This window comes from Pantoea sp. M_9, assembly GCF_008631385.1.
Taxonomy (GTDB): Bacteria; Pseudomonadota; Gammaproteobacteria; order Enterobacterales; family Enterobacteriaceae; genus Pantoea; species Pantoea eucrina.
In genome coordinates this window covers 1-115,343 of the sequence record NZ_VWUF01000009.1, presented here as the reverse complement: position 1 = coordinate 115,343, position 115,343 = coordinate 1, and the positions used below count along the sequence as shown (strand labels likewise).

100 protein-coding genes and 2 tRNA genes (1 of these 102 running past the window's edge) are annotated in these 115,343 nt (G+C 56.7%); 47 read left to right on the top strand and 55 right to left on the bottom strand.

The window, feature by feature from the left end; genetic code table 11:
- A protein-coding gene (gene mlaF, locus F3I15_RS13550; protein WP_150018261.1) for a phospholipid ABC transporter ATP-binding protein MlaF crosses the window boundary here: on the bottom strand, positions 1-373 show its beginning. It extends 443 nt beyond the left edge of the window; the window shows 373 of its 816 coding nt (coding positions 1-373); the start codon lies at positions 371-373; its stop codon lies off the left edge, out of view.
- 225 nt (positions 374-598) lie between these two features.
- Between mlaF and F3I15_RS13545 the strand changes: the two genes are divergently transcribed.
- The 11 genes from F3I15_RS13545 to npr all read left to right on the top strand — a co-directional run bounded on the left by F3I15_RS13545 (position 599) and on the right by npr (position 8,569).
- Entirely contained in the window at positions 599-1,582 is a 984-nt protein-coding gene (locus F3I15_RS13545; protein WP_150018260.1) for a calcium/sodium antiporter, read from the top strand.
- A 12-nt stretch (positions 1,583-1,594) separates the two neighbouring features.
- Positions 1,595-2,575, top strand: coding sequence for an arabinose-5-phosphate isomerase KdsD (gene kdsD / locus F3I15_RS13540; protein WP_150018259.1), 981 nt, complete (start codon positions 1,595-1,597; stop codon positions 2,573-2,575).
- Between the two features lie 13 nt (positions 2,576-2,588).
- Positions 2,589-3,155, top strand: coding sequence for a 3-deoxy-manno-octulosonate-8-phosphatase KdsC (gene kdsC / locus F3I15_RS13535; protein WP_150018258.1), 567 nt, complete (start codon positions 2,589-2,591; stop codon positions 3,153-3,155).
- Entirely contained in the window at positions 3,152-3,724 is a 573-nt protein-coding gene (gene lptC / locus F3I15_RS13530) for an LPS export ABC transporter periplasmic protein LptC (RefSeq protein WP_150018257.1), read from the top strand. The genes kdsC and lptC overlap by 4 nt, the downstream gene beginning before the upstream one ends.
- Positions 3,699-4,253: a lipopolysaccharide ABC transporter substrate-binding protein LptA gene (lptA, locus tag F3I15_RS13525; RefSeq protein ID WP_150018256.1), complete on the top strand. Its 555-nt coding sequence runs from the start codon at positions 3,699-3,701 to the stop codon at positions 4,251-4,253. The genes lptC and lptA overlap by 26 nt, the downstream gene beginning before the upstream one ends.
- Positions 4,254-4,256: 3 nt before the next feature.
- On the top strand, positions 4,257-4,982 hold the full coding sequence (gene lptB, locus F3I15_RS13520; RefSeq protein WP_039382204.1) for an LPS export ABC transporter ATP-binding protein: 726 nt from the start codon (positions 4,257-4,259) through the stop codon (positions 4,980-4,982).
- A gap of 48 nt (positions 4,983-5,030) precedes the next feature.
- Positions 5,031-6,464 (top strand): RNA polymerase factor sigma-54, encoded by a 1,434-nt coding sequence (rpoN, locus tag F3I15_RS13515; RefSeq protein ID WP_150018255.1) that lies wholly within the window; start codon positions 5,031-5,033, stop codon positions 6,462-6,464.
- Positions 6,465-6,485: 21 nt separating this feature from the next.
- A complete protein-coding gene (gene hpf, locus F3I15_RS13510; protein WP_039382198.1) occupies positions 6,486-6,773 on the top strand; it encodes a ribosome hibernation promoting factor in 288 nt (95 codons plus the stop codon).
- A gap of 136 nt (positions 6,774-6,909) precedes the next feature.
- Entirely contained in the window at positions 6,910-7,392 is a 483-nt protein-coding gene (gene ptsN, locus F3I15_RS13505) for a PTS IIA-like nitrogen regulatory protein PtsN (protein ID WP_039382195.1), read from the top strand.
- 53 nt (positions 7,393-7,445) lie between these two features.
- Positions 7,446-8,300, top strand: a complete 855-nt coding sequence (gene rapZ / locus F3I15_RS13500) for an RNase adapter RapZ (RefSeq protein WP_039382191.1) — start codon at positions 7,446-7,448, stop codon at positions 8,298-8,300.
- Positions 8,297-8,569 (top strand): PTS phosphocarrier protein NPr, encoded by a 273-nt coding sequence (npr, locus tag F3I15_RS13495; RefSeq protein WP_039382188.1) that lies wholly within the window; start codon positions 8,297-8,299, stop codon positions 8,567-8,569. Before rapZ ends, npr begins: the two co-directional genes overlap by 4 nt.
- Positions 8,570-8,574: 5 nt before the next feature.
- On the opposite strand, the gene mtgA is transcribed toward npr, so the two are convergent.
- Entirely contained in the window at positions 8,575-9,297 is a 723-nt protein-coding gene (gene mtgA / locus F3I15_RS13490) for a monofunctional biosynthetic peptidoglycan transglycosylase (RefSeq protein WP_150018254.1), read from the bottom strand.
- Between the two features lie 883 nt (positions 9,298-10,180).
- A complete protein-coding gene (gene arcB / locus F3I15_RS13485; RefSeq protein WP_150018253.1) occupies positions 10,181-12,523 on the bottom strand; it encodes an aerobic respiration two-component sensor histidine kinase ArcB in 2,343 nt (780 codons plus the stop codon).
- An 887-nt stretch (positions 12,524-13,410) separates the two neighbouring features.
- Between arcB and F3I15_RS13480 the strand changes: the two genes are divergently transcribed.
- Positions 13,411-18,942 carry a glutamate synthase-related protein gene (locus tag F3I15_RS13480; protein ID WP_150018252.1) on the top strand — a complete coding sequence of 1,844 codons (5,532 nt, stop codon included), beginning with the start codon at positions 13,411-13,413 and terminating at the stop codon, positions 18,940-18,942.
- Between the two features lie 64 nt (positions 18,943-19,006).
- Positions 19,007-20,761, top strand: a complete 1,755-nt coding sequence (locus F3I15_RS13475; protein ID WP_150018251.1) for a sulfite reductase subunit alpha — start codon at positions 19,007-19,009, stop codon at positions 20,759-20,761.
- A 49-nt stretch (positions 20,762-20,810) separates the two neighbouring features.
- Here F3I15_RS13475 and sspB read toward each other — a convergent pair whose 3' ends face one another.
- The 5 genes from sspB to zapE all read right to left on the bottom strand — a co-directional run bounded on the left by sspB (position 20,811) and on the right by zapE (position 24,470).
- Positions 20,811-21,296: a ClpXP protease specificity-enhancing factor gene (sspB, locus tag F3I15_RS13470; protein ID WP_039382169.1), complete on the bottom strand. Its 486-nt coding sequence runs from the start codon at positions 21,294-21,296 to the stop codon at positions 20,811-20,813.
- A gap of 2 nt (positions 21,297-21,298) precedes the next feature.
- Positions 21,299-21,940 (bottom strand): stringent starvation protein SspA, encoded by a 642-nt coding sequence (gene sspA / locus F3I15_RS13465; RefSeq protein ID WP_039382163.1) that lies wholly within the window; start codon positions 21,938-21,940, stop codon positions 21,299-21,301.
- A 327-nt stretch (positions 21,941-22,267) separates the two neighbouring features.
- Entirely contained in the window at positions 22,268-22,660 is a 393-nt protein-coding gene (gene rpsI / locus F3I15_RS13460) for a 30S ribosomal protein S9 (RefSeq protein ID WP_039382160.1), read from the bottom strand.
- 15 nt (positions 22,661-22,675) lie between these two features.
- The gene (gene rplM / locus F3I15_RS13455; RefSeq protein WP_039382157.1) at positions 22,676-23,104 is read right to left on the bottom strand and encodes a 50S ribosomal protein L13; all 429 of its coding nucleotides are present in this window, start codon (positions 23,102-23,104) and stop codon (positions 22,676-22,678) included.
- A gap of 238 nt (positions 23,105-23,342) precedes the next feature.
- A complete protein-coding gene (zapE, locus tag F3I15_RS13450; protein ID WP_094110669.1) occupies positions 23,343-24,470 on the bottom strand; it encodes a cell division protein ZapE in 1,128 nt (375 codons plus the stop codon).
- 189 nt (positions 24,471-24,659) lie between these two features.
- Between zapE and zapG the strand changes: the two genes are divergently transcribed.
- From zapG to degS, 3 genes are all read left to right on the top strand, one after another.
- Positions 24,660-25,070 carry a Z-ring associated protein ZapG gene (gene zapG, locus F3I15_RS13445; protein ID WP_094110668.1) on the top strand — a complete coding sequence of 137 codons (411 nt, stop codon included), beginning with the start codon at positions 24,660-24,662 and terminating at the stop codon, positions 25,068-25,070.
- A gap of 109 nt (positions 25,071-25,179) precedes the next feature.
- Positions 25,180-26,541, top strand: a complete 1,362-nt coding sequence (degQ, locus tag F3I15_RS13440; RefSeq protein ID WP_150018250.1) for a serine endoprotease DegQ — start codon at positions 25,180-25,182, stop codon at positions 26,539-26,541.
- Positions 26,542-26,627: 86 nt separating this feature from the next.
- On the top strand, positions 26,628-27,707 hold the full coding sequence (degS, locus tag F3I15_RS13435; RefSeq protein WP_150018249.1) for an outer membrane-stress sensor serine endopeptidase DegS: 1,080 nt from the start codon (positions 26,628-26,630) through the stop codon (positions 27,705-27,707).
- Positions 27,708-27,746: 39 nt separating this feature from the next.
- Here the strand turns inward: degS and epmA are convergent, their stop codons facing one another.
- The 3 genes from epmA to efp form a co-directional block, all read right to left on the bottom strand.
- Positions 27,747-28,724, bottom strand: a complete 978-nt coding sequence (gene epmA, locus F3I15_RS13430; RefSeq protein WP_039382145.1) for an elongation factor P--(R)-beta-lysine ligase — start codon at positions 28,722-28,724, stop codon at positions 27,747-27,749.
- Positions 28,725-28,859: 135 nt separating this feature from the next.
- Positions 28,860-28,994, bottom strand: a complete 135-nt coding sequence (locus F3I15_RS13425; RefSeq protein ID WP_039382142.1) for an entericidin A/B family lipoprotein — start codon at positions 28,992-28,994, stop codon at positions 28,860-28,862.
- A gap of 163 nt (positions 28,995-29,157) precedes the next feature.
- Complete coding sequence (gene efp / locus F3I15_RS13420) at positions 29,158-29,724, bottom strand: elongation factor P (protein WP_150018248.1); 567 nt, start codon at positions 29,722-29,724, stop codon at positions 29,158-29,160.
- Between the two features lie 40 nt (positions 29,725-29,764).
- On the opposite strand from efp, the gene epmB reads away from it, so the two are divergent.
- Entirely contained in the window at positions 29,765-30,793 is a 1,029-nt protein-coding gene (gene epmB / locus F3I15_RS13415; protein WP_150018247.1) for an EF-P beta-lysylation protein EpmB, read from the top strand.
- A 177-nt stretch (positions 30,794-30,970) separates the two neighbouring features.
- Here epmB and F3I15_RS13410 read toward each other — a convergent pair whose 3' ends face one another.
- From F3I15_RS13410 to F3I15_RS13395, 4 genes are all read right to left on the bottom strand, one after another.
- Entirely contained in the window at positions 30,971-31,318 is a 348-nt protein-coding gene (locus F3I15_RS13410) for a DUF4156 domain-containing protein (RefSeq protein ID WP_039385686.1), read from the bottom strand.
- 198 nt (positions 31,319-31,516) lie between these two features.
- Complete coding sequence (gene groL, locus F3I15_RS13405) at positions 31,517-33,166, bottom strand: chaperonin GroEL (protein WP_104085595.1); 1,650 nt, start codon at positions 33,164-33,166, stop codon at positions 31,517-31,519.
- Positions 33,167-33,212: 46 nt separating this feature from the next.
- Positions 33,213-33,506 (bottom strand): co-chaperone GroES, encoded by a 294-nt coding sequence (locus F3I15_RS13400; protein ID WP_039382130.1) that lies wholly within the window; start codon positions 33,504-33,506, stop codon positions 33,213-33,215.
- A gap of 194 nt (positions 33,507-33,700) precedes the next feature.
- Complete coding sequence (locus F3I15_RS13395; RefSeq protein WP_190315032.1) at positions 33,701-34,153, bottom strand: FxsA family protein; 453 nt, start codon at positions 34,151-34,153, stop codon at positions 33,701-33,703.
- A 376-nt stretch (positions 34,154-34,529) separates the two neighbouring features.
- On the opposite strand from F3I15_RS13395, the gene aspA reads away from it, so the two are divergent.
- The 10 genes from aspA to F3I15_RS13345 all read left to right on the top strand — a co-directional run bounded on the left by aspA (position 34,530) and on the right by F3I15_RS13345 (position 43,718).
- On the top strand, positions 34,530-35,966 hold the full coding sequence (gene aspA, locus F3I15_RS13390; protein ID WP_065650517.1) for an aspartate ammonia-lyase: 1,437 nt from the start codon (positions 34,530-34,532) through the stop codon (positions 35,964-35,966).
- A gap of 115 nt (positions 35,967-36,081) precedes the next feature.
- Positions 36,082-37,383, top strand: a complete 1,302-nt coding sequence (locus F3I15_RS13385) for an anaerobic C4-dicarboxylate transporter (RefSeq protein WP_150018245.1) — start codon at positions 36,082-36,084, stop codon at positions 37,381-37,383.
- An 82-nt stretch (positions 37,384-37,465) separates the two neighbouring features.
- Positions 37,466-39,151, top strand: coding sequence for a protein-disulfide reductase DsbD (locus F3I15_RS13380; RefSeq protein ID WP_150018244.1), 1,686 nt, complete (start codon positions 37,466-37,468; stop codon positions 39,149-39,151).
- A 64-nt stretch (positions 39,152-39,215) separates the two neighbouring features.
- Positions 39,216-39,794 carry a transcriptional regulator gene (locus F3I15_RS13375; protein ID WP_150018243.1) on the top strand — a complete coding sequence of 193 codons (579 nt, stop codon included), beginning with the start codon at positions 39,216-39,218 and terminating at the stop codon, positions 39,792-39,794.
- Positions 39,795-39,900: 106 nt separating this feature from the next.
- A tRNA-Phe gene (locus F3I15_RS13370) sits at positions 39,901-39,973 on the top strand.
- Between the two features lie 12 nt (positions 39,974-39,985).
- Positions 39,986-40,061 (top strand) — tRNA-Phe (locus F3I15_RS13365).
- Between the two features lie 251 nt (positions 40,062-40,312).
- Positions 40,313-41,197: a sugar phosphate isomerase/epimerase family protein gene (locus F3I15_RS13360; protein WP_150018242.1), complete on the top strand. Its 885-nt coding sequence runs from the start codon at positions 40,313-40,315 to the stop codon at positions 41,195-41,197.
- A gap of 228 nt (positions 41,198-41,425) precedes the next feature.
- Positions 41,426-42,445, top strand: coding sequence for a LacI family DNA-binding transcriptional regulator (locus F3I15_RS13355; RefSeq protein ID WP_150018273.1), 1,020 nt, complete (start codon positions 41,426-41,428; stop codon positions 42,443-42,445).
- A 101-nt stretch (positions 42,446-42,546) separates the two neighbouring features.
- Positions 42,547-43,428 carry a glutathione-dependent disulfide-bond oxidoreductase gene (gene yghU / locus F3I15_RS13350; protein WP_150018241.1) on the top strand — a complete coding sequence of 294 codons (882 nt, stop codon included), beginning with the start codon at positions 42,547-42,549 and terminating at the stop codon, positions 43,426-43,428.
- Positions 43,428-43,718 (top strand): DUF1330 domain-containing protein, encoded by a 291-nt coding sequence (locus tag F3I15_RS13345; protein WP_039382107.1) that lies wholly within the window; start codon positions 43,428-43,430, stop codon positions 43,716-43,718. Before yghU ends, F3I15_RS13345 begins: the two co-directional genes overlap by 1 nt.
- A gap of 76 nt (positions 43,719-43,794) precedes the next feature.
- Here the strand turns inward: F3I15_RS13345 and F3I15_RS13340 are convergent, their stop codons facing one another.
- Positions 43,795-45,036, bottom strand: coding sequence for an MFS transporter (locus F3I15_RS13340; protein ID WP_150018240.1), 1,242 nt, complete (start codon positions 45,034-45,036; stop codon positions 43,795-43,797).
- 418 nt (positions 45,037-45,454) lie between these two features.
- On the opposite strand from F3I15_RS13340, the gene F3I15_RS13335 reads away from it, so the two are divergent.
- Together F3I15_RS13335 and F3I15_RS13330 are read left to right on the top strand one after the other, a co-directional pair.
- Complete coding sequence (locus tag F3I15_RS13335; RefSeq protein WP_150018239.1) at positions 45,455-46,048, top strand: hypothetical protein; 594 nt, start codon at positions 45,455-45,457, stop codon at positions 46,046-46,048.
- A 289-nt stretch (positions 46,049-46,337) separates the two neighbouring features.
- The gene (locus tag F3I15_RS13330; RefSeq protein WP_150018238.1) at positions 46,338-48,716 is read left to right on the top strand and encodes a glucose/quinate/shikimate family membrane-bound PQQ-dependent dehydrogenase; all 2,379 of its coding nucleotides are present in this window, start codon (positions 46,338-46,340) and stop codon (positions 48,714-48,716) included.
- A gap of 48 nt (positions 48,717-48,764) precedes the next feature.
- Here the strand turns inward: F3I15_RS13330 and F3I15_RS13325 are convergent, their stop codons facing one another.
- The 3 genes from F3I15_RS13325 to F3I15_RS13315 all read right to left on the bottom strand — a co-directional run bounded on the left by F3I15_RS13325 (position 48,765) and on the right by F3I15_RS13315 (position 51,439).
- Positions 48,765-49,985 (bottom strand): MFS transporter, encoded by a 1,221-nt coding sequence (locus F3I15_RS13325; protein WP_150018237.1) that lies wholly within the window; start codon positions 49,983-49,985, stop codon positions 48,765-48,767.
- A 109-nt stretch (positions 49,986-50,094) separates the two neighbouring features.
- A complete protein-coding gene (locus F3I15_RS13320) occupies positions 50,095-50,985 on the bottom strand; it encodes a LysR family transcriptional regulator (protein WP_150018236.1) in 891 nt (296 codons plus the stop codon).
- An 85-nt stretch (positions 50,986-51,070) separates the two neighbouring features.
- Entirely contained in the window at positions 51,071-51,439 is a 369-nt protein-coding gene (locus F3I15_RS13315) for a helix-turn-helix domain-containing protein (protein WP_039382095.1), read from the bottom strand.
- 177 nt (positions 51,440-51,616) lie between these two features.
- Here F3I15_RS13315 and F3I15_RS13310 point away from each other — a divergent pair, with 177 nt between their 5' ends.
- The 3 genes from F3I15_RS13310 (at position 51,617) to F3I15_RS13300 (ending at position 55,858) form a co-directional block, all read left to right on the top strand.
- Entirely contained in the window at positions 51,617-52,276 is a 660-nt protein-coding gene (locus F3I15_RS13310) for a response regulator (RefSeq protein WP_039382093.1), read from the top strand.
- On the top strand, positions 52,273-53,631 hold the full coding sequence (locus F3I15_RS13305) for a HAMP domain-containing sensor histidine kinase (protein WP_150018235.1): 1,359 nt from the start codon (positions 52,273-52,275) through the stop codon (positions 53,629-53,631). The genes F3I15_RS13310 and F3I15_RS13305 overlap by 4 nt, the downstream gene beginning before the upstream one ends.
- A gap of 1,363 nt (positions 53,632-54,994) precedes the next feature.
- A complete protein-coding gene (locus F3I15_RS13300; RefSeq protein WP_150018234.1) occupies positions 54,995-55,858 on the top strand; it encodes a nucleoside-specific channel-forming protein Tsx in 864 nt (287 codons plus the stop codon).
- 54 nt (positions 55,859-55,912) lie between these two features.
- Here the strand turns inward: F3I15_RS13300 and yjdN are convergent, their stop codons facing one another.
- The 4 genes from yjdN to F3I15_RS13280 all read right to left on the bottom strand — a co-directional run bounded on the left by yjdN (position 55,913) and on the right by F3I15_RS13280 (position 60,359).
- Positions 55,913-56,350 carry a VOC family metalloprotein YjdN gene (yjdN, locus tag F3I15_RS13295; RefSeq protein WP_039382083.1) on the bottom strand — a complete coding sequence of 146 codons (438 nt, stop codon included), beginning with the start codon at positions 56,348-56,350 and terminating at the stop codon, positions 55,913-55,915.
- A gap of 162 nt (positions 56,351-56,512) precedes the next feature.
- On the bottom strand, positions 56,513-57,829 hold the full coding sequence (locus F3I15_RS13290; protein ID WP_039382082.1) for a cytochrome c: 1,317 nt from the start codon (positions 57,827-57,829) through the stop codon (positions 56,513-56,515).
- An 11-nt stretch (positions 57,830-57,840) separates the two neighbouring features.
- Positions 57,841-59,625, bottom strand: a complete 1,785-nt coding sequence (locus F3I15_RS13285; RefSeq protein ID WP_150018233.1) for a GMC family oxidoreductase — start codon at positions 59,623-59,625, stop codon at positions 57,841-57,843.
- Positions 59,626-59,627: 2 nt separating this feature from the next.
- On the bottom strand, positions 59,628-60,359 hold the full coding sequence (locus tag F3I15_RS13280; RefSeq protein ID WP_150018232.1) for a gluconate 2-dehydrogenase subunit 3 family protein: 732 nt from the start codon (positions 60,357-60,359) through the stop codon (positions 59,628-59,630).
- 296 nt (positions 60,360-60,655) lie between these two features.
- Between F3I15_RS13280 and sbmA the strand changes: the two genes are divergently transcribed.
- Positions 60,656-61,906 (top strand): peptide antibiotic transporter SbmA, encoded by a 1,251-nt coding sequence (sbmA, locus tag F3I15_RS13275; RefSeq protein WP_150018231.1) that lies wholly within the window; start codon positions 60,656-60,658, stop codon positions 61,904-61,906.
- A 75-nt stretch (positions 61,907-61,981) separates the two neighbouring features.
- Here the strand turns inward: sbmA and F3I15_RS13270 are convergent, their stop codons facing one another.
- Both F3I15_RS13270 and F3I15_RS13265 read right to left on the bottom strand, forming a co-directional pair.
- Positions 61,982-63,622, bottom strand: a complete 1,641-nt coding sequence (locus F3I15_RS13270) for a dihydroxyacetone kinase subunit DhaK (RefSeq protein WP_150018230.1) — start codon at positions 63,620-63,622, stop codon at positions 61,982-61,984.
- 131 nt (positions 63,623-63,753) lie between these two features.
- Positions 63,754-64,941 carry an MFS transporter gene (locus F3I15_RS13265; RefSeq protein ID WP_150018229.1) on the bottom strand — a complete coding sequence of 396 codons (1,188 nt, stop codon included), beginning with the start codon at positions 64,939-64,941 and terminating at the stop codon, positions 63,754-63,756.
- Positions 64,942-65,046: 105 nt separating this feature from the next.
- Here F3I15_RS13265 and F3I15_RS13260 point away from each other — a divergent pair, with 105 nt between their 5' ends.
- Positions 65,047-66,000: an AraC family transcriptional regulator gene (locus F3I15_RS13260; protein WP_150018228.1), complete on the top strand. Its 954-nt coding sequence runs from the start codon at positions 65,047-65,049 to the stop codon at positions 65,998-66,000.
- A gap of 3 nt (positions 66,001-66,003) precedes the next feature.
- On the opposite strand, the gene F3I15_RS13255 is transcribed toward F3I15_RS13260, so the two are convergent.
- The 4 genes from F3I15_RS13255 to gltP form a co-directional block, all read right to left on the bottom strand.
- Positions 66,004-67,548 carry a PAS domain-containing methyl-accepting chemotaxis protein gene (locus F3I15_RS13255; RefSeq protein ID WP_150018227.1) on the bottom strand — a complete coding sequence of 515 codons (1,545 nt, stop codon included), beginning with the start codon at positions 67,546-67,548 and terminating at the stop codon, positions 66,004-66,006.
- 247 nt (positions 67,549-67,795) lie between these two features.
- Positions 67,796-69,229: a PTS N-acetylmuramic acid transporter subunit IIBC gene (gene murP, locus F3I15_RS13250; protein ID WP_150018226.1), complete on the bottom strand. Its 1,434-nt coding sequence runs from the start codon at positions 69,227-69,229 to the stop codon at positions 67,796-67,798.
- Positions 69,229-70,140 (bottom strand): N-acetylmuramic acid 6-phosphate etherase, encoded by a 912-nt coding sequence (murQ, locus tag F3I15_RS13245; RefSeq protein ID WP_150018225.1) that lies wholly within the window; start codon positions 70,138-70,140, stop codon positions 69,229-69,231. The genes murP and murQ overlap by 1 nt, the downstream gene beginning before the upstream one ends.
- A 151-nt stretch (positions 70,141-70,291) precedes the next feature.
- Positions 70,292-71,593: a glutamate/aspartate:proton symporter GltP gene (gltP, locus tag F3I15_RS13240; RefSeq protein WP_065650335.1), complete on the bottom strand. Its 1,302-nt coding sequence runs from the start codon at positions 71,591-71,593 to the stop codon at positions 70,292-70,294.
- 578 nt (positions 71,594-72,171) lie between these two features.
- On the opposite strand from gltP, the gene acs reads away from it, so the two are divergent.
- From acs to F3I15_RS13225, 3 genes are all read left to right on the top strand, one after another.
- Positions 72,172-74,127, top strand: coding sequence for an acetate--CoA ligase (acs, locus tag F3I15_RS13235; RefSeq protein WP_150018224.1), 1,956 nt, complete (start codon positions 72,172-72,174; stop codon positions 74,125-74,127).
- A gap of 173 nt (positions 74,128-74,300) precedes the next feature.
- Complete coding sequence (locus F3I15_RS13230; protein WP_039382048.1) at positions 74,301-74,630, top strand: DUF485 domain-containing protein; 330 nt, start codon at positions 74,301-74,303, stop codon at positions 74,628-74,630.
- Positions 74,627-76,279, top strand: coding sequence for a cation acetate symporter (locus F3I15_RS13225; RefSeq protein WP_150018223.1), 1,653 nt, complete (start codon positions 74,627-74,629; stop codon positions 76,277-76,279). Before F3I15_RS13230 ends, F3I15_RS13225 begins: the two co-directional genes overlap by 4 nt.
- A gap of 741 nt (positions 76,280-77,020) precedes the next feature.
- Here F3I15_RS13225 and F3I15_RS13220 read toward each other — a convergent pair.
- The 3 genes from F3I15_RS13220 to F3I15_RS13210 form a co-directional block, all read right to left on the bottom strand.
- A complete protein-coding gene (locus tag F3I15_RS13220; RefSeq protein ID WP_039382044.1) occupies positions 77,021-77,566 on the bottom strand; it encodes a YfaZ family outer membrane protein in 546 nt (181 codons plus the stop codon).
- A 130-nt stretch (positions 77,567-77,696) separates the two neighbouring features.
- Positions 77,697-78,392 (bottom strand): LrgB family protein, encoded by a 696-nt coding sequence (locus F3I15_RS13215; RefSeq protein ID WP_150018222.1) that lies wholly within the window; start codon positions 78,390-78,392, stop codon positions 77,697-77,699.
- Positions 78,385-78,807, bottom strand: coding sequence for a CidA/LrgA family protein (locus F3I15_RS13210; protein ID WP_039382038.1), 423 nt, complete (start codon positions 78,805-78,807; stop codon positions 78,385-78,387). The genes F3I15_RS13215 and F3I15_RS13210 overlap by 8 nt, the downstream gene beginning before the upstream one ends.
- Positions 78,808-78,909: 102 nt before the next feature.
- Here F3I15_RS13210 and F3I15_RS13205 point away from each other — a divergent pair, with 102 nt between their 5' ends.
- On the top strand, positions 78,910-79,812 hold the full coding sequence (locus tag F3I15_RS13205; RefSeq protein WP_150018221.1) for a LysR family transcriptional regulator: 903 nt from the start codon (positions 78,910-78,912) through the stop codon (positions 79,810-79,812).
- Between the two features lie 23 nt (positions 79,813-79,835).
- Here F3I15_RS13205 and F3I15_RS13200 read toward each other — a convergent pair whose 3' ends face one another.
- From F3I15_RS13200 to soxR, 4 genes are all read right to left on the bottom strand, one after another.
- Positions 79,836-81,485: a Na+/H+ antiporter gene (locus F3I15_RS13200; RefSeq protein WP_039382034.1), complete on the bottom strand. Its 1,650-nt coding sequence runs from the start codon at positions 81,483-81,485 to the stop codon at positions 79,836-79,838.
- A 141-nt stretch (positions 81,486-81,626) separates the two neighbouring features.
- Positions 81,627-82,976, bottom strand: coding sequence for an NCS2 family permease (locus tag F3I15_RS13195; protein ID WP_150018220.1), 1,350 nt, complete (start codon positions 82,974-82,976; stop codon positions 81,627-81,629).
- 967 nt (positions 82,977-83,943) lie between these two features.
- On the bottom strand, positions 83,944-84,609 hold the full coding sequence (locus F3I15_RS13190; RefSeq protein ID WP_150018219.1) for a glutathione S-transferase family protein: 666 nt from the start codon (positions 84,607-84,609) through the stop codon (positions 83,944-83,946).
- 43 nt (positions 84,610-84,652) lie between these two features.
- Entirely contained in the window at positions 84,653-85,132 is a 480-nt protein-coding gene (soxR, locus tag F3I15_RS13185) for a redox-sensitive transcriptional activator SoxR (protein WP_150018218.1), read from the bottom strand.
- A gap of 96 nt (positions 85,133-85,228) precedes the next feature.
- Here soxR and soxS point away from each other — a divergent pair, with 96 nt between their 5' ends.
- Positions 85,229-85,657, top strand: a complete 429-nt coding sequence (soxS, locus tag F3I15_RS13180) for a superoxide response transcriptional regulator SoxS (RefSeq protein ID WP_039382026.1) — start codon at positions 85,229-85,231, stop codon at positions 85,655-85,657.
- Between the two features lie 217 nt (positions 85,658-85,874).
- Positions 85,875-86,156 carry a YjcB family protein gene (locus F3I15_RS13175; protein WP_150018217.1) on the top strand — a complete coding sequence of 94 codons (282 nt, stop codon included), beginning with the start codon at positions 85,875-85,877 and terminating at the stop codon, positions 86,154-86,156.
- 52 nt (positions 86,157-86,208) lie between these two features.
- Here the strand turns inward: F3I15_RS13175 and F3I15_RS13170 are convergent, their stop codons facing one another.
- Both F3I15_RS13170 and F3I15_RS13165 read right to left on the bottom strand, forming a co-directional pair.
- Positions 86,209-87,159, bottom strand: a complete 951-nt coding sequence (locus tag F3I15_RS13170; RefSeq protein WP_039382021.1) for an ATP-grasp fold amidoligase family protein — start codon at positions 87,157-87,159, stop codon at positions 86,209-86,211.
- An 8-nt stretch (positions 87,160-87,167) separates the two neighbouring features.
- The gene (locus F3I15_RS13165; RefSeq protein ID WP_039382019.1) at positions 87,168-88,424 is read right to left on the bottom strand and encodes a polysaccharide biosynthesis C-terminal domain-containing protein; all 1,257 of its coding nucleotides are present in this window, start codon (positions 88,422-88,424) and stop codon (positions 87,168-87,170) included.
- A gap of 527 nt (positions 88,425-88,951) precedes the next feature.
- Between F3I15_RS13165 and F3I15_RS13160 the strand changes: the two genes are divergently transcribed.
- Positions 88,952-89,347 (top strand): transposase, encoded by a 396-nt coding sequence (locus tag F3I15_RS13160; RefSeq protein ID WP_039382017.1) that lies wholly within the window; start codon positions 88,952-88,954, stop codon positions 89,345-89,347.
- 1,370 nt (positions 89,348-90,717) lie between these two features.
- On the opposite strand, the gene ssb1 is transcribed toward F3I15_RS13160, so the two are convergent.
- Complete coding sequence (ssb1, locus tag F3I15_RS13150) at positions 90,718-91,275, bottom strand: single-stranded DNA-binding protein SSB1 (RefSeq protein WP_150018216.1); 558 nt, start codon at positions 91,273-91,275, stop codon at positions 90,718-90,720.
- A gap of 226 nt (positions 91,276-91,501) precedes the next feature.
- Between ssb1 and uvrA the strand changes: the two genes are divergently transcribed.
- Both uvrA and F3I15_RS13140 read left to right on the top strand, forming a co-directional pair.
- Complete coding sequence (gene uvrA / locus F3I15_RS13145) at positions 91,502-94,330, top strand: excinuclease ABC subunit UvrA (RefSeq protein ID WP_039382007.1); 2,829 nt, start codon at positions 91,502-91,504, stop codon at positions 94,328-94,330.
- Positions 94,331-94,588: 258 nt separating this feature from the next.
- Positions 94,589-95,653 carry an NAD(P)-dependent alcohol dehydrogenase gene (locus tag F3I15_RS13140; protein WP_039382002.1) on the top strand — a complete coding sequence of 355 codons (1,065 nt, stop codon included), beginning with the start codon at positions 94,589-94,591 and terminating at the stop codon, positions 95,651-95,653.
- A 4-nt stretch (positions 95,654-95,657) separates the two neighbouring features.
- Here the strand turns inward: F3I15_RS13140 and F3I15_RS13135 are convergent, their stop codons facing one another.
- The 6 genes from F3I15_RS13135 to dnaB all read right to left on the bottom strand — a co-directional run bounded on the left by F3I15_RS13135 (position 95,658) and on the right by dnaB (position 100,689).
- The gene (locus F3I15_RS13135) at positions 95,658-96,008 is read right to left on the bottom strand and encodes an MmcQ/YjbR family DNA-binding protein (protein ID WP_150018215.1); all 351 of its coding nucleotides are present in this window, start codon (positions 96,006-96,008) and stop codon (positions 95,658-95,660) included.
- 3 nt (positions 96,009-96,011) lie between these two features.
- Positions 96,012-96,428 carry a secondary thiamine-phosphate synthase enzyme YjbQ gene (locus F3I15_RS13130; protein WP_150018214.1) on the bottom strand — a complete coding sequence of 139 codons (417 nt, stop codon included), beginning with the start codon at positions 96,426-96,428 and terminating at the stop codon, positions 96,012-96,014.
- Positions 96,429-96,578: 150 nt separating this feature from the next.
- Complete coding sequence (locus tag F3I15_RS13125; protein ID WP_150018213.1) at positions 96,579-97,772, bottom strand: amino acid aminotransferase; 1,194 nt, start codon at positions 97,770-97,772, stop codon at positions 96,579-96,581.
- 47 nt (positions 97,773-97,819) lie between these two features.
- Positions 97,820-98,434, bottom strand: a complete 615-nt coding sequence (locus tag F3I15_RS13120; protein WP_039381991.1) for a YitT family protein — start codon at positions 98,432-98,434, stop codon at positions 97,820-97,822.
- A gap of 228 nt (positions 98,435-98,662) precedes the next feature.
- Complete coding sequence (locus tag F3I15_RS13115) at positions 98,663-99,154, bottom strand: Lrp/AsnC family transcriptional regulator (protein ID WP_150018212.1); 492 nt, start codon at positions 99,152-99,154, stop codon at positions 98,663-98,665.
- A 128-nt stretch (positions 99,155-99,282) separates the two neighbouring features.
- On the bottom strand, positions 99,283-100,689 hold the full coding sequence (gene dnaB / locus F3I15_RS13110) for a replicative DNA helicase (protein ID WP_150018211.1): 1,407 nt from the start codon (positions 100,687-100,689) through the stop codon (positions 99,283-99,285).
- A gap of 73 nt (positions 100,690-100,762) precedes the next feature.
- Here dnaB and F3I15_RS13105 point away from each other — a divergent pair, with 73 nt between their 5' ends.
- Positions 100,763-101,746 carry a quinone oxidoreductase gene (locus F3I15_RS13105; protein WP_150018210.1) on the top strand — a complete coding sequence of 328 codons (984 nt, stop codon included), beginning with the start codon at positions 100,763-100,765 and terminating at the stop codon, positions 101,744-101,746.
- Between the two features lie 180 nt (positions 101,747-101,926).
- Here F3I15_RS13105 and pspG read toward each other — a convergent pair whose 3' ends face one another.
- The 3 genes from pspG to F3I15_RS13090 form a co-directional block, all read right to left on the bottom strand.
- The gene (pspG, locus tag F3I15_RS13100) at positions 101,927-102,190 is read right to left on the bottom strand and encodes an envelope stress response protein PspG (protein WP_150018209.1); all 264 of its coding nucleotides are present in this window, start codon (positions 102,188-102,190) and stop codon (positions 101,927-101,929) included.
- A 181-nt stretch (positions 102,191-102,371) separates the two neighbouring features.
- Entirely contained in the window at positions 102,372-103,367 is a 996-nt protein-coding gene (gene dusA, locus F3I15_RS13095; RefSeq protein ID WP_150018208.1) for a tRNA dihydrouridine(20/20a) synthase DusA, read from the bottom strand.
- Between the two features lie 90 nt (positions 103,368-103,457).
- Positions 103,458-104,720 (bottom strand): conjugal transfer protein TraF, encoded by a 1,263-nt coding sequence (locus F3I15_RS13090; protein ID WP_190315034.1) that lies wholly within the window; start codon positions 104,718-104,720, stop codon positions 103,458-103,460.
- Positions 104,721-105,108: 388 nt separating this feature from the next.
- On the opposite strand from F3I15_RS13090, the gene zur reads away from it, so the two are divergent.
- Positions 105,109-105,630 (top strand): zinc uptake transcriptional repressor Zur, encoded by a 522-nt coding sequence (zur, locus tag F3I15_RS13085; protein ID WP_150018206.1) that lies wholly within the window; start codon positions 105,109-105,111, stop codon positions 105,628-105,630.
- 51 nt (positions 105,631-105,681) lie between these two features.
- On the opposite strand, the gene F3I15_RS13080 is transcribed toward zur, so the two are convergent.
- The 4 genes from F3I15_RS13080 to F3I15_RS13065 all read right to left on the bottom strand — a co-directional run bounded on the left by F3I15_RS13080 (position 105,682) and on the right by F3I15_RS13065 (position 108,579).
- Positions 105,682-105,894: a CsbD family protein gene (locus tag F3I15_RS13080; protein ID WP_150018205.1), complete on the bottom strand. Its 213-nt coding sequence runs from the start codon at positions 105,892-105,894 to the stop codon at positions 105,682-105,684.
- 144 nt (positions 105,895-106,038) lie between these two features.
- On the bottom strand, positions 106,039-107,361 hold the full coding sequence (gene dinF / locus F3I15_RS13075) for an MATE family efflux transporter DinF (RefSeq protein WP_150018204.1): 1,323 nt from the start codon (positions 107,359-107,361) through the stop codon (positions 106,039-106,041).
- Positions 107,362-107,490: 129 nt separating this feature from the next.
- Entirely contained in the window at positions 107,491-108,105 is a 615-nt protein-coding gene (lexA, locus tag F3I15_RS13070; protein WP_065650361.1) for a transcriptional repressor LexA, read from the bottom strand.
- 105 nt (positions 108,106-108,210) lie between these two features.
- Positions 108,211-108,579 (bottom strand): diacylglycerol kinase, encoded by a 369-nt coding sequence (locus F3I15_RS13065; protein WP_108570124.1) that lies wholly within the window; start codon positions 108,577-108,579, stop codon positions 108,211-108,213.
- A 127-nt stretch (positions 108,580-108,706) separates the two neighbouring features.
- Between F3I15_RS13065 and plsB the strand changes: the two genes are divergently transcribed.
- Positions 108,707-111,130: a glycerol-3-phosphate 1-O-acyltransferase PlsB gene (plsB, locus tag F3I15_RS13060; RefSeq protein WP_150018272.1), complete on the top strand. Its 2,424-nt coding sequence runs from the start codon at positions 108,707-108,709 to the stop codon at positions 111,128-111,130.
- A gap of 35 nt (positions 111,131-111,165) precedes the next feature.
- Here plsB and ubiA read toward each other — a convergent pair whose 3' ends face one another.
- The 3 genes from ubiA to psiE all read right to left on the bottom strand — a co-directional run bounded on the left by ubiA (position 111,166) and on the right by psiE (position 113,070).
- Entirely contained in the window at positions 111,166-112,059 is an 894-nt protein-coding gene (gene ubiA, locus F3I15_RS13055; protein ID WP_190315030.1) for a 4-hydroxybenzoate octaprenyltransferase, read from the bottom strand.
- A complete protein-coding gene (gene ubiC, locus F3I15_RS13050; protein WP_150018202.1) occupies positions 112,056-112,571 on the bottom strand; it encodes a chorismate lyase in 516 nt (171 codons plus the stop codon). Before ubiC ends, ubiA begins: the two co-directional genes overlap by 4 nt.
- 88 nt (positions 112,572-112,659) lie before the next feature.
- Positions 112,660-113,070 carry a phosphate-starvation-inducible protein PsiE gene (gene psiE, locus F3I15_RS13045; RefSeq protein WP_065650366.1) on the bottom strand — a complete coding sequence of 137 codons (411 nt, stop codon included), beginning with the start codon at positions 113,068-113,070 and terminating at the stop codon, positions 112,660-112,662.
- A gap of 286 nt (positions 113,071-113,356) precedes the next feature.
- Between psiE and F3I15_RS13040 the strand changes: the two genes are divergently transcribed.
- On the top strand, positions 113,357-114,982 hold the full coding sequence (locus tag F3I15_RS13040) for a Na/Pi cotransporter family protein (RefSeq protein WP_150018201.1): 1,626 nt from the start codon (positions 113,357-113,359) through the stop codon (positions 114,980-114,982).
- The last annotated feature ends 361 nt before the right edge of the window (positions 114,983-115,343 follow it).

The following is a 115,343-nucleotide window of genomic DNA, read 5'->3' as shown; positions in this document are numbered from 1 at the left end:
CCGTGCTGTGCAGCAGTTCCGGCGGCAGCTGAGTGTGCTCGCGCAGCGGCCAGGCGACGTTTTCATAAACGTTGAGATCGGTAAAGAGCGCGCCTGACTGAAACAGCATGCTCATTTTCTTGCGGGCTTCATAGAGCTTGCGCCGTGACAGGCCGGGAATATTCTGGCCCTGAAACCAGATTTCGCCGTGGTCAGGCTGCAGCTGACCGCCAATCAGGCGTAACAGCGTAGTTTTTCCGATACCGGAAGGTCCCATAATCGCGGTCACTTTGCCCGCCGGAACCGTAAGTGAAATATCATCGAATATCGTGCGATCGCCACGGGTGAAACTCACACCGCGCACCTCGACCAGATTCGTTTGCTGCTGAGTCATTATTACCTCGTTAAGCGGGTCGGGCGTACTAAATGGGGTGGATGGTAGCCTGGTAAACCGCAATTCACGATAGTTTTACAGAAACTTACCGGTTCAGTGTGGCGAAAACGGTCATTAAATTTACTTTTGTCGCTCAGAGAGTCAAAATCAGCGGCTGACTCCCCCGCATCTCAGGCTTTTTTGCCGGCCAGGGTCCGCCGGCACCGTATCCATCAAGGATTTTTCATGTTTGTAGCTACCGCCCTGTTGTTTATCGGATTGCTGTTACTGGTTTACGGGGCCGATCGACTGGTCTTCAGCGTCGCCATTCTGTGCCGCTCGTTTGGTATTCCGCCGCTGATTATTGGCATGACGGTAGTCAGTATCGGCACATCGCTGCCGGAGCTGATTATTTCGTTTTCAGCTGCGCAACATGGACAGATGGATTTGGCTGTAGGCACCGCGCTGGGCTCAAACATTACGAATATCCTGTTAATTCTGGGTGGCGCCGCGCTGCTTCATCCTTTAACCGTACACTCCAATTTGATTCGGCGCGAACTTCCACTGCTGCTGCTGGTCTCTTTGCTGAGCGGCATTATGCTGTTTGATAATTACCTGAGCCGGCTGGATGGTGTGGCGCTGTTGCTGATGGCGCTGTTCTATCTGCTGATCGTGATCCGCATTGCCCGCCGCGCCGGACATGACAACAGCGATACACTCACCCGGGAACAGCTGGCAGAACTGCCGCGCGATGAAGCGGGTAACACGGTAGCCTTTCTCTGGCTGGCGGTCGCGCTGATTATATTGCCGATGTCGACCCGTATGGTTATCGACAATGCCACCGTCTTTGCTGATTACTTTGGCGTAAGCGAGCTGGTGATGGGACTGACGCTTATTGCGGTAGGGACCAGTCTGCCGGAGCTGGCCACGGTTGTCGCGGGTGCGCTGAAAGGTGAAGATGATATGGCGATTGGTAATCTGATCGGCGCCAACATTTTCAACCTGGCGATTGTTCTTGGCCTGCCCGCGCTGTTTCATCCGGGCGAGGTCAATCCGCTCGCGTTTAGCCGTGATTACTGGGTCATGCTCGGCGTCAGCGTACTGTTTGCCCTGTTTTGTCTGCTGCGTAAGCGGCGCGTCGGCCGGATAGCCGGCGCGCTGTTACTGAGCGGATTTCTTCTCTGGGTGCTATGGCTGTGGCTCAGCCCCACCCTTCTTACTGGCTATTAAGGATGCACTGATATGTCACAGCAGCATGCAGAGTTTGATTTTCAGCAGGCGGGTAAAAAGGTTCTGCGCATCGAACGTGAAGGTCTTAAACAGCTTGATCAGTATATCAATGACGACTTCAGCCGCGCCTGCCAGCTGCTTTATGCCTGCCAGGGCAAAGTCGTGGTGATGGGCATGGGCAAATCAGGACATATCGGTAAGAAAATGGCCGCGACCTTTGCCAGCACCGGCACCGCCTCCTTTTTTGTGCATCCGGGCGAGGCGAGCCATGGCGACCTCGGCATGGTGAGCGCCAGCGATGTGGTTATCGCCATCTCGAACAGCGGCGAATCAGCAGAGATCCTGGCGCTGATCCCGGTGCTGAAGCGACAGAAAGTGCAGCTGATCTGTATGACCAGCCGCCCGGAGAGCGCCATGGGCCGCGCGGCAGATGTTCACCTGTGTGTGAAAGTGCCGCAGGAAGCGTGCCCGCTTGGACTGGCGCCCACGTCCAGCACCACGGCAACGCTGGTGATGGGCGATGCGCTGGCGGTGGCGCTGCTTGAAGCGCGCGGTTTTACGCCAGAGGATTTTGCGCTGTCGCACCCTGGCGGCGCGCTGGGTCGCAAACTGCTGCTGCACGTCAGCGACATTATGCACAGCGGCGATGAAATTCCGCACGTCACGCGCGAGGCGTCGCTGCGTGATGCCCTGCTGGAGATCACGCGCAAAAACCTCGGCCTCACGGTGATCGTCGATGACTTAATGAAAATTGAAGGGATTTTTACCGATGGCGATCTGCGCCGTATTTTTGATATGGGCGTCGATTTTCAGTCAGCGCGTATTCAGGACGTCATGACGCGTGGCGGCATCCGCGTCCGGCCAAATATGCTGGCGGTAGAGGCCCTGAATCTGATGCAAAATAAAAATATCACTGCCGTACTGGTAGCCGATGAAGATCGGCTGCTGGGCGTCGTCCACATGCATGACATGCTGCGCGCTGGCGTAGTCTGAACAGGAATAATAAATGAACGCTGAAAATGCGCTGGTCGCCACCTGCTATGGTCCGGTACCAGCTGAAGTCATGGCACGGGCAGCGCAAATCCGTCTGCTGATTTGTGATGTTGATGGCGTCATGTCAGACGGCCTGATCTATATGGGAAACAGCGGTGAAGAGCTGAAAGCGTTTAATGTGCGGGATGGCTACGGCATACGTTGCCTGCTGACCTCCGGCATCGAAGTCGCTATTATAACCGGCCGTCGCGCCAGGCTGCTGGAAGATCGCTGTGAGACGCTGGGCATTACGCATCTTTACCAGGGACAATCAGATAAGCTTTTGGCGTGGCGCGAACTTCTGGATAAACTGTCACTGGACAGCACGCAGGTTGCCTATATTGGCGACGATCTGATCGACTGGCCGGTCATGGCGCAGGCGGGTCTGAGTGTTGCCGTAGCGGATGCACATCCGGTCCTGCTGCCGCGTGCAGACTATGTCACACGCATCGGCGGCGGACGCGGTGCGGTGCGCGAAATATGCGACCTGATATTACTGGCGCAGAATAAATTTGAGGATGCCAGAGGGCAATCAGTATGAGTAAAAGCAGGCGTTGGATAACGCTGATTCTGGCTCTGGTCGCGCTGATATTGATCGGCTGGAACCTGACGAATCAGGATGAGAGCACCACGCCGTTGGCTTCAAACGATCAGGAGCCAACCTACACCAGCGCGAACTCTAATACCGTGGTATACAACCCAACAGGTGCACTGGCCTACAAGCTTGTCTCCGATAAAGTGACCTATTTTTCAGCTGATGAAGTCAGCTGGTTTGATCGTCCCGTTATGACAACCTTTGATGAAAACAAAGTACCAACCTGGTCAGTACGGGCGGACAAAGCAAAGCTAACGAAAGATCGTATGCTTTATCTGTATGGCCACGTTGAAGTGCATACGCTGACGCAGGATTCTCAGCTGGAACGCATTATCACTGATAACGCGCAGGTCAATCTGGTGACCCAGGATGTCATGTCTGACGACCAGGTGACGCTATTTGGCCGCAGTTTTAACTCCACGGGCATGAAGATGCGCGGCAATTTGCGGACAAAAAATGCCGAATTGCTTGAAAAGGTCAAAACCTCTTATGAAATTCAAAATGAACAAAAATAGCGTTAACGCGCTGCTGCTGGGATCGCTGCTGATTGGCAGCCTGCCCGCGCTGGCCGTCACCGGCGACTCAGAAAAACCGGTCAATATCGACTCCGTTAATCAGGCGCTGGATCTGCAGGGCAACGTGGCGACCTTTACCGGCAATGTTATTGTCACGCAGGGCACGATTAAAATTACAGCGGATAAAGTCGTGGTGACCCGTCCCGGCGGCGACAGCAACAAAACGATTGTTGATGCCTATGGCAATCCGGCTACGTTTTATCAGATGCAGGACAACGGCAAGCCGGTTAAAGGCCATGCCGCTAAGCTGCACTATGAGCTGGCCAACGATTTTGTCGAGCTGACCGGTAGTGCTTTCATTGAACAGCAGGACAGCAACATCAAAGGCGATCGCATCACCTATCTGGTGAAAGAGCAGAAAATGCAGGCCTATAGTCAGGGTCAGAGCAAACGCGTCACCACGGTGCTGGTCCCTTCACAGCTGCAGGATAAAAACGGTTCCGCTGCGAGCCCTAAAAAGAGTAACTGACCGATGGCAACTTTAGTCGCTGAAAATCTGGCCAAAGCGTATAAAGGCCGCCGCGTAGTGGAAGATGTCAGCCTGCAGGTTAAATCGGGCGAGATTGTCGGACTGCTGGGTCCTAATGGTGCCGGTAAGACCACAACATTTTATATGGTGGTCGGCATTGTCCCGCGCGATGCGGGCCGCATTATTATCGATGATGAGGATATCAGCATCCTGCCGCTGCACGCCCGTGCGCGTCGCGGTATCGGCTATCTGCCGCAGGAAGCCTCTATTTTCCGGCGGCTGAGCGTGTATGACAATCTGATGGGCGTGCTGCAGATCCGCGACGATCTGACCGAAGAGCAGCGCCAGGATCGCGCCAATGAGCTGATGGAAGAGTTCCATATTGAGCATCTGCGTAACAGCCTGGGTCAGGCGCTCTCCGGGGGAGAACGTCGCCGCGTTGAAATTGCCCGCGCGCTGGCAGCGAATCCAAAGTTCATTCTGCTGGATGAGCCGTTCGCCGGGGTTGACCCCATCTCCGTTATCGATATCAAAAAGATCATCGAACATTTGCGCGACAGCGGCCTTGGTGTCCTGATCACTGACCATAACGTGCGTGAAACGCTGGCCGTCTGCGAACGCGCCTATATTGTCAGCCAGGGCAATCTGATTGCACACGGCACGCCGGATGAAATTCTGGCAGATGAGCAGGTTAAGCGGGTTTATTTGGGCGAAGAGTTCAGACTCTGATAAGGTGTCGATTAACCCGATATTCGCTTAGGACATTCAAGCCGGATTATGAAGCAAGGTTTGCAACTCAGGTTCAGCCAACAGCTGGCGATGACCCCCCAGCTGCAACAGGCCATTCGCCTGCTGCAGCTCTCTACGCTTGAACTCCAGCAGGAGCTCCAGCTGGCGCTGGAGAGCAATCCGCTGCTTGAGCAGACCGATATTCATGATGAAGTGGACGCACGCGAAACGCAGGAAAGCGATACGTTAGATACCCGTGAGGCGCTGGAACAGAAAGAGATGCCTGACGAGCTGCCGCTGGATGCGTCATGGGATGAAATTTATACCGCCGGCACCCCTTCCGGCACCGGAACAGATTATCAGGATGATGAACTGCCGGTGTATCAGGGAGAAACCACGCAGTCGCTGCAGGATTACCTGATGTGGCAGGTGGAGCTGACACCGTTTACCGATACCGATCGCGCTATTGCAACATCCATTGTTGATGCGATCGACACGACCGGTTATCTCACCGTTACGCTGCAGGAAATTTGCGACAGTATTGGCGACGATGAGCTGACGCTGGATGAGGTGGAGGCGGTTCTCAAACGCGTCCAGCGGTTTGACCCGGTTGGCGTAGGCGCGCGCGATCTGCGCGACTGTCTGCTGGTTCAGCTATCGCAATATGCGACTGACACTCCTATGCTAAAAGAGGCGCGCCTGATTGTCAGTGAACATCTCGATCTGCTGGCTAATCACGACTTCCGCAGCCTGATGCGGGTGACCCGTCTGAAAGAAGAGGTGCTGAAAGAGGCAATGCTGTTGATACAGTCGCTCGATCCGCGCCCCGGACAATCGATCAATACGGGTGAACCGGAATATGTTATTCCGGATGTGCTGGTGCGCAAAGCGGGCGCACGCTGGATAGTGGAACTGAATGCTGAAAGCCTGCCGCGTCTGCGAATCAACCAGCACTATGCCGCCATGGGCGGCTCAGCGCGCAGCGATAGCGACAGCCAGTTTATTCGCAATAATCTGCAGGAAGCGCGCTGGCTCATCAAAAGTCTGGAGAGTCGTAATGACACTCTGCTCAAAGTTACCCGCTGTATCGTTGCGCAGCAGCAGGCGTTTTTTGAGCAGGGCGAAGAGTATATGCGTCCGATGGTGCTGGCAGATATTGCGCAACAGGTTGATATGCACGAGTCCACCATTTCACGTGTGACCACGCAAAAATATCTGCACAGTCCGCGTGGTATTTTTGAGCTGAAATATTTTTTCTCCAGCCATGTCAGCACGGAAGGCGGCGGCGAAGCCTCGTCTACGGCTATACGTGCGCTGGTAAAAAAACTGGTCGCGGCAGAAAATCCCGCAAAACCCTTGAGCGACAGCAAACTGACCGCCATGTTATCTGAACAGGGTATTATGGTAGCGCGACGTACGGTTGCGAAGTATCGCGAGTCTTTATCTATACCGCCATCAAACCAGCGTAAACAGCTGGTCTGACCGAACTGAGAAGGAAGACCTATGCAGCTAAACCTTACCGGACTGAATGTCGAAATCACTGACCCGCTGCGCGAATTTGTGAACAGCAAATTTGGCAAACTTGAACACTATTACGATCGCATCAATCAGGTTTATATTGTTCTGAAAGTGGAAAAAGTGACTCAGATTGCAGAGGCAACTCTGCACGTTAACGGCGGTGAGCTGCACGCCACAGCGGAAGCGGAAGATATGTACGCGGCCATTGACGGGCTGGTTGATAAGCTGGCACGTCAGCTGACCAAACACAAAGACAAACTGAAAAAACACTAACCTTCACGTTTGCAGAGCGCTGACCCGTTCAGCGCTCAGGGAAAAATGGGGCAGAAAAGCGCCCCGTTTTATCATCTGCGCAAGCGCCAGCAGAGCTTTAGCTCTGTGGCTATGTGAACTCGCAAGTGAAACCACGATGAACAACGATCTGACACTGGAATTGAGCTCGGTTCTGACGCCTGACTGCACCCGCAGCGGCGTACACTGCCAGAGTAAAAAACGCGCGCTGGAGATTATCAGCGAACTGGCAGCTAAGCAGCTCAATCTGCCGCACCAGACGCTTTTCGAAGCGATTCTGACCCGCGAGCGTATGGGCAGTACCGGCATTGGCAATGGTATTGCTATTCCGCATGGCAAACTGGAAGAGGATACGCTGCGGGCGGTGGGCGTGTTCATCAGCCTCGATCAGCCTATTGCTTTTGATGCAGTGGATAATCAGCCGGTCGATCTGCTGTTCGCTCTGCTGGTGCCTGCCGATCAGTGTAAGACGCACCTTCATACCCTGTCGCTGGTCGCAAAACGCCTGGCAGATAAAACGGTCTGCCGTCGCCTGCGCGCGGCCCAGAGTGATCAAGAGCTCTATGCCATTATCACAGAAGCTCAGGAAGCGCATTCGTAATCAGTACATAGCGTTACCGGTCTGCGGGCCGGATAAAACAGGGGAGAATTGTGATGGTGCTGATGATCGTCAGTGGTCGATCAGGCTCAGGTAAATCAGTTGCGCTGCGTGCCCTGGAGGATATGGGCTTTTACTGTGTCGACAATCTGCCGGTAGTCCTGCTGCCTGAGCTGGCGAATACGCTGACAGAGCGGAATATTTCGGCGGCGGTAAGTATTGATGTACGCAACATGCCGGAGTCGCAGGAAGTATTTGAGCTGGCGTTAAATAATCTGCCTGACTCTTTCTCTCCTCAGCTGCTGTTTCTGGATGCCGATCGCAATACGCTGATCCGGCGCTACAGTGACACCCGTCGTCTGCATCCGCTCTCCAGCAAAAACCTGTCGCTGGAAAGCGCCATTGATGAAGAGAACGATCTGCTGGAGCCGCTGCGTTCGCGTGCCGATCTGATTATTGATACCTCAGAGATGTCAGTGCATGAGCTGGCTGAGATGCTGCGCACCCGCCTGCTGGGCAAGCGCGAACGCGAACTCACGATGGTGTTTGAGTCGTTCGGTTTCAAACACGGTATCCCGATTGATGCCGACTACGTGTTTGACGTACGCTTTTTGCCTAACCCGCACTGGGATCCCAAGCTGCGTCCGATGACGGGCCTCGATCGACCGGTGGCGGCGTTCCTGGATCGGCATACCGAAGTGCACAATTTTATCTACCAGACGCGCAGCTATCTTGAGCTATGGCTGCCGATGCTGGAAACCAACAACCGCAGCTACCTTACTGTGGCGATCGGCTGTACCGGTGGCAAACATCGTTCCGTGTATATTGCCGAGCAGCTGGCTGACTATTTCCGCTCGCGCGGTAAAAACGTGCAGTCGCGTCATCGCACCCTGGAAAAGCGTAAATCATGACCGTAAAGCAAACTGTGGAAATCCGTAACAAGCTGGGCATGCATGCGCGCCCGGCGATGAAGCTGTTTGAGCTGGTACAGAGTTTTGACGCGGATGTTCTGCTGCGCAATGAAGCGGGTACCGAGGCTGAGGCCAGCAGCGTCATTGCACTGCTGATGCTGGATTCAGCCAAAGGCGGTCATATTGAAATTGAAGCCAGCGGACCGCAGGAAACCGCGGCGCTGGCCGCCGTTATTGAGCTGTTTGAATCGGGCTTTGACGAAGAGTAAAGGTTTTAGTGCAGACGGTAGCGATTCAGGAACCCCTCCCCTCCCAGCTGGCGCATCTGACGCATAATCCACTGCTGACGCTGGCGAACATAGCCTGAAGGCGCATCCGCGCGAAACCGGATCGGATTAGGCAATACGGCGGCCAGCAGAGCAGCCTCTGCGATAGTCAGGCGGCTGGCGGGCTTATGGAAATAGTGCTGCGCTGCGGCCTCAGCGCCAAAAATACCGGGACCAAACTCAGCAATATTAAGATAGACCGTCAGAATACGACGTTTACTCCAGACGGTTTCAATCCCAACCGTCATGCCCGCCTCCAGCCCTTTACGCAGCCAGCTACGTCCGTCCCACAAAAAGAGATTTTTCGCGGTCTGCTGAGAAAGCGTTGACGCGCCACGCATGCGCTCGCCGCTGCTGCTGTCGAGCACCTGCTGAATAGCGCCGACGTCGAATCCCCAGTGCTCAGGGAATTTCTGATCTTCGGCGGCAATCACGGCCAGCGCCATCCACGGAGAAATGTTATCCATGCTGACCCACTCTGAATGCGCGACATAACCGATATCCCCGTGCAACCAGGCGCCTGCCTGACGTTCCGCCATAACCGCGGAAAATGGCACGGGTAAAAAAGCGAAAACGGCAATTCCCCCGATCCAGAGTACTGCCCATGCCAGCAGACATTTAATCATCAGCGCCCTGAAACGGCTGACCCATTTTCCTCTGTGTTTTTTCATTACGTCTTCCTGTATCCCTTCCCTGCATTAATTAATCACTCTGGTCATGATTGCGTCCAGTGCTCATTGTTATACCCGCCTGCATCCAGCCAGTCGGTTTCCGAAGCTGAAAAAGCGTTCAGGCCAGCAGTAGCTCTTCTGCTGATACCCTGAAACATCAATGACTTCCATCTTTAAGGAATCGGTTCCATGCATAAAAATCGCGCAACGCAAACTTCAGACTGCAGTTAACCTGCACTAATAATCATGTTAATAAGACTTTCATATAGCTTAACATTCACAGGAGGCAGCTTAGCCTTTCCTGACTATTGTCTGCTATGAGATCGGTTTCAGACACATATTATGCTGCCAGAAAGCCCAATCCCCCGGTAATTGTCCGTAAATCAAATTTTACACTCTGATCGGCCTGTTTTTCAGTATGACCGATCTGGAAGTTTAACTGCCTGCTTTCCAAAACGTTTCGGATAAATGTGATGCAGTGCGGCTATTTTTGTTACAAAACAAGAGTATAATTACGATTTACCGGACAACAATCGGTCTTCTGAGGGCCATCCGGCATTTCGCCGCTTCGCTCAATCCTGACGGCTAAAAATCAGCCAAAACCGGCAAATATTGACTAAATAACGAACAAATCAGCGGGGAAATTGATTCCCCGCTTGACAGTGTTGTCAAATTAATGTTTTCTGTAGCGGAACGTTGTTCAACATCACACAATTTAATGAATCTTGTCGCGCAGGCTGACAAATTTGCTAAGGTGATTTTGTAACGTTAACCAATACCTGACTGCTGCTTTTTACTTCAATTAACCATAACAGCAGCAGTCGCTTTTTCCCTGGTGTTGGCGCAGTATTCGCGCACCCCGGTTTCGACCGGGGTCATTTTTTTAGCGCTTCTGATTTTCCCGCCCGGCAACCCATTCACGCAGCACGGCAACATCCTGTCGCCACTCCTGCTTCAGTTCATCGATCCACTCCTGCACATTGTCCCACCAGGCCGGCAGTTCCGGTGACTGAATCTGTTTTGCCAGCTGCTGCAGATGCAGCAAACCTACCGATCCTGCGGCACCTTTTATTTTGTGCCCCTCTTCAGCAATGCCTTTCTGATCGCGCGCCATCATGTTGGAATCGAGAACATCAAGATAGCCAGGCATCATTTGCTCAAACATCGTCAGGCTCTGCGTGATCAGGCCAGGCCCGACCAGCTCGATATACTGCTCCAGCATCGCCACATCCAGCAGCATGCGCGACTGCGTATCCGCGACAGGCATATCTGTCTCTTCTGCCTCGCCCTGATAATCCCAGAATTTTTTGATCACCGCCGTCAGCGCCGGTACCGCCAGCGGTTTACTGAGTACTTCATCCATTCCGGCATCGAGATACTCTTTTTTATCTTTAAGCACGTTGGCCGTCAGCGCGACCAGCGGCGGCAGCTGCACGCCCTTATGCTGCTGATGGATAGCGCGCGCAACGTCCAGCCCGGTCATATCCGGCAGCTGTATATCCAGCAGCACCAGGTCAAACTCCTGCGGATCAAACAGGCTTAGCGCGTCATGGCCGTTCATGGCGACCTCAACGCTGCAGCCGAGCTTCTCCAGCACCGAGCGGGCGACAATTACGTTCAGTTCAATATCCTCCACCAGCAGTACGTGCAGCGCCGGCAGCGGCAGGCTGTCATCCAGGCCGGTATCTTCCACTTCGTCAGCCACGCGCGGCGCGTTGATCTCAACCACGAAGCAGGAGCCTTTACCCGGCGCGCTGCTGACGGTGATATCTCCGCCCATCGCCTGCGCCAGGCGACGCGACACCGCCAGCCCGATACCGGTGCCGGTCGCGGGCTTGCCGCCGTGCTGATCTTTGACCTGATAATACATGGCAAAGATTTTGTCCTGCTCCTCCTGCGGAATACCCATACCTGAATCCTGCACTTCAAAGCGCAGCGTTTCATTCGCGCTGTATGTGACCCGCACGACAATCTCTCCCTCGCGGGTGAATTTCACGGCGTTTCCAATCAGGTTCCACAGGATCTGCCGTAAACGGGTGCCATCAGCCAGAATTTTATGCGGCAGCGGCAGCGCGGGCTGCATTACAAATTTCAGGTCTTTCGGCTGGGCCAGCAGGCCCGATAAGTTTTCGAGATCGGCAAGAAAACCGGTGAAATCAAGCGGCTGGTTATCCAGCTGAACTTTGCGCCGCTCGATTTTGTCCACTTCGATAACATCGTTAAAGATATTGCCCAGCGTGATAGCGGAGACGTGAATCGTTTTCAGGTACTTCAGCTGCTCCTGGCTGAGTTCGGTATCCAGCAGGATACGGCTCAGACCCACGATGCCGTTCAGCGGCGTACGCAGTTCGTGACTGATCGTTGAAATAAAGGTGGTTTTCTCCCGGCTGGCGTTCTCCAGCGCATCCTGATAGCGCTTACGCTCCGTAATATCGCGTCCGAAGCCCATCAGGCCGCTGCGTTTGCCCACCCGATCGTAATAGGGCACCTTACGGATTTCAAAACAGGCTTTGCGCCCGTCCGGATACTGCAGCCACTGCTCATAGGTGAGCGATACGTTATGGCGAAACACCTTTTCGTCTGTTTCCAGTACCTTGGTCGCGGCCTCATCATCATAAATATCGCGCGGCGTCAGTCCGATCAGCTGTTTTTCACTTAAGCCGGTCAGCAACTCCATGGCACGGTTGCAGCCGGAGAACTGTTTGTCGATATTACGGTAAAAGACCAGATCGGGCGATGCATCCAGAAATGAGCGCAGGAAAGAGGATTGCTGCTCCAGCTCAATCTGCGCCTGCTCGCGGCGCGCCATCTCTTCACGCAGCTTATCCATCACCTGTTTACGCGCCTCTTCTGCGCTGATGCGATCGCTGATCTCCTGATTCAGCTGCGTGATGGTCTGTTTCATCTGCTGATTAAGCTCGAGATCGCGCGTGCGCATCTCTTCCAGCTTATCAACCAGCTTCGTTAGCCGCTGACGCGACTCCTCCAGCTGATCGACCACGACTGACAGGAAATAGACCGCCCAGGGCGTAATCAGCAGACCAAAGAAGACCGAGCGCACCACGTCGATACTTTCCACATGCCCGCGCAGTACCATAGTGACCGCCATCTGGACAATCATCGCCAGCACCACCAGCGCCGACGCCAGCAGCAGTGAAAAGCGCACCAGACCGAGTTTGACCATCAGGTCGACATAATATTGAGCTAACAGACGAATTTGTTTCATGGCAGATCCCCTGAACGAATGGCGCCATCATAACGTAATTAGCCTGCGTCTGCCCGGGCTGACCGGGATATTGCGCCCGCCTGACGCCCCATCATAGTGCATCCGCGCCCGGCTTGAACGTTATCTGGCGCGCGCTGAGTAAAGCACTTGACTAATTTGCACAGGTGAATAATCTGAAAGGCCGTCTGCGCGCAGCTAAGCGTCAGACCTTATTGCTCTCTTTCGCCTGTGGCAGCTGATTTCTCAGTATATTGCCACCCCTCCTCATTGCATACTGATTCACATTTAACGCAGTTTTACTCAGTTGCCTTCTGATTAGTTTTACTTATACAGACTTATATTTAATTCAAAACAGACGCCATAAGAAAAACAGATACATGACATGCCGGCTGGCATTGCTACGATATTTTATGCTGCTATAAACAGCACTGCCAGCAGGGTAAAGTAATTTCGCCGCCTGCAGATAGTGAGACGGCTCACACTTAGCAGGGGTTTAAATCGGCGCTTATTGACATAAATTTACTGTTAAAAAACTTAAAATTCATCAGGTTAACCAATTTTTCCTGCAGATATAGGGCTCAGCGCTCTCTATTTGACCTCTGTGCGCTTTCCCGATAAGTTGAAATTCCGCTGGATGCTTTCCAGTCGGGACTGTGTCTCGACATATCTATGCAGCAAGAAGACTCCCTCTGGATGCAAGTTATCTCCCGTTAGAGACCGGATTAAAGAGCAACTCATCAAGGACGTTATACCCGGATCCTGAGAGTCATTGCTCGGTGTGGCGACGCCCGCGTACAGCGCGGAAAAAACCAGTGAAACAGCACGCGTCAGCGCTCTGTGCCTGAAACAGAACAGGCAATGTCTAAAGCAGTTTAAGGAGACTCTCAATGTCCACGCAAAAACCTCATTCCTATGGTTTGTACGACCCGGCCGCAGGCAGCGATAGCTGTGGTGTAGGTTTTATTACCCGCAAGGACGGCGAGCAGACACATGACATTCTGCAGATGGCGCACAGCGCACTCTGCACCGTGCCGCATCGCGGCGGGATGTCCGCAGAGGGTGTCGGTGATGGTGCCGGCGTTAACGTCGATCTCTCGCTTAACTTCTTTCGTAAATTAACCGGCCAGGCGCTGGAAGCTGGCCAGTTTGGCGTAGGCAACTTTTTTATCCCGAAAGATGCCGCGCTGCGGGCCAATGCCGAACGTCTGGTTGAAGAGACGCTGGCCGCATGGAATTTCCCGGTGCTGCTGAAGCGCGATATGCCGCTGGATAATAGCGTAACCCGCCCTGCCGCCGTGGCGTTTCAGCTGCCGATTGTGCAGTGGGTGTTTGCCGCTCCGCCTGCGCTGACGAATCAGACTGACTTCGAACGTCAGATCTACCGGGCGCTGCTGGATATCGAAGCGCGCGCGTTCACCGAAAGTGAGTTTGGCGGCCTCTATCCGCTCTCACTCTCTTCCCGCACGCAGGTGTTTAAAGCGCGTCTGAACTCGAATGAAGTGATCCCTTACTTCAAAGATCTCACCGACAGCGATCACCAGGTGCGCGGACTCTTTTTCCATACCCGCTTCTCGACCAATACCGATCCTCATACCACTATGGCACAGCCGTTCCGCCTGATGGCGCATAACGGCGAGCTGAATACCGATCGTAAAAACCGCATTGCTGAAGCGGCGCTGATGCTGGCGCGCGGTAAAAAAATTGTCCGCCCTAAAGGCCAGTCTGACAGCTCGCGTCTTGACCAGAGCATTCACAGCCGCCTGATGGAAGACGACCTCGATCTGATCACCGCCGTGGTCTCCATGATGCCCCCGGCGTGGGAGAACGACAGTTCACTCTCCGCTGACGTGCGGGCGATGCTGGAGTACTTTTCGCTGTATGAAGAGAAAAATGATGGTCCGGCCGCGCTGATTTTCGGCAACGGCGAGGTCATCGGTGCCCGTCTGGATCGCCTGGGCCTGCGTCCGCTGCGTTCAGTGGAAACTGCCGACTATATCGGTGCCATGTCCGAAGCGGGCCAGATTGCCTTTCCGCCAGAAAGCGTGCTGCGTCGCGGCCGTATCGAAGCGGGCGGTATGCTCTATTACGATCACAAAGAGAAGCGCGCCTATACCACGACCGAAGCGCTGGAAAAACTGGCGGCCGCAAAAGATTATCGTGCTCTGCTGCAGGCGGCGCGCGTCGAGCTGCATGAGCTGCCGGAAATTCCGGCCGAGAAGCTTGGCTCTCCGCTGCGCTATCGCGGCGATCTCAAAACCTACCAGCGTTTTGTCGCCTACTACTACAACCAGGAAAGCTTCAAGTTCATGATGGATCCGATGCTGCAGACCGGTGCGGAGAAGATCTCCGCAATGGGTTACGGCAACGCCATCAATGGCCTTTCCGATCATGAAGGCGGCCTGGCGCACTACTTTTCGCAGCGCTTTGCGCAGGTGACCAACCCGCCGCTCGACTCTATCCGTGAAGCTGATGGCATGACGCTGCGCGTGGCGCTGGGCGCAAAACCCCATCTTGGCCGCAGCAAAGGGCAGCAGATTATTGTGCCCAGTCCGATCCTGACCCACCTTGATATGCTGCGCCTGCGCGAGCAGAACGTGGCGCCTTACGCGCGCTTTGAAATGCTTTATGAGCCAGTGATCGGTAAAGATATCGTCAGCCGCGCCGCTAACGCCAGCGCGCTGGAAAAAGCGATAGACCATCTGGCTCAGCAGGTGGTGGATTTCGCCCGTGCGCAGGGCGGCATTGCCGTGATCACCGATCGTCATGTCTCAACCACGCATGCCGCTATGCCGATGCTGCTGGTGATCTCCGCCATTAACCAGCGTCTGGTGCAGGAAGGGCTGCGTCTGGATGTCTCTCTGGTCGTGGAGAGCGGTCAGAGCATCTCGTCGCACCATATCGCTGCCACGCTGGGCTTCGGTGCTTCCGCCGTCTATCCGCTGGGCGTACAGATGCGCGCAGAAGAGAAATTTGGCGAAGGTGAAGAGGGCAACAAGGCGTTCAGGCGCTATGCCAAAGCCGCTGAGAAAGCGCTGATGAAGACCATGGGTAAAGTGGGCCTCTGCACCGTCGAGAGCTACAGCTGCGGTGAGTTCTTTGAGCCTAATTTTCTCGATACTGAAGATCCGGTACTGAAAAAATATTTCCCGAATATCAAAACTCCGGTGGGCGGCGCAGGCTTCCCGGCGATCGCCCAGATGGCAGTGGACTGGCATCAAAGCGCGCTGAAAATCCAGGGTGAAGCGGAAGTGCCGCTGCTTGGCCTGTTCAAAGAGCGTGCGGAAGGTGCCGGTCACTCCTATGGCACCATCGCCGTGCGAACCTTCATCGATATGACTGAACAGCCGATCCGCTTTGCCGATAAGGCGCGCGAAGAGGATAACTTTATCCGACTGATGACGCTTGCCAGGCTGGAAAACGCGTTTGGTATCAAAGCGGATGCATTTAAAGAGAGCAGCTTCGAACGGATCCCGAATGCGGTCATCGATACCTTTGCCATTACGCCGGATTACCGTCAGTTCTCCAGCCTGATGCATGCCGAGCGCAAACGCCGTCCGGCAGCGCTGCGTGACATTCTTGCCCTGCCCTGCGATCTGACCCACGTTGACAGTGAAGCGGAGTTTGGCCGCAAGCTGGGCCGCTATTCGCTGGTGAACAATGGCTTCGCCATCCGTGGCCTGCAGTGTCAGGCGGTAGCGGGCAGCCTGAACCAGTTTGACCTGCGCCTGATCGACGCGATTGCCGGCCTGAAACCGGAGCAGGAGCGTCTGGCGGCGCTGGCGCGTGCGCTCAGCACCCGCTTCCGGGATGATATTGAAAGCAGCAGTGTGGAAGAGAGCGTGCTGCGCATTACCGCCTATGGTAAAGCCGCAGAGTATCTGGCAAAAATCTTCACGGCGCAGCCTTCGCTGCCGCTGGAGGAGATTCAGCCGGCACACGAAATCACCCGCACCTTCGCCTCCGGCGCGATGAGCCACGGAGCGCTGGTTGCGCCTGCGCATGAAGCTGTCGCGCACGGCACTAATATGGTGGGCGGCATGAGTAACTGCGGTGAAGGCGGCGAGCACTATTCGCGTCACGGCACGATCCGCGCCTCGCGCATTAAACAGCTGGCCTCAGGACGTTTTGGCGTCTGGGCGGCCTACCTGGCCGATCCGATGCTGGAAGAGCTGGAGATCAAAATTGGCCAGGGTGCAAAACCTGGTGAAGGCGGTCAGCTGCCGGCGCCTAAAGTCACGGTAGAGATTGCTGCGGCACGCGGCGGCACGCCGGGTGTGGAGCTGGTGTCGCCTCCGCCTCACCATGACACCTACTCTATTGAGGATCTGGCACAGCTTATCCACGACTGCAAAGCCGCGCGCGTGCGCGTTATTGTCAAACTGGTCTCTTCAGAAGGTATCGGCACCATTGCGGTGGGCGTAGCCAAAGCCGGCGCCGACGTCATTAACGTGGCGGGCAACACCGGCGGGACCGGTGCGGCATCGGTAACCAGCCTGAAATATACCGGCCGCGTGGCAGAAATCGGTATCGCTGAAGTCCATCAGGCGCTGTGCGCTAATGGCCTGCGTGACAAAGTACAGCTCCGCTGCTCCGGCGCGCAGCAGACCGGCAGCGATGTGATTAAATCCGCGCTGCTGGGCGGCGACAGCTTTGAGTTTGGTACCACGGCACTGATGATGCTGAAGTGCGTGATGGCGAAAAACTGCAATGTGAAGTGCCCGGCGGGCTTAACCACCAATGCCGAAGCCTTTGATGGCGATCCGCGTCAGCTGGCGCAGTATTTTATTAACGTGGCGCAGGAAGTGCGTGAGTTTCTTGCCCGCCTCGGCCTGCGCTCTCTGCGCGAGGCGCGCGGCCGGGCCGATCTGCTGCACCTGATGGATCATCCGCTGGAAGTGGGCAAACTCGATCTGCGCGCCATGCTGACGGTAGTACCGGAACAGAAAATCGCGCATCCGGTCTATCTGGAAAAAGATTTTACGCTCGACGACGGCTGGGTAACGGAAGTGACGGCGCAGCTGGTTGAGCAGGCAGGCCGTGAGGTTACGCTGGGCAACGGTGTCACCCTGAATAACCGCAATAAAAGCGTTGGCGGTCAGCTGGCTATCGATATTGAGCGCCTGCTGAACCATACGCTGCCGGCTGAGCAGCGCCTCCTGCTGCCGGCGGTGCTGAAGGACGATCGCGGGCGCCACTACCTGGCGCCGCGCACGGTGCAAATCCATACCCAGGGCGCAGCCGGACAATCATTCGGGGCGTTCTGTAACGACGGCATGCTGATGCAGCACTACGGCACCTGTAACGATGGCGTAGGTAAAGGTCAGTGCGGCGGTGAGCTGGTGGTGATGTCACCAGGCGGCGGCGCACAGGATAGCGACGGCAACGTGCTGATCGGCAACTTTGCGCTATTTGGTGCCACCGGTGGCCGGCTGTTTGTGCAGGGCCAGGCGGGCGATCGCTTCGCGGTACGTAACTCCGGCGCCACCGCCGTGGTGGAAGGCGTGGGCGATTTCTGCTGCGAATATATGACCAACGGCGCCATCCTTAACCTCGGCACCTTTGGCAAAGGCTTTGGCAACGGCATGAGCGGCGGCTTCGCTTATCAGTATGACCCGTACGGCAACCTTGCCGGCCATGCAGCGGGAGACTCCGTACTCTTTGGTTCCATTGCGGATGATAACGAGATGGCGCGCGTGCATAAGCAGGCGGTACTGACCATGCTGAACTGGCATCTGGAAGCGACCCGCTCGCCACGCGCCGCCTGGCTGCTGGCGAACTGGGAGAGCGAATGTCAGCACTTTGTGTATGTTATGCCGCGTTCGCTGCTGCTCTACCAGGATGGCGGCGAGATCCTGAAAGCAAAATCGCGCAAAGATCTGCTGGAAGAGCTTTCAACCTCGCTGGCTGCGCATCAGGTAGCCAAATTTAAAGCGGCGTGGCGCAGCGGCAAAACCATTGCTGACGGGGCCGTACCCGCCTACGGTGCGACCGATACGCAGGAGATGTTTGTCCTGCTTAACAACTACACCGTGCTGAGCTTTGCGCAGCAGCTGGCGCTGGGCAAGCTGCCGAAAGGCACCGCAGTGGAAGATCCGGCGGTTGAAAAAGCGGTACGCAATCTGCTGATGACCGAGGACTTTGCGCTGGTCAGTAAGCTGCAGCGGCACGCCCGCGCGGCAATTGAGAGCTACAGCGATGATGAGCTGGCAAGCCTGATCGCGGCAAAACGCATGGCTGATTACAAAGCGGCATTAACGCAGCGTAATATCCGCTCTATGGATAGCCTGGCGACCTATGGCTGGATCATCTATCAGGATGCGCGCCATCGCGAGGTGCTGGGTCATCTGCCGGACTTTGAAGAGCTGTTTGCGCGTGCGGCGCTGCCGGAAATTGCCGCTGCGGTCGGAAAACTGTCCTGAACGCGTCAGTCCGGCATTTGAGCCTTAAGAGAGAACACTACTAACAGGATTGAGTACCCGTATCATGAAGATTCCTTACATTCCTGAAGACGCACCGTTTAACGGTGAGCAGAAATACTGGCTGGCGGGCTTTCTCGCCGGTCTCCACTCGCGCCTGTTAGTGCTGGAAGATAAGCAGACGGCACCTGCCGCTGGCGCCAGCGCAACCACGCAGCTGCACATTCTGTTCGGCTCCCAGACCGGCAATGCCGAAGCGCTGGCCCAGACTGCGGCTAAAGCGGCTCGTGCCAAAGGTCTGGTTCCGGTGGTGCAGGCGCTGGGTGAGGTCGATCTCGAGGTCTTCACCACCATGCGTCATGTGCTGATTGTGACCTCAACCTATGGTGAAGGTGAAATGCCTGACAATGCGCAGCTGTTCTGGCAGGCGATTTCAGCCAGCACCGCACCGCGCCTCGAGCAGATGCACTTTGCCGTACTGGCAATTGGTGATACCGGCTACGACGGCTTCTGCCAGGCGGGTAAATTTATCGATATGCGTCTTGAACAGCTGGGTGCACGCCGCGTGGTAGATCGCATCGACTGCGATATCGATTTTGAAGAGCCATCCAATGCCTGGATTGGCAGCGCGATGCCGCAGTTTGCCGCCAGCGCCGGCAGCAGCGGCACCGTGCTGGAGAGCGCACCGGAAGCGCCGGTGATCCCTGGCAGCAATAAGCAGAACCCTTATGCGGCTGCGCTGACCACCAATAAACGCCTCTCTGGCGAACAGTCTGCCAAAGATATCCGCCACTTTGAATTTGATCTCAGCGGCAGTGGCCTGAAATATGAAGCGGGCGATGCGCTGGGAATTATTCCGGTTAACGACCCCGCGCTGGTCACGCTGCTGCTGACTGAGCTGAAAGCGGACTATGAAACGCCGGTGCCGGGCTTCGATCGCAATCTGGGCGATCTGCTGACCTATCAGTTTGAGATCGCCGAGCCGTCACGCAAGCTGATTGAGTGGATTGGCCAGCACACCGCCAACCAGGAGTTGCTGCATGTGCTGCAGCATGACGATAAAGATACGCTGGCCAACTGGCTGTGGGGCAAAGACAGCCTCGATCTGCTACAGCTGGAGCTGAAGCGCAACCTGTCGGTGCCGGAATTTGTGGCGATGCTGCGGCCGCTGCAGCACCGCGCTTACTCCATCTCCTCCAGCGCCAAAGCGCATCCCAATCAGGTGCACCTGACTATCGCCTCTGTGCGCTACCACAGCGGCGGACGGGAGCGTAAAGGCGTCTGTTCCACTTATCTGGCAGAGCGCGTCCGCCGCGGCGAGAAACCGGCTATTTTTATTTCGCCTAATAAGGCGTTCCGCGTGCCGGCTGATGGCAATGCACCGCTGATCATGGTCGGACCGGGTACCGGTATCGCGCCGTTTCGCGCGTTTCTGCAGGAGCGTCAGGCAACGGAAGCAAAAGGCAAAAACTGGCTCTTTTTCGGCGATCAGCATCAGGAACATGACTATATCTACAGTGATGAGCTGCACGGCTGGCAGCAGAGCGGTCTGCTGACGCACCTCGACCTCGCCTTCTCGCGCGATCAGGAAGAGAAAATTTATGTTCAGAGCCGGATGCTGGAGAAAGGCGCTGAGCTCTACGCCTGGCTGCAGGAAGGCGCATACTTTTACGTCTGCGGTGATGCATCGCGCATGGCGAAAGATGTCGATGCCGCACTGTATGAAGTGGTACGCCAGGCTGGCGGTCTGTCCGGTGAACGCGCCGCGGCCTATATCGACCAGCTGAAGAAAGAAAAACGCTATCTGCGCGACGTCTACTGAGTTGCAGCATAAAAAAACGGGCCNGGCCCGTTTTTTCTGCGCGAGGAAATTACTTAACGACGCGCAGTGAAGGACGTCCGCCGCGCGGCGGTGGCTCGTCATCAGGAGAATGATCCTCATCCTGAGCATCATCCGGACGATCGCCATCGATAACCGACATGACCGTCTCTTCCTGACCCGCTTCCTGATCGTCCATCGCCTGATCGTAGACCGGCTCCGGTTCGAACATGGTGCCCGCGCCATTTTCACGCGCGTAGATTGCCATTACAGCAGCCATCGGCACGGAAACCTGACGCGGCACGCCGCCAAAGCGCGCGTTGAAGCGCACTTCGTCATTGGAGAGATCGAGATTGCCGACCGCACGCGGCGCAATATTCAGCACGATCTGTCCGTCGCGCGCATACTCCAGCGGTACCTGTACGCCAGGCAAATTGATATCCACCACCAGATGCGGCGTCAGCTGATTATCCAGCAGCCAGTCATAAAATGCCCGCAGCAGATAGGGGCGACGCGCGGTGAGTTGCGACATTTCCATACTTAGCCCCGAGCCTGCAGGCGCATTTCCCGCTCAGCTTCCGTCAATGAAGCGAGGAAGGAGTCGCGTTCAAATACGCGTGTCATATAGCCTTTCAGCTCTTTCGAGCCGGCACCACTCAGATCAACGCCCATCTGCGGCAGACGCCACAGCAGCGGCGCCAGGTAGCAATCCACCAGGCTGAACTCTTCGCTCATAAAGAACGGCGTGCGCGCAAACAGCGGCGCAATCGCGAGCAGCTCTTCACGCAGCTGTTTGCGCGCCGCATCTGCCTCGGCACCGCTGGTGGTTTCGATAGTACGCAGCAGGCTATACCAGTCCTGCTCAATGCGGTGCATCATCAGGCGGCTTTCACCACGCGCAACCGGGTAAACCGGCATCAGCGGAGGATGCGGGAAACGCTCATCCAGATACTCCATGATGATGCGTGATTCATACAGCGTCAGTTCACGGTCGACCAGCGTAGGTACAGTGCGATACGGGTTGAGGTCAATCAGATCCTGCGGCAGATTATCTGGTTCAACCTGCTCGATCTCCACGCTGACGCCCTTTTCAGCCAGTACAATACGTACCTGATGGCTGAAAATGTCAGTCGGACCAGAAAACAGCGTCATTACCGAACGTTTGTTGGCAGCGACAGCCATGAAAACCTCCAAGTTTGTTCACAAAAATATACTGCGAATAGCCAACCACACGGCGACTCACCCGATCATCAGACTCGCACACTGCCGGGCAGCGCTGATATCCGGCTCATGTCCGGAGCGGAGCGTCAGTTCAGGCCGCGGCTCGCGGGCGCAAAGTGTCAGTGAGTTTACCAGATTTTAAGCAGCTTGTGGGGCGGGGTTGCGCATTTGCGGGCAAATAGCCGGGAAAGCTCGCGTTTTTACACTGCTTTACCGGGATAACAGCCAATAAAAAACCCGCCGAAGCGGGTTTTTTGAGCCAATTGACACTGCCGAAGCAGTAAGCAATTAACGCTTGGAGAACTGAGGACGACGACGTGCTTTACGCAGGCCGACTTTCTTACGTTCAACCTGACGAGCATCACGGGTAACAAAGCCCGCTTTGCGCAGTTCTGCACGCAGAGATTCGTCGTATTCCATCAGAGCGCGGGTGATACCGTGACGGATCGCACCAGCCTGACCAGAAATACCACCACCTTTAACGGTGATGTACAGATCCAGTTTACCAACCATATCAACCAGCTCCAGCGGCTGACGCACGACCATGCGTGCAGTCTCACGACCGAAGTACTGCTCCAGAGAGCGCTGGTTAATTACGATGTTACCGCTACCCGGCTTGATAAAGACGCGAGCGGCAGAGCTTTTGCGGCGACCAGTGCCGTAGTTTTGAGTTTCAGCCATTGCCTATAATCCCGATTAAATGTCAAGAACTTGCGGTTGCTGCGCCGCGTGGTTGTGCTCGTTGCCTGCGTAAACTTTCAGTTTACGGTACATAGCACGACCCAGTGGGCCTTTTGGCAGCATGCCTTTAACCGCGATTTCAATCACACGCTCAGGACGGCGGGCAATCATCTCTTCGAAGGTCGCCTGCTTGATACCACCGATGTGACCAGTGTGGTGATAGTAAATCTTGTCGGTACGCTTGTTGCCGGTTACAGCAACTTTGTCCGCGTTCAGAACGATGATGTAATCACCGGTGTCAACGTGCGGAGTATATTCCGCTTTGTGCTTACCACGCAGACGGCGCGCCAGTTCAGTCGCCAGGCGACCCAGGGTTTTGCCAGTTGCGTCAACAACATACCAGTCACGCTGTACGGTTTCTGGTTTAGCTGTAAAAGTTTTCATTGAAAAGCTTACCCAAATAAAAGTTACACGTTGGTGAAATCCCAAACGCTAAGTTAACGATTGAGGCTCACGCGACCATTTCGCCCAGCAAGCCCACCCCCTCAGGTAGAGTTACCGGATCACACAGTTTTCCGGGAAAAGAAATGCTGTGCTGTAACGTGGGGTCGCAAGATTATAGAGAAGTCAGATTTAAAAATCGAACCTTTTTGCGACAAAATTCACGATTTCTGGCCGGGCGTCACGGCAGATGCGGCAGCCGGAGATACTCCTCGCTCTGCATCTCCTGCAGGCGTGACAGGCAGCGCTGATACTCGAACTTCAGCCGGGTTCCCTGATAAATTTCAAACAGCGAGGTTTCCGCTGCCACCACCAGTTTGACGTGGCGTTCATAAAATTCATCCACGAGGGCCAGAAAGCGGCGCGCCTGATCTTCAGTTTTATAAATCATGACCGGCACATCAAACAGCAGCACGCTATGGAAACGCCGCGACAGCTCAATGTAGTCGTGCTGGCTGCGCCCCGCCCCGCACAGCGTCAGAAAATCAATGGCGAGCACGCCTTCATGTACTCCACGGGTGGGCATCTCCCGGTGATTGATCTCCAGCACCGGTGCATCATCGGGCGCTCCGCCCGCCAGCGCACGAAACATGCGCGTCATCTCTGCCTGCGTGGCGTCGTTAAGCGGATGGTTCCACAGATGTGCTGACGTCAGCGTACGCAGGCGATAGTCGATGCCGGCATCCACGTTCATCACTTCACAGTGCTGTTTGATCTGCTCGATAGCGGGCAGAAAGCGCGCGCGCTGCAGACCGTTGCGGTAGAGATCGTCCGGTGGAATATTGGAGGTGGCGACCAGGGCGATCCCGCGTGCGAACAGCGCCTCCATCAGCGTACCCAGCAGCATGGCATCGGTAATGTCGGAGACAAAAAATTCATCAAAGCAGAGGATATCGGTCTCCGCTTTAAAACGGTCAGCCACGATCTGCAGCGGATCGCTCTGCCCCTGCAGCTGCGTCAGCTCCTCATGTACCCGCAGCATAAACCGATGAAAGTGCAGTCGCAGTTTACGATCGCCAGGAATTGACTGAAAAAACAGGTCCATGACCCAGGTTTTTCCCCGGCCCACACCGCCCCACATATAGAGACCGCGTACCGGTGCTTCCGGCGCTGCTTTTTCTTTGCCGACCAGCCGGGAGAGGCGTCCCAGCAGGCCGCGGCCGCTGTTTTCACGCGGCTGCTGACGGGCAATCAACCCTTGCTGGATAGCGTCTAAGCGGGTTATAGCTTCACGTTGTACGTCGTCCGGGCGGAACTCGCCCTGCGACAGCGCCTGCTCATAGCGCGCAAGCGGAGATGAGGTTTGCATGGTTCTCTCAGAATCCCTGAAAAGTCCGATTCACGTGTCGGTTGCTGAAAATTAGGCCGCTCTACACTAAGCGATACAGTCCGATAGTTCCACTTCCTGCAGATTAACGGGTATAGTGACTTATAGTGAAGCTGAAGTTGAAGTTGAAGCAATGCCCTACGAAGCAACGGAAATTACACGGGAGTTATTATGACCTGGGAATACGGGCTGATTGGTTTAGTGATTGGCATTATTGTCGGCGCAGTCGCTATGCGTTTTGGCAACAAAAAATTGCGCGAACAGCGCAGCATGCAGTATGAACTGGAAAAATCAAAAGCGGAGCTGGCAGATTATCGCGAAGAGCTCACCAACCATTTTGCCCAGAGCGCAGAGCTGCTGGACAATATGGCGCGCGATTACCGCCAGCTTTATCAGCACATGGCAAAAGGATCCAACGATCTGCTGCCTAATCTGCCGGGTGAAAAAAATCCGTTCGCCTATCAGCTGACGGAAGCGGAAGCGGATAACGATCAGGCGCCGGTGCAGATCCCGCGCGACTACTCTGAAGGCGCTTCCGGGTTACTGCGCGGCAGCGATCGCACTACCCCACCCCGCAGTTAATCTTTTCAGGGCACCGCCTCATGCGGTGCCCTTTTTGTTTCGAACACTTGCAGTAAACGATTGTCACACTTTCTGTACTCCCCTATTCGCAGCGAGAGCCTGATAACCCATGAAAAAACAAACAAAACTATTAAGCGCACTGGCGCTGAGTATCAGCATGAGCCTGGCCGCAACGTCAGGCGCGATGGCCGCGCTTCCGGCGCAGATTCAGGGGCAGGCGCTGCCAAGCCTGGCACCGATGCTGGAGAAAGTGCTGCCGGCGGTGGTCAGCGTGCACGTAGAGGGCAGCGATAGCGGTCAGCAGGCGCAGGAGATCCCGGAACCGCTGAAGCGTTTTTTTGGCCAGGCGCCCGGCCAGTCGCAGCCTCAGCCGTTTGAAGGTCTGGGTTCCGGTGTCATTATCGATGCGGCAAAAGGCTACATTCTGACGAATAACCACGTTGTGAACGGCGCGGACAAAATCAGCGTCCAGCTCAGCGACGGCAATGAGTATGATGCCAAACTGATTGGTCACGATGAGCAGACAGATATCGCGCTGATTCAGGTTGAAGGGGCTAAAAACCTGACGCAGGTGAAAATCGCCGATTCTGATGCGCTGAAAGTCGGCGACTTTGCGGTAGCCATCGGTAATCCGTTTGGTCTGGGTCAGACGGCCACCTCCGGAATTATTTCGGCACTCGGCCGCAGCGGTCTTAATCTTGAAGGACTGGAGAACTTTATCCAGACGGATGCGGCGATTAACCGCGGTAACTCCGGCGGCGCGCTGGTCAACCTTAACGGCGAACTGATCGGTATTAACACCGCGATCCTGGCATCAAGCGGCGGCAATATCGGTATCGGCTTTGCCATCCCCAGTGATATGGCGATCAACCTGGCGCAGCAGCTGATTCAGTTCGGCGAAGTGAAGCGCGGCCAGCTGGGTATCAAAGGCACCGAGATGACGGCGGATATTGCGAAAGCGTTTAACGTTGACGCGCAGCGTGGCGCATTTGTCTCTGAAGTATTGCCAAAATCCGCCGCAGAGAAAGCGGGGATAAAATCGGGCGATATCATCACCTCTATCAACGACAAGCCGATCGCCAGCTTCGCCGAACTGCGCGTTAAAGTAGGCACTACGCCGCCAGGCCAGCAGGTGAAAATCGGTCTGCTGCGCGACGGTAAGCCGGTCAGCGTGACCGTTACGCTGGAGCAGAGCACCGCCAGCGCGCAGCTGATGTCTCCTGCTTTGCAGGGCGCGCAGCTGAGCGATGGCGCTACCAAAACAGGTGATAAAGGCATTAAAGTCGACACCATCGAAAAAGGTACGCCGGCTGAGCAGGTCGGTCTGCAGAAAGATGATGTGATCGTGGGCGTAAACCGTACCCGGGTGCAGAGCCTCGCTGAGATGCGCAAAGTGCTGGAGGGCAAACCGCCGGTGCTGGCGCTGAATGTGGTGCGTGGCGACGAGAGTATCTACCTGCTGCTGAGATAATCCTTCCGACAGGCGGACAAGCAGGTGTGTGTCCGCCTTTCTCATGTTATTCTGCCCTGCGATCTCACCTGGCTTGAAATAACACCATGTTTCTTAAACTTTTGCGTGCAGTGGTGATGGGCCTGATCGTAGCAGGCTTGCTGCTTGTTGCGATTCCGGCGCTGCGTATGGGCAGCGACGTCACTTTTGATCATGAAAGCAGCGCTGACGAAACCCCTTTCAGTTTTAACCCGGGGGTGCGCCGCGCCGTGCCCGCCGTAGTCAACGTTTACAACCGCAGCGCTCACGGTAACAATAATCGCGGTATCACCACGCTCGGCTCAGGTGTGATCATGAACGCGAAAGGGTACATCCTTACCAACAAACACGTTATCAATAACGCCGATCAGATCATCGTAGCGCTGCAGGATGGCCGCTTTTTTGAAGCAACCCTGGTGGGCTCCGACGCCATGACCGATTTAGCCGTGCTCAAAATCAGCGCCTCAGGTCTGCCGGTTATCCCCATTAACGCCGCGCGAATAGCGCACATTGGTGACGTCGTGATGGCGATAGGCAACCCCTATAACCTCGGGCAGACGGTCACACAGGGCATTATCAGCGCGACCGGACGCGTCGGCCTGAGCTCTTCCGGCCGGCAAAATTTTCTGCAGACCGACGCCTCTATTAATCAGGGCAATTCAGGCGGCGCGCTGATCAATTCGCTGGGCGAACTGATGGGTATCAACACGCTGACCTTTGATAAGAGCAACGACGGAGAAACACCGGAAGGTATCGGCTTCGCTATTCCTACCGCGCTGGCGGCCAAAATCATGGATAAACTGATCCGCGACGGGCGGGTGATCCGCGGCTATATCGGCATTACCGGACGTGAACTGCCGCCGCTGCACGGCCAGGGCAGCAATCTCGATCGCGTACAGGGAATAATTGTTAACAGCGTCGCGCCGGGCGGTCCGGCCGATAGCGCCGGGATCCAGGCCAACGATGTGCTGCTGCAGGTCAATGGCAAGCCTGCGCTCTCCGCGCAGGAGACGATGGATCAGGTGGCGGAGATCCGCCCCGGCTCAGTGATTGATGTGCAGGTGCTGCGCAATGAGCAAAAAATGACGCTGCCGGTTACGATTCAGGAGTTTCCGGAAGCTGCCGCGCCCGTAACCACCGCCCAGTAAGCCGCGGCGCCAGCCAGCGCCGCGCTTAACCTGACGCTCTCAGCTTCTGTCGACCGGAAACGCGATGACGTCGCTCAGCGCGCTGGCTTTCAGCGCCAGCATAATCAGGCGATCCACGCCCAGCGCCACGCCGGAACAGGCCGGCATACCATGCGCCAGCGCATCCAGCAGATAGTGGTCAATCGGATGCTGCGGCAGCCCGCGCGCCGCACGACGGCGGTTATCCTGTTCGAAACGCTGACGCTGCTCACGGCTGTCGGTCAGCTCGCGAAAGCCGTTCGCCAGCTCAACCCCTTTATAATAAACCTCGAAGCGTTCAGCAACGCGATGATCTTCCGTGCTGATCTCCGCCAGCGCAGCCTGACTTGCCGGGAAGTGATAGACGAAGCAGGGTTTATCGTTGCCAATTTTCGGCTCCACGCCCAGCATAAACAGCAGCTGCAGCAGCGTATCGCGATCCTCTTCGCGCTGCGCCAGCTCACCCTCGCCGAGCTTTGTCGCGGCTTCGCGCAGCTGCGTTTTATCCGCAGAGAGCGGATCAATCTCCAGATGACGGATAAATGCCTGCTGGTAGGAGAGGGATTCTGCGGTGTCGCACTCCAGCACCTGCTGCAGCAGATCGTCCACCTCGTTCATCAGGCGATACATATCGTAGTGCGGGCGATACCACTCCAGCATGGTGAATTCAGGATTGTGATGACGCCCCGCCTCTTCATTACGGAAGCAGCGCCCCATCTGGTAGATCGGCCCGCTGCCAGCGGCCAGCAGCCGTTTCATATGGTATTCCGGGCTGGTCATCAGCCAGAGATCGCGGCCTTCGCTGGCGCCAGGTCCGACAAAACGCGTCTGAAACGGCACCAGATGGATATCGGTAATAGTGGCCTGGCTCATCGCCGGGGTATCCACTTCCAGCACGCCGCGATCGGCAAAGAAACGCCTGATTTCCGCCAGAATCGCGGCGCGTTTCAACAAATTGGCAATGGGTGCGCTCGGCTGCCAGCTTGCCGTTTCGCTCATGGTGATGACTCCTCATACAAATAAGGGGTGGAAGTCTACCCGGAACAGAAGCTGCAAACAACGAGGCGTAGCGGAAGAGAAGCTGGCAGGTCAGAGAAAAAAAGAGCGGTGCGAAAGCTTTCGCACCGGCAGATTTTACTGGGTGCTGCGCTGAATTGCCTGACCACCCGCTTCGACATCTTCACCAACGCCACGCGTGGTGTTACAGCCGCTCAGTACCGAAGAGAGCACCAGCACAGAGAAAATTGCGACAATACTTTTCTTAAACATAGCCATATCCTTGTTGGTTGCAGTAAAAGTACAGCTTTTAAAGCATAGTCCGCTTCTGCAGCCCTGGTAGCTGCGCCCCGGAAAAATTCACGCCGGCATCGCGTTTTGCAGGCATAAAAAAAGGCGCATCACTGATGCGCCTGATTGAGTGCTGTTGTCGTGCTTATTTTACGCGGGAAACGTATTCACCTGAACGGGTGTCAACTTTCACCACTTCGCCAATCTGAACGAAGAGTGGCACTTTAATGACTGCGCCGGTCGACAGGGTCGCTGGCTTGCCGCCGGTTCCGGCGGTGTCGCCTTTCAGACCCGGATCGGTTTCGGTAACTTCTGCTTCGATGAAGTTAGGCGGCTGAACGGCAATCGGTTTATCGTTCCACAGGGTTACGATACACTCTGCGTTGTCCTGCAGCCACTTGGTCACGTCGTCCAGTACTTTTGCTTCAACCTGGTACTGTTCAAACGACTCAGGGTGCATAAAGTAGAAGAAATCACCGTCGTTGTAAGAGTACTGCAGCGTCATATCACGAACGTCTGCGCCTTCGGCAGAGTCGGTAGATTTGAAAGTCTTCTCAACGCGAGAACCGGTCAGCAGACGACGCATTTTAACGCGTGCGAAAGCCTGGCCTTTACCCGGTTTTACGAATTCACTGGATTCGATGGCATAAGGTTCGCCTTCGAACATGATTTTAAGACCGGAACGAAAATCGTTGCTAAGATAAGTCGCCATAAAGGCCCTCTGTAGATATTAACTGGTAATAGCCAAAAAAATGGCACACATTGTAACCCTAAATTCCCCTGTCAGAGAAGATTGGTTGCAGCAACTTGCTGATGTTGTCACCGATCCTGCTGAATTACTGCAACTTTTAGGCCTCGAACATCATCAGGAATTAGCTGCCGGCCACGCTGCACGCCAGCTTTTTGCCCTGCGCGTGCCGCGCGCCTTCATCCAGCGCATGCGCCACGGCGATGCCGGTGACCCTCTGCTGCTGCAGGTGCTGACCAGCCGCCAGGAGTTTACCGATGCGCCGGGCTACACTACCGATCCGCTCGATGAGCAGAGCAGCGTGGTGCCGGGCCTGCTGCACAAGTATAAAAACCGCGCGCTGCTGCTGGTCAAAGGGGGCTGTGCGGTAAACTGCCGCTACTGTTTCCGTCGTCACTTTCCTTATCAGGATAATCAGGGCAACAAGCGTAACTGGCAGGCGGCGATCGACTATATTGCCGCGCACCCGGAGCTGGATGAGATTATCCTTTCCGGCGGCGATCCGCTAATGGCTAAAGATCATGAGCTGGCCTGGCTGATTGCGGCGCTGGAGCAGATCCCGCATCTGAAGCGACTGCGTATCCACAGCCGGCTGCCGGTGGTGATCCCGGCGCGCATTACGGAAACGCTGTGCCAGCTGCTGACTGACACCCGCCTGCAGGTGCTGCTGGTAAGCCATATCAATCATGCGCAGGAGATTGATGAGGCGCTGCGCGCGCGCCTGCAGCTGCTGAAGCGATCGGGCGTGACGCTGCTGAATCAGAGCGTGCTGCTGCGCGGCGTTAATGATAATGCAGATACGCTGGCTGAGCTGAGCAATGCGCTGTTTGATGCCGGCATTCTGCCCTACTATCTCCACGTGCTCGACAAAGTTCAGGGCGCTGCCCACTTCTTTGTTTCAGATACCGAAGCGCGTGCGCTGATGCGCCAGCTGCTTAGCCAGGTCTCCGGCTATATGGTTCCCAGACTGGCGCGTGAGATTGGCGGTGAGCCGAGCAAAACCCCGCTGGACCTGCAGCTGCGTCAGGAGTAATACTCGCTCTCCGGTGCGCATGAATGCGCACCCTGCAAACAGACGTGCCGCAATTGGTGCGCGCCCGGCGTGCTTATGCAGGGTCGCCATTCATGGCGACCACAGCGGCTCGTAACCCCCACATTCCGCCGCAAATAAAAAAGCCGCTCACGCGGCTTTTTTATTGCTGCTCTGCTATTACGGACACTTGTAAACCTGGCCGGTCATTTTGCTGTCAAGCGGTGCGAACGCAGAAAGCAGATTCTGCGTCGGGCTGGTGGCACCATAAATAACGTTGCCGCCCATTTCAGCCGCCCGGTTGCGCAGATCGTTGGCAGCACCGCGCAGCGCGCTGTTTTCGCCGCCCGCCCCGCTCAGCCAGTTGCTCTGTGAGCCAGTGACGTTGCCCAGAAGCTGACATTGACTTGCTGGCTGCTCATCGACAAACGTAACGCGTTCGCCGGCGGCGCTCAGCTGATTTGAGCTGCTGCAACCCGCCAGCAGCATGATACCCGCTGCCAGTCCGGGTAAGAGGTTAATCCGCATTGTAATCCCCATTTTATTATCATCAGTGTCGGGCGGCAGCGTAGCAGAAAAGCGCACTTTTTTTCTGAACATTCATTGCCCTGAACCCACAAAGCCGAAAGATTGCGTCCCTACTTATACCCTGTTCGCCAGCAAAAGAAAAACCCCCGACCGTTTCCGGTCGGGGGTTTCGCAGATAGCTTACGCTGTCGGGGACAATTACATCATGCCGCCCATACCGCCCATGCCACCCATACCGCCTGCGCCCGCGCCTAAATCAGGTGCGTCGCCTTTAGGCAGATCGGTAACCATGCACTCGGTAGTGATCATCAGACCAGCTACAGAGGCCGCGTACTGCAGCGCAGAACGGGTTACTTTGGTCGGGTCCAGGATACCGAAGTCGATCATGTTGCCATACTCTTCGGTCTGCGCGTTGTAACCGTAGTTACCGTCGCCGGCTTTCACGTTGTTTGCTACAACGGAAGGCTCTTCACCGGCGTTGGAAACGATCTGACGCAGCGGAGCTTCCATTGCGCGCAGCGCAACTTTGATACCGACGTTCTGATCTTCGTTCTGACCACGCAGATCGGTCAGCTGAGCCGCAACGCGAACCAGCGCTACGCCGCCGCCCGCTACCACGCCTTCTTCTACCGCAGCACGGGTAGCGTGCAGGGCATCTTCAACGCGCGCTTTCTTCTCTTTCATTTCCACTTCAGTAGCGGCGCCTACTTTCAGTACGGCTACGCCGCCTGCCAGTTTCGCTACGCGCTCCTGCAGCTTCTCTTTATCGTAATCTGAGGTCGCTTCTTCGATCTGCTGACGGATCTGCGATACGCGGCCAGAGATAGCACCCTGATCGCCCACGCCATCAATGATGGTGGTGGTATCTTTGTTGATCACGACGCGCTTCGCCTGACCCAGATCTTCCAGCGTAGATTTCTCCAGCTCCATACCGATCTCTTCAGAGATCACGGTACCGCCGGTCAGGATAGCGATATCCTGCAGCATCGCTTTACGACGGTCGCCAAAGCCTGGCGCTTTCACCGCAGCCACTTTCACGATACCGCGCATGGTGTTCACTACCAGCGTTGCCAGTGCTTCACCTTCCACATCTTCCGCGATGATCAGCAGTGGTTTGCCCGCTTTCGCAACGGCTTCCAGTACTGGCAGCATTTCACGGATGTTGGAGATTTTTTTGTCAGCCAGCAGAATGAACGGGCTTTCCAGTTCAACTGCGCCGGTTTCTGGCTTGTTGATGAAGTAAGGAGAGAGGTAGCCGCGATCGAACTGCATACCTTCCACTACGTCCAGCTCGTCCTGCAGGCCGGTGCCTTCTTCAACGGTGATAACGCCTTCTTTACCCACTTTTTCCATCGCCTGAGCGATCAGGGTACCCACGCTCTCATCGGAGTTAGCAGAGATAGTACCTACCTGCGCGATTGCACGGGTGTCCTGGCAAGGTACAGACAGCGCTTTCAGCTGCTCAACAGCAGCGATAACGGCTTTATCGATACCGCGCTTCAGATCCATCGGGTTCATGCCAGCCGCAACGGCTTTCAGGCCTTCGTTGACGATAGACTGTGCCAGAACGGTTGCGGTGGTGGTGCCGTCGCCTGCTGCATCATTTGCTTTAGACGCGACTTCTTTCACCATCTGTGCACCCATGTTCTCGAACTTATCTTCCAGCTCAATTTCACGCGCAACAGAAACACCATCTTTAGTGATGGTCGGTGCACCAAAAGATTTATCCAGAACCACGTTACGGCCTTTCGGGCCCAGGGTAACTTTTACTGCATCTGCCAGTACGTTCACGCCACGCAGCATTTTTACGCGTGCGTCATTACCGAATTTTACGTCTTTAGCTGCCATTTCAAATTTCCCTTAAATTCGTTTCGTTCAGTGAATTACGCGTAAATTACGCTTCGACAATCGCCAGGATGTCGCTTTCAGAGATGATCAGAACTTCTTCGTTGTCGATTTTCTCGGTTTTTGCACCGTAGCCTTCGCTGAAAATCACCAGATCACCCACTTTCACGTCCAGCGGCTTGATCTCGCCGTTGTCCAGGATGCGGCCATTGCCAACAGCCAGAACTTCACCACGGGTTGATTTGCCAGCTGCAGAGCCGGTCAGAACGATACCGCCTGCTGATTTAGCTTCAACTTCTTTACGCTTGACGATAACGCGATCGTGCAACGGACGAATTTTCATTTGGTAGCTCTCCTTTGAGAAGTCCAATCATTCATTTTTGGGTTGAACGCCGGGCTTGAGGGTTCCGGCCTCGTGCAGGAAGAGATAGGGGCAGACAGGAGAGTTTCAAGGGGAAAAAAATAAAAAAATTTTTGTTTGTGCTACAGGTGCTTAAAAAGAATACAAATAAGGCGGCTTGCGCCGCCTCGCTTGCCTCAGCGATCTTTATCGTGGCCGATGCGATCCTGATCTTTACGCTCAAATTCACCATCCATCGTTACGCCGCTGTCTGGCCCCTGCCCCGGACCGCGCCAGACGCGCAGATGCGGCATCAGCCTCAGCGTCAGGAGCTTTTGCACCGGCGGCAGCAGCAGCAGCAGGCCGAGAAAATCGGTAAAGAAGCCGGGCAGCAGCAGCAGCACACCGGCGATGATCAGCGAGACGCTTTTAATCATCTCCACCGCCGGACTTTCGTTACGCGCCAGCTTCTCCTGCATCAGCATAAAGTTTTTCATGCCCTGATTTTTCACCAGCGACACGCCGATACAGGAGGTAAAAATCACCAGCAGCATGGTCAGCAGCACGCCCAGCGCGTGCGCTACCTGGATAAACAGCGTGATCTCAATCCACGCCAGGACAAAAAAGAGTAAAAACGGTAACCAGCGCACCGGTGTCTCCTGTGAGTTGGGCCGCCTCGCGACAGGCCAGGCGGCAGAAACAGAGCGATCGTGACGATCATAGGCAGAGAGATGGGCATCCGCGCGGTGGATTTCAACCGCACCGGCCAAATAAATCCTTTTGACATAAAAGTGAGAGATACATCACATATCGTTATTACCACTTGCCGGGCAAATGTCCGTAAAGTGATCTGTGTACGAGCATTTCTGCCGTGACAGAATATGATCGTGCCCGCCAGCCCGAAGATGGATAAAATGTCGGCACTGGTATTCCACGACAATATAATTGCTTCACCTGCGTGTTATTCGCTCTCCATCCATGCCGGATGCGTGGCGGTATCAGAGCAGCAATAATAAGAAGGTAATCATGGCGAACAACATTCGTATCGAAGAAGACCTGTTAGGCATGCGCGAAGTGCCGGCGGATGCTTACTACGGTGTTCATACTCTGCGTGCGATTGAAAATTTCTATATCAGTAGCAGTAAAATCAGCGACATTCCTGAGTTTGTCCGCGGCATGGTGATGGTCAAAAAAGCAGCCGCGCTGGCCAACAAAGAGCTGCAGACGATCCCACGCAACATTGCGAATACCATTATTCAGGCCTGCGATGAGGTGCTGAACAACGGCAAATGCATGGATCAGTTTCCGGTAGATGTTTATCAGGGCGGCGCCGGCACCTCGGTGAACATGAATACCAACGAAGTGCTGGCAAATATCGGTCTGGAACTGATGGGTCACCAGAAAGGTGAGTATCAGTACCTCAACCCCAACGACCACGTTAACAAATGCCAGTCAACCAACGATGCCTATCCGACCGGCTTCCGGATCGCGGTTTACGCCTCTATTCTCAAGCTGCTGGATGCGATTGCCCAGCTGAGCGAAGGCTTCCAGCGCAAAGCCGTGGAGTTTGAAAACATCCTGAAGATGGGCCGCACCCAGCTGCAGGATGCGGTGCCGATGTCGCTGGGCCAGGAGTTCCACGCGTTTAACGTGCTGCTGAATGAAGAGACCCGCAGTATTCTGCGCACCGCTGAGCTGCTGCTGGAAGTCAACCTTGGTGCAACCGCAATCGGTACCCGCCTGAATACGCCGGACGGCTATCAGCAGCTGGCTGTACAGCGTCTGGCGGAAGTCAGTAATCTGCCGGTGGTGCCAGCGGAAGATCTGATTGAAGCGACGTCCGACTGCGGCGCCTACGTGATGGTGCATTCAGCGCTGAAACGTCTGGCGGTGAAGCTGTCAAAAATCTGCAACGACCTGCGTCTGCTCTCTTCCGGCCCGCGCGCCGGCCTGAACGAAATCAACCTGCCGGAACTGCAGGCGGGCTCCTCGATCATGCCAGCCAAAGTCAATCCGGTGGTGCCGGAAGTGGTTAATCAGGTCTGTTTTAAAGTTATCGGCAACGATACCACGGTGACCATGGCGTCTGAGGCGGGTCAGCTGCAGCTCAACGTGATGGAACCGGTGATTGGCCAGGCGCTGTTTGAATCCGTCAGCATCCTGACCAACGCCTGCTATAACCTGCTGGAAAAATGCGTTAACGGCATTACGGCGAACAAAGCGGTCTGCGAAGCGTACGTATTCAACTCTATCGGTATTGTCACCTATCTCAATCCCTACATCGGCCATCACAACGGCGATATCGTGGGTAAAGTCTGTGCTGAAACCGGCAAAAGCGTACGTGAAGTGGTGCTGGAGCGCGGTCTGCTGACCGAAGCGGAGCTGGATGATATCTTCTCCGTCCAGAACCTGATGCATCCGACCTATAAAGCGAAACGCTATACCGACGAAAACGAACAGTAATCTGTTTCCGATCATGTCGCCCCGGGCACGCCTGTATACAATACGGCGTGCTTTTTTTATCTCTGGCGACTACAACATTCAGGGGGCACGTTCTGCAGCCTGAGGAGAGAAACGGATGATAGCAGTGGAACTGGCAGTGGTATTCATGGCGATCTGGCTCGGTGCCCGCCTGGGCGGTATCGGAATCGGCTTTGCCGGCGGACTGGGAGTGCTGATACTGACGCTGGTGTGCGGCATGAAGCCCGGCGTAATCCCGTTTGATGTGATCGAAATTATTATGGCCGTTATCGCCGCGATTGCTGCCATGCAGGTCGCAGGCGGTATGGATTACCTGGTCGGGCTGGCGGAAAAGCTGCTGCGCCGCCATCCGCGCTACGTCACCTTTCTGGCGCCGCTGGTCACCTATCTGATGACGCTGCTGGCCGGCACCGGCCACACCGCGTTCTCCACGCTGCCGGTTATCGCTGAAGTCGCCAAAGAGCAGGGCGTCAGGCCATCGCGTCCGCTCTCCATCGCGGTGGTGGCCTCCCAGATTGCGATCACCGCCTCACCGCTCTCCGCCGCAGTGGTATTCTTTGCCTCTATACTCGAACCACGCGGCGTCAGCTATCTGGCGCTGCTGGGCGTGGCGCTGCCCTCCACGATGGCGGCAATATTCTGCGCGGCGGTGATTACCAACTTTCTCGGTACGGAACTAAAGGATGATGCTATCTATCAGGCGCGACTTGCCAGAGGCGACGTGACGCTGCGCGGTGAGAAAGTGTATGCCACCCGGCCTGGCGCGCGCCGCGCCGTATTACTGTTTCTCACCGGCATCGTGGCAGTGGTGCTCTATGCCACTGCCATCAGCGACAGCGTGGGCCTGATCGCCAACCCGGTGTTGCCGCGTAACGAAGCGATCGTCGTGTTTATGCTCACGGTCGCTACGCTGATCTGCCTGACCTGCCGCGTAGACAGCAGTGAGATCCTCAGCGCCAGTACGTTTAAATCGGGCATGAGCGCCTGTATCTGCGTTATGGGCGTGGCGTGGCTGGGCGACACCTTCGTTAAAGCGCATCTGAGCGAGATCCAGACTCTGGCGGGTGACATGCTGCAGCGCTATCCCTGGATGCTGGCGCTGGTGCTGTTTTTTGCCGCCACCCTGCTCTATTCGCAGGCGGCAACCACCAAAGCGCTGATGCCGGCAGCACTGATGCTCGGCGTCTCGCCGCTGGCGGCAGTGGCCTCTTTTGCTGCGGTATCAGCGCTCTTTGTTCTGCCTACCTATCCGACGCTGCTGGCCGCAGTGGAGATGGATGACACCGGTTCGACGCGAATCGGCAAGTTTGTCTTTAACCACTCCTTTATCATTCCGGGCATACTGGCCATCGCCTTTTCCGTGGCGTTTGGCTTTCTGTTTGGCAGTCTGATCCTCTGACGCCGTTACATTGTGAAATCCTGTGCCGAAGCGGGCGTGCTATGCTCACCACTTCTGCACTACCGGAGTTGATTAATCTGTTATGGCTGCATCTTTTTCCCGCCTGCTGACGCTCTGCCTGACGCTGCTGCTTTGCCTGTCGGCTCAGGCCGATCTCTTTGCGCCGAAATCCACCAGCCGCTTTGTGCCGGTCGATCAGGCCTTTCAGTTTGATTTTTCTCAGCGGGGCTCAACGCTGACGCTGAACTGGCAGGTCAGGCCCGGCTACTATCTCTATCGTCAGCAGATAAAGATTACGGCTCAGCATGCGCAGCTGGCCCCGCTGACGCTGCCGCCAGGTGAGGCGCATGAGGATGAATTTTACGGCAAAAGCGAGATTTACCGTCAGGCAGTGACGCTGCCGGTAACGCTGCAGCGGGCGGATGCGGGCGCCACGCTGACGGTGACGTATCAGGGCTGCGCCGCGGCCGGATTCTGCTACCCGCCGGAGAGCCGTACTATTCCGCTGAGCGCCGTCAGCGGCGGCAGCGCGCCGGTTACGGCGCAGCCCGCCGCCGCGCCGCTGCCCTTCTCGCCGCTCTGGGCGCTGCTGATCGGTATCGGCGTCGCCTTTACCCCCTGCGTCCTGCCGATGTACCCGCTGATCTCCGGCATTATCCTCGGCGGCGCACGCCGCTACAGCGCTGGCCGGCTGCTGGCGCTGGCGCTGGTCTATGTGCAGGGCATGGCGCTGACCTATACGCTTTTGGGCGTTGTGGTCGCGGCGGCCGGGCTGCGCTTTCAGGCGGCGCTGCAGCATCCATACGTCCTGGCGGGTCTGTCGCTGCTGTTTATTCTGCTGGCGCTGTCGATGTTTGGCCTGTTTTCGCTGCAGCTGCCCGCCAGCCTGCAGACGCGTCTTGCGCTCTGGAGCAATCAGCAGCGCGGCGGCTCGCTGCCTGGCGTATTTATCATGGGCGCGCTGGCCGGACTTATCTGCTCCCCCTGCACCACGGCGCCGCTCAGCGCGATCCTGCTGTATATCGCGCAGAGTGGAAACCTGTGGGCCGGCGCCGGTACGCTGTGGCTCTACGCCGTGGGAATGGGGCTGCCGCTGATCGCCGTGACGCTTTTTGGCCATCGTCTGCTGCCCAAAAGCGGCCCGTGGATGCAGACGGTAAAAGAGGCGTTCGGGTTTGTTATCCTGGCGCTGCCGGTATTTCTGCTGGAGCGTATCCTCGGCGACACCTGGGGTTTGCGGCTCTGGAGCCTGCTGGGCGTAGCGTTTTTCAGCTGGGCATTTATTCACAGCATCAACGCGCGCGGCAAGTGGCGCGTCATACCGATGGTGATGTTAGGGGCAGCGCTGATTATGGCGCGGCCGCTGCAGGAGTGGGCGTTTGGCGCTACGGCAAGCCAGAACGTGGCACACCTGCCCTTTAAGCGCATCAGCAGCAGCGCGGAGCTTGAGCAGGCGCTGCAGCAGGCACCAGGGCGCATCACCATGCTCGATCTCTATGCCGACTGGTGTGTCGCCTGCAAAGAGTTTGAAAAATATACCTTCAGCGATCCGGCAGTCGCCAGCGCGCTTGCTGGCGTGCAGCTGCTGCAGGCGGATGTCACCGCAAACAGCGCGCAGGACAACGCCCTGCTGAAGCAGCTGCAGGTGCCGGGATTACCGACCATTCTGTTTTTTGACGCGCAGGGTCGCGAGATCCCCGATTCCCGTATCAGCGGCTTTCTGCGTGCAACAGCGTTTCGCGCGCATTTGCAGAATCTGCCGCGTTAAACGACACTGGTTCAGCCACTGCCCGCTCATCGACGAGCGGGCCGATATTCCAGAGGAGAGTCATGTGCAACGCGAACAAATTCTGGAGCATGCGCTGAATGTGCTCGAACAACACGGCCTGGCGGCTACCCTGTCGCTGCCGCAGCTGGCGGGTGAAACCGGCCTCAGCACCGCACAGCTGACCCGCTACTGGCCCGACTGCGATGCGCTGCTCTATGATGCACTGCGCTATCACGGTCAGCAGATCGACAGCTGGCGACGTCAGGTACAGCTGGATGAGCGGCTCAGCCCCGCGCAAAAGCTGATGGCGCGCTATGACGTGCTGGCAGAGTATGTCAGCAAAGGCCGGTTTCCTGGCTGCCTGTTTATTGCTGCCTGCAGCTTCTATCCGCAGCCTGACCAGCCGGTGCACCAGCTGGCGGAGCAGCAGAAGCGCCACTCATGGCAGTTTACCCATGAGATCCTGGTGGAGCTGGCGCTGGACAATCCCGCGATGGTGGCCGATCAGATGGAACTGATCCTCGAAGGCTGCCTGAGCAAACTGCTGGTGAAACGTAACGTACAGGATGTGGCGACCGCCCGGCGTCTGGCGGAAGATGTATTCAGTATTGCGCTCTGTCGTCAGAACGGCGCGCTCGCCTGAAAAAGGGCTGACATGCCTGAAAAGCAGGCAGTCAGTCACGGATAGCGCGCTTTTTTGCTAAAACCCGTTGACGATCTGCGGCCATTAAGGTTTAATGCGCCCCGTTGCCCGAATAGCTCAGTCGGTAGAGCAGCGGATTGAAAATCCGCGTGTCCCTGGTTCGATTCCGGGTTCGGGNAATGCGCCCCGTTGCCCGAATAGCTCAGTCGGTAGAGCAGCGGATTGAAAATCCGCGTGTCCCTGGTTCGATTCCGGGTTCGGGCACCAAAATCCAGAAAACCCGGCCTTATGGCCGGGTTTTTGCTTTTCTGCGTTATCCATTTCGCCTGCCCTGCTGCTTTTCCACCCCGTACCGGGTGCCATACTGATGGTTTTACATCAGCAAAATCGTAGAACGTGCCGACCTCCCTTCCTATAGTGGCTGATAAACACACTCTCTGTCTGCCTGGCGTTTCTGCATCAGCTTCCGCCTGTCCGGAACAACGCTGGCAGCGAAATAGCGCAGGAGAAGCGACAGCATGAAAATTGCTTTTGACGTGGACGTTATCCGGGATCTCGGCATTACCCGGATGGTGCATCAGGTGGCGGAATGGGGCTATAAATATATTGAGCAATCACCCCATCCGCAGATCAATCCTTTTTATAAACACCCCAAAGCCAGCCGCGAAATCCTGCGCGAATATAAAAATGCGCTGAACGCCACCGGCACCGAAATCTCTTCCTTCATTACGGTTTATCGCTGGTCGGGACCCGACGAGCTGCGCCGTCAGGCGGCGGTAAAAAACTGGAAGCGCATGATTGAAATTGCGGTTGAAATGGGCGTGCAGGTTATCAATACCGAGCTCTCCGGCAACCCTAATGAGCCAGAGATCTGCGAAGAGATGTTCTACCGCTCTATGGAGGAGCTGCTGCCGATTGTCGAGCGTGAAGGGATCCGCATTGAAATCCAGGCGCATCCGTGGGATTTCTGCGAAGAGAGTAATGAAACGGCAGATATCGTTAAGTCGTTTCGCAGCGATAACGTGAAGTATATCTATAGCGCGCCCCACACCTTCTATTACGACAAAGGCAAAGGGGATATAAAAAACATGCTGCATTATGCCGGTGACGATCTGTCGCATATGCTGATTGCCGATACCATGAACCACACCAAACACTGCCGCTATATTGTGAACCCGCCTGGCGTGGACGCAACCATTCACCAGCACGTCGCGGTGGGAGAAGGCGAAGTCAACTTCGATGCGCTGTTTGAAGCGCTGCGCGAGATGGATTTTGCCCGTCGCAGCTTCAAAGTCGGCGGTGAGTCGATTATCTCAGCGGCGCTGTTCGGCTATCCGGAGAAGATGCGCTATCAGGCGGTGGAGACGCGCGAACTGATTGAGCGCGAGCTGCTGAACCTCTGATTGTTACATCGGGTAGTATTTTCCCCCTGTGCCCTGCAGGGGGAAACGCACCGCTTACATCGCGCCAGGCTTCACCGCGCCCTTCTGCAGCGGCACTATTATCACCGCCATATCAATATCAAAGCTGCGGATCTCCTCCTTTAGCTCACACTTCAGAATGCCCTGTCTTGTCAAAATATCCCGTTCTGGCAGGCTGTCAGAACGCAGTTTTTGATGGAATTCACTCAAATGAAAGCAACCACGCTGGCCGGACTGGCTAAGCGCGCAGGCGTTGGCGTCGCAACCGTGGATCGGGTTCTGAACGATCGCGGGGGCGTCTCGCCCGCGATGACGCGAAAAGTGCTGCAGGCAGCCCGGGAGGCGGGCTTAAAACGTATTCTGCCGGAGGAGCATCGCCACAGCTGGCAGATTGAGGTCATCCTGAGCGGCAACGGCTCATTCTTCTTTCAGCAGCTGGCGCAGGAGTTCGCCCGCCTGGCAGATGCGCTGGGCTACCGGCGCGTCCGGCTGCATCGCACGCTTATCCCGGAAGATGCGCCGGAGAAGCTGGCGGCCCATATCGATGCCGGCAGTAAAAGAATGGACGGGCTGATTGTGTTTGCTCACGCCAGCCCGCTGATCTATCAGGCGCTGGCCACCTGCCAGGCGCGGGGCGTGCCGGTCATCACGCTGGTGAGCGATCTGCCTGACGCGCCGCGGCTCTGCCATGTCGGTATTGATCAATACAAAGCGGGACGCACGGCGGGCCTGATGCTCGGCAGCATGGCGGCCAGTACAGGGGATGTGGTACTGATCAGCGGTCGCGCTGACTATCTCGCGCACCAGCAGCGTATTGAAGGTTTTCAGCAGGTGCTGGCTGAGCGCTTTCCGCAGCTGCGGCTGCGTGAGATCCTCGCCGGCCAGGACGATCGTGAACGCATCAGCCGGCTGCTGGAGAAAACGCTGGCGGGATCGCGCCAGATCGCCGGACTCTATAACACCGGCATGGGCAATACCCAGATTTATGAAGCGCTGGCGCGCCACCGGCTGTGCGGCAGCACGGTTTATGTGACGCATGAACTTTATGCGACTACGCGCCAGCTGCTGCAGCAGCGCATCCTGACCCTGACCCTTGATCAGAACACGCAGCGCCATGCTGAACTCGCTCTGACCCTGCTGCTGCGGCATCTGGAAGAGCGCGAGCAGCCTGATACTTACGCGCCGGGCAAAGTCGACTTTATGCTCTATACCCAGGAGAACTGTACCTGATCCCGCAAACCCGCTCACCGCCAGCGCGGTTAAATCGGCGCGGAATGGCGCTGCTACACTCAGTGGCAGCGCAACGCTCACGACCATAAGGTGAAATGACGATGTCAGATAATCAGTATCAGCCCGCAAAAGTCTGGACCTGGGAACCGGAAGCCAAAGGCAACGGCGCCAGCACGAACCGCCCTGCCGCTGGCGCCACGCATGAGCAGGCGCTGCCGGTCGGGAAACATCCGCTGCAGCTCTACTCGCTCGGCACGCCAAATGGTCAGAAGGTTACCATTCTGCTGGAGGAGCTGCTGGCGGTGGGCGTAAAAGAGGCGGAGTATGACGCCTGGCTCATCCGCATTGGTGAAGGCGATCAGTTCTCCAGCGGTTTTGTTGATGTGAACCCTAACTCTAAAATTCCGGCGCTGAGCGACCACTCCGTGACGCCACCGCAGCGGGTGTTTGAATCGGGTAATATCCTGCTCTATCTGGCGGAGAAGTTTGGCTACTTTATTCCGGAAGATGTGGCGGGCCGTACTGAAACCCTGAACTGGCTCTTCTGGCTGCAGGGTTCTGCGCCCTATCTTGGCGGCGGCTTTGGCCACTTCTACCACTATGCGCCGGAAAAAATTGAGTACGCCATCAACCGCTTTACGCTGGAAGCGAAGCGTCAGCTGGATGTGCTGGATCGCCAGCTGGCGGATCACCGCTTCCTTGCAGGTGACGCCTATACCATCGCGGATATCGCGACCTGGCCCTGGTATGGCAACCTGGTGCTGAATGGCCTGTACGGCGCAGCAGAGTTTCTGGATGTGCAGACTTACACCAACGTGGTGCGCTGGGCGAAGGAGATCGCGGAGCGTCCGGCGGTCGTACGCGGGCGTAAAGTTAATCGCGCTTTTGCCGCTGAGCCGCAGGATCAGCTGCTGGAGCGGCATGACGCCAGCGATTTTGAGCACAACACCGAAGATAAACGTCAGGCACGGGGAGAGAAGTAATGACCGCTTACATGGTAATGATTAAGGATGAGACGCTGGATAAAGATGAGCTGGCAACCTACTCACAGAAAGCGGGCGACGCGCGTGGCGATCATCAGATCACGCCGCTGGCTTTTTATGGCGAGCAGGAAGTGCTGGAAGGCCGGGATGCCGAAGGCGTTGTCGTTCTGGCGTTTGCCGATATGGACGCCGCGCGCGCCTGGTATCACAGTCCGGCTTATCAGGAAGCGAAAGCGCACCGCGTGAAAGGCGCTAACTACCGCGTTATCCTGGTCAACGGCGTGGCATAACGCGCCGACGCCAGGCAGACCGGCTGCCGGTCTGCTGATGTGCCCGGCGGCGTGATGCTACGCCGGGCGCTCTCATCTACACGTTGCTTTCACTCTCCAGCTTTTGCCGTTTGCGCAGATGCGGGAAAAGCGTCATCCAGACGGCGACCACTATCAGCGTACCTATCCCGCCCAGCGCGGCCGCCGGTACCGCCCCCAGCCATGCGGCCAGCAGGCCAGATTCAAACTCCCCCAGCTGATTGGACGTATTGATAAAAATAGCGTTCACGGCGTTGACGCGACCCCGCATATCATCCGGCGTATCGAGCTGTACCAGCGCACCGCGGATCACCATACTGACCATATCAAATCCCCCCAGCGCAGCCAGCGCCAGCAGCGACAGCCAGAGCTGGGTAGAAAGCGCAAACAGCAGCGTCGCCAGACCAAAACCGGCAACCGAGCCAAACATGATCATACCGACGTGCTTCTCCAGCTTATTACGGCTAAGCCAGACGCCCACCACCAGCGCCCCGACTGACGGTGCGCCGCGCAGCATGCCCAGTCCCCACGGCCCGGTATGCAGAATATCCTGCGCAAAAATCGGCAGCAGCGCCGTGGCCCCGCCCAGCAACACGGCAAACAGGTCGAGCGAGATCACACCCAGCACATCTTTGCGTTCGCGGATAAAACGCACGCCAGCGAACATGTTGGTCAGGTTCATTGGCATGCGCGACTGCGGCGGCCGCGCGTAGCGCAGACGGCTAATCAGTACGAGAGAGAAGAGATAGAACAGCGCGGAAACGCCATACACTACTTCAGGCCCGGCGACATAAAGCAGGCCGCCCAGCGTCGGGCCGACGATCACCGCCGCCTGACCGCCTACTGAGCTGGCGGCCATCGCGCGGGCCAGAACCGGCGGCGGCACCAGCGCCGGCAGCATAGAAGTGATAGCCGGCCACTCCAGCGCCTTTGCCACAGAGATCAGAAACACCAGCCCCCAGATCTCAACGCTTCCTGCCCAGTGCAGCAGCGTCAGCGCCACCAGCCCAAGCAGCGCTGCCCACTCAATCAACTGCCCCACCAAAACAATGCGACGACGGTCGTGCTGATCGGCCAGATGACCAGCCGGCAGCGCCAGCAGTACCGAGGGTAAAAACTGCATTAGGCCGATCATACCCAGCGCCAGCGCGCTGTGTGTCAGGGCATAGATTTGCCAGCTGACCGCCACTGAAAACATCTGAAAGCCGAATGACGAGCAGGTGCGCGCCAGCCAGAAAGCCACAAACGATCGATGCCGCAGCAGAGAGGCTTCTGCAGCAGAGCTTTTTATACCTGTCATGTGATCCCATCCTGAAATGATTAACTGATTAGCGTCATTGCACTAATCTGGTCAGAAGCCAGGCAGTGGCTTCTGTTATCGTTTTGTCTCTCTGAGAGTGCGCGATATCACTCTGGCAGGCAATGGCGGGTTGTGCGCTTTTGAAACAAAAACTTAACTGCCTGGCAAATAAACATTGGTCTCTATATATCAGGAGGGTTATTGTTATTGATTGAATACCGGTATTGATTTATTGATTACTGAATTAACAGCTTAATTATCCCTTTTAACGCCAGGAATATCTCTGTATCAGAGACAGGTAAAAAAAGGTGATTTAACACTCTCTTTCGATCTATATTAACCGCCGGCAAATTTCAGACATAACACGCATTTATAATAAAACATATCTTTCCGGTTAATAATTTTTTTGCAGAGATACATGAAAAACAGTACTTATAATCCTTATGTTACTGAGCGTATTCATCGCTTTGACAACACGCTGTGCGGCGTGTGTTATTCAGCACCCTTTATGCATTGCGAGCAGGACGCTGATACATTACTTAATGGACACAACATAATTGCTTTGCATAATCAGTTGCCTGATACCCCTGAACTAATAATTATTCCGCTGGCGGGAAATAGCCTGATGGAATTTTTACGCGCCCCGGAAAATTATCCGATGCTGCAGGCTGCCCACGTCCGTCTGGCAATTGATTATGCAGGGCTGCTACAGGGTGGTGCCTCCCTGCTTGCCGCTGCGCACCACTTCTCATTCTGGCTGTGCGATCTCGCGCCGCTAGGAACAGAGTGGAAAAAGATCGTGGCGTTTCCATTTAGCGGTGTGGTTTTAGCCGAAGATTTTTTTAATGATAATTACCTCAAGTTCAGCTTTCCGTTTTTAATTGAGTCTCTGAGGGAAAGAGAAGCAGACGTTATATTACGTACTGCACAGCTGACGCTGAATAGCGAACATTACCAGCGCCTGCAGTTAAGCGGCTGGCAGCAGCAGCGCACACCCGGCACGCTTTTTTAGGGTAACCGTTTACACAATCTGCTACTTCGCGGCGCAGCAACCCGATTTGATCGGAATTAACGCCGCTATTCCGCCATAAAATGTCGTCTGATTTGGCCCGACAGAGTTAAAACCGCTAAAAAAAGCAAACTCGTTAACGTTTTTAAGATAAAATTTAACGCAAAGGGATCATATGGCGTCACGGAAGAACGCTGCGTGAACATTTCTGCTCACTTCGTACTCTATGTCGGGAAACAGCCTGAAGCGTTGTTTCCTTTGTTTTTCTATGGCAAAGAAAGAGGTCAATATTATGGGGAAAGCTTCCTCATCTTTTGGCGTAATCCGCCTGCTCACGGTGCTGTTCGCACTGCTGACGGGCGCGTTTATGCTGGTTGGTGGCGTTTGGTTAGCCACCATTGGAGGTTCCTGGTACTACGTTATTGGCGGTGTGATGATGCTGATCACCGCTGTTCTGCTCTGGCGTCGCAGCAGCGCCGCGCTGCTGCTGTATGCGCTGCTGCTGCTCGGCACGCTGATCTGGGGCGTATGGGAAGTTGGCTTTGACTTCTGGGCGCTGGCACCGCGCACCGATGTACTGGTGATTTTCGGTATCTGGCTGATCCTGCCTTTCGTCTATCGCACGTTCAATCCTGCCGGCAGAGGCGCAATGCTGGTGGCGCTGATTGCCAGCGTACTGGTTCTGGCATGGGCCGTCTTCCACGATCCGCAGGAGCTGAACGGCAAACTGCCCGCTGCAGCGACCACCCCGCAGACCCAGCCTATCAGCAATATTGCTGATGCTGACTGGCCGGCGTACGCGCGCGATCAGCAGGGTACCCGCTTTTCTCCGCTGAAGCAGATCAACACCAGCAACGTTAAAGAGCTGCAGGTCGCCTGGCAGTTTCAGACCGGCGATCTGAAAAATGCTAACGATCCGGGCGAAATCACTGATGAAGTGACGCCGATTAAAATCCGCGACACGCTCTATCTCTGCTCGCCGCATCAGATCCTGTTTGCGCTGGATGCCACAACCGGTAAGCAGAAGTGGAAGTTTGATCCGGCGCTGAAGCAGAATCCGACCTTCCAGCACATCACCTGCCGCGGCGTTTCCTATCATGAAACCCCTGCAGCAGCGGATAGCGCGGCAACTCAGCCGGCACTCTGCGCACGTCGCATCTATCTGCCGGTCAACGATGGTCGTCTGTTTGCTCTGGATGCGGAAACCGGCGAACGCTGCCCGGCATTTGGTAACAACGGTGAGCTGGACCTGCAGCACAAGCAGCCGGTTACCACCCCTGGTCAGTATGAACCGACCTCACCACCGATTATCACCGATACCACTATCGTGATCGCCGGTGCTGTAACCGATAACTACTCTACCCGTGAGCCATCGGGTGTGATCCGCGGCTTTGACGTCAACACCGGCAAACTGCTGTGGGCATTCGATCCGGGCGCGAAAGATCCTAACGCGATTCCGGAAGATGAGCACACCTACACCCTGAATTCACCGAACTCATGGGCACCGGCGGTTTACGATCCGAAACTGGATATCGTTTATCTGCCAATGGGCGTCTCCACCCCGGATATCTGGGGCGGCAACCGTACGCCTGAGCAGGAGCGTTATGCGAACAGCGTTCTGGCGCTGAATGCCACCACCGGTAAGCTGGTCTGGTCTTATCAGACCGTGCATCACGACCTGTGGGATATGGACCTGCCTTCTCAGCCGACGCTGGCTGATATCACCGACAAAGATGGCAACACCGTTCCGGTGATCTACGCGCCGGCGAAAACCGGTAACATCTTTGTGCTGGATCGCCGCAACGGCAAGCTGGTTGTGCCGGCACCGGAAACCCCGGTTCCGCAGGGCGCAGCGAAAGGTGATCACGTATCACCGACGCAGCCTTACTCTGAGCTAACCTACCGTCCTAAACAGAACCTGACTGACAAGGATATGTGGGGCGCGACGATGTTTGACCAGCTGGTGTGCCGCGTAATCTTCAAGCGCCTGCGCTATGAAGGTCCGTTCACGCCGCCGTCTGAACAGGGTACGCTGGTCTTCCCGGGTAACCTCGGTATGTTTGAATGGGGTGGTATCGCCGTTGATCCACATCGTCAGATTGCCATCGCTAACCCAATGGCGCTGCCGTTTGTCTCAAAGCTGATCCCACGCGGACCGGGCAACCCGGCTGAGCCACCGAAAGGTGCGGAAGGCGGTTCCGGTACTGAAACCGGCGTGCAGCCGCAGTATGGCGTGCCGTTTGGCGTTGAGCTGAATCCATTCCTGTCACCTTTCGGCCTGCCGTGCAAACAGCCAGCCTGGGGTTACATTTCAGCGGTGGATCTGAAAACCAACGAAACCGTATGGAAAAAACGCATTGGTACCGTGCGCGACAGCGCGCCTCTGCCGCTGCCGTTTAAGATGGGTATGCCAATGCTGGGCGGCCCAATCACCACGGCGGGACACGTTGCCTTTATCGGCGCAACGGCAGATAACTACCTGCGTGCGTTTGATACCAACACCGGTGAAATGCTGTGGCAGGCGCGTCTGCCAGCCGGTGGTCAGGCAACGCCGATGACCTATGAAGCGAACGGCAAGCAGTACGTTGTCATCGCGGCTGGTGGTCACGGCTCGTTTGGCACCAAACTGGGTGACTATATAGTTGCCTATGCACTGCCGGATGCGAAATAACCTTTCGTAACAGCAGAATAAATCAGGCGGGCCGGTGGCCCGCCTTTTTTATGCGTCCCGTCTCTCCCGCACTGCGCCGCGTACCAGTAAAGCACACAGCGCCATCGTCAGCGCGGTGAGCAGAAACACCGGCTGCATGCCAAACGCTCCGCTAATCATCCCGCCGCAGAGCGGTCCGGTCACCTGCCCGGCATATTGTGCCGAGGTCGCATAGCCCAGCATTTTTCCCGTCTGCTGCTGCGGAACGTGGTGGCGTATCAGTGCGGTAATGCAGGGCAGCAGTCCACCCAGCGCCACGCCCATCAGAAAACGCAGGCCGGTAAGCTGCCATACGTGGCTGATAAACGCCTGCGGGATCAGCAGCAGCGCGCTGGCCACCAGCCCGGCAAGCAATACACGTCCGTGCCCGATGCGATCCGCCAGCCGCCCGGCCAGCGGCGCAGCAAGGATACTTCCCAGCGCCGCCGCTGCCATCACGATCCCGGCGTTAACGGTTATCGCGTGCTCTCCCTGCACAAACTGCGCAATATAGAGCGTGATAATAGGTTCAACAGACATGGTGGCAAACATCATCAGCATCGCCGTGAGCCACATCAGCCGCACCACCCGAAGATTCGCCGGCGGCTCATCAGCAACCTGCCCTGCCGTGGCGGCACCTTTTGGCTGCCGCGGCGCCTCTTTCAGCAGACACGCCGTGCCGAGAAACGCGAGGAAGATCGCCGCGCCCGTCAGCCAGAAGGTGTGACGGATGCCAATCAGCGGCGGCAATATTCCGCCCAGCAGCGGCCCCGCGACGTTGCCCGCCATAATGCCCGCTGAGAGGATACCCAGCGCCCAGCCGGTATGGGCTTTCGGCGTCTGCGCCGCGACCAGAATCGTGGATCCGGAAGCGTATCCCCCCAGCAGCCCGGCCAGCAGACGCAGCGCCACCAGCTGCCAGGGTGCGGTTGCCATACCAATCAGCGACATGGCTATCGCCATGCCCAGACTGGCGCGGATCAGCATCAGTTTTCGTCCATAGCGATCCGCCAGCCGGCCCCATAGCGGAGCCGTCAGCGCGGCGCTCAGAAACGTGGCCGCATAGGCGGCACCCGACCAGCGGGCGATCGCCGCCGGCTCCTCAACCCCAAGCTGCTGAACATAGATCGGCAGAAACGGCAGCAGCAGCGTCATGGCGACGATGGTGGTAAATGACCCCAGGGTGCAGACCAGCAGGTTGCACTTCCAGTGTTGCTGTTCAGCTGTTAATGATACTGAAGCGTGTGACATACCCTCTCCCGCAGGCTGTTTTTTATCAGGCTACCTGTGCGGAGAGAGAGAAAACAGAGGGCGCCGGAGAGTTACCTGCCAGCCTGCTACTGTTGCCACACAGCAACAGTCAGGGTGTCTGCAGCGCGGTGATCAGCGCATCGCAAAGCTGCGTAACCGGAGAGGAGGGCTGCGGCTGCTCTTTCAGCAGCAGATAGCTGTGAAAACGATCCATTTGCCAGTCGCTCAGCACCGGCTGGATATCGCCGCGCGCCAGCGCCTCACGCGTCATATAGGAGGGCAGATAGGCAATGCCGCCGCCGGCCAGCGCCGCGTTAAGCAGCGCCATGCTGTTGTTGGCGCGCAAGCGGCTGCGCACTTCCAGCGCCAGCCGCTGCTTATCACGCCGGAACGGCAGAGCGGCGGTATGTGCCGGCCCGTGAAACAGCAGCAGGTTGTGGCGGGCCAGGGCGCGCGGATGATCAATCAGCGGATGCGCGGCCAGGTAGCCGGGCGTAGCGTAAAGGCCCCAGTCGATGACACTGAGTTCGCGCCAGGCGCCTTCCTGCGGCGCGCGGCTGCGGACCACAATGGCGACATCAGCATCGGGGTGAGGGTCTTCGCTGGTGGTAAGATCCAGATCCACATGCAGATGAATATGCCGGCGAATAAAGGCGTCCACCACTGGCGCTACACACTGGCAGCCAAAGGTTACCGGGGCCTGCAGGCGAAGATTACCGGCCGGCAGCTGGTGCAGCTGCTGCACAAACGCATCCGCCTGATGCAGCTCGTCCAGCATACGCAGGCAGAAGGGGTAGTACGCCTGCCCGTGTCCGGTCAGCGCAACATGACGCGTGGTACGCTGCAGCAGTTTGATCCCCAGCCGCACCTCCAGCCGGGCAATTTCACGGCTGACATAGGATTTGGAGACGCCGAGGATACGCGCGGCTTCGCTAAAGCTTTGCCGCTCCGCTACGTGCGCGAACAGCAGCATGGCTGTCAGATTATCACCAGGGTTCATGGGTCCGGCTGTCAGAGAAACATGACCCGCAGCTTAAAAGGTATTGCGCTGTTCTGCACCCGCTTTTCTTTGCGCTGCTGGCCGGTCACACGGCGACGGCAAAAGGCAGCAGCAGCCGCTCCGGCTCAACGCGACGCTGACGGCGCAGCTGGCCTGGCGTAATGCGAAAATAATTTTTGAAGGTGCGGGTGTAGGCCTGCTGCGTATCAAAACCGTAGTTCATGGCGACCTGTAAAATGGCGTCGTCGCTGTTAAGCAGCGTTAACGCCGATTCAGTCAGGCGGCGCTGGCGGATATACTCAGCCAGTGAAAAACCGGTGTGCTGACGAAACAGACGCTGCAGATGCCAGCGTGAATAGCCCGACCGACGCGCCACCTCATCCAGATGCAGATCGTGGCCTAAGTTATCTTCAATCCACTCCAGTAAACTACGGATAAACTCTCGCTGATTCATCGCACCCTCCGGCTTAACAGACTGTTCCTGAAGAGCCACTGTAGCGCAGGAGATTTATCCCTTAATTAGCGAAGAATTAGCGCAGAATTAGCAAAGCGCGCAGCGGTAAAATTCAGCGGTGATAATTTTTCGCTAAGAATGCGGCGTTACACTGCCCCACACTGATAAGGAGACTCCATGCGCGTGCTGCTGGTAGAAGATGATGAAATGATTGGTGCCAACCTGCAGCAGGCGCTGGAAGCCGCAGGCTGGTCGGTGGACTGGGTACGCGACGGCCGGTTTGCCTCGCACGCCTGGTCGGAAAGCAATTACACCTGCGTGCTGCTCGATCTTGGCCTGCCGCGTGAAGATGGTATTGACGTGTTGCGGCGCGCCCGCGCGCGCGGTGATATGACGCCGGTACTGGTGCTGACCGCCAGGGACAGCGTTGCCCAGCGTATTCAGGGGCTGGATAGCGGCGCGGATGATTACCTGCTCAAGCCCTTTGATCTGCAGGAGGTGCTGGCACGTATGCGCGCTATCACCCGGCGCCGCCACGGTGCCGCCGACTCGCTGCTCGGCAGCGGCGACGTGCAGCTGGATATGATGACGCGCGAAGTGCTCTATAAGGGCCAGCGTGAACAGCTTACCGCTCGCGAATATGCACTGCTCTATGCGCTGCTGGAGCGGCCCGGCGCGATTCTTTCACGCGAACAGCTGGAGAATCGCATCTATGGCTGGGGCGAAGAGGTCACCAGCAACGCCGTTGATGTGCTGATCCACGGCATGCGGCGCAAACTGGGCAACGAAGCGATTCGCAACGTGCGCGGCCTCGGCTGGCGGGTACCGGCACAATGAAAAATTTTACGTTTCTGCGCTCCCTGCGCAATAAGCTGCTGATGAGTCTGGTGCTGCTGCATCTGGCGATGATTGGTGGCGTAACCTGGTACTTCTTCCACTGCTACGGCGACATGATGGGCTCGATGAAGGACGATCAGCTCGCAAAAGTGGCCGACGTCTGGTCAGCCAGTCAGACCATGCCCGCGCTGATCCCGACGATCCCCGATCAGGACCGGCTCAAAAGTGCTTACATTGTCCAGCTGTGGGATACGCATAATCAGCTGCGTGCCAGCTCGTGGCCGGCGCTGAAAGCTCCGCTGCAGGCGGTGCACGGCTGGTCCGATTTACGCCTTGGCGACTGCGGTGACGATTGTGAATGGCGCGTCTATACCCGCCCTGGCGAAGCGGGCAGTGAAATCGGCACGGTTCAGGTGCTGCATAATATCGGCTACATGAAAAGCCTGATGGTAAAACGCGTGCTCTCGGCGGTGATCCCGCTGATCCTGATGATGCCGCTGTCGCTGCTGCTGATCTGGCTGATCGTACGCGCCATTACGCGCAATCTGCTGGTGGCATCCCGGCAGATCGCGGCGCAGGAGAGCCTGCACCCGCATACGGTATCGCCAGATGGCCTGCCTGACGAAGTGCTGCCGCTGGTCGCCGCCTATAATGCGCTGCTGGATAAGCTGCGCGCCGCCTGGTCCGCCCAGCGGCAGTTTCTGGAGGATGCCGCGCATGAGCTGCGCACGCCGGTCACCGCGGTTACGCTGCAGCTGGAGAATCTGCGCCAGCATATTCAGCCCGGCGAGGCGCGCCGTCAGTTTGATCAGCTGGAAGCGGGCGTCACCCGCACCCGTCATCTGGTGACGCAGCTGCTGGATGTGTCACGCCAGGAGGATCGGTCCGCGGTGCCGGTCGCGGAAACAATCGAACTCGACGATCTGCTGAAGGAGAGTATTGAGCAGCTGATGGTGGTTGCCGATAAGCGCGGCATCGATATCGGCTATAGCGGCAGCACACGCTACCGGCTGCAGGCCAGCCGCTCTGAGCTGCGCACTCTGTTTGATAACGTCATCGGCAACGCAATGCTGCATACGCCAGAAGGAAGCCTGGTCGATGTGCTGCTGCACCGCACAGGCGATCGTACGGTGGTCGATATCGTCGATAACGGTTCCGGTATGCCGGAATCGTTTCTTGAGCGGGCGTTTGACCGCTTTACCCGTTCACCGGACGTACAGGCGCAGGGCAGCGGTCTCGGCCTGTCGATTGTGCGCAGCGTGGCGCAGAAGCATCAGATGCAGGTGGCGCTCTCTAACTGTCTTACCCCTCAGGGCGAGCGCTGCGGACTGCGGGTGCGGGTGACGTTGCCATAACGGGCTGGCGCTAAGCAGCGCGGGGCTGGGTGCGGCAGCGCGCGGCACTGAGGGGGTTCCGCCCGCCAGGCTTCCGGCAGTTTCAGCGGCATCTCCGCATGCGGACGGGCTAAGGGGCGGGTGGGCGCGCCCTTAGCAATCCGCGCCCCGCACCGTCCTCGCGAATTCCCGGACTTATTCCTCCGGCCTTAACGGACCGCGCGGATTCGCTCCTGCTCACCCCGCGCTCTCGCCGGCGTCCTGCCGGCTCGCCCTGGCCGTCACTCTGNCCTCCGGCCTTAACGGACCGCGCGGATTCGCTCCTGCTCACCCCGCGCTCTCGCCGGCGTCCTGCCGGCTCGCCCTGGCCGTCACTCTGCGCCCGGCGCTGCGGGAAGCGCCATCCGGGTCCGCTGAGCTGGTTGCGGCAGCGCGGGGCACTGAGAGTGTTCCGCCCGCCAGGCTTCCGGCAGTTTCAGCGGCATTTCCGCACGCGGACGGGCTAAGGGGCGGTTGGGCGCGCCCCTTAGCAATCCGCGCCCCGCGCCGTCCTCGCGAATTCCCGGGCTTATCCCTCCGGCCTTAACGGACCGCGCGGATTCGCTCCTGCTCAGCCCGCGCTCTCGCCGGCGTCCTGCCGGCTCGCCCTGGCCGTCACTCTGCGCCCGGCGCTGCGGATGGCGCCCCCCTCCCGCCTGTAAATTCATTTTTTCATTCTTAAAAGTGGCGAAGCCTGAAGCTCAGGTGCAGGACTGCCAGCCATGAAAAAACAACATAAAGAAAAAAGAGCGGCAGCGGCGGGAAGCGCCATCCGGGTCCGCCGAGGGAGGGCACGGTTCCGGGATGAGCCGACAGGACGTCGGCGAAAGGGCGCGGTGAGCAGGAGCGNGAGCGAGGGAACCGCGCAGCGGCGGACGGGGCTGGCGCAGGGCCGGGGAGTGCAGAGGGCGCGGCCAGGCGTCCTCTGCCCGGTCGCCGCACCGGGGCACAGGCTGCCGCCGCAGCTGACGGCGAACGGAACCGGCGCCGGGGCAGCATCGCCGCGACGGGGCACAAGCTGCCGCCGCAGCTGACGGCGAACGGAACCAGCCCCCCGGTCCCCCAACCCAATCACATCTCTTCGCGACCACGTAAACGGTTGCGGAGTTCCGTTCGCTGCAGATAGAATATGTGACAATTGTCACAAAATAACTGAATCCTATTGCAACACTTTTTGACAAATGTGATGAAAATCTATTTTCTAACGCTCTGTTACAGGCACATTACGCGGGCCTGAAGGCTGGCAGTCAGCACGCGTTATCGCCGCATACTGCTCAATACCCGGGAACGTACTCATTCGATCGTGGCATCTCTGCGGCGATCCTCAGCAAGTGGTTAAACAATAATGAAATTTAAATCGTTGATAGCAGGTGCATTACTGATTGGTAGCGGAATGGGCGCAGCGCAGGCAGAGAGCGACCCGCAATATCTGTCTGACTGGTGGCATCAGAGCGTAAACGTGGTGGGCAGCACCCATACCCGTTTCGGGCCGCAGTTTAATAACGATGTCTACCTGGAATATGAAGCCTTTACCAAACAGGAGTGGTTCGATTTTTACGGCTACATCGATTTGCCAAACTTCTTCGGTGCGGGCAACAGCAACGCCAATGGCATCTTCGATCACGGCACGCCGCTGTTTATGGAAGTTGAGCCGCGCCTGTCGCTCGACAAACTGGCGGGCACCAGCCTGGCATTCGGTCCGTTTAAAGAGTGGTTCTTTGCCAACAACTATATCTACGATATGGGCCGCAACAGCGACAACCGGCAGAACACCTGGTATATGGGTCTCGGTACCGATATCGACACCCACAGCGATGTCGGTCTCTCGCTTAACGTTTACGCCAAATATCAGTGGGAAAACTACGGTGCGGCCAACGAGAACAGCTGGGATGGTTACCGCTTCAAGGTAAAATACTTTGTGCCAATTACCGACCTGTGGGGCGGCAAGCTGAGCTATATCGGCTTTACCAACTTTGACTGGGGCTCCGATCTGCGCGATAAATCTGACCGCTCGCGCACCAGCAACTCTGTTGCCTCAAGCCATATTTTATCGCTGAACTACGATCACTGGCACGTCTCTGCCGTTGCGCGTTATTTCCATAACGGCGGTCAGTGGGCGGATGGTCAGGAGCTGAATTTTGGCAATGGTCCATTTGAAGTGAAATCAACCGGCTGGGGTTACTATCTGGTGGCAGGTTACAACTTCTAAGTGCGGCAGTTTTGCCCCGCCGGATGCAGCGCCGGAGGGGCAAAAACAGAGGCGTTAATCCTGCGATTTCACGACGTTGATGCGCCACGGAATGTTGAACTTATCGATAAACATGCCGAAGCCGTCTGACCAGAATGTTTTCTGCCATTCGGTCGTGATTTTGCCGCCGGCAGAGAGTTTATCAAACCACTCTTTGCCCTCTTTCTCATCGGTGGTTGCCAGGCTTACCGCATAACCAGCGTGCTCGGACGCCGGTGGCTTGCTGGTATCGCCGTCGCTCAGCATCAGCTCGCCCTGACCAATCTGCAGATGTGCATGCATGATTTTTTCCGGCGGCAGCGGCGGTGCGGATTTATCGCCCACCTGCTCTCCCTGCTCCGGATTATCGCCGAAGGTCATTTTTTGCAGCACTTTGCCGCCGGTGGCCTGCAGGTAAAATTCGATGGCTTCTTCACAGCGACCATACAGAAACAAATAAGGACTTACTTGCATCGTTCCCTCCGCTTATCAGTTAGTGAGCTTTTGCACTCACCACTAAGTGTAGACGATCGCGTTCAGCCCCCGCCCGCCCTGGCTTTGACTGATTCGCCGCTGTTTTTCGCCCATAAAAAATCCGGGCACCAGGCCCGGATAATTAACGCACCGCAGGCGCGCTTATTTCTCTAATGCGTGGATATCCGCGCTGCCCTGATAAGGCTGTACCGTTTTATCCTTACGCTGTTTCGCCACGTCGCCAGCCGTTACGCGGGTGGTAACGCCGTTGCCCCAGCTGCTGCGAATAAAGTTCACCACGTCCGCAACCTGCTGGTCGCTGAGACGCCAGCCAAACGCCGGCATGGTGATGGCCGTTGGTGCGCCCTTCACGCCCGGCAGCGTACCGCCCACCAGCACAATGTGAATCAGCGAAGCTGGATCGTCAGCCATCACGACCGGATTGCCGCGCAGCGCCGGATAGAAACGCTGATAGCCTGAACCGTCAGTTTTATGGCAGGCAGCACAGCTGTCCACATAGACTGACGCGCCCGGCTGGCTGTCATCGCCGTGCCACAGCGCTTTCGCTACCGTATCATCCGGAGTAAATACCGCCTGCTGCGGATCTTTGGCGCCCAGCGACTTCAGGTACTTCGCAATCGCGCTGATATCCTCATCGCTGAGGTGCTGCAGGCTGTGTTCAACCACCTCGGTCATACCGCCAAACGCCGCGGTGTGATCGTTGCGGCCAAAGCGCAGGAACTGCTTCAGCTCCTCTTCGCTCCAGCGGCCCAGCCCGTCACGGTTGTCGCCGCGCAGATTGCTGGCGGTCCAGCCATCGATCGGTGCGTTGCTGCCGGCAAGGTAGTCGCTGCCGTCACCGTTATTCAGCGCCTTCTCCTGCATCGTAATGCTGCGCGGCGTATGGCACGCTCCGCAGTGTCCGAGCCCTTCAACCAGATAGCGTCCGCGCGCCAGCGCCGGATCTTCCTGTGCGGCGGGCTGGAACGCTTTCACGTCCGGCGCAAAGATGCCGCGCCAGATCGCCAGCGGCCAGCGCATGGAGAGCGGCCAGGGAATGTCGCTCTCTTTGTTCGCCTGGCTGACCGGCGCCACGCCGTGCATAAAATAAGCGTAAAGCGCTTTCATATCCTCATCGCTGACAACCGCGTAAGAGGGATAAGGCATTGCCGGATAGAGCGTATCGCCATTTTTCGCTACGCCATGACGCACCGCTTTCTGAAAGTCGTCATAGCTGTAGTCACCAATGCCGGTCGCTTTATCGGGGGTGATATTGGTGGAGTAGATTGTGCCAATCGGCGTCGCCATTGCCAGTCCGCCGGCAAACGGCTTGCCGCCGGCCGCGCTATGGCAGGCCACGCAGTCCCCGGCGCGCGCCAGATATTCACCGCGTTTGATCAGCGATTCAGCGGCCACATCGTCAGCCAGCGCGCTGAACGTCAGGGTGCCCAGCATCAGGGCCAAAACTGATTTCATCATCGTCATGTTCCTTATGCCTGTACCAGCGGTCCCGGGTTTTTCAGATACTGTTCGCGGATCGCCCTCGCTGACCAGTAGCTCAGTGCAGCGACCATACCGGTCGGGTTATAGCCCAGCCCCTGCGGGAAAGCTGACGCCCCCGGCACAAAGACGTTGGGCACATCCCAGCTCTGCAGATAGCGGTTGACCGCGCTGGTCTGCGGATCTTCACCCATGATCGCACCGCCACTCATATGCGTGGTCTGATAGGAGGTCGTATCAAAATGGGTTCCCGGCGCTTTGGCGGAGCCGATGATGGTTTTCGGGTTCATCGCCTCGGTGATTTTGCGCATCTTGCCAATCATAAACTGCGCCATTTTGATGTCGTTATCCTGCCAGTCAAAGGTCATACGCAGCAGCGGCTGGCCGTACGCATCTTTATAGTTGGGATCGAGATCGAGATAATTCGCGCGATAGGACTGGTGCGCGCCGTGCGCATCCATGGAAACATGGTGCGTATAGGTATCGGCTACCGCCGCTTTCCACTGGCTGCCCCAGCCTGGCGTACCGGCTGGCACCGGCACGCCGGAGATAGGCTTGGTGCCGGCCTGGTTAACCCAGAAAGGAGACCCGCCGACAAAACCGTGCGGCCCGTGATCAAAGTTGTCCGCGTTAAAATCATCTACCGCCACACCTGCCCCGCCTGCGCCGATAAACGGGTTGGTGGTGGTGTTTTTATCAAACAGCGCTTTTAGCGTTGAGAGATTCTGATAGGCGAAGTTGCGTCCCACCACGCCCTCATTAGTGATCGGATTGTAAGGTTTGCCGATCCCGGAGAGCAGCATCAGATGAACATTGTGGAACTGGAAGGCGGAGAGGATCACCAGATCGGCCGGCTGCACCACTTCACGTCCCTGACCATCAAGGTAGGTCACGCCGGTAGCGCGCTTTTTATCATCGGTCAGATTGACGCGCAGAACGTATGAATTGTTGCGCAGCTCAAACTTCGGCTCCTGACGCAGCGCCGGCAGGATATTGACGTTAGGCGACGCTTTGGAATACATGTAGCAGGCGTAGCCGCTGCAGAAGCCGCAGAAGTTGCACGGCCCCATCTGTGCGCCGTAGGTATTGGTGTAGGGCCCGGAGGTGTTCGCTGATGGCATATCATAAGGGTGATAGCCAACCGACTCTGCCGCCTGCGCAAACAGCTGCGCAGAGTAAGTACGCTTCTGCGCCGGCAGGGGAAAGTCGCTGGAGCGATCCGGCGCAAACGGGTTGCCGCCGTGTGCGTTATTGACCACTTTGCCCTTGATTGACCAGGCGCTGCCGGAGGTGCCAAATACCTTCTCCGCTTTGTCGAAGAATGGCTCCAGCTCATCGTAGCTGACGCCAAAATCCTGAATGGTCATGCCTTCCGGAATAAAGCTTTTGCCGTAGCGCTGCTCATAATGGCTGCGCAGATTCAGCTCAACCGGATCGACGCGGAAATGCACGCCGGACCAGTGCAGGCCCGCACCGCCGGTGCCGGTGCCGGGCAGAAAAGCGGCCAGCTGACGATAAGGCACCGCGGTCTGCGACGCATCGTGACGGATGGTCACGGTGCTTTTAGAGAGGTCCTGAAACAGCTTTTTGCGAACGTTGTAGGTCAGTTCATCAATCGACTGCGGGTAAGAGCCGTCAGGATAGGTATCGCGATGCGGACCGCGCTCCAGCGCAACGACGTTAAGACCCGCTTCGGTCAGCTCTTTCGCCATAATGGCGCCTGCCCAGCCAAACCCCACAATCACTGCATCAATTTTTTTTAATTCGTTTGCCACGCTTACGCCCTCGCTCCGCGAATATCGACTGACGGGAACGGATAACGTTCACCGCGCTCTACCCAATCCATAAAGTCGGCGCGGGCGCCCGGGAAGCCAATCAGCTTCCAGCCCACCATGCCCTGGTTGCCGCCATGAATCGGGTCGCAGAAAAAGCCTTCGCGGGTATTCTGCAGCAGGTAAGAGAAAAAGGTTTTTGCCGGCAGCTGGGCAAACTCAGCCTTGCCGGTTTCAAACGCGCTCAGCAGCGCATCCTGCTGTTCGCCGCTCAGGCTGGCGAACACCTTGCCATGCTGTTTCTGACTCCAGGCGTCGGCGTCGGCAATGCCTAAGCGATAAATCTGCTGCGGCACCAGCGGCAGCTGGTAGCCCAGCTCTTTCGGCATATCCGGGTGAAAAGGCCCCTGCATATACCAGTTGCTGCCGGTGGCGTACGGCGTATTCATCTGACGATCGATAAATTCCGGTACGCCTGCTTCCAGCGCGCCCGGACCGCGCTCGTCGCTGGGGATCAGCCGCGCCACGGCGGCGGTGATGAAGGCAAACTCTTCGGCGGTAAACCAGCCTGGCTGATAGTCGCGTGCCGGCTGCGCTGGCGCGGCTGCATCGCTGGCGGCGGCGGCAGGTGCCACCAGCGCGCCCATAGCGGTTGAGCCGACCGCCATAGCGGGTGCAAGAGTGATCGTCCTCAGCAGGAAATCACGACGTGAATGACCCTTTTTTTGTTCTGACATGACATTGCCTCAGTACCACATATAATGCGGCATGGAAGGTTAAGTAGTTGCGTTGTAATGGTTTTTATTCTTGACTTAAGGGATACAGCACGTTTGTTACCGGTAACAAAGTGACAATTGTAACACCTAAACGGCGAGTAATTTAGTTTTACGAAACAATTACGCACAAAATACTTAACATTTTCCCGCGCTGGTTTACATTCCAGCGGCGGGATTGTCATGCTCAGAAACAACCCACTACAGACAGATAAACAGAAATAACGGTATAAACGTGTCTACACCACAGCGGAGTGCTTATGTTTAAATCCTTTTTTCCGCGGCCCGGCGCATTTTTCAGCTCGGCAGCGATTTGGAGTGTGCTTGTTATCTTTGCCTGGTTTGGCTTTTTCAGCGATCTGCCGGCGCGCTGGCCCGCACTGCAGGCCGCGATGCAGCAGCCGCTGCCAACCAATGCCAGCCGGTTTATTCACGCCAGCCAGCTCTGGTTTTACGGCTACTACTGGTCAGCGGTTGCGCTGTTTGCCCTAGCGTGGATGATAATCGATCGCCATCCGTGGCAGCGCTGGTCGGTCTGGGGCACGGCGCTCATCATCTTCGTCACCTGGTTCAACGTCCAGGTCAACGTGGCAGTCAACGCCTGGTATGAGCCGTTTTACGATCTGATCCAGAAAGCGCTGACCAAAGCGGGCGCCGTACAGATCACCCAGTTTTACAGCGAGATCAGCGACTTTCTCGGCATTGCGCTTATCGCCGTGACGATCCTGGTCGCCAACGTCTTTTTTATCAGCCACTGGATTTTCCGCTGGCGTACCGCGATGAACAGCTATTACATGCACAACTGGCAGCGTCTGCGGCATGTGGAGGGGGCAGCTCAGCGTGTGCAGGAAGATACGATGCGTTTCTCCACCACGCTGGAGGACTGGGGCGTCAGCTTTATTAAGGCGATCATGACGCTGGTAGCGTTCCTGCCGGTGCTGCTGGCGCTGTCGAAACATGTGAAAGATATTCCGATTCTCGGTTCGATACCCTATGGCCTGGTGATCGCCGCTATCCTCTGGTCGGTGTTCGGCACTGCGCTGCTGGCGCTGGTCGGCATTAAGCTGCCGGGACTGGAGTTCCGCAATCAGCGGGTGGAAGCGGCCTATCGAAAAGAGCTGGTTTATGGCGAAGACGATCCGACGCGCGCGTCACCGCCAACGGTACAGGCGCTGTTCAGCCGGGTGCGCTACAACTATTTCCGGCTCTACTTCCACTACCTCTATTTCAACGTCACGCGCTTTCTCTACCTGCAGGTAGATAATGTATTTGGCGTGTTTCTGCTGTTTCCGGCGATCGTGGCCGGTGCGCTGACGCTGGGCCTGATGAATCAGATCCTTAACGTGTTTGACCAGGTACGCTCCTCCTTCCAGTATCTGATCACCTCCTGGTCAACGCTGGTCGAGCTGATGTCTATCTACAAGCGTCTGCGCAGCTTTGAGCAGATCCTGCAGGATATCCCGCATCAGGAGATGCTGCGCGAGGCGGCGAAAGAGCCAGCCGGCGAGTAACGGCGTCCTGCGCCCGCCTTCTGCATTGCCGGGAAGACGGGCGCAGCTCACCGCGGTGTCACTCTGGCAGGCAACTCAGCCTGCCATCACCTGAAACACCTTCTCTACCGCATACGCACCGGGATCTTTTACCCCATCCAGACTCTGCTGGTTGAGATAGGCTGAGCGTCCCGCTTTCGCACTGTTCATCTGCGCCGTGGCCTCTGCGCCCTGCGCCGCCGCCTGAGCGGCAGCCGTCAGTGATTCGCCCGCCACCAGTTTTTCCAGCGCCGGCTGCAGCGCATCAATCAGCGTGCGGTCGCCCGGCTGCGCGCCGCCATAGTGCTTCATGCGCTCCAGCCCCTGCATCAGCGCCTCCGGCAGTGAGCTGCCCTCTTCCAGATGCTGTCCGGCGGAGGTAAACAGAATGGACATCAGTACGCCGCTGGAGCCGCCCATCGCGCCTGCCAGCTGCTCGCCAATCAGCGCAATCAGCGTCGGCAGCTCGTTTAGCGGCAGCTGCTTCTCCTGCAGCGCGCGCTGAATACGTTTTGCACCCGCAGCAAACGTGGAGCCGGTATCACCATCGCCAACCTTTGCGTCCAGCGCATTCAGTTCACTCTCCAGATCGATGAGCGTCTGCGTCACGCGCGTGATCCAGCCCGCCACCTCATCATTTTCTGAGGGATCAAAGTCAAGCGCGCTGCTGACTTTCTCCGCCGTCTGCAGATTGATGGGCGCAAACTCATAGGGCGCAACCCAGCCCTGCACCTGCACCGGTGCCTGCAGCGCCAGCAGGAACGGCTCTTCCAGCGCCAGCACGGATAACGAGAAGCCTTTCATATCCAGCGCGCTGACCAGCGTAGCGGGACCGATAAGATGGGTAGTACGCGCGGCCAGCGGCGTGCGCAGGACTTCGCGCGTCAGCAGCGCCAGCTCCAGCTGCGAAAAACCGCCTAAATTGTTGATAAGTAACAGCGCCTGCTTACCATCCGGCAGCGCCTGCGCCAGTTTATCCGTCATCAGGCCGGTAATTTTTCCGCTGTCCTGCGTATCCAGCGTAACGACCCCCGGCTCGCCGTGAATGCCCATACCGAGCTCACTGTGGCCTGGCGCCACGCGCGCTTCGCGCTTCTCACCCGGAAGATGGCAGGTCGCAAATGCCAGACCAATAGAGGAAGTGGCTTCAATCGCCCGCTGCGCCAGCGCCTTTACCTCCTGCAGTGAATGCCCGTGTTCAGCCGCATAGCCCGCAATTTTATGCACCAGTGCAGTGCCGGCGAGACCGCGCGGCTGCGGGTTCTCAGGCAGCGCAATATCATCCTCGACCATGACCAGTTCAACGTGATAGCCCAGGTTTTTGGCTTTCTCAGCCGCCAGACCAAAATTAAGGCGATCGCCGGTGTAGTTTTTAACGATCAGCAGACAGCCCGCGTCACCGGTCACGTTGATAATGGCGTTAAGCACCGCCTCCACGCTGGGCGAGGCGAAAATATCGCCGCAGACGGCCGCCGTCAGCATCCCTTTGCCGACAAACCCGGCGTGCGCCGGCTCATGGCCCGATCCGCCACCTGAGATCAGCGCCACTCTGCTTTTATCCCAGTCTGAACGCACCACAATGCGGATCTCATCGCCCAAATCGAGACGACGCAGGTTACGCCACGGCGTGCTGAGTAAAATACCTTCGATGGCTTCGTTAACCAGATCGTTCTTTTCATGCATAAAAAACTGGCTCATCGCTTTTTTCCCCCTGGTGTAGTTGTCACTAAAGGTAGCGCATCTGTGCAGAAAACCGTCAAAGCAAAGCGCGGAAATGCAAAGGGCGGCACACGCCGCCCCTGAATCAGAAAAAGCCCTGCCGCTGCACCTTAGCCGTGCTGCCTGACGCGCGTATAGATGGTTACCGCCGCCAGCAGCATCATGACGCCGCTTGCCATAAAGACGCCGCCCGCGCCCTGCAGGTCAAACATCCAGCCGCCGGCCGCCGCGCCCGCCGTGATCGCCAGCTGAATGGTCGCCACCAGCAGTCCACCGCCCGACTCTGCATCATCAGGCACGGCACGCGAAATCCACGCTGACCAGCCGGTAGGCATCGAGCCAAATGCCAGTCCCCATAGCGCCACACCGGCCCCTGCCAGCCACGGCAGCTGCGCCATCGCAGAGAGTACCACCGCCGTCACGCTCATCAGCAGCGCCATCCCGGTCAGCGTCAGCGAGACGCTGCGCGTAACCAGCACGCCCGCCAGCGAGGTGCCAAAGAAGTTAGCTATTCCAAACGCCAGCAGCGCAAGCGACAGCTGATTAACGTTAAGCTGCGCGCTGCCTTCCAGATAAGGTCGCAGGTAGGTAAAGAAAGCAAAATGGCCGGTAAACATCAGGATCACCGCCAGCATGCCCCAGCGCATAACGCCCTGCCGCAGCAGATCAAGCACGCCGCCGCTTTGCGTCCGGTTTTCCGGTGGCATTGCCGGCAGCGTAAAGAACTGCCACAGCAGCGCCAGCACGCCCAGCAGCCCCGTCATCAGAAAAATGTTGCGCCAGCCAATCACATCGCCGAGATAGCTGCCGAGCGGTGCCGCAATAATTGTCGCCAGCGAGATGCCGCTAAAGACAATCGATAGCGCGCGCGGCACCTGCTCCGCCGGCACCAGTCGCATGGTGATGGCGGTTGACAGCGTCCAGAAGCCGCCAATCGCCATACCCAGCAGCACGCGCGCCAGCAGGATCATCGGCAGACTGTCCGCCAGCGCCACCAGCAGCGCCGAGGCGATAAGCAGCAGGGTAAATGCCAGCATCACCAGACGGCGATCGAACCGCCGCGTAAGCGTACCGATTACCAGGCTGGTGAGCAGCGCAACCAGCGCGGTCACCGTCACCGTCTGCCCCGCCTGACCTTCGCTGACCTGCAGCGACGCGGCTATCGGCGTCAGCAGGCTGACCGGCAGGAACTCAGCGGTGATCAGGCCAAATACGCCAAACGCCATGGCAAATACCGCGCCCCACGCGGGTTTTTCTGCCACCGCACCGGTGGCTGTCAGTTCAGTTTCCAGACTCATTTGCGATCCCCATCACAAAAAAATAGTTTCGCTAAGGATAGAGCGCTGCAACAAGACGATCTATGATACAGAAAGTTTATTAGTTGATAATTCGTCTGGATTGCGATGAGCCGTTATGAAGATTTAACCAGCGAACTGCTGATGGGCATGCGCCTGTACGGCGTAAAATATCAGCGTATTGCGCTGCATGCGCCTTTTGGCCTGCAGTATGACGACGCGCCTGGCCGGGCGCAGCTGCATTTTGTCGGGCGCGGTACGCTGCTGCTGCGTGCTGCTTCCGGTACGATCTACCCGCTGCAGGCGGGCGATGCATTACTGATCCCGCATGGAAAAGCGCATGCGCTGGTCTCAGATGAGACGGCGCATTGTGAACCGATCACCACGTTTAACAGTAAGCCTATCTGCCCCAGCGTCTGCGCGATCAACGATGCGGCGGATGCCGATCTCTGTCCGGCGGATAGCGACGTGATCCTGTTCAGCGCCTGCATGGCGTTTGAACTGGGCGGTATGCAGCCGCTGGTACACACCATGCCGGATGTCATGCTGGTCAGCACCCTGCTGGGACAGTATCCGGAAATCCAGCCGATTCTGGATGCGATGGAGCGGGAAACCCGCCAGCGCAAAGCGGGCTTCGCCGGTATTCTGTCGCGGCTGGCGGATGTGGTGGCCGCGCAGATCGTGCGCGGCTGGGTAGAGAATGGCTGCGGCGCCGGCAGCGGTCTGGTTCAGGCGCTGCGCGATCCGCGCCTGAGCCTGGCGATGGCGGCGATGCACCGTGCGCCGGGAGAAAACTGGACGGTAGAGCGGCTGGCGCGTGCGTCCGGCAGTTCGCGATCGGTGTTTGCTGCCCGCTTTCAGAACGCCACCGGCATGACGCCGCTGCGCTATCTTACCGAACTGCGTATGCGGCTGGCGAAAGAGCGTATTGAGCAGGGCGAGGCGGTAGAGAGCATCGCGTTTGAGCTTGGTTACGGGTCGCTGGCTGCGTTCAGCCGCGCCTTTAAACGGATAACGGGCACGTCACCCGGCGCGCTGCGCGCCGGGCGGGAAGTGGCGTAAGCGTTAGCGGAAGACGCTAATCGCCTCAACCAGACGGTTCGCCTGATGCGCCATGCGGGCTGAGGCTTCTGCGCCTTCAGCCACGCGCGCGGCGTTTTGATGAGTGATATCATCCAGATCTTCTACCGCCGTACTCACCTCGCTCAGCGCCGTGGCCTGCTCGGCGGTGGCTGCGCTGATCTGCGCAATCAGCGTCGTCACGTTCTGCACCTGGCTGACAATATCCTGCATGGTGCGACCTGCGGCTGCCGCATAGTCGTTGCCTGACGCTACGCGGCTGGCGCTGGTCTCCACCAGCGTCTTAATTTCGCTGGCGGCTTTTGCGCTGCGCTGCGCGAGATTGCGCACTTCACCCGCGACCACGGCAAACCCTTTGCCCTGCTCACCGGCCCGCGCCGCCTCTACCGCCGCATTGAGCGCGAGGATATTGGTCTGAAAGGCGATACTGTCAATCACGCTGGTGATGCTGGCGATGCGCTTTGCACTGTCGGCGATATCGCCCATCATGCCCGCCATCTCCTGCATCACCTCGCCACCTTTGATGGCGGCGTGGCTGGTGGTGCCCGACAGCGTATTGACCTCGCTGGCGGTTTCCGTGTTGCTCTTCACGGTGGCCGTCATCTCATTCATGGTGGCGGCCGTCTGCTGCACGTTAGCGGCTGCCTGTTCGGTACGACGGGAGAGCTCACTGTTGCTGCGCGCCATCGCATCACTGGCGCTGAGAACGTTGATCGCCTGGCCGCTGACGTCATCCACCAGCCAGCGGAACATCAGCCCCAGCTGACCAATGGCGCGCAGCGTCATGCCGATTTCATCCACGCGATCGGGCTGATCGACTTTATGGCTGTTGCCGGTCGCCACGCTCAGCGCCTGCTGGCACATCCGCTCGATGGGGCGTGAAATTTGCTGCTCCAGCCAGAGGCTCGCCAGCAGCAAACAGAGCGCCGTCGCAACGCTGAAGCCGCCGAGTGCCAGCCCCGTCAGGCCTGCCCCCCAGGCGCTGCCCGCGACCAGCGGTAGCAGCAGCGCCAGCGCTGAACGAATGCGCCAGCGCAGCGGCAGCGTTTTCAGCAGTGACGTGGCGCGGCGCCAGCCGCTGCCGATAATCAATCCTTTATAGAAGCAGCGTCCTTTGCTGCGCCCTTCGCGGAAATCGCGGTACAAGGCCTCAGCCTGCTGCACTTCTGCTGCTGCAGGTTTGGTCCGTACCGACATATAGCCGCGCACGCATCCTTCGCGTACCACCGGCACCGCATTGGCCCGTACCCAGTAGTGATCGCCATTCTTACGCCGGTTTTTCACCAGCGCGCTCCAGGGCTGCCCCTGTTTCAGGGTATGCCACATATCGGCAAACGCTTCGGGTGGCATATCCGGATGGCGCACTATGTTATGGGGCTGGCCGTTTACTTCTTCCGGCGTGAAGCCGCTGACCTCAATAAAAGCGTCATTGGCGTAGGTGATATGGCTGCTGAGATCGGTAGTCGACATCAGCGTTGCATCGTCATCGAAAACGAATTCACGCTGTGTAACGGGCTGGTTATTGCGCATACAGAGATCCCTGGTCAATTCAGGCTGATAAACATTATTCCGGATCTATCGGCTGATTAGCGGAACGACTTAAGCGCTGATGATTTAATTCTTGCTGCTAAAAAAGAGAAATCTTGATAAGGCATTGTATTTAATGGTTAAAATGGATGGATGGAAACAGGATTATGCGTTGCGGCTCACACCATTATTTAGCCAAAATGGAGGAAACAGAAAATATTTACGGGCGCAGCAGCGCCCGCAACGGGCGTTAACCCAAATCGATATTTTTCATGCCCCACCACCAGGTGAAGAGAAACCCGCCCGTCCAGGCGACCAGCAGACCGGCAAGATAGACCGCCATGCCGGCAAAAATGCCCTGTGCTGACGTCATCAGCGGCAGCGTCACCAGGCCGGAGGGGCCAAACACCGTATTCATCCCTACCGGCAGGCCGAGCCAGGCCACCAGACCGATAAAGAAGCCGCCCAGTGCCCCCCCGCAGCAGGCGGTGATAAAAGGCTTGAGGCGCGGTAGCGTGACCCCGTAAATCAGCGGTTCCCCGACGCCCAGCAGCCCCGGCACAATGGCTCCTTTGATCTGGCTGCGCAGCAGCGACGTTTTTCCAGCTTTGCACCACAGCGCCAGCGAGGCGCCGACCTGCCCCGCTCCCGCCATAGCCAGTATGGGAAACAGCGAATTAAAGCCCTGCGTCTCCATCAGCGCGAAATAGACCGGAATAAAGCCCTGGTGGATACCAAACATCACCGCAATTAGAAACAGCCCGGCCAGGATGGCACAGCCAAACGGGTTGTTATTAAGGTGAATAAACAGCCACGACATGCCTTTAAACAGTTCCCCTCCTACCGGCATAATGAGCAGAAACGTCACGGCGCCGGTAATCAGCAGCGTCAGCAGCGAGGTAAGGATCATATCCAGGTTATCGGGAATGATTTTACGCAGCTGCTTCTCTGTCCATGCACCAAATATCGCGGCCAGCAGCACGCCGATAATATTGCCGCGCGGATCGATCGTCAGCCCGAAAAAGTTCTCCATCCCGCTGTAGTATCCGACGGTGGCTTCCGGGCTGTAGCCGAGCACAAACAGCGAGGCGATAATCGCGCCGTTGACGCCGGTGCCGCCAAACGCTTTCTGAGCGTTATAGCCGATCAGAATGCTGAGAAAGGTAAACAATCCTTTGCCAAACACTTTCATGTAGGCCACGGTTGCCAGCAGCCACGGGGCGTGCTCACCCGGCTGATTAAGGTGAAACAGCTGCTCAGTCAGGGTGGCAAAGCCGAGCAGCAGGCCAGCGCCGATAAATCCCGGAATAAGCGGCGTAAAAATGGTGGCAAAGCAGGCGAGAAAGCGGTGCAGCGCACTGCTCTGTTTCGCTTTTATCTGCTGCTTTTGTGCCTGGGCGATGGTCTGCAGATCCTGCGCCGGCGCGCCTTCATTGAGCAATAGCTGCATCTTTTCCGCTGCGGTTTGCGCCTTGCCCGGCCCCAGAACAATCTGCAGCTGGGCGTCGCTGACAATCACACCCAGTACGCCCGGCAGCTGTTTCAGCCGGGGGCTATCCGCCAGCGCAGCATTCACCAGCGTCAGGCGCAGGCGGGTCATGCAGTTGCCGCACATCGCTACGTTACGCGGCCCGCCTACGGCCCGCAGAATATCGCGCAGCAGCGTTTCAGTAATTGCGGCCATCAGCGTACTCCCGGGTCACGTAACGCGGCGCGGATAAACCCGCGATTCTGATCCAGCAGCGCGCGCGCCTCTTCCGCCGTCAGGCCCGCCAGCACCATAACGATAGCAGTTTTGCAGTGGCCGCCGCACGCCGTCAGCGCCTGCTGAGCCGTGGCGTCGTCGCATTCGGTGGCCTGCTTAACAATGTTTATCTGACGCTGAACCAGTTTCTGATTGGTGGCTTCCACGTCCACCATCAGGTTGCCATACACCTTGCCGCTGCGGATCATCGCGCCGGTGCTCAGCATATTCAGCACCAGTTTCTGTGCCGTGCCCGCCTTCATACGCGACGAGCCGGTGACGATCTCCGGCCCCACAATTGGCGTCAGCGCGACATCAGCCGCCTGCGCCATCGCGCTGTCGGGATTGCAGGTCAGCGCGGCGGTAAACGCGCCCTGTTCACGTGCGTAAGCGAGCGCGCCCAGCACATAGGGGGTGCGGCCGCTGGCCGCAATCCCGACCAGCACGTCCCGGGCGCTGAAACCGATATCCGCCAGATCCTGTGCACCCCGTTCGGCGTTATCTTCCGCATTCTCTACCGCCTGCAGGATCGCCGTATGCCCGCCGGCAATCAGCCCTACCACCTGACCGCGCGGCGTACCAAAAGTAGGCGGACACTCACTGGCATCCAGGATACCGAGCCGGCCGGAGGTACCGGCGCCGCAGTAAATCAGTCGTCCGCCCTGGCTAAAGGCGTGCGCAATCGCCTCCGTAACCTGTGCGATCTGCGGCACAATCGCCTCTACCGCCAGCGCCACTTTTTTATCTTCATCATTAATGACGCGCAGCATCGCCTCCGTGCTGAGCTCGTCAATATTCTGGCTGGCCGGATTGCGGCTCTCGGTGATCATTTTGTTGAGATCAAGGGTCATATTACGCTCCTGCGAATGAATAATTTATTCTGAAAAATTTATACCATAAAGAATTGTTAATTCATGTGCAGCGGCGCAGAATTTTTTGTTTTCACGTCTGCAGACATAAAAAAACCCGCCAGCGGCGGGTTTTATTTTGCTCAGGAACGACTCAGGTGGCGCTTTGCGTACGCAGCTGCAGCTCGTAGGCAGCAGCCTGCTTAGCATCAAACTGATTTTCCCAGCGCGCAATAACCAGCACAGCGAGCGCATTTCCTACCACGTTCAGCGCCGTACGCGCCATATCCATGATGCGGTCAACGCCTGCGATAAACGCCAGCCCTTCAAGCGGGATACCCACACTGCCCAGCGTTGCCAGCAGCACCACGAAGGAGACGCCCGGCACACCGGCAATCCCTTTTGAGGTTACCATCAGCGTCAGCACCAGGATGATCTCATCGGTCAGCGACAGGTCAATGCCGTAAAGCTGAGCAATAAAGATGGCGGCAATACTCTGATAGAGCGTAGAGCCATCCAGGTTGAAGGAGTAGCCGGTAGGCACCACAAAGCTGGTGATCGCTTTCGGCGCACCATACGCCTCCATCTTCTGCATAATGCGCGGCAGCACCGTCTCTGAACTGGAGGTAGAGTAGGCCAGAATCAGCTCATCTTTCAGAATACGCATCAGGGTCGTAATACGCAGCTTGCAGAAGCGCGCGACCGCACCGAGCACGACAAAGGCGAAAAACAGGATGGCGGCATAGACCAGCAGCACCAGTTTCGCCAGCGGGTAGAGCGATGCAAAACCGAAGTTCGCAATGGTCACCGCAATCAGTGCAAATACGCCCACCGGCGCATACCGCATGATCATGTGAGTCACTTTGAACATGGTTTCTGATACCGAGCGGAACAAGCCGACCAGCGGATCGCGATGTTCCGACGGCAGCGCCGACAGACCCAGGCCGAACAGCACCGAGAAGAAAATAATCGGCAACATATCGCCTTTAACCAGCGAGGCGAAGATGTTCTGCGGGATCAGCGACAGAATGGTGCTGACCAGGCCATGAGGCGCGCCCTGAACCGCTTCGGTGGTAGCTTCATATTTAGAGATGTCCACCGTTGCCAGCGTTGACATATCAATGCCGCTGCCGGGTTGGAATACGTTAGCCAGCGTGATGCCGACCACAATGGCAATGGTGGTGATCACTTCAAAATAGATAATGGTTTTCACCCCGATACGCCCGAGTTTTTTCGCGTCCCCGACGCCGGCAATGCCAACAATCAGCGAGGAAATAACAATCGGCACCACAATCATCTTGATCAGATGAATGAAGATATCACCGGCAGGGGTAAGTATATTGGTGATTAACCATTCACGATCGTCTGGCTGATTATGCAGCACGGTTCCTACGATAATGCCGAGGATCAGGGCAATCAGGATCTGCCAGGCGAGGGTGAGTTTAAAACCTTTCATAACGCGTTATTTCCTCAGTTAAAACCCCTTTGCTCTGCTGCGAAGGTGCAGGAGATGATACACACAGGGAAGTGAGCAAAAGCCCGATAAAATAGAGGGTTATAATGGGCTGTATTCCGCTTTGTTCTGCCGGCGGTTTGCACCAGCGCAAGGATACAGCCTGAGTTGATACCTGCTGAACAGCGGCCAGATAAGTACCATTTTCACTGCGGTAAATGCAACCCCCGGCGCGATAGCTTAAATCGTGCGCAGCTCAGTAGCATAAAATGCTGCTGAGACTCTGTGGCTATAACCCGCTGTTATGAAAAGCGTTAATTCGATAATTTTCCGCATAGCTATTCAGATTTGACGATTTTTCCGCCCGGCGCGTTTGCCTAACATTTAATCACAAAACATCTATTGCCTGCTGAATGCCGCTTTCAGTACGCCGTTTTTTTGCCGCAAAAAGCGCCGTTTTTACGCCCTTTACCGCGTGCCGGCAGGCCGTGATCCAGACTGCAAAACCGAAACAAAGCCCTGGCCCCCTCTTCAATTAACCTTTGATTGACATATGATTAACATCTTCAAGGAGGTCAGCCATGAGCCAAATTCACAAGCATCCTGTACCCGCTGCCATTGCAGCGAACGCCCTGATTAATGCCGACGAGTATGCGGCACGCTATCAGCAGTCCGTGGACGATCCTGACACTTTCTGGGGTGAGCAGGGAAAAATTCTCGACTGGATCACGCCTTACAGCACGGTGAAAAATACCTCGTTTGCGCCGGGCAACATCTCTATTCGCTGGTATGAAGATGGCATGCTGAATCTTGCGGCTAACTGCCTGGATCGCCATCTGGCAACGCGGGGCGATCGTCCGGCCATTATCTGGGAAGGGGATGACGCCAGTGAAAGTAAAACGCTGACTTTCCGTGAGCTGCACGCTGACGTCTGCCGTATGGCAAATGTATTAACGCAGCTTGAGATTAAAAAAGGCGATGTGGTGGCCATTTATATGCCGATGGTGCCGGAGGCCGCTGTTGCCATGCTGGCCTGCGCGCGCATTGGCGCCGTGCACTCGGTGATTTTTGGCGGCTTTTCGCCGGAAGCCGTGGCGGGACGCGTGGTCGACAGCAACGCGAAGCTGGTGATCACGGCGGATGAAGGTATCCGCGCCGGACGCGCCATCCCGCTGAAAAAGAATGTTGATGACGCGCTGGCTAATCCGCTGGTGACCAGCGTAAAGAATGTGATCGTATTTCAGCGCACCGGAAAAAATACAGAGTGGCATGAGGGACGCGATCTCTGGTGGCACGATCTGGTCAGCCAGGCCAGCGCAGAGCACGAAGCGGTGGCGGTTGAAGCGGAACATCCGCTGTTTATTCTGTACACCTCCGGTTCGACCGGCAAGCCAAAAGGCGTATTGCATACCACCGGCGGCTATCTGGTCTATGCGGCCAGCACCTTTAAATATGTCTTTGATTACCATGACGACGACGTTTACTGGTGCACCGCAGACGTCGGCTGGATCACCGGTCACAGCTATCTGCTCTATGGGCCGCTGGCCTGCGGCGCAACCACGCTGATGTTTGAAGGGGTGCCCAACTGGCCGAAGCCGAGCCGGATGGCGGAAGTCGTCGACAAGCACAACGTTACCCTGCTCTATACGGCACCCACCGCGATTCGCGCGCTGATGGCCGAAGGCGACCGGGCGATTGAAGGCACCCGACGCAGCAGCCTGCGCATCATGGGCTCCGTGGGTGAGCCGATCAATCCGGAAGCCTGGGAGTGGTATTACAAAAAGATTGGCGACAGCCGCTGTCCGATTGTCGATACCTGGTGGCAGACTGAAACCGGCGGCTTTATGATCACGCCGCTGCCGGGCGCAACCGAGCTGAAAGCGGGCTCGGCCACCAAACCGTTCTTCGGCGTACAGCCGGCGCTGGTGGATAACGAAGGCAATCAGCTTGAGGGCGCAACCGAGGGTAATCTGGTTATTAATGATTCCTGGCCTGGTCAGGCGCGCACGCTGTTTGGCGATCATGAACGCTTTGAACAGACCTACTTCTCCACGTTTAAGCATCGCTACTTCAGCGGTGACGGCGCGCGACGCGATGAAGATGGCTACTACTGGATCACCGGACGCGTGGATGATGTCCTGAACGTTTCCGGACACCGGCTGGGCACGGCAGAGATTGAGTCCGCGCTGGTTTCACATCCGAAAATTGCTGAAGCGGCCGTGGTCGGTATTCCGCACAGCATTAAAGGGCAGGCTATTTACGCCTATATCACCCTGAATCAGGGCGAAGAGCCGTCAGCGGAGCTGTATACGGAAGTGCGCAACTGGGTACGCAAAGAGATTGGCCCTATCGCCACGCCGGACGTGCTGCACTGGACCGACTCGCTGCCGAAAACCCGCTCCGGTAAAATTATGCGACGTATTCTGCGCAAAATTGCAGCGGGCGATACCAGCAACTTTGGCGATACCTCTACGCTGGCCGATCCAGGTGTAGTAGAGAAATTACTGGAGGAGAAGCAGTCGATCGCCATGCCGTAATCGTTGCCCTTATCAGCGGAGAGCATCAGCCTGTCCCCGGCAGGCTTCTCTCCGTTAGTTCACCTTACGCCGTATGCTGTTCACCATCGCACAACCCTGATAACCAGAATATTCAATCCGTTAAATCACATTAATGTGAGATTTCCGTCTGCTTTGCCTCTGGAGAAACTGTGATGAATGACACCCTGAATCAACAGGAAGCCGTCTGGCAACAAATAGAAAATAACCCCCGTTTTCAGGAGCTGGTTCACAAGCGCCAGGCTTTTGCGCTGCTGCTGAGCATTATTATGCTGGTCCTGTATGTCGGGTTTATCCTGCTGATCGCGTTTGCGCCCGGCTGGCTCGGCACGCCGCTGCATGCCGGTACCAATGTGACGCGCGGTATTCCGATTGGCGTGGGCCTGATTGTGGTCTCTTTTCTGCTTACCGGCGTCTATGTCTGGCGCGCAAATGGCGAGTTTGATCGCCTGACCAAACAGATCGTCAGCGAGGTAAAATCATGAAGCGCGCGCTCCCGATTCTGCTGGCGCTGGCGCCAGCGGGCGTACTGGCGGCCGATGCGCTGACCGGCGACGTCCAGCAGCAGGCGACCAACTATGAAGCGATAATCATGTTTGTGGTGTTTGTCGCGTTCACGCTGGGTATTACCTGGTGGGCATCAAAGCGTACCCGCTCACGCAGCGACTACTACACCGCAGGCGGCAATATTACCGGCTTCCAGAATGGCCTGGCGATGGCGGGCGATTTTATGTCAGCCGCCTCATTTCTCGGTATCTCCGCGCTGGTCTATACCTCGGGCTATGACGGACTGATCTATTCGCTCGGCTTTCTCGTCGGCTGGCCGATGATCCTGTTTCTGATCGCTGAGCGGTTGCGCAATCTCGGACGCTATACCTTTGCCGATGTCGCCTCCTATCGGCTGCAGCAGAAACCGATCCGCACCCTCTCCGCCTGCGGTTCGCTGGTGGTGGTTGCGCTCTATCTGATTGCACAGATGGTGGGAGCCGGCAAGCTTATCCAGCTGCTGTTCGGCCTTGATTATCATATCGCCGTGGTGCTGGTTGGCATTCTGATGGTGCTCTATGTTCTGTTCGGCGGCATGCTCGCGACCACCTGGGTGCAGATCATTAAAGCGGTGCTGCTGCTGTTCGGTGCCAGCTTCATGGCGATTATGGTAATGAAAGCCACCGGTTTTAGCTTTAATACGCTGTTTACGGAGGCGATGGCGGTCCACCCTAAAGGCGCGGCGATTATGCAGCCCGGCGGGCTGGTGAAAGATCCTATCTCCGCCCTGTCGCTGGGGCTGGGGCTGATGTTTGGTACGGCGGGACTGCCACATATTCTGATGCGCTTCTTTACCGTGGCGGATGCGCGCGAGGCGCGTAAAAGCGTGTTCTGGGCCACCGGCTTTATGGGTTACTTCTATTTCCTGACCTTTATTATCGGCTTTGGTGCGATTCTGCTGGTAGGTGCAAACCCGCTGTTTAAAGACGCCAGCGGCGCCCTGATTGGCGGCACCAATATGGCAGCGGTGCATCTGTCGAATGCGGTAGGCGGCAGCCTGTTCCTCGGCTTTATCTCGGCGGTGGCTTTCGCCACGATTCTGGCCGTTGTCGCCGGACTGACGCTGGCGGGCGCGTCGGCAGTGTCGCACGATCTCTACGCCAGCGTGATCCGCAAAGGTCAGGCAACGGAGCGTGAAGAGCTGCGCGTCTCTAAAATTACCGTGCTGGTGCTGGGTGTGGTTGCCATTGCGCTGGGGATCCTGTTTGAGAAGCAGAACATCGCCTTTATGGTCGGTCTGGCCTTCTCTATTGCCGCCAGCTGCAATTTCCCGATTATTTTGCTCTCCATGTACTGGTCGAAGCTCACCACACGCGGCGCGATGGTGGGCGGCTGGCTGGGACTGCTGACGGCGGTGGTGCTGATGATTCTGGGTCCTACCGTCTGGGTTCAGGTGCTGGGTCACGCTACGCCGATCTATCCTTACGAGTACCCGGCGCTGTTCTCCATGCTGGTCGCTTTTGTCTGCACCTGGTTCTTTTCCATCACCGATCACTCCGCTCAGGGCGCACAGGAGCGCGCACGGTTCCGCGGACAGTTTATTCGTTCGCAAACCGGTATCGGTATTTCACAGGGGAAATCACACTGATCGCAGGCGCATCAGGTTCAACACGGTCGCCATACATGACGTCATCGGGGCCGGTGCGGACGTCGAACAGGGCGCCATAAATGACGTCATCGGAACCGGTGCGGACGTCGACCAGGGCGCCATAAATGGCGCCCCTACGGGGTAACGTAGGGGGCGCATTTATGCGCCCCTGGTTTATTGCGCGCGCGGTATCAACCGCCATAAATGGCGTCATCGGAACCGATGCGGACGTCGACCAGGGCGCCATAAATGGCGCCCCTACGGGGATGATGTAGGGGGCGCATTAATGCGCCCCTGGTTTATTGCGCGCGCGGTATCAACCGCCATAAATGGCGTCATNTGGCGCCCCTACGGGGATGATGTAGGGGGCGCATTAATGCGCCCCTGGTTTATTGCGCGCGCGGTATCAACCGCCATAAATGGCGTCATTCAGTTACGTGCGGGAATTAACACGGGCGCCATAAATGACGTCATCGGAACCGGTGCGGACGTCGACCAGGGCGCCATGAATGGCGCCCCTACGGGGTGATGTAGGGGGCGCATTAATGCGCCCCTGGTTTATTGCGCACGCCGCATCAACCGCCATAAATGGCGTCATTCAGTCACGGGCGGGAATTAACACGGGTGCCATAAATGACGTCATCGGAACCGGTGCGGACGTCGGCCAGGGCGCCATAAATGGCGCCCCTACAGGGATGATGTAGGGGGCGCATTAATGCGCCCCTGGTTTGCAGCGGCAGATCAGAAGCGGAGTGAGGCACCTACGTATGGGCCATCTACCAGCACGTTATCTTTGCGGCTGCCTTTGTTGTTCAGCTCGATATACTGGTAGCCCACGCGCAGGTTCAGCAGTGAAACTGGCGTAAAGCTCAGGCCGCCTGACGCTTCCTGATAGCTGTCCAGACGATCGGAAAACGCCTCTGGCGCATAGTAATATTCACCATACAGGCCCCACATGCTGTTGAAGCTGTACTGTGCGCCTGCACCCACGGCGATGGTGAAGCCATCACGGCCATCTTCCGGATGTGTAAACAGCGCTTTTGCCGTCGGCGCGACGCGCAGATCGCCAACATCGATGTTATAGCCCAGGCCTGCACCGTAGGTGCTGCCGTCATGGTCGCTGCGCAGCCAGTTACCTTTCAGAAACAGACCCGGAGAGGTGGTACCGAGGCCAAGGTTCAGGTTGGTGCTGTGCTCACCCACGTCAACACTGCCCTCAATCGCCTGTACGCTACCGCTCAGCAATGCAAGGCCCAAAACGCTTCCGGTAACAAGTTGCTTGATCATGCTAATCCACTCCATGAAGTAAAAAATAAGTCGGCGCAAAGAGTAGTTAGCATAGTCGTCAGACACAACTTTTATTGGAAACCTTTACGTAAAATTAAATTACAACGGGAACGATTTATCGATAAACGTGTCATGCGTGCCACAGCAGATGGCTCAGAAGCGGTGCCAGCAGAACCGTGACGACGCCCGAAAGCATCATCACCAGGCTGGATACCACGCCCTCCTGCTGACCAATCTGATAGGCGCGCGCAGTTCCGGCACCGTGAGAGGCGGCACCCAGCCCGGCGCCTTTCGCCACTCCCTGTTTTATCGCGATGCGCAGAAAAAGAATATCCCCTGCCGCCATGCCAAATACGCCTGTGATCACCACAAACAGCGCCACCAGATCGGGCTGTCCGCCCATCGGACCGGCGGCGGCCAGCGCAAATGGCGTGGTGATTGAACGCACGGCCAGACTACGCTGAATACTCTCCGGCAGCGCCAGTAACCGCGCCAGCCAGACTGAGCTGCAGACGGCAACCGTGGTAGCGCACAGGACCCCTGCGCTCAGCGACAGCCAGTGACGCCGGATGAGCGCCATGTTTTCGTATACCGGCACAGCAAATGCCAGCGTGGCGGGTCCCAGCAGCCAGAGCAGCCAGTGACTCTCCGCAATATAGTTTTGCCAGCTGATATGCGTAATAAGCAGCAGGCCGACCAGTACCAGCGGCGTCAGCACCAGCGGCATCAGCATCAGTCGCCGCCAGCGCCGGTAGAGACGCTTGTTGAGGTAATAGACCAGCAGGGTGAATGCCAGACAGAGCAGACTGATGATGGCGTTACTCATGGATATCCTGCCTGCGTGCCGCACGCGCCATTTCAAACCGGTAGAGGCGATCAACCACCAGCGATGTGACCGCCAGCACCAGCAGCGTGCTGATCGCAATCACGATAAAAATACGCCATCCCTCACTGCGCAGCAGATCGCTGTAATTGACTACCGCCACCACCGCCGGAATAAAAAACAGCAGCATTTCAGCCAGCAGCCAGTTTGCCCCGGCACGGACCCAGCCCAGCGGCAACACGCGCAACACAATCAATAACAGCAGCACAACCATGCCGAGTACATTTGCCGGCAGCGGCAGATGCAGCCAGCGCACCAGAAGATCGCAGACGCTGAATAGCCCGATATAAAGCAGCAGCTGCAGCGGCAGTATCAGATGTTGTAACAGACGGGGGCGCGGATTGATGGCGGCAGCCATGGCGATCTCCGGTAATAAATATGAGAAATGCAGTATAAATCTGCCGCTAACCGTGAAAGAAATGAATTAAAATCATCCGGACTATGCCATTAAGGAATGATCATGGATATACGCGCCCTGCGCTATTTTGTCGCCGTAGTACAGCAGCAGAGCTTTACCCGTGCAGCAGAGCAGCTCTATGTGACGCAGCCCACTATCAGCAAAATGGTGCGCCAGCTGGAAGAGGAGCTGGGGTGCGCACTGCTGCGGCGGGAGGGGCGCCGTCTGCATCTCACTGACAGCGGTCAGGCGGTTTACCAGCGCGGTCTCGCGATCCTGCAGGAGTTTCATCAGCTGGAGGCGCAGATTGGTGATATTAATCAGCTGAAAACCGGTGAACTGCGCCTGGGTATTCCGCCGATGGTGGGTATGCAGATTGCCGGCTCAATTTCAGCATTTCAGCGCCGCTATCCTGGCGTGCAGCTGCATATTGCAGAATCAGGCGGGCTGACCGCACAGCAGGCGGTGCTGAGCGGCGCGCTGGATATTGCGCTTACCGCCCTGCCGGTTGAGCCCGGTTTACCGCTTAACACGCTGGAGCTGATGCGCCATCCGCTCTGCGTGCTGGTATCGCGCAGCGCGGCCTGGCACGCCCGTCCGCATCTGACGCTGGCAGAACTGGCGCAGCATCCACTGCTGATCCTGAATGAAGAGTTTGCCCTTAACCGGCAGCTGATGCAGGCGTTTCAGCGTGAAGGCATAACGCCTCAGATTGCGCTGCGCAGCGGTCAGTGGGATTTTCTGGCTGCGATGGTGCAGGCGGGGATGGGCGTAGCCGTACTGCCGGAACCTATCTGTCAGCGGCTGGATCCGCAGTCGCTGGCATGGCTGCCGCTGGCATCTGCGCTGGAGTGGCGTATCGGATTGATCTGGCGGGAAGGGAGCTATTTGTCGCGCAGTGCGGAAGCCTGGATCAGCTGCTGCCGCACACACTGGCCGGATGATGCGCCGCGTCTGCAGGTGTGAGACGCGGCGGCATTCAAAGGCGGTTACTCCTCTTTCTCAATCAGCAGCGCTTCCAGCAGATCGAGATCGCGCAGCAGGCGCTGCATCGTTTCGTTAGAAATCTGCTGTGTTGCGCGCAGGTGATAGACTTCAGCACGCTCGGCGCGCAGCGCGGTCAGACGGAAACGACGCTCCAGATTCTCAGCAAACAGCGCCTGATCCACGTCATCCTTGCCATCCACGCGGCGGCGCAGATTGCCAATCACCCTCAGGCTGACCTCTTTAAGCAGCTCCGGATCGATATTCTCTTCGGTATCACTCTCCAGCCGCTGCTCCATCTTATGCAGGCTTTCAATCGCCACACCCGCCATCGCGGCTCGCGCATGCTGCAGTTCATGACGGTGGCCTGCTTTATCATGGCTGTCGATACCGCGCAGCAGGAGAGGCAGCAGGATAACGCCAACAAACAGGGAGAAGAGGATCACGCCGGTGGCGATGAATACCAGTTCATAACGCGCCGGGAAGGGCTCGCCATTGCTGAGAAACAGCGGAATAGAGAGCACGCCCGCCAGCGTAATCGCACCGCGTACGCCCGCAAAAGAGGCAATCAGCAGCTCGCGCAGCGAGTAGTTTGAGAATTCCAGCGGTTTTTTCTTCAGCAGGCGCATACTGGCGCGCTTCATGATCCAGAGCCAGCCGAAACGCACAATCATTAGCGCCGCATATACCAGCGCGACATCGGTAAACAGCATCCACAGCTCGACGTTGGGATCGGCATTCGCCTGCTCAACGGACGTCGCAAGAATATCCGGCAGCTGCAGGCCGAGCATCAGGAACACCATGCCGTTGAACACAAACTCCAGCATCTGCCAGACGCTGTTTGCACGCAGGCGCATCGCCAGCGGCGCCTGACGGATGATACCGGAGCGGGTGATGGTCATCCCGGCCGCGACGGCGGCAAGGATACCGGAGACGCCGAGGTGTTCAGCAATCAGGTAGGAGGCAAACGGCAGCAGCAGCAGCAGCACGGTCTGCGTCGCCGGATCGTCTCCGCTCCAGCGGCTCAGCAGGCGCAGTGAGCGGCCATAGAGCCAGCAAACGGCCACGCCGGCAATCAGTCCGCCAATGGCCACTTTAAGAAACTCCACGCTGGCGCCGCCCCAGGTAAAGACCATAGTGCCCATCGCCACGGCGACCGCGAACTTCAGCGATACCAGGCCAGAGGCGTCGTTCATCAGCGCCTCACCCTGCACAATCGACATGATTTTCTTTGGAATGCGTCCTTCGCCAACGATACCCGACAGCGCCACGGCGTCGGTCGGTGACAGCACGGCCGCCAGCGCAAAAGCCGGGATCAGCGGAATACCCGGTACCAGCCAGTAGATCAGGTAGCCGATACCGACCACGGTGATCAGCACCAGTACCAGCGCCAGCCCGAGGATCTCGCGACCGTGGCTCAGAAACTCATTGATAGGCGTCTTCCAGCCGTCAGCAAACAGCAGCGGCGGGATAAACAGCACCAGAAAGAGTTCCGGATCGAAATCAACGTGCAGGCCAAACGTGGGCCAGGCAAGTAAGGCACCCGCTGCGATCTGCACCAGCGGCAGCGGAATTTGAAACGGCAGGATTCTTGCCGCGACGCCGGAGAGTGAGACCACCAGCGTCATAATGAGAATAGTAAAAAAGATTTCCATGCTTTCCTTAGGCGAATCGAAATGGTTAAAAGCGAGGGTCGTTACGCTAAAAAGTGTAAAACAAAACGCCGCACATAGGGGGACCCGATGTGCGGCGCTGGCAAAGTCAGGGGATTATCTGGAAATTACTGGAGCCTGTGGTCAGATAGCCCAGCCTGCCGCATAAAAGGTGACCAGTGCGACAGCGATCGCCACCGTTCCCGCGTTAAGTTTGCGCCACTCCCCGGCAAACAGACGGCCAATCACCAGCGAGGCGAAGCCCAGCATAATGCCGGTCACGATGTTACAGGTCAGCACAATAAACACCGCGGTCAGCAGGCCTGACATGGCATCGACAAAATCGCTGAAATCAATTTTTGCCACGTTGCTCAGCATCAGTAACCCGACATACATCAGCGCCGGCGCGGTCGCATAGACCGGCACCAGACCGGCAAGCGGCGACATGAACAGCATCAGCAGAAACAGTACGCCCACGACGATAGCGGTTAAGCCGGTTTTGCCACCCGCTGCCGTACCGGCTGCTGATTCAATATAGACCGCTGCCGGAGACGCACCGACCAGGCCGGCAAACAGGCTGCTGAGGGAGTCGCTGGTCAGCGCCCGGCCGCCATTGAGGATCTGCCCTTCTTTATCGAGCAGATTGGCCTGCCCGGCAACCGCACGAATGGTGCCGGTCGCATCAAATACCGCCGTCATGACCAGCGCCAGGACGCTGGGCAGTACGGCTGGCTGCAGCGCGCCTGCGATATCCAGACTGAACATCGCTGACTGACCGCTGACATCCTTCAGACTTGGCATCGCAAACAGCCCCTGCCAGGTCACCGCCGGATCAAACACAAGCCCAATCAGTGAGATAGCCAGTATAGTCAGCAGGATCCCGCCGGGTACGCGACGTTTTTCCAGGCCAAAGATTGCCGCCAGACCCACCAGCGACATGATGACCGGAAACGCGGTGAAATCGCCCAGCGCCACCGGCAGGCCTGCGGCCGGATTTTTCACTACCAGACCAATACCGTCTGCTGCAATCAGCAGTAAAAACAGGCCGATCCCAACCCCGGTACCGTGCGCCACGCCCATCGGCAGGTTGCGTAAAATCCAGGCGCGGATACCGGTTACCGAGATAAACGTAAACAGTAATCCCATCAGGAATACGGCGCCCAGCGCGACCGGTACGCTGATGTGCTGCCCAAGCACCAGGCTGAATGCAGTGAAGGCGGTCAGCGAGATAGCACAGCCGATAGCCAGCGGCAGATTGGCCCAGAGTCCCATCAGCAGGGAGCCAAACCCGGCGACCAGGCAGGTGGCAACAAATACCGCCGTCGGGGAAAAGCCCGCTTTACCAAGCATGCCCGGTACTACAATAACCGAGTAGACCATGGCCAGAAAGGTGGTCAGCCCCGCCAGCACTTCCTGCCGCACGTTGCTGCCGCGTGCTGAAATGTGGAACCAGGCGTCCAGTTTTCCACTGGCCGGGCGTGAGTCGCCAGACATAATTATTCCTCTGCATATTTTAGATGTAAGTCGCCGCACAGCTGCCGCTTACGCATCACCCTGGTGGGGATTTCTCAAAGAGAAAAGAGGCGCAAACGATTACGCAGCTATGTACTTCCCGTCAAAGAGGGGGAGATAAAATGGCAGGCGATTATCTGGCGTTTGGGGTGACGTTTTCAACTGTTAATCGTCACCGGGCTGGAGAAAGCACGTCTGCGGTGACGGCGGATCAATTTGGGGCGCATTAATGCGCCCCCTACGGCGGCATCGGCGCCCTGGCCCGCGTAGTTATCGGATTCCGGGCCACATACGGTTTTGTAGGGGCGCCATTAATGGCGCCCTGGCCCACGCGGTTATCGGATTCCAGGCCGCATACGGGTTTTGTAGGGGCGCCATTAATGGCGCCCTGGCCCCGCGGTGATTATTCGATTCGGGACGCATACAGGTTTTGCAGGGGCGCCATTAATGGCGCCCTGGCCCGCGCGATTACCGGATTCCGGGCCGCAGCGGTTTTGTAGGGGCGCCATTAATGGCGCCCTGGCCCGCGCGATTACCGGATTCCGGGCCGCAGCGGTTTTGTAGGGGCGCCATTAATGGCGCCCTGGGCGGCGCGGTTATTCGATCCGGGGCGCATTAATGCGCCCCCTACGATTACCGTATTTTGGGCGCATACGGTTTTGTAGGGGCGCCATTAATGGCGCCCTGGCCCGCGCGATTACCGGATTCCAGGCCGCATACGGGTTTTGTAGGGGCGCCATTAGTGGCGCCCTGGGCGGCGCGGTTATTCGATCCGGGGCGCATTAATGCGCCCCCTAAGATTACCGGATTTTGGGCGCATACGGTTTTGTAGGGGCGCCATTAATGGCGCCCTGGCCCGCGGTAATTATTCGCTCCGGGGCGCATTAATGCGCCCCCTGCGGCGGCATCGGCGCCCTGAGCGGCGCCATTATCGAATTCCGGGCCGGCGTCAGTCGCTGAATTTAATCGGGCCGCCCTGCTTCAGCGCCCGCTGCCAGGCGGCGCGCTGCTGCATCTCTTCCAGCCAGCGGGTGGTGGCAGGCCGATCGTGCAGGCCGCCGCGCATCTGAAGCGCCAGCAGCGGAAAACTCATCTGAACATCAGCGATACTGAAACGCGGACCGGCAAAAAACGCATGCTGACTTAAATGCTGTTCAATCACGCGGGTATGCAACGCCAGCTGCTTATTCAGCCAGGCTTTCTCCATGCCTTTACGCATGGCGCTGCCGATCGGGCGCAGCAGCCAGGGAACCGGTTTTTTGCTTAGCTGCGCAAAAACCAGCTTGATGATCAGCAGCGGCATCAGCGATCCCTCAGCATAATGCAGCCAGTAGCGCCCCTGAATCTGTTCATCTTCATTGCTCAGCGTCAGCTGCTGCTCGCTGTCATACTTCAGCTGCAGATACTCCAGAATGGCGCCGGATTCAGCAATAACGCGGTTGCCATCGGTTATTACCGGTGATTTCCCCAGCGGATGCACCTTCTTCAGCTCGTCAGGTGCCAGCATCGTATTTTCCCGCTGATAACGTTTGATCTGATACGGTACCGCCAGCTCTTCCAGCAGCCATAACACACGATGCGAACGGGAGTTTTCCAGATGATGAACGGTGATCATGTACAGCTCCTTGCTGATAAAGGTATCGCACCAGTATAGCGGATTAACGCCCCTGCTCACCCTGCTCCGGGTCAAGCAGCACGGCGCCTGACCCCTGCTGCGCCAGCCGGTCGCCGGGGTTGCGTAACGGACAGTCGCGCATCGACAAACAGCCACAGCCAATACATCCATCCAGATCGTTCCGCAGCCGCATCAGCGTCTCAATGCGTTTATCCAGCTCCTCACGCCAGTGCTGCGTCAGCGCATCCCACTCCTGTGTCGACATCCGTTTATTCGCCGGGACATGCATCAGGCTCTCACCCACCGTCGCCAGCGGAATACCGATACGCTGCGCAATTTTAATGATCGCCACGCGACGCAGCACGTCACGGCTGTAGCGTCGCTGATTGCCATTATTACGGGTGCTGGAGATCAATCCTTTGGTTTCATAAAAGTGCAGTGCCGAGACCGCTACGCCGCTACGTTTAGCCACTTCTCCTGGCGTCAGCACCGGCTTTGGATAGTTACGCTCTTTTTTTACCATCAGCCTTTACCTCAAGTTAACTTGAGGAACTATACTCGCTCACCATCAAAAGTACGAATTTCTCACCGGGTGATACCCCTTCAGAAGGATGAGGCTATGATGCAACAGGAAATCATTCATTCACTGACTAACTGGATCGATCAGAATCTGGATAAAGCACTGTCGATTGATGATGTGGCAGCAAAATCGGGTTACTCAAAATGGCATCTGCAGCGTATGTTCCGTACCGTCACGAAACAGACGCTGGGTGGCTATATTCGTGAACGGCGTCTGACGATGGCGGCAGAAGCGCTGCTGCAGACGCAGCGACCGGTTTTTGATATCGCTATGCAGTATGGTTACGATTCGCAGCAAACCTTTTCGCGCGTGTTCCGCCGGCAGTTTTCGCAGACGCCCACGGCGTATCGTCACGCCATGCGTCGTCAGGCGATTGCGCAGCGGCCTCGTCTGCTTAGCTTTGACTGCAGCGACAATATGAACAGCTTCGCCCAGCGCACCACCGGTGAATGCTGCCCTGTCCGGTAATCAGCGCGCCTGTTACAGGCGCACTCCTCCAGCCTTAACTGCGCGTCTCAGCCCGCCTTCGCGGGTACAAAATTTGTTCAAAATTTCAAATCCGCTGATATAATGTGATCCAAATCACACTTAATCCGACGTGAGAGCGTTTCCTGACGCGCTCTTTGCCGTCAGTGATGTCCGGTTAATGTCAGGGATATTACTGATTTGAAGAGGTTTCGCGTCAATGGCTACGTTAACAACCAGTTTACTGGTAATGCGCTGGGGTATTCTGAGCGCTGTTCTGATGTTTCTCGCCAGCTCGATGAAAATAAAACTGCGGCAAAAGAGCCATCCGGTTATGGCGCTGCTGTGCGGTGGTCTTGGCGTGGGGATGTCCTGCTGGTTTGTGACCGGACTACTGGGTATTACGCTGAGCATGGAGAACGTGCACAACTTTATGCAGATTAGCAAACAGGCTTTTATCGATGTGATGAGTCAGGCGCCGACTGAGTGGCCAATACCCTGAATAGTAGGCATAAAAAACCCCGCGCTGCGGGGTTCTTTATATTGCTGTGCGATCAAATTTTCTTCAACACGGCGGGAATACCGACTTCCGCAACCGAAACGCCCGGTCTCTTCGTACCGCGACGATCCTGAATCCACATATCACCCATCATCTGGTCCAGCCCGCGGTCCAGACCCGTTACCAGTCCGGCACCCGGCGTGAAGGTCAGCTCACCAAAGTAGATCTCTTCACCGTGGATATACCAGTCAACGCGGACATAGTCGAAATCGCTGGCCAGCGTCTTACTCAGCGCCAGCGCCTTCTGCAGCTGCGGCAGAATAGGCTCAACATCCAGACCGGTATCGCGGATCTTGTGATACGCCTCGTTCAGATTGTTGACGTAAAAATTCATCGACAACAGCGGGTTGCAGCGATTGTAGATCACCTGCAGCACATATTCGAAACTGCCATCGCGCTTGTTGAACATGTGAAATTTGTAGTCAATCGGCGCACTTTTGCCATCGCCAATGTACTGCTCTACCAGAATCCGCGGCTTGATGTAGCGATAGTGGATCTCACGCGCTTCATTCGCAAAGTCCGTTTTCAGCCAGCGATGACAGTCGCTGATGATCTGCTGCTTCTTCAGCGCATCCGGCTCTTCCAGCAGGATCTCAACCATGTTGGAACCATGGTTAGGCTTGATCACAGTGTTCTTCCACTGCGACAGCGTGTGGAGCGAATGCGGATCGCTGGTCTCGTAAACCAGCGGGATCAGATACTCACTGCCTACCTTCTCAGCTATGTATTCGCGTACTGAATACTTGTCCGACAGGCGACCATAGATTTGATAGTCGCCATACACAAATTTGCGATACAGCACCTTCTCGTTAAACACCTTTGGCTCGCGCAGATTAGGCAGCTTACGGAATTTCCGGAAGTAGTAGATGCGATCCTGCGTAGCCCAGGGCATCTTCTTGATAAAATACTGAACGCTTCTTCTGAGTTCTTCTTTCAACCTGAGCATATCTGACCTCATTTGTAGGTTTTGTAGTTGAGTGAGGAAACCTGAATTTTTTGAATGACGCCGTTTTTAAAGAAGTAATTCATTACGGTAAGGGAGAGCAGCTCAGTGATGAAGACGCTCCAGGCGGCACCCATAATGCCGTAGCCCTGGATCAGCCACCAAGAGAGCGGCAGGCTGATAACCATCAGGCAGAGGATCTTCTTCAGCAGATAGTTAAACCCGCCCTCTTTGACCATGTAGCGGTAAGCTACGGTCCCCATTGCCGAAAAGCAGGTTGCTAACGACAGTAACGTAACGAGACTTCCCGATTGTGTGTACTCGTGACCATATAACGCGATGATGATCTTCTCGCCAAACATGGCGATCACCGCCAATAACAGCAATGAAACTCCCATGACATAGCCGTTCAGCCGCGCGGTGAGTTTGATTGCGGCTGCTCCACGCTCACGGAAAATTTCCGAAAAGCAGGAAGTGATGATGGCAACCGGAATAAAAATCCAGGAAGCCGAAATGGTGTTGGCCGCGGCGAACAGGCCCAGATCGCGGGCGGAGGCGATGCCGGCCAGAAACATTTGTGCCGCTTTCACCTGCACGGAGATAAAAATACTGGAGATAGCCAGCGGTAAACCGGCATACATCAGGTAGCGCAGATAGGTAGTGCGTTTCTGCTGCGGCGGCGCAATATCCTGATGCTCACGGTAAAAATTGATGCGCTTGATGAGATAAGGCACCAGCGTTACCGCCACGATGGATACAGTCAGCCACAGCGGATTGAGATGCAGCCACGCGATGGTAAAGCTCAGCGCGAAGCCAAGCAGCAGTCCCACTGAGTTAGCCAGCGTATTGAGCCGCGACGCGAGACGCGCATTGTTGTAGACGCTAAAAGTGTCCTGCGTTACAAATACCGAGGAGATAAATGAGGCCAGCGCAAATGCGAGAAAATTCTCCTGCATGTTGTACCAGACCCAAATCAAGACCGGAATAGAGGTCAGCAGCAGCAAGGCGAGGCGCATGGTGCGCGCCACGGCCATGAGACGCAGACCTTTAGGCGCACTTTTGCTGATGCGCTTAAACAGGATGGTTTCGGTACCGAAAATCGCCACGGTCTGCACCATGGAGAATAGCGAAGCTGAAAATGCCATCTGGCCAAATATGGTCGGGCCAAACGATTTTGCCACATAGGAGGTGACAAAGATGACGCCAAACACCGAGACGACTTTTTCAGACATCATCCAGACGGCATTAGACATTACGCTCAATTTCATTGACTGGTCCTTAGTATTACTTACAGCAACTGCCTTGCGGTAAAACGTCCTTGAAATGAATTAACAAGCGCTCAGTGGGCCTGACAAAAATTAATAACTTCAAACCAGGCTGGTCCGAAAAATGAGACTCGCGTCAGGATTTAGAAGAGAAATTCAGGAAAATTCTGATTAAATCTGGTGCGAATTTCAGCGGATGTAAACGATTTCAACCCGAATTCGAGACAAAAGTTTACTGGCACGCCCTCTCTTTTTTGCAAGAAAGCTGTACCGAATATCCAATGTTTGTCGTATTTTTCTGCATTTGGGATGGAATGAATCTATATCAAAAAGCCAATGCCAGGAAGATGTTCATTGGCATTCATAATAAAATAAGATTTATCCCATGATGATATTTATTCTAAATATCTTAATTTATCCCTCGCAATTCAAATCGCGCACTTTAATACTGCATTAATACCGTTTTTGCAGTACCAGATATTAATACAGTAATTCTCATCCACTAATTGATAAGAAAGGTAAGAGCATTTATGAGAAAGTCACGATATAGCGAAGAGCAAATCACCAATGCCATTAAAGCTTCTGAAACAGGAGTAAAAGTCAGGGAGATTTGTGAAGAGCTCGGCATTTCAGAGGCGACCTTCTACAGCTGGAAGAAGAAATTTTCAGGTCTGTCTTCTGAAGAAGGAAGAAAAATCAAAGAGTTAGAGGACAAGCTGCAAAATCTTACCCGCGAGCTGCAAACGCTAAGTTCCGATAAAGAGATGCTGCAGAGCGTACTCAAAAACTTCTTTACCACCAACGAAAAGCGTCAGGCAGTCAACTTTTTGCAGACAACCTTTGATATTGGAACCCGCCGCAGCTGTCGTTTGCTCGACATCAGCCGCAGCGTTTACCACTATCCGTCAGGATCGGAAAATCGCTAATAGTTGTAAGGCCGCTGTTATTTGACTAAATGCTGAGATTTGTTCTTACCAGAAGAGATAAAGATCATTTAATCCGGCGTTCATAATATAACAATTCGCACCTCTTTTTCCTGATGAGTAATGACAGGAAAATGCTTCTTTTTTTTCGGTAAAATTGATTCACACCAGCAAAAGCCTTGTATTTTAAGCCATTTAGACGTTGCCCAATCTCATTGCGGTGAGATTGGCGCTTCGTTTATTTCATTAACACTGCTGTTGCTGACCTTAAATCATCGTTGTTTTTAATTAGCACGACTGAACATCCCCTCCGGCTGCACCACTTTTTCCCTCTCATTTAACCTGGTCCTGACGGCTGCGCTTAAAAATCGATGCGTCGCCTGGGATAATCAATTTATGATTTAATTTCTCCAGGACTTTTCCCGCCAAAAAACGTAATGAGCTTTAAACTATATGAGATAAAAAGCGATATGACCGATAAATAACATTCGGTTATTTGTCGCTGGTTTTAATATTTTTCTGCGGATTGTGACCGGGATCATTCTTAACCACACCGCTCTCGCTTGATACCTGAATGGTTTTTCTTCCCGATAAACAGGGCCACTCTCTGATTAAAACCGGGGGCAGCAGATCGCTTTTAGCCATTTTTTATTCTCATTTCTTCTCATGAACAGGCAGATGCGACCCCGCTACGTATAAAAAACAGACGGTATCGGCCGGTTGTCATCAGCGTGAGCGTGCCAGAGCGGCAGAGCTTTATGTAAAAAGGTGATTAAAAGAAGAGCTTTTTAATCACTTAAGGGCATATAGCGGCAGATGCGCAGGCGATGAGGCGGAGGAATCAGGCAAAAGCGGGTGGGCTAAATTCTTAAAAACGCCGGCAGAACGCGACAAATTGACGCTGGCTGAACATCACTGGCCGCAGCCACTGGATGAGGAGGCGTGAAAAACAGAGAGTCCGGAAACCTCAGCAAAAGCGGTTAGCGACATAATAATAAGCCGGGCAAAACCCGCGTGGCTCTGGCTGTAAAAAAGCGCATCATTACTGGCGGGCTATATCGCAGCGTAAACCTGCCGGGCTGACGCTGCGGCACTGTGATAAACGCCCGTTATTTTCAGGCTAAGGATGCGCTGCAGTCAGAGCACCCTGCTGCGTGGAAAAGGTCGCTGCATTTCATCAAAAAAAAAAGCCTCGCAGACGAGGCTTTTTAACGAAACAGAGAATCAGAACGGGATATCGTCATCGAAATCCATTGGCGGTTCGTTGTTCGCCGGTGCGCTCTGCTGCTGTGGACGCTGCTGCGCGCCGCCGCTGAACTGATTGCCGCNAAAAAAAAAGCCTCGCAGACGAGGCTTTTTAACGAAACAGAGAATCAGAACGGGATATCGTCATCGAAATCCATTGGCGGTTCGTTGTTCGCCGGTGCGCTCTGCTGCTGTGGACGCTGCTGCGCGCCGCCGCTGAACTGATTGCCGCCCTGAGACTGCGGCTGCGGCTGCTGCGGCTGACCCCAGCCGTTGTTGTTTCCGCCGCTGTTCTGACCGCCCATCGGTGCGCCACCTGCATTCGCCCCGCCCTGCTGACGTCCACCCAGCATCTGCATGGTGCCGCCTACGTTGACAACCACCTCGGTGGTATATTTTTCCTGACCGCTCTGATCCTGCCACTTGCGCGTACGCAGCTGACCTTCAATATAGACCTGTGAGCCTTTACGCAGATATTCACCGGCAACTTCAGCCAGTTTGCCAAACAGCACAACGCGGTGCCATTCGGTGTTCTCTTTGTTTTCACCGGTCTGCTTGTCACGCCAGCTTTCAGACGTGGCCAGCGTGAAGTTGGCTACAGCGCCACCGTTTGGCATGAAACGCACTTCCGGATCCTGACCCAGATTCCCGACAAGAATCACTTTGTTTACGCCACGACTGGCCATGTTGCTCTCTCCCGATGAGTTGATGCTATAAGTCTAAACGACAAAGTTTAACACGTCCTGATCTATGATGAATACTTTGGAGCGTGCTTCCAGTTTTGCGTCTCTAGTGTACCAAAGGATAAAACTACTGGATATTTATTCAGGTTATTTTTTGTGCCATAATGATGCGTTTCTGCCCGTTATGCTTTGCTGGCATAGCGGGTGTAGTTCAATCCGGGAAAGGTGAATGGATAAGATCGAAGTCCGCGGTGCTCGCACCCACAATCTGAAAAATATTAACCTGATCATTCCACGCGATAAGCTGATCGTTGTCACCGGTCTCTCAGGTTCCGGGAAGTCATCGCTGGCATTTGATACGCTCTATGCCGAAGGTCAGCGGCGCTATGTAGAGTCCCTCTCTGCTTACGCGCGCCAGTTTCTCTCGCTGATGGAGAAGCCGGATGTCGATCACATCGAAGGCCTGTCGCCCGCCATTTCCATTGAGCAGAAATCGACTTCGCATAACCCGCGCTCGACGGTGGGTACCATTACTGAAATCCACGACTACCTGCGCCTGCTGTTTGCCCGCGTGGGTGAGCCGCGCTGTCCCGATCACGACGTTGCGCTTGCGGCGCAGACCGTAAGCCAGATGGTGGATCAGGTGCTGGCGCAGGAAGAGGGTCGTCGCCTGATGCTGCTGGCGCCGGTGGTGAAAGATCGCAAAGGTGAGCACACCAAAACGCTGGAAAACCTGGCGGCGCAGGGTTACATCCGTGCCCGCATCGATGGTGAAGTGTGCGATCTCTCCGATCCGCCAAAACTTGAGCTGCAGAAAAAACATACCATTGAAGTCGTCATCGATCGCTTTCGCGTGCGCGACGATCTCGCGACACGTCTGGCGGAGTCGTTTGAAACCACGCTTGAACTCAGCGGCGGCACCGCGATCGTGGCGGACATGGACGATCCTGACAGCGAAGAGATGCTCTTCTCCGCCAACTTCGCCTGCCCGATCTGCGGCTACAGCATGCGTGAGCTGGAACCGCGCCTGTTTTCGTTCAACAACCCGGCCGGCGCCTGTCCGACCTGTGACGGCCTTGGCGTGCAGCAATACTTCGATTCCGATCGCGTGGTACAGAACCCTGAGCTGTCGCTGGCGGGCGGCGCAATTCGCGGCTGGGATCGCCGCAACTTCTACTATTTTCAGATGCTGCGCTCGCTCGCTGAGCATCTCGACTTTGACGTAGAGGCGCCGTTCAGCAGCCTGAGCGACAAAGCGCGTCAGGTGATCCTGTACGGCTCGGGCAAAGAGAATATTGAATTCAAATATATCAACGATCGCGGTGATACTTCCGTGCGGCGTCATCCGTTTGAAGGGGTGCTGCATAATATGGAGCGCCGTTATAAAGAGACGGAGTCCAATGCGGTGCGCGAAGAGCTGGCGAAGTTTATCAGCAACCGCGCCTGCACCAGCTGTCACGGTACCCGCCTGCGCCGCGAAGCGCGCCACGTATTTGTTGAAGATACCAATCTACCCACCATCTCTGAAATGAGTATTGGTCATGCGATGGAGTTCTTCACCAACCTTAAACTGAGCGGCCAGCGCGCAAAAATTGCTGAGAAAGTCCTGAAAGAGATCGGCGATCGGCTGAGCTTCCTGGTTAACGTCGGCCTGAACTATCTCTCTATGTCACGTTCAGCTGAAACGCTTTCCGGCGGCGAGGCGCAGCGTATTCGTCTGGCCAGCCAGATTGGCGCGGGCCTGGTTGGCGTCATGTACGTTCTTGATGAGCCCTCTATCGGGTTACACCAGCGCGATAACGAACGCCTGCTCTCGACCCTGATCCACCTGCGCGATCTCGGCAATACCGTGATTGTGGTAGAGCATGACGAAGACGCGATCAGAGCGGCTGACCATATCATCGATATCGGTCCGGGCGCGGGCGTGCACGGCGGACAGATAGTGGCTGAAGGTGATGTACACGCCATTATGGCGCATGAAGAGTCGCTGACTGGTCAGTTCCTGAGCGGCAAGCGCGAAATCGCAGTGCCGGCCGAGCGGGTGAAAGGCGATCCGGCTAAAGTGCTGAAGCTCACCGGCGCGCGCGGCAATAACCTGAAAGATGTGACGCTGACGCTGCCGGTTGGCCTGTTTACCTGCATCACCGGCGTCTCCGGCTCCGGAAAATCAACGCTTATCAACGATACGCTGTTCCCGATTGCGCAGCAGCAGCTTAACGGTGCAACCAGCGGTGAAGCGGCACCGTATCGTGAGATCGCCGGCCTTGAGCACTTCGATAAAGTGATCGACATCGATCAGAGCCCAATCGGACGTACGCCACGATCCAACCCGGCGACCTATACCGGCATTTTTACGCCGGTGCGTGAACTCTTTGCCGGCGTGCCGGAGTCGCGCTCGCGCGGCTACAATCCGGGCCGCTTTAGCTTTAACGTGCGCGGCGGACGCTGTGAAGCGTGCCAGGGCGATGGTGTGATCAAAGTGGAAATGCACTTCCTGCCCGACATCTATGTGCCGTGCGATCAGTGTAAAGGCAAGCGCTACAACCGTGAAACGCTGGAGATCAAGTACAAAGGCAAAAGCATTCACGAAGTGCTGGAGATGACGATTGAAGAAGCGCGCGACTTCTTTGAAGCGGTCCCGGCGCTGGCACGCAAGCTGCAGACGCTGATGGATGTCGGCCTCTCCTATATCCGTCTCGGCCAGTCCGCCACCACGCTCTCCGGCGGTGAGGCGCAGCGCGTCAAGCTGGCGCGTGAGCTGTCGAAGCGCGGTACCGGACAGACGCTCTATATTCTGGATGAGCCGACCACCGGCCTGCACTTTGCCGATATTGCGCAGCTGCTGGAAGTCCTGCATCAGCTGCGCAATCAGGGCAATACCATCGTGGTGATTGAGCATAATCTGGATGTGATTAAAACCGCAGACTGGATTGTGGATCTGGGCCCTGAAGGCGGCAGCGGCGGCGGTGAGATCCTGGTCGCCGGTACGCCGGAAACCGTAGCAGAGTGTGAAAAGTCGCATACCGCACGCTTCCTGAAACCGATGCTGAAGAAGTAAGGCTTTTCTGTCTGCGCCTTTACCATTATCAGGCCGCCCTCCGGGGCGGCTTTTTATTTGCCGGTTGTTCAGGCGTGCCTGATTGCGCAACAAAATGCAGAAACAGGCAAGAATCAGACAACTTCAGGCATGGTCGCATCCAGGCGGGCTGACTACGCTTATAGCGATATGCTTGCAACGCTGCCTCAGCGTTCCGGCCTTTCGAACCCCGTAAGGCGTTTGCATACCCTACTCACGACACATCCGACTGGAGACACCATGAATATTACCCATGCCTGGGCTGCACAGGACGCCAAATCAAAGCTCGCCCCGTTCGACTACAAACCGCGCGAACTGCGTGAGCATGATGTGGAGATTGAAGTGCTCTATTGCGGCGTCTGCCACTCCGATCTGCACCAGGCGCGCAACGAATGGAACAACACAATTTTTCCGGTCGTACCAGGCCATGAAATTGTTGGTCGCGTAACCGCCGTGGGCGCGCACAGCCATAAATATCAGCCCGGTGACCTGGTGGGCGTTGGCTGTATGGTTGACTCCTGCCGCAGCTGTCCGAGCTGTCAGGAAGGGCTGGAGCAGTATTGCGAAGAGGGCATGACAGGCACCTACAACGGCCAGGATCGCGAAACCGGCGCGGTCACCTACGGTGGCTACTCCACCAGCATGGTGGTCAACGAAGATTTTGTGCTGCGCGTGCCGGAAAACCTCGATCTGGCAGGCGTTGCGCCGCTGCTGTGCGCGGGGATCACCACCTATTCGCCGCTGCGCCACTGGAACGTCGGGCCGGGTAAAAAAGTGGGTATCGTGGGCCTCGGCGGCCTGGGCCATATGGGGGTGAAAATTGCTCATGCGATGGGCGCGCAGGTCGTGCTGTTTACGACATCGCCATCAAAAGTCGAAGATGGCAAACGTCTTGGCGCTGATGAAGTGGTGATTTCTAAAGATGCCGATCAGATGGCGGCCCACGCTAACAGTTTCGATTTTATTCTGAACACGGTAGCCGCACAGCACGATCTCAACCCGTTTATCACTCTGCTGAAGCGTGATGGCAATATGACGCTGGTCGGTGTGCCCGAGCACGATCATCCGGCACCTCAGGTGGTTAACCTGATTTTCAAACGCCGCAGTGTCTCTGGCTCGCTGATCGGCGGCATCGCTGAAACGCAGGAGATGCTCGATTTTTGTGGCAAGCACGGCATCACCTCAGACATTGAGCTGATTGCCATGGATCAGATTAATGAGGCGTATGAGCGCATGCTGAAAAGCGATGTGAAATATCGCTTTGTCATCGATATCAATACCCTGCGCGATACGCCTGCGGCGTAACGGCTCAAGCGTTGTGCTGGCCGGCGCCCGCCGCGTGCGTGGCGTCGGCCTGCTGGTAAGAGGCGTCAACCAGATAGTAAATCTGCGAATCTTTCAGCGATCCATCCAGCCACAGCGTGCTCCAGCAGGATTTATTCAGGTATTCGCTGGGAAAGACGTCGCTGTGCTCTTCACGCAACAGTTCAGCCAGTGCGGGAGAGGTTTTCAGCGTCACTGCCGGCCGCCCTGCTTTCTCATAAAGCATGGCGAACAGCACGCCGTGGCTCTTAATCTGCGTTGCATCCCACGCCTCTTTAATGTCCTGTTCTGCGGCAGGTTTGCTCATGCAGTAGGTCAATAGCTCAGAAATCGTCATTGGTTATTCCCCTTGTAAAGTCGCGACGATGCGTCTGGCACCGCCCTGTACGCGATGTTCCCCCAGCCAGATGCCCTGCCAGGTGCCCAGCATCAGCCGCCCGCGGCTGACCGGCAGCAGCAGTGAAACGCCCAGCAGTGACGACTTAATATGGGCAGGCATATCGTCTGCGCCTTCATAATCGTGCTGCCACCCTGCGTTTTCAGGCACCTGGCGTAAGAAATGCTGCTCCATGTCGCTGCGCACGGTGGGATCGCAGTTTTCATTCAGCGTCAGCGACGCGGAGGTATGCTGTAACAGCAGATGCAGCTGGCCGATGCGCACGCCATTGAGGCCGTTAAGCTGGCTTAAGATCTCATCGGTAATGAGGTGAAACCCGCGCGCTTTTGCGCTCAGGGTGAGGGTCTGTTGCTGCCACATAACAAAGTCCTAAAAAAACAGGTCTCTTAAGTGTGCAGCATGTTGGCGAAAGGTAAACCCTGCCATAGGAAAAAGCATCAGCCTGCCTGGGCAGGCGCAAAAAAAACCATCCGCATGAAAACGGATGGTTCCTGGTGTCGCGCCCGGCGGTTACATAACGGCAGCAAACGCCTCTGCAACGCGTTTAACGTTACCGCGGTTCAGACCAGCAACGCACATACGCCCGCTGGCGATAAGATAGATGCCGAACTCATCGCGCAGGCGATCAACCTGCTGTGCGCTGAGACCGGTATAGCTGAACATACCGCGCTGCTTCAGCAGATAGTCGACATTTTTACCCGGCAGAATCGCCTGCAGCTCGCCAACCAGCGCCTGGCGCATCTCCGCAATACGCAGGCGCATCGCTTCAACTTCTGCCAGCCACATGTTCAGTAATGCGGCATCGTTCAGCACGCAGGAGACCACCTGCGCACCAAAATTTGGCGGACTGGAGTAGTTGCGGCGCACGGTGGCTTTCAGCTGACCCAGCACCCGTCCCGCTTCTTCAGCGCTGTCGCAGACCACAGAGAGCCCGCCCACGCGCTCGCCATAGAGCGAGAAGATCTTGGAAAATGAGTTACTCACCAGCGCCGGCAGACCTGCGGCTGCGATAGCGCGAATGGCGTAAGCATCATCTTCCATTCCTGCGCCAAAGCCCTGATAGGCGATATCGAGGAACGGGATAAGCTCCTGCGCTTTCAGCACGGCGGTGGTCTCATCCCACTGGGCGTCAGTGAGATCGGCGCCGGTCGGGTTATGGCAGCAGGGATGCAGCAGCACAATGGCGTGCTTTGGCAGCGATTTCAGGCAGCTGATAAATGCGTCAAACTTAACGCCGTTGGTCTCGGCATCGTACCAGGGGTAGGTATTTACCGCGAAGCCCGCGCCGTTAAAAATCGCTACGTGGTTTTCCCAGGTCGGATCGCTGACCCAGACTTCTGAGTGCGGAAAATAGCGCTTCAGGAAATCAGCCCCCACTTTCAGCGCACCGGAACCACCCAGCGTCTGAATAGACGCAATGCGTCCCGCTTTCAGCACCGGGTGTTCGTGACCAAACAGCAGCGGCGCAATCGCGTTGCGGTAAGGGCCTAAACCTTCCATCGGCAGATAGAGTGATGCCTGATGCGGCTGCGCCTGCAGACGCTCTTCAGCTGCCGCAACGGCCTGCAGCTGCGGAACGATCCCTGCTTCGTTGTAGAACAGGCCGATACTGAGATTGACTTTATGCGCGCGCGGATCTTGTTTGTAGGTTTCCATCAGCGACAGAATCGGATCGCCGGCGTAGGCATCAACGTTTTGAAACACGGTGCAGATCTCCATAAAAATGCATGAGTAAGCGCAAGATGGCGCTTTTATACCTGATAACGGCCAGGACGATGGTTCAGCGCAATGATAAGGTTAAGGATCGCCGCGCCCGCAACAGAGGCCAGCAGCATCGGTAGCGGTACGACAAACAGCGAGGCGCATACCACACAGGTATCAACCATCATCTGTAGCTTTCCGGCACGCAGACCGGTGCGATCCTGCAGCCAGAGCGCCAGAATATTGATACCACCCAGGCTGGCTTTGTGACGAAACAACACTATAAACCCGATCCCCATGACCACGTTACCGAACAGTGTCGCATAAAAAGGATTTAAAGCCGAAAAGTGAATAAACAGCGGATGCAGCTGCGTGAACAGGGAAACCAGCGCGACGGCGCCAAAGGTTTTGCAGGTAAATTCCCACCCCATGCGGCGTATCGCCAGCCAGTAAAACGGCAGATTGATGGCAAAAAAGGCGGCGCCGAAAGAGGAGGATGAAAGGTAGCTGATTAAAAACGCGATACCGGCCGTTCCGCCGGTCAGCGCGCCCGCCTGCTTCAGCAGCATGACGCCAAATGAGACCATCAGCGTTCCCAGCACGATAGCCAGCGCATCTTCAATACGCGAGTGAGGAGCCGCCACTGGCTGAGCGATGTTGTCCATCAGGAGTTCTCTGTGCAAGTAAAAGCGATAGAGCTGCAAAAAACGCACCACTCCGGCCTCGCTGCTGCTTAGCCGGAGGGTGCCAGCGAATATCCCATTGATATCTAAGGCGCTTTATTGCACAGTTTTATGCATGAATAAGAATAAAACCGTTGATTCATGCACAAATTCGGTCTTAATCGCGAGAAATAAGCAGAGAGAGGCAGCCTGATGCACTTTTATGGCGCATTACGCACCTTTATGGCGCACTTTGCGCGCAGGCTTCATCATCAGGCCATTCTCTTTCAGCCGGTTGAGCACCACCGCCGTTTTAACGTGCGACACGCTCTGATGGCCCGCCACCAGCTGGCTGATCAGCGCGCTCAGCGAGGCGAGATCGGCTACCGCCACTTTCAGCAGATAGTCAGCGTCTCCGGTGGTTTTAAACGCGTCAACAATAGCGGGTTCCGCTTCCACCATCTGCAAAAAATTATCTTCGTAATCGGGCGTATGGTTTTTCAGCCGCACTTCAATCAGTCCGACCATGCCGAGACCCACCGCATCGGGCGACAGCCGGGCATGGTAGCCAAGGATCAAATTCGCCTGTTCAAGATTGATGCGGCGGCGTGAGCATTGTGATGCGGATAACCCCACCAGATCGCTCAGTTCCTGATTGGTAAGACGGCCGTTAGATTGTAATAGCGTCAATATCTTAAGATCGTAATCATCTACCTGCGTCATTCTGATCCCACAGCGTTGTCACATTCGCTTTGGCACAGATAACCTGATAGCGGACCGCCTTGTCCAACACTATTTTCTGATGACGTGAGATGCATGCACAAAACGTGCATGCACTGGCAGGCAAAGGCTTATTCGTCGTCGTATTGCGGGCCGGCGTAGTTGTCGAAGCGCGACCACTGGCCGTTGAACGTCAGACGCACGGTACCGATCGGCCCGTTACGCTGCTTGCCGATGATGATCTCAGCGATGCCTTTCAGATCGCTGTTTTCGTGATAAACCTCATCGCGGTAGATAAACATGATCAGGTCAGCATCCTGCTCGATCGAGCCTGATTCACGCAGATCGGAGTTAACCGGACGTTTGTCGGCGCGCTGCTCCAGTGAACGGTTCAGCTGCGACAGCGCCACGACCGGCACATTCAGCTCTTTGGCCAGCGCTTTCAATGAACGCGAAATTTCGGCGATCTCCAGCGTACGGTTCTCGGAGTGCGACGGCACGCGCATCAGCTGCAGATAGTCGATCATGATCATGCTCAGACCGCCATTTTCGCGGAACACGCGGCGGGCACGCGAGCGTACTTCGGTTGGCGTCAGGCCGGAAGAGTCATCAATAAAGATGTTTTTCTTCTCCAGCAGAATACCCATCGTGGCGGAGATGCGCGCCCAGTCCTCATCTTCCAGCTGGCCGGTACGAATACGCGTCTGATCCACGCGCGACAGGGATGCCAGCATACGCATCATCAGCTGCTCGCTGGGCATCTCCAGACTGAAGATCAGCACCGGTTTCTCATTGAGCATCGCGGCGTTTTCGCACAGGTTCATGGCGAAGGTGGTTTTACCCATTGAGGGGCGCGCCGCCACGATAATCAAATCGGACCTCTGCAGGCCAGCCGTTTTTTTGTTCAGATCCTGATAGCCGGTATCTACGCCGGTTACGCCATCGTGCGGCGTTGAGACCAGCGCTTCAATACGGGACACGGTGGCTTCAAGGATCTGCTCGATGTTCTGCGGGCCGTCATCCTTATTTGCGCGCTGCTCGGCGATTTTAAAGACGTTGGATTCGGCAAAATCGAGCAGGTCTTCACTGCTCCGCCCCTGCGGATCGTAACCGGCGTCGGCAATCTGATTGGCAACCGCGATCATCTCACGCACTACCGCACGTTCGCGCACGATATCTGCATAGGCGCCAATGTTGGCCGCGCTTGGCGTATTTTTCGCGAGCTCGGCCAGATAGGCAAAGCCACCCGCCATCTCCAGCTCGCCGCGCGTTTCCAGCGATTCTGACAGCGTGATCAGGTCGATAGGCTGGCCCAGCTCCAGCAGCCGCTGCATCTCAGCAAAAATCATGCGGTGCGAGCGGTTAAAAAAATCGTCTGCGACAACGCGCTCAGAGACGTTGTCCCAGCGCTCGTTGTCCAGCATCAACCCACCCAGCACCGACTGCTCCGCTTCTATGGAGTGCGGCGGCATTTTTACGCCTTCCAGCTGCCGATCGCGGGGTTCGTTCGATTTGTTGGTGGGTTTATTTCCTGCCATAGTGAATGCATTACCGATCGTGAAAGGGACGCGCAAGTATACCGCCCCCGGATGAACATTCACAGGAGTCAGCATGGCAAAGCGTATTCAGTTCAGTCAGCACGGTGGCCCGGAGGTTTTGCAGTGGGCAGATTTTGATCCTGCCGATCCGGCTGAGCATGAGGTGCAGGTAGAAAACCGCGCGATAGGTATCAACTATATCGACACCTATGTGCGCAGCGGGCTCTACCCGGTTTCAGCGTTTCCTTCCGGACTCGGTACAGAAGCGGCGGGCGTGGTCAGCAAAGTGGGCGCAGCGGTCACGCGTTTTCAGCCTGGCGACCGGGTGGTTTACTGTCAGGCCGCGCTGGGCGCTTACAGTGAAATTCACAACGTTGCGGAAGAGCGACTGGCGCTGCTGCCGGAAAGTATCTCTTTTGAAACGGCGGCGGCCTCATTTCTTAAAGGGCTGACGGTCCAGTATCTGCTGCGTCAGACGTGGAAAGTCAAAGCGGATGAGACGTTCCTGTTTCATGCTGCCGCAGGCGGTGTGGGTCTGATTGCCTGCCAGTGGGCTAAAGCGCTGGGTGCCCATCTTATCGGCACGGTGGGTTCTGCCGAAAAAGCGCAGATTGCCAAAGCGGCTGGCGCATGGGCCACCATTAACTATCGCGAAGAGAATATTGCACAGCGCGTCAGCGAACTGACGCAGGGGAAAAAAGTGGCCGTGGTGTATGACTCTGTCGGCAAGGATACCTGGGAACCGTCGCTCGATTCTTTGCAGCGCCACGGGCTGCTGGTCAGCTTTGGCAACGCCTCCGGCCCGGTAACCGGCGTGGATTTAGGGATTCTTAATAAGAAAGGCTCCCTGTTTGTCACCCGCCCGTCGCTGTTTGGCTATATCACTAACCGTGAGGAGCTGGAGCAGGCGAGCAGTGAACTCTTTTCCCTGATAGCCAGCCGCGCCATTCAGGTAAACGTACCGGAGCAGCAGAAGTTCCCGCTACGCGATGCCATGCGCGCGCATCAGATACTGGAAAGTCGTGCGACCAAGGGCTCCAGTCTGCTGTTGCCCTGATTCAGGCAAAAAAAGAGGGCTTCCTGAAGGAAGCCCCTGATTCTTTTTTTAGTTCGCGCTTGTGTAGGGACAGCGGGACTGAATCTGTATTCATATAGTGGCAGAAAACATAAGTAAAAAATATGTTTTCGCTTTATTTAGCGCCAGCGGAATTCAGCGCTGTGATCTGAGCCGCATTTTTTACCAGCCGCGTCGCTCCATCCTGCTGATTTTTCTCCTGAGCCGGTTTAGCCTGGTGCTGCTACCCGGTGTGGTAACGCTGCGCCAGATCCAGACGGCGACCACGGCCAGCAGCAGCCAGGGTAACATTTTTATAACAAAGGCAAACAGGCCGGTTAAAAACATCAGCGCGGTGGCAACGGCTAAAGCCGCAATCACCCCCAGCAGGGAAACGCCGGTCAGCAACAGCATTAAAAAGAACCCAAGCACAAATACAATTTCCACGTCTATTCTCCTCTGTCAGGACTCTGCAGACAGATACAATTTCCGTGCCAGATTGGTAACTTTATAAGCCATTGACTGAATTGGATTTCTTCAGAGTGCTTCAGTAAACGTGGTGAAAAAAACCAGGTTTCAGGCAAAATAAAACCGCACCATTTTTGCTGCGGTTTTCAGAGAACGCGGATTACGCTTCCTGAGGGATGCGATCGGCCACCAGCGCCAGCGCGGCTTCCAGCACCCGCACATCAGCACCCGGTTTATGTGCGTTTTCACTCAGATAACGTCGCCACTGGCGGGCGCCCGGAATACCCTGAAACAGCCCCAGCATATGCCGGGTCACGTGCCCCAGATAGGTGCCCTGCGTCAGCTCTGCTTCGATATAGGGATACATTGAACGCACAACGGCAACCAGATCCACTGCCGGCGTTGTGCGGCCAAAAAGCTCGCGGTCAACCTGCGCCAGCACGGAAGGATTTTGATACGCTTCGCGGCCCATCATCACGCCATCCAGATGCATCAGGTGCGTCTTCGCCTCTTCCAGCGTTTTTACCCCGCCGTTGATCGCCATGGTCAGCGCCGGAAAATCGCGTTTTAGCTGATAAACGCGCGGATAGTCCAGCGGCGGGATCTCCCGGTTCTCTTTAGGGCTCAGGCCTGACAGCCAGGCTTTGCGGGCGTGAATGATAAAGGTGTCGCAGCCGCCCCGCTCTGCCACGGTGCCGGTAAAGTCGCGCAGAAACGCGTAGCTGTCCTGCTCATCAATACCGATGCGGGTTTTTACCGTGACCGGAATAGAAACCACATCGCGCATCGCTTTAATGCAGTCAGCCACCAGGTTCGCATCCGCCATCAGGCAGGCACCAAAGCGACCATTCTGTACGCGGTCGGAAGGACAGCCCACGTTAAGGTTGATCTGATCGTAACCGCGCGCCTCAGCCAGGCTGGCACACTGCGCCAGCGCCGCCGGATCGCTGCCGCCCAGCTGCAGCGCAACCGGATGCTCCTCTTCGCTATAGGCAAGGTAATCGCCTTTGCCGTGAATAATCGCGCCGGTCGTCACCATTTCGGTATAGAGCAGCGTATCGCCGGTCAGCTTGCGATGAAAATAGCGGCAGTGACGATCGGTCCAGTCGAGCATCGGCGCGATAGAGAAACGTTGCGAAGAGAAGTTATCAGTCATGAAGCGCAGTAAATCCGGAGTTAAATGATGAGAAACTGCGCAATGATACCACAGCCGTCACGGACGACACAGCCGCCCGTGACAGACCCGTCAGAAGTTAAAGCCGAGCTGTACCATCGCACCCCAGGTACGATCTTTACCGGCGGAGCCCGCGAGATCCAGATGCACCGCATTATTAAACGGCGACAGCCCAAGGCCGGCGGTAACCACGTTAACGTCATTTGATTTCAGATCGGCGCGGTAGCCTGCGCGCAGTGCCAGCCAGTCGAGCACGCGATATTCCGCGCCTGCGCCTGCATACTGGCTGCTCTCCTGCGACTTAAAGCGTTTGGTTTCCGTCAGATCCACATCGCCGGTCAGGGTAACCGGCCCGCGCTCCCATGCCAGTCCGGTCGTTACCAGCGGACGGATTTGATAGGTATCGCGATAGCCATTGACGACTTTGGTTTCCAGATCGCGTGAGATCAGGTTCTGCCCGGTCAGACCAAACGTCCAGTTTTCAGCAAGCGCGGTTGCGAGACCGGCATCAACGTTAAAGCCGGTGTCTGAACTGCGATAGCGTCCGTTTTTGAGATCGTTTTTATCGTAGTTATAGACGCTGGCGCTGTAGTTGTAGAGCCAGGTCTTCTGCAGCTTGGGCGTAATACCGAGCGAGACCGGGTGACCGGCAACCGTGAACTCATGTGCCATGGCGATACCATAATCGGTGACCAGCGCTGCCAGCCCGTTCGCGCTGGAGCGCAGCTTATCCTGATCGCCCGGCTGCGGAAACACCCCGTTTGCCAGACTATCCAGATAATCGATATCGCTCTGAGCCACATTGGCCCGGATATGGGCGGTGCCATAGGCTTTGGTAATAAAAGCAAACGGCAGCGTCGCATTGGGAACGGTGACGGCCAGCGCAACGCCAGCGGTGGCATCCGCTTTGTTACCTTTAAGCCCGCGCAGCTGATCGGCCATATCACCGGCTGCGGCACGCAGCTGCGGTACGGCATCAATGGCGGCGAACGGATCTGAGATCAGATTCGCGTTGATGTTATCAATCACGTCGCGATAGCGATCAACCGTATCGGTGATGTCATCAATGCGATCGACCAGCTTGTCTTTATCTGTAACCTGCAACCCGGCAGAGGGAAAAATAATGCCGGCGTTCTCTTCCGGCTGCGCGCGCGTCATCAGCGCCGGGTTAGCCAGCACGGCAGAACTCCAGTGCGACGACGCAACACCGGTTCCGCCCATCGCATCATTGCGCGCATCATACCAGGTTCCCGCGGCCAGCGCTGAAGAGGAAACCAGCAGCGCGTTTAAACCAGCAAAATAAGCCACCCGGGCCAGCGTAAAGCGTGTTGTCATCATGAGGCTGCTATCACCTTAAAAAATTATTGAGTGTCGCGTAGGCGAAATAATGGTGTTAACCGCTATTCTGAATGGCGGCTAACGCTTCATTGCTGTGAACTGAAAGGGATAAGCACTGCTGTTCGCAGAATTGGACACGATTGCGCCACACTGCGCTTTTTTTAGCCACTCAGGCGAATTATTGCTCTTATAAGGCCAGTGATAACTTTAGCCTGCCTGAACCATAACGGGAATCTGGTCACTTGCAAAGCAAAAATAGCGCATGAAACACGCTTAAAATTGCCGGATAAGTGTGATCGACAGCACGCTTCGGCCAGGGCAGGCAAAAACAGCATGGGCGGATGGAGTGTGATAAAATAACATCACCTGTTAGCCGGAGAACATTATGTCAACTCTTACCCCAGCGCAGCTGCTGACCCAGGTTGAGGCGCTCTGTCTCGATCGCGGCGTGCGTCTTACGCCACAGCGTGCCGAAGTACTGCGCCTGATGGCTGAGCAGAAAGGTTCTGTCAGCGCCTACGATCTGCTGGATCAGCTGCGTACAAGTGAGCCTCAGGCGAAGCCGCCCACGATTTACCGCGCCCTCGACTTTTTGCTGGAGCAGGGATTTATCCACCGCGTGGAGTCCAACAACAGCTATGTGGTCTGCCATCATTTTAATGAGCCGGCCCACAGCTCTGTCATGCTGGTTTGCGACAGCTGCGCCGCAGTGAGTGAACAGCAGGCGCACGGCGTGGAAAAAATCATTGCGGGACTGGCTGACCAGGCAAACTTCAGCCTGCGCCATACGGTAATTGAAGCGCACGGCCTGTGCGAAAACTGTGCGGAAATTGCCGCCTGTACACAGCACGCCAGCTGTGCGCACGATCATGAAGCGATGAGTAAAAAACGCGGCAAAAAGGGCTGAGCACACGCCTGAAGGCATGCGGGCGAGTTATGCGCTGAAGCGGGAGTGGCACTAGCTGTGTGGATCGTTGTGCCGGCTTTCCCATTCGTTTACTTCGCGCTCCGCTTCTGCTCTGGCATAGCCGTAGCGCTCCTGAATCTTGCCGATCAGCTGGTCGCGTCTGCCTTCGATCACGCTCAGGTCATCATCGGTCAGCTTGCCCCACTGCTCTTTGCATTTTCCTTTAAACTGTTTCCAGCTGCCACTCGCTTCATCTCGGTTCATCGCATCTCTCCCCGGTTTGCTGAGCCAGACGGTGGCCACCCTGACGCGGGCTGAACCGCCATATAACCTGCGTGCTGTCACGTTAAGGTTAACCGCTGCAGCACAAACTGCCAGTTTTATGCGCTGCTGGCCGATCGGCTGACATCACACGCTGAACCAGCTGTCGCGCTGCCAGTGATGACGCCAGATCAGCCCGAGCGTAATGCCTCTCAGCGCGAGGAATACGGTAATAGCCAGCCATAAACCATGATTTCCGAGCCACGGCAGCGTCAGCAGCGTCAGCGCATAGCCCAGCGCCGCCAGCAGCATGCTGTTGCGCATATCCCGGCCGCGCGTGGCTCCGATAAACATCCCATCCAGCAGATAGCACCAGACGCCAGCCAGCGGCAGGATCACCTGCCAGATAAGATAGCGGTCGGCCGCCTCACGCAGCGACTCAATCGAGGTAAGCAGCGCAACAATTGCCGGGCCGCAGAGGGCGTAAATCACAGCGAACAGCAGCGCCACAATGCCCGCCTGCCGGCAGGCGGCATACCAAATCAGCCGCAGCCGGCTGCGATCGCCTGCGCCGGTCGCCTCACCGGAGCAGGCTTCCACCGCATACGCAAAACCATCCAGCGCATAGGCGGTAAAAGTCAGGAACATCAGCAATACCGCATTGACCGCGACCACGTCAGCGCCGAGTCGCGCGCCCAGCAGCGTCAGCGAGGCGAAACAGAGCTGCAGCAGCAGCGAACGCAGCATGATGTCGCGGTTAAGCCGGAACAGGCGCGCGGCGTCGCCGCGCCAGCTGGCTTTAAGCAGCGAAAATGATATGCCGCGCAGCGCCAGCACCCGCGCCACCATCCAAACCCCCACGGCCAGCGTCACATAGTCCGCGACGGCGGTGGCCGCTGCGGCGCCCGCCACGCCCCAGTGCCACTGCAGAACAAACAGCAGATCGAGCAGGATATTCACGACGTTGCCGGTAATAAGCAGCACCATCGGCGCGCGCGCATACTGTACGCCGAGCAGCCAGCCGAGGATCACCAGGTTTGCCAGCGTGGCAGGCGCGCTGAGCCAGCGGATAGCGATAAAGGTTTGCGCCTGCTGCTGCACCGCCTCGCTGCCGCCCATCAGCGCGGCTGCCAGCTCGCTGACCGGCGTTCGTAGCACAATGAACAGCACGCCTGCCGCCAGCGCAATCAGCATCGGCTGGATCAGCGCGCGCGCCAGCGCTGGCTTATTGCCGGCGCCGAACGCCTGCGCCGTCAGGCCAGTGGTGCTCATGCGCAAAAAGAGCAGCAGCATAAAGACAAAGCTGGTGGCCGTTGCGCCCACGGCTACGCCGCCGAGGTAAACCGGGCTGTCGAGGTGGCCAATGATAGCCGTATCCACAATGCCCAGCAGCGGTACGCTGATATTAGAGAGGATCATGGGCAGCGCCAGGCGCCAGAGCGTACGATCAGAAGAGGTAAACAGCGGCATCAGCCAGTCCTGTTATTGCGGGCAACGCGCCTCATGCAGCTGCACGGCGCCACGGTTGGAAGCAGAGGGGTAATATAGCAGACCGCGGCCTGTGCAGGCACAGGCCGCAGCGGGGGGACTAACCAGGTATTACAGCCATTCACCGGTGCGGACAATACCGACAGCCAGACCTTCAACGGTCAGAGACTGCTGGCGCGTATCCACTTCGATAGGCTGAAAATCGCTGTTTTCCGGCAGCAGATGCACGATAGCACCCTGCTTTTTCCAGCGTTTTACGGTGACTTCGTCATCAATGCGCGCTACCACGACCTGGCCATTACGCACATCCTGGGTTTTATGCACGGCAAGCAGATCGCCATCCATAATTCCGATATCTTTCATCGACATGCCGCTAACGCGCAGCAGAAAATCCGCGCTCGGCTTGAACAGGTTAGCATCGACCTGATAGTGGGTCTCGATGTGCTCCTGAGCCAGCAGCGGCTCGCCGGCAGCGACACGCCCGATCAGCGGCAGTCCGCCGCTTGTCTCTTCTTCCATCAGCAAGCGAATGCCGCGCGAGGCGCCAGAGACAATCTCAATGACTCCTTTACGCGCCAGCGCTTTCAGGTGCTCTTCAGCCGCATTGGGTGAGCGGAAGCCCAGCTGTGAAGCAATTTCAGCACGCGTTGGCGGCATGCCGGTTGAATTAATATGGTCGCGAATCAGGTCATAGACCTGCTGCTGCCTGCTGGTTAACGCTTTCATCCCGCCCCCTGGTTGTTTATACAGTCGCTGTGAGTATATACAGGTATTGGCGAAATGAAAACCGCAGCTGCGGCAAAAATCAGCGATATCTCGGTACGGGCGGCCTTAATATGCGCGCGGCCAGAGCAGCGTGATCCAGACAAACAGCGCGAGAAGGATCGTCAGCAGCACGGCGGCAGAACCCATATCCTTGGCGCGGCCCGCCAGCGGATGACGCTCCTGGCCGATTCTGTCGACCACCGCCTCAATCGCGCTGTTGAGGATTTCCACTACCACCACCAGTATCACCGAACCAATCAGCAGCACGCGCGTCACTGCGTCCACATCCAGCCAGCAGGCGACGACCACCGCAATCACCGCTGCAACGGCCTCCTGACGAAAGGCCGCTTCATGTTGCCAGGCCGCGCGAATGCCCTGCCAGGAGTAGCCCGCCGCTTTGATGATACGCAGCAGGCCGGTAACGTTATTTGCCATGAATAGGGAACCCTTGAGTAATTTTGGCGTCAATGAGTGCGCAGCGTGCGATGGCACAGCCACAGATCTTCGCTGCACTTTCTGGTATGCTTGCCGCGCTTTGCTAACAAGAGGCTTCAAGTTGTCTATGTCAGGTTGGCGTAAACTCTATTACAAATTATTGAATTTACCACTCTCTATTTTGGTAAAAAGTAAGGTCATACCGACCGATCCGGTTTCGGAGCACGGTATCGATCCCACCCGTCCCGTAATGTATGTTTTGCCTTATGATTCAAAGGCGGACCTGCTTACATTGCGTAACCAGTGTCTGCGGCTTGATCTGCCCGATCCGCTCGCGCCGCTGGAGATTGACGGCACGCTGCTGCCGCGTCATGTGTTTATCCATGATGGCCCGCGTGTCTTTCCTTACTACGTGGCGAACCCGGAGTCAGTGAAACTGTTTCACGACTATCTGGATCTGCACCGTAATAACCCGCAGCTGGATGTCCAGATGCTGCCGGTGGCGGTGATGTTTGGCCGTGCGCCAGGGCGTGAAATTCAGGGCGAGCCTACGCCGCATCTGCGCGTACTGAATGGCGTACAGAAGTTTTTCGCCATTCTCTGGCACGGCCGCGACAGCTTCGTCCGCTTCTCTTCCACCGTCTCGCTGCGCCAGATGGCGACCGAACACGGCACGGATAAGTCGATTGCACAGAAGCTGGCGCGCGTGGCGCGTATTCACTTTGCCCGCCAGCGTCTGGCCGCGGTAGGACCCAGCCTGCCCGCCCGTCAGGATCTGTTCAACAAGCTGCTGCAGTCGAAGGCGATTGAAAAAGCGGTTGAAGATGAAGCGCGCAGCAAAAAGATTTCGCATGAAAAAGCGCAGCAAAACGCCGTTGAGATGATGGAAGAGATCGCGGCAGACTTCTCATATGAGGCGATCCGCGTTACCGACCGCATCATGGGCTGGCTCTGGAGCCGCCTCTATCAGGGCATAAGCGTCAACGGCGGCGAGCGCGTGCGTCAGCTGGCGCAGGATGGTCATGAAATAGTCTATGTGCCCTGCCACCGCAGCCATATGGATTACCTGCTGCTCTCCTATGTGCTTTATCATCAGGGGCTGGTGCCGCCGCACATCGCTGCCGGTATCAATCTCAACTTCTGGCCAGCCGGCCCCATTTTCCGCCGGCTGGGGGCCTTCTTTATTCGCCGTACCTTTAAGGGCAATAAACTCTACTCCACCGTATTCCGCGAATATCTGGGCGAGCTGTTCAGCCGCGGTTACTCGGTTGAGTACTTTGTTGAGGGCGGACGCTCGCGTACTGGCCGCCTGCTCGATCCTAAAACCGGCACGCTCTCAATGACGCTGCAGGCGCTGCTGCGCGGCGGCAGCCGCCCGATTACGTTTGTACCGATCTATATCGGCTATGAGCACGTAATGGAAGTGGGTACTTACGCCAAAGAGCTGCGCGGCGCGGCCAAAGAGAAAGAGGGCTTTGTACAGATGGTGCGCGGCCTGCGTAAGCTGCGCAATCTCGGTCAGGGCTACGTTAACTTTGGCGAACCGCTGCCGCTGGTTAACTACCTGAACAAGCATATTCCCGAGTGGCGCGAGGCGATCGACCCTATCGATCCGCAGCGTCCCGCGTGGATGACGCCAGCGGTAAACGATATCGCTGCCCGCCTGATGGTGCGCATTAACGAAGCGGGTGCGGCCAACGCCATGAATCTGTGTGTGACCGCGCTGCTGGCGTCGCGCCAGCGCTCTCTGACGCGTGAGCAGCTGACGGAGCAGCTGGAGTGCTACACTCAGCTGCTGCGCAACGTGCCCTATTCACCGGAAGCGACGGTGCCCGATCTGAGCGCCGAAGCGCTGCTGGATCACGCGATGGGCATGAACAAGTTTGAAACCGAGCAGGACAGCATTGGCGATATCATTATTCTGCCGCGCGAGCAGGCCGTGCTGATGACCTACTACCGGAATAACATTCAGCACATGCTGGTGATGCCGTCGCTGATTGCCGCGATTGTGCAGCAGCACCGCGAAATCAGCGAAGCAGAGCTTTTGCGCCAGGTAAGCCTGGTCTATCCGATGCTGAAAAGTGAACTGTTCCTGCGCTGGGAAAATGCCGAACTGCCGGCGCTGCTCAGTGCGCTGTGTGCGGAGATGGCGCGACAGGGGCTGGTAACGCAGCTGGATGGGCAGATTAAGCTGAGCACCGCGCGCTATCGCTCGCTGCAGCTGCTGGCAGCCGGTATTCGCGAAACGCTGCAGCGCTTTGCGATCACTTTCGCCATTCTCAGTGCCAAACCCACGATCAACCGTGGCACGCTGGAGAAAGAGAGCCGCACGCTGGCGCAGCGTCTGTCAGTGCTGCACGGTATCAATGCGCCGGAGTTCTTTGATAAGGCGGTATTTACCACGCTGGTACTGACGCTGCGCGATGAGCGCTATATCAGCGACTCAGGTGATGCCGATGCGGAGCGCACGCACGCGATGTGGCAGATGCTGGCGGAGCTGGTCACCAGCGACGTGCGTCTGACGATTGAGAGTGCGATCGCACACGAGTAAGGCAAGGCAGGGACGCATGATGCGTCCCTGCCGGTTCAGAACAGCGCCAGAAACGGCTGCGTATTCAGCAGCACGCCAGCAAACAGCACCAGTCCAACGTAGTTGTTGTTCAGAAAGGCCTGAAAGCAGGCGTCGCGTTCGCGGCGGGCGATCAGGCTTTGCTGATAGACAAACAGCGCGCCGGCAGCCAGCAGTGACCAGTAGAATGCCCCGTTCAGATTCAGCATACTTCCCACCAGCGCCATCAGCCCCAGCGTAGCCAGCTGCAGCAGGCCAATAATCAGCTTGTCAAAACGACCAAACAGAATCGCCGTAGATTTAACGCCTATTTTCAGATCGTCATCGCGATCCACCATGGCGTACTGGGTATCGTAGGCCACCGTCCAGCAGATGTTAGCGAAGAACACCAGCCAGCAGACTAAAGGTAAGGACTCACTTACTGCAGCCCATCCCATCGGGATCGCCCAGCCAAAGGCTGCGCCAAGTACCACCTGCGGCAGATGGGTATAGCGTTTCATAAAGGGGTAGACCCACGCCAGCGCCAGCCCGCCAAAAGAGAGCAGAATGGTCATGCGATTCATGGTCAGCACCAGCATAAACGCCAGCAGGCCCAGCGCGGCAAACAGCAGCTTTGCCTCTTTCTCTGAAACCGCCCCGCTCGCCAGCGGCCGGCCGGCGGTGCGTTTGACATGACCATCCACTTTGCGATCGGCGTAATCATTAATGACGCAGCCGGCAGCGCGCATAACGATGACGCCAAGCACAAACACGATCAGCACCGGGAGCGGCGGCACCGCCATGCCAGCCAGCCACAGCGCCCAGAGCGTGGGCCACATCAGCAGCAGCGTGCCGATAGGTTTGTCGATGCGCATCAGGCGGCTATAAGCCTGCCATTTGCTTACAGGTAGTGATTTTTGCACAGGTTTCATCCTTGCTGCAGCGCGCGGTAAAGCGGCGATGCCGGTAAAAAAAGTTCAGTTAACAGAAGGGGCTTCTCCGAAAGGCGCAGGCGAGAACGCCGTCCCCACAAATCGCCGGCCTGGCCGGGATGAATAAAATCGCGGCTCAGCGCTGAAGAGGCAAAAAGATAGCGCCCCAGCGGGCGCGTGCCAAGCTGCTGCAGCATCTGCTCCGGTCCCTGCAGCGTACTCTCGGGCACTACGGTGCGGCCCAGCAGCCACGGCTCGCCGTCGCCGCACAGCACAATTTCACGCAGCCAGAAGCGCGTATCGTCCGGCAGAAAAGCCGCTTCTGCTGCCACTTCCGCCGCGCTGACAAAGCCTTCACGGATGGGTTGAACGGTAACCTGCCGGCAGTGCTGCTCAAAACGGCGCGTCATGGAATCTTCTTCCATCAGCCAGTCGGTCAGCGGTGCGGGCAGCAGCGAGGAGGCGGGTAACCACTGCAGGGCATATAACTGGCGCAGCGCATCGTGCGACATCAGGCGATCTCCGGCAAAAAAGTTGCCTTAGTTTACCGCAGAGCACGGCCGCTGGCACGGCCGCGAGCGCCAGAGATGATAAGGAACGCTATTCGCGCTTCAGCCGGTTGCTGTTTGCCAGCCACAGCGTGACCACCAGGATCAGGATCGCAGCGGAATAGCAGAGCGTGTCAAACGGGTTTTTGTGGTCAACGATAATCAGCCGGATAATGGCGGTGATCCCGATATAAACAAAGTAGCGCAGCGGAAAGTGATAGCCCGACTGAAAATATTTCACAATCAGCGCGATAAATTCAAAGTAGAGAAAGTAGATCACAATGCCTTCAATCAGCAGATAGGATGACGCCTGTTCACCGGTGCTGAACAGCACGTTAGCCAGATGAATCGTCTCCTTGCCGAGAAATACCACCAGGATCACGGCCAGGATCAACAGGCCGATGTTAAGTACCCACTGCAGCACCGTCGCGATAAGCTGACCGGCGGCTGATTTATCTGTCATTGCTGCGTCCTTAATGCGCAAATGAGAAGAGCGCTATCATGCTGCAATGTGATCTGAATCACAATATGACGTTAAGGTAGCGGTTCTCCGTCAGGGGCAGCGTAAACGCCGCGGATATCTCATCGCAGTGAACCGGATTCAGCTACAGTTAACAGGTCGACGCCGCTTCAGGTTATTTATATCTAACGAAAAATTCATGCGGTGCGCTACCGGTTTTCCCCCCGCTGCCGTGTTTGCCAGGCAGGCAGCTGGCTGCTTTTTGCCTGGCATACAGGAGTCTGCGACCGTGTTAACTCTGCTCAATCTGCTTTCTGCTGTCGCACTGCTGGTCTGGGGCACCCACATTGTGCGCACCGGCATCATGCGCGTGTACGGTGCCGATTTGCGTCGGGTACTGAGCCGCAGCGTGGAAAAAAAACCGATGGCTTTTCTGGCCGGTATCGGCGTTACCGCTCTGGTACAGAGCAGCAACGCCACCACGCTGCTGGTCACCTCGTTTGTGGCGCAAAACCTGGTCAGCCTGACACCTGCCCTGGTCGTGGTACTGGGGGCTGACGTCGGCACAGCCATTATGGCGCGCGTGCTGACCTTCGATCTCTCCTGGCTCTCCCCGCTGTTTATCTTTTTTGGCGTGGTCTTTTTTCTCAGCCGCAAACAGACGCGCGTCGGACAGATGGGCCGTGCCGCCATTGGCCTCGGGCTGATCCTGCTGGCGCTGCAGCTGATTGTCACCGCTGCACGTCCGATAACGCAGGCTTCGGGCGTACAGGTGCTCTTCTCCACCCTGACCGGCGATACGCTGCTGGACGCGTTAATCGGCGCCGTTTTTGCCATCATTAGCTACTCCAGCCTGGCGGCGGTGCTGATCACCGCAACCCTGACCGCCGCCGGGGTGATCTCATTTAAGGTTGCGCTCTGTCTGGTCATTGGTGCCAACCTCGGCAGCGGCCTGCTGGCGATGATCAACGCCAGCGGTTCCAATGCGGCTGGCAAGCGGGTGGCGCTCGGCAGCCTGCTGTTCAAGCTTATCGGCAGCATTGCGGTACTGCCGTTTGTTGATTTGATTGCTGAGCTGCTGGATCGGCTGCCGGTGAATGATGAAGAGCTGGTGATCTTTTTCCACGTTTTTTACAACCTGGCACGCTGCCTGATTATGGTGCCGTTTGCGGCGCCGATGGCGCGACTCTGCCAGCGTATGATTTCTGACGATGCAGAGCATCAGGCGCACCTCAAGCCCAGACATCTGGATAAAAGCGCGCTGGATACGCCTGCGCTGGCGCTGGTCAATGCCGCGCGTGAGACCCTGCGCATGGGCGACGTGCTGGAGCAGATGCTGGAGTCGTTCAGCCGCGTGGTTCGGGGCGAACTGCGTGAAGCGCACCGGGTGCGGCAGCTGGATGATGATGTTGACGTGCTCTATACCGCCATCAAACTCTATCTGGCCCGCATGCCGCGCGAAGATCTGGCGGAGGAGGATGCGCGGCGCTGGGCTGAAATTATTGAAATGGCGCTGAATCTTGAACAGGCGGGTGACATCATTGAGCGCATGAGCGGTGACGTTGCGGATAAATCGTTACAGGCGCGGCGGGCCTTTTCGGCAGAAGGGCTGGAAGAGCTGAATACGCTGCAGGAGCAGGTGCTGAATAATCTGCGCCTGAGCCTTTCGGTATTTCTGTCGCATGATATCACCAGCGCGAAACGCCTGCGGCGGGCCAAACATCGCTTCCGTATTCTGATCCGCCGTTTCTCTCATTCGCACGTGGAGCGACTGCATCTGAATAATGTGCAGAGCATTGAGACCAGCTCGCTGCATCTGGGACTGCTGGGAGATATGAAGCGCCTTAATTCGCTGTTCTGCGCGGTGGCTTACACCGTTCTCGACCAGCCAGATGATGAGCGGGAAGTAGATTAAGGTCAGCACGCAGGGGCGCATTTATGCGCTCCTGGTTTGATGCAGGTATCGACCAGGGCGTCATTAATGACGCCCCTGCGGTGCCGTAATAAACCGTGTCATCGGATCCGGTGCGGAAATCGACCAGGGCGTCATTATTGACGCCCCTGCGGTGCCGTAATAAACCGCGTTATCGGATCCGGTGCGGGCATCGACACGGTCGCCATGAATGACGCCCCTACGGTGCCGTAATAAACCGCGTTATCGAATACGGTGCGGGCATCGACGCGGTCGCCATGAACGGCGACCCTGCGGTGCCGTAATAAACCGCGTCATCGGATCCGGTGCGGGCATCGACACGGTCGCCATGAATGGCGACCCT

What these genes read in the sequence shown, in the direction of transcription:
- F3I15_RS13425 (WP_039382142.1), bottom strand. Translation starts at nt 28,994, where the DNA reads ATGTTTAAGAAAAGTATTGTCGCAATTTTCTCTGTGCTGGTGCTCTCT.
- dinF (WP_150018204.1), bottom strand. Translation starts at nt 107,361, where the DNA reads ATGCCGCTGTTTACCTCTTCTGATCGTACGCTCTGGCGCCTGGCGCTG.
- acs (WP_150018224.1), top strand. Translation starts at nt 72,172, where the DNA reads ATGAGCCAAATTCACAAGCATCCTGTACCCGCTGCCATTGCAGCGAAC.
- F3I15_RS13280 (WP_150018232.1), bottom strand. Translation starts at nt 60,359, where the DNA reads ATGTCAGAACAAAAAAAGGGTCATTCACGTCGTGATTTCCTGCTGAGG.
- F3I15_RS13205 (WP_150018221.1), top strand. Translation starts at nt 78,910, where the DNA reads ATGGATATACGCGCCCTGCGCTATTTTGTCGCCGTAGTACAGCAGCAG.
- F3I15_RS13195 (WP_150018220.1), bottom strand. Translation starts at nt 82,976, where the DNA reads ATGTCTGGCGACTCACGCCCGGCCAGTGGAAAACTGGACGCCTGGTTC.
- ubiA (WP_190315030.1), bottom strand. Translation starts at nt 112,059, where the DNA reads ATGAAACCTGTGCAAAAATCACTACCTGTAAGCAAATGGCAGGCTTAT.
- F3I15_RS13080 (WP_150018205.1), bottom strand. Translation starts at nt 105,894, where the DNA reads ATGAACCGAGATGAAGCGAGTGGCAGCTGGAAACAGTTTAAAGGAAAA.
- F3I15_RS13290 (WP_039382082.1), bottom strand. Translation starts at nt 57,829, where the DNA reads ATGATGAAATCAGTTTTGGCCCTGATGCTGGGCACCCTGACGTTCAGC.
- F3I15_RS13215 (WP_150018222.1), bottom strand. Translation starts at nt 78,392, where the DNA reads ATGAGTAACGCCATCATCAGTCTGCTCTGTCTGGCATTCACCCTGCTG.
- F3I15_RS13220 (WP_039382044.1), bottom strand. Translation starts at nt 77,566, where the DNA reads ATGATCAAGCAACTTGTTACCGGAAGCGTTTTGGGCCTTGCATTGCTG.
- lptA (WP_150018256.1), top strand. Translation starts at nt 3,699, where the DNA reads ATGAAATTCAAAATGAACAAAAATAGCGTTAACGCGCTGCTGCTGGGA.
- uvrA (WP_039382007.1), top strand. Translation starts at nt 91,502, where the DNA reads ATGGATAAGATCGAAGTCCGCGGTGCTCGCACCCACAATCTGAAAAAT.
- F3I15_RS13360 (WP_150018242.1), top strand. Translation starts at nt 40,313, where the DNA reads ATGAAAATTGCTTTTGACGTGGACGTTATCCGGGATCTCGGCATTACC.
- ubiC (WP_150018202.1), bottom strand. Translation starts at nt 112,571, where the DNA reads ATGTCGCACGATGCGCTGCGCCAGTTATATGCCCTGCAGTGGTTACCC.
- kdsC (WP_150018258.1), top strand. Translation starts at nt 2,589, where the DNA reads ATGAACGCTGAAAATGCGCTGGTCGCCACCTGCTATGGTCCGGTACCA.
- F3I15_RS13545 (WP_150018260.1), top strand. Translation starts at nt 599, where the DNA reads ATGTTTGTAGCTACCGCCCTGTTGTTTATCGGATTGCTGTTACTGGTT.
- F3I15_RS13330 (WP_150018238.1), top strand. Translation starts at nt 46,338, where the DNA reads ATGGGGAAAGCTTCCTCATCTTTTGGCGTAATCCGCCTGCTCACGGTG.
- rpsI (WP_039382160.1), bottom strand. Translation starts at nt 22,660, where the DNA reads ATGGCTGAAACTCAAAACTACGGCACTGGTCGCCGCAAAAGCTCTGCC.
- zur (WP_150018206.1), top strand. Translation starts at nt 105,109, where the DNA reads ATGTCAACTCTTACCCCAGCGCAGCTGCTGACCCAGGTTGAGGCGCTC.
- F3I15_RS13255 (WP_150018227.1), bottom strand. Translation starts at nt 67,548, where the DNA reads ATGCGCAATAACCAGCCCGTTACACAGCGTGAATTCGTTTTCGATGAC.
- F3I15_RS13170 (WP_039382021.1), bottom strand. Translation starts at nt 87,159, where the DNA reads ATGCTCAGGTTGAAAGAAGAACTCAGAAGAAGCGTTCAGTATTTTATC.
- F3I15_RS13115 (WP_150018212.1), bottom strand. Translation starts at nt 99,154, where the DNA reads ATGACGCAGGTAGATGATTACGATCTTAAGATATTGACGCTATTACAA.
- soxR (WP_150018218.1), bottom strand. Translation starts at nt 85,132, where the DNA reads ATGGTAAAAAAAGAGCGTAACTATCCAAAGCCGGTGCTGACGCCAGGA.
- groL (WP_104085595.1), bottom strand. Translation starts at nt 33,166, where the DNA reads ATGGCAGCTAAAGACGTAAAATTCGGTAATGACGCACGCGTAAAAATG.
- F3I15_RS13190 (WP_150018219.1), bottom strand. Translation starts at nt 84,609, where the DNA reads ATGATCACCGTTCATCATCTGGAAAACTCCCGTTCGCATCGTGTGTTA.
- murP (WP_150018226.1), bottom strand. Translation starts at nt 69,229, where the DNA reads ATGGCCGCAATTACTGAAACGCTGCTGCGCGATATTCTGCGGGCCGTA.
- lptC (WP_150018257.1), top strand. Translation starts at nt 3,152, where the DNA reads ATGAGTAAAAGCAGGCGTTGGATAACGCTGATTCTGGCTCTGGTCGCG.
- degQ (WP_150018250.1), top strand. Translation starts at nt 25,180, where the DNA reads ATGAAAAAACAAACAAAACTATTAAGCGCACTGGCGCTGAGTATCAGC.
- ptsN (WP_039382195.1), top strand. Translation starts at nt 6,910, where the DNA reads ATGAACAACGATCTGACACTGGAATTGAGCTCGGTTCTGACGCCTGAC.
- F3I15_RS13225 (WP_150018223.1), top strand. Translation starts at nt 74,627, where the DNA reads ATGAAGCGCGCGCTCCCGATTCTGCTGGCGCTGGCGCCAGCGGGCGTA.
- F3I15_RS13130 (WP_150018214.1), bottom strand. Translation starts at nt 96,428, where the DNA reads ATGTGGCAGCAACAGACCCTCACCCTGAGCGCAAAAGCGCGCGGGTTT.
- F3I15_RS13340 (WP_150018240.1), bottom strand. Translation starts at nt 45,036, where the DNA reads ATGACAGGTATAAAAAGCTCTGCTGCAGAAGCCTCTCTGCTGCGGCAT.
- epmB (WP_150018247.1), top strand. Translation starts at nt 29,765, where the DNA reads ATGGCACACATTGTAACCCTAAATTCCCCTGTCAGAGAAGATTGGTTG.
- F3I15_RS13475 (WP_150018251.1), top strand. Translation starts at nt 19,007, where the DNA reads ATGAAGATTCCTTACATTCCTGAAGACGCACCGTTTAACGGTGAGCAG.
- lptB (WP_039382204.1), top strand. Translation starts at nt 4,257, where the DNA reads ATGGCAACTTTAGTCGCTGAAAATCTGGCCAAAGCGTATAAAGGCCGC.
- F3I15_RS13140 (WP_039382002.1), top strand. Translation starts at nt 94,589, where the DNA reads ATGAATATTACCCATGCCTGGGCTGCACAGGACGCCAAATCAAAGCTC.
- F3I15_RS13385 (WP_150018245.1), top strand. Translation starts at nt 36,082, where the DNA reads ATGATAGCAGTGGAACTGGCAGTGGTATTCATGGCGATCTGGCTCGGT.
- F3I15_RS13265 (WP_150018229.1), bottom strand. Translation starts at nt 64,941, where the DNA reads ATGAGTCTGGAAACTGAACTGACAGCCACCGGTGCGGTGGCAGAAAAA.
- F3I15_RS13355 (WP_150018273.1), top strand. Translation starts at nt 41,426, where the DNA reads ATGAAAGCAACCACGCTGGCCGGACTGGCTAAGCGCGCAGGCGTTGGC.
- zapE (WP_094110669.1), bottom strand. Translation starts at nt 24,470, where the DNA reads ATGCAAACCTCATCTCCGCTTGCGCGCTATGAGCAGGCGCTGTCGCAG.
- F3I15_RS13210 (WP_039382038.1), bottom strand. Translation starts at nt 78,807, where the DNA reads ATGGCTGCCGCCATCAATCCGCGCCCCCGTCTGTTACAACATCTGATA.
- F3I15_RS13260 (WP_150018228.1), top strand. Translation starts at nt 65,047, where the DNA reads ATGAGCCGTTATGAAGATTTAACCAGCGAACTGCTGATGGGCATGCGC.
- rapZ (WP_039382191.1), top strand. Translation starts at nt 7,446, where the DNA reads ATGGTGCTGATGATCGTCAGTGGTCGATCAGGCTCAGGTAAATCAGTT.
- dnaB (WP_150018211.1), bottom strand. Translation starts at nt 100,689, where the DNA reads ATGGCAGGAAATAAACCCACCAACAAATCGAACGAACCCCGCGATCGG.
- epmA (WP_039382145.1), bottom strand. Translation starts at nt 28,724, where the DNA reads ATGAGCGAAACGGCAAGCTGGCAGCCGAGCGCACCCATTGCCAATTTG.
- F3I15_RS13480 (WP_150018252.1), top strand. Translation starts at nt 13,411, where the DNA reads ATGTCCACGCAAAAACCTCATTCCTATGGTTTGTACGACCCGGCCGCA.
- arcB (WP_150018253.1), bottom strand. Translation starts at nt 12,523, where the DNA reads ATGAAACAAATTCGTCTGTTAGCTCAATATTATGTCGACCTGATGGTC.
- F3I15_RS13120 (WP_039381991.1), bottom strand. Translation starts at nt 98,434, where the DNA reads ATGGACAACATCGCTCAGCCAGTGGCGGCTCCTCACTCGCGTATTGAA.
- F3I15_RS13135 (WP_150018215.1), bottom strand. Translation starts at nt 96,008, where the DNA reads ATGACGATTTCTGAGCTATTGACCTACTGCATGAGCAAACCTGCCGCA.
- F3I15_RS13090 (WP_190315034.1), bottom strand. Translation starts at nt 104,720, where the DNA reads ATGACAACACGCTTTACGCTGGCCCGGGTGGCTTATTTTGCTGGTTTA.
- F3I15_RS13300 (WP_150018234.1), top strand. Translation starts at nt 54,995, where the DNA reads ATGAAATTTAAATCGTTGATAGCAGGTGCATTACTGATTGGTAGCGGA.
- npr (WP_039382188.1), top strand. Translation starts at nt 8,297, where the DNA reads ATGACCGTAAAGCAAACTGTGGAAATCCGTAACAAGCTGGGCATGCAT.
- plsB (WP_150018272.1), top strand. Translation starts at nt 108,707, where the DNA reads ATGTCAGGTTGGCGTAAACTCTATTACAAATTATTGAATTTACCACTC.
- F3I15_RS13325 (WP_150018237.1), bottom strand. Translation starts at nt 49,985, where the DNA reads ATGTCACACGCTTCAGTATCATTAACAGCTGAACAGCAACACTGGAAG.
- murQ (WP_150018225.1), bottom strand. Translation starts at nt 70,140, where the DNA reads ATGACCCTTGATCTCAACAAAATGATCACCGAGAGCCGCAATCCGGCC.
- lexA (WP_065650361.1), bottom strand. Translation starts at nt 108,105, where the DNA reads ATGAAAGCGTTAACCAGCAGGCAGCAGCAGGTCTATGACCTGATTCGC.
- F3I15_RS13335 (WP_150018239.1), top strand. Translation starts at nt 45,455, where the DNA reads ATGAAAAACAGTACTTATAATCCTTATGTTACTGAGCGTATTCATCGC.
- F3I15_RS13065 (WP_108570124.1), bottom strand. Translation starts at nt 108,579, where the DNA reads ATGGCAAATAACGTTACCGGCCTGCTGCGTATCATCAAAGCGGCGGGC.
- F3I15_RS13400 (WP_039382130.1), bottom strand. Translation starts at nt 33,506, where the DNA reads ATGAAAATTCGTCCGTTGCACGATCGCGTTATCGTCAAGCGTAAAGAA.
- F3I15_RS13380 (WP_150018244.1), top strand. Translation starts at nt 37,466, where the DNA reads ATGGCTGCATCTTTTTCCCGCCTGCTGACGCTCTGCCTGACGCTGCTG.
- yjdN (WP_039382083.1), bottom strand. Translation starts at nt 56,350, where the DNA reads ATGCAAGTAAGTCCTTATTTGTTTCTGTATGGTCGCTGTGAAGAAGCC.
- soxS (WP_039382026.1), top strand. Translation starts at nt 85,229, where the DNA reads ATGATGCAACAGGAAATCATTCATTCACTGACTAACTGGATCGATCAG.
- aspA (WP_065650517.1), top strand. Translation starts at nt 34,530, where the DNA reads ATGGCGAACAACATTCGTATCGAAGAAGACCTGTTAGGCATGCGCGAA.
- F3I15_RS13200 (WP_039382034.1), bottom strand. Translation starts at nt 81,485, where the DNA reads ATGGAAATCTTTTTTACTATTCTCATTATGACGCTGGTGGTCTCACTC.
- ssb1 (WP_150018216.1), bottom strand. Translation starts at nt 91,275, where the DNA reads ATGGCCAGTCGTGGCGTAAACAAAGTGATTCTTGTCGGGAATCTGGGT.
- F3I15_RS13165 (WP_039382019.1), bottom strand. Translation starts at nt 88,424, where the DNA reads ATGAAATTGAGCGTAATGTCTAATGCCGTCTGGATGATGTCTGAAAAA.
- rpoN (WP_150018255.1), top strand. Translation starts at nt 5,031, where the DNA reads ATGAAGCAAGGTTTGCAACTCAGGTTCAGCCAACAGCTGGCGATGACC.
- F3I15_RS13105 (WP_150018210.1), top strand. Translation starts at nt 100,763, where the DNA reads ATGGCAAAGCGTATTCAGTTCAGTCAGCACGGTGGCCCGGAGGTTTTG.
- rplM (WP_039382157.1), bottom strand. Translation starts at nt 23,104, where the DNA reads ATGAAAACTTTTACAGCTAAACCAGAAACCGTACAGCGTGACTGGTAT.
- dusA (WP_150018208.1), bottom strand. Translation starts at nt 103,367, where the DNA reads ATGACTGATAACTTCTCTTCGCAACGTTTCTCTATCGCGCCGATGCTC.
- F3I15_RS13230 (WP_039382048.1), top strand. Translation starts at nt 74,301, where the DNA reads ATGAATGACACCCTGAATCAACAGGAAGCCGTCTGGCAACAAATAGAA.
- sspB (WP_039382169.1), bottom strand. Translation starts at nt 21,296, where the DNA reads ATGGAAATGTCGCAACTCACCGCGCGTCGCCCCTATCTGCTGCGGGCA.
- efp (WP_150018248.1), bottom strand. Translation starts at nt 29,724, where the DNA reads ATGGCGACTTATCTTAGCAACGATTTTCGTTCCGGTCTTAAAATCATG.
- sspA (WP_039382163.1), bottom strand. Translation starts at nt 21,940, where the DNA reads ATGGCTGTCGCTGCCAACAAACGTTCGGTAATGACGCTGTTTTCTGGT.
- gltP (WP_065650335.1), bottom strand. Translation starts at nt 71,593, where the DNA reads ATGAAAGGTTTTAAACTCACCCTCGCCTGGCAGATCCTGATTGCCCTG.
- F3I15_RS13310 (WP_039382093.1), top strand. Translation starts at nt 51,617, where the DNA reads ATGCGCGTGCTGCTGGTAGAAGATGATGAAATGATTGGTGCCAACCTG.
- F3I15_RS13160 (WP_039382017.1), top strand. Translation starts at nt 88,952, where the DNA reads ATGAGAAAGTCACGATATAGCGAAGAGCAAATCACCAATGCCATTAAA.
- zapG (WP_094110668.1), top strand. Translation starts at nt 24,660, where the DNA reads ATGACCTGGGAATACGGGCTGATTGGTTTAGTGATTGGCATTATTGTC.
- hpf (WP_039382198.1), top strand. Translation starts at nt 6,486, where the DNA reads ATGCAGCTAAACCTTACCGGACTGAATGTCGAAATCACTGACCCGCTG.
- F3I15_RS13175 (WP_150018217.1), top strand. Translation starts at nt 85,875, where the DNA reads ATGGCTACGTTAACAACCAGTTTACTGGTAATGCGCTGGGGTATTCTG.
- degS (WP_150018249.1), top strand. Translation starts at nt 26,628, where the DNA reads ATGTTTCTTAAACTTTTGCGTGCAGTGGTGATGGGCCTGATCGTAGCA.
- F3I15_RS13320 (WP_150018236.1), bottom strand. Translation starts at nt 50,985, where the DNA reads ATGAACCCTGGTGATAATCTGACAGCCATGCTGCTGTTCGCGCACGTA.
- mtgA (WP_150018254.1), bottom strand. Translation starts at nt 9,297, where the DNA reads ATGAAAAAACACAGAGGAAAATGGGTCAGCCGTTTCAGGGCGCTGATG.
- F3I15_RS13410 (WP_039385686.1), bottom strand. Translation starts at nt 31,318, where the DNA reads ATGCGGATTAACCTCTTACCCGGACTGGCAGCGGGTATCATGCTGCTG.
- psiE (WP_065650366.1), bottom strand. Translation starts at nt 113,070, where the DNA reads ATGACAGATAAATCAGCCGCCGGTCAGCTTATCGCGACGGTGCTGCAG.
- sbmA (WP_150018231.1), top strand. Translation starts at nt 60,656, where the DNA reads ATGTTTAAATCCTTTTTTCCGCGGCCCGGCGCATTTTTCAGCTCGGCA.
- F3I15_RS13270 (WP_150018230.1), bottom strand. Translation starts at nt 63,622, where the DNA reads ATGAGCCAGTTTTTTATGCATGAAAAGAACGATCTGGTTAACGAAGCC.
- yghU (WP_150018241.1), top strand. Translation starts at nt 42,547, where the DNA reads ATGTCAGATAATCAGTATCAGCCCGCAAAAGTCTGGACCTGGGAACCG.
- kdsD (WP_150018259.1), top strand. Translation starts at nt 1,595, where the DNA reads ATGTCACAGCAGCATGCAGAGTTTGATTTTCAGCAGGCGGGTAAAAAG.
- F3I15_RS13315 (WP_039382095.1), bottom strand. Translation starts at nt 51,439, where the DNA reads ATGAATCAGCGAGAGTTTATCCGTAGTTTACTGGAGTGGATTGAAGAT.
- F3I15_RS13305 (WP_150018235.1), top strand. Translation starts at nt 52,273, where the DNA reads ATGAAAAATTTTACGTTTCTGCGCTCCCTGCGCAATAAGCTGCTGATG.
- F3I15_RS13345 (WP_039382107.1), top strand. Translation starts at nt 43,428, where the DNA reads ATGACCGCTTACATGGTAATGATTAAGGATGAGACGCTGGATAAAGAT.